This window comes from Neobacillus cucumis, from assembly GCF_002860255.1.
GTDB lineage: Bacteria > Bacillota > Bacilli > Bacillales > Cytobacillaceae > Neobacillus > Neobacillus cucumis_A.
Genome location: NZ_PGVE01000064.1, coordinates 1 through 115343 on the forward strand (window position 1 = coordinate 1; position 115343 = coordinate 115343).

Below are 115343 nucleotides of genomic sequence, written 5' to 3' on the forward strand. Positions count from 1 at the left end.
CGTCAAATGAGACTTTGTATCGCACTTAAACCGAATCAAATACTGCTTTTCCTCGATATTCTTCGTTGACATTATTTCACCGCCTTCCAGGCACGATAAATATCCTGAATCACTCGAATGGTTCCTTTTTCCGCTGTAACACCCTTGATTATTTGCTTTTGTTTTTCTCGTTTTGGTGTTCCGTCTACAGTGAAGAATTTGCTCATGGCCTTGTTCATCATTGGTACATAATCATTGAAATATTGTGGGTATTTCTCAAAAGTGTGTGCAGCATCTTTATATTTCTCTAAGTCCTTTATTATAAAGCTATCATAAAGTTTCTCTCGATAAAGATTTAATGTAGTCTCCGAGAAATCTCCCCTTGCCTTAGCTTCAATAACAGTTTCAGCTGCTAATAAACCTGAATGCATGGCCATATTAGAGCCTTCGCGATGAATGGCGTTTACCAATTGGGCTGCATCCCCAACGACTATGACCCCATTACCGGCAACCTTAGGAACGGAGCGGTAACCGCCTTCAGGAATAAGATGAGCTAAATATTCAGCAGACTCCCCTCCCGTTATCAGTGGCTTCACCATCGGATGATTTTTTAAGTAATCTAACAGCTCATACGGCTTTAATTTCGCTTTAATCATACTAGAGAGAGTTGTGCCTACCCCAATATTTAAACTGTCCTTATTAGTATAAAGAAAAGCAGTTCCCAGGTTGCCTTTGGTTGAGTCTCCAAAAATCTCAATGGTGCATCCTTGGTTATCCTCTAAATTAAAGCGGTCATTAATTTTCTCTTTCGGAAGATTAATAACTTCCATAACCGTTAAGGCTACCTCATCAGGACGAAATTCTTTATGGAAACCTAATTGTTTCGAAAGAAGCGAGTTTACCCCGTCAGCCAAGACGACTACATCCGCATAAACCTCCCCATCAGGACGGTCCGTACGGACACCAACCACCTTGCCATTTTCAACAATACACTCCGTTACAACGGTTTCGTTAATAAGGAGAGCTCCTGCTTCAACTGCTTTTCCAGCAAACCATTGATCAAATTGGGCGCGAAGGACTGTAAAATTATTATATGGTTCGACTGCCCATTCAAGACCTTTATATCCAAAGGAGACAACTGATTCTTTATCCATCATCCAAAAACGCTGCTCAATGACAGGCCTTTCAAGAGGTGCTTCTTTCCAAAACTCTGGAATTAGCTCTTCCATCTGCTTTCGATACAAGACACCGCCCATTACATTTTTTGCCCCTGGATATTCACCTCTTTCAATCAGTAAAACATTCAGCCCCTTTCTAGCACAAGTAAGAGCACATGCAGTACCTGATGGACCAGCCCCAACAACAATGACATCAAATTTCTCAGGCATAACTAATTTCACCGCCCTTTTCCGTCTTAAGCTGCTTAAATTGCTCGATTAGTTTAGGTACAATTTCTAAAGCGTCTCCTACAATTCCGTACGTTGCAACATCAAAAATAGGGGCATTGGGATCTTTGTTGATAGCGATAATAAATTCTGAATTTTTCATCCCAACAACATGCTGTATTGCACCAGAAATACCGATGGCAAAATAAATTTTCGGTGTTACCGTTTCTCCTGTTTGACCAACCTGCTGTTCATGTGGAAGCCAGCCAGCTTCCACCACATCACGCGTCCCGCCTACACTTGCACCTATGGTTTCTGCTAACTCATGAATAAGCTGGAAGTTTTGCAGGTCTCCCATTCCTTTGCCTCCGCAAACAATGACATGGGCTTCTGCTAAACTTGCTTTTTTTGTTACGTCATTCACAATTTGCAGTACTTTTGTCCGCATATCTTCTTCCTTGAGATCAATTTTCTCTTCAATAATCTTCCCAAGTCTGCTTGAATCCGGCTCTAATGCCTTCATAACCTTTGGCCGTACCGTTGCCATCTGCGGCCGATGCTTTTTACATAGAATGGTTGCCATGATATTGCCGCCAAACGCCGGTCTGCTTGCTTCCAGCAATCGGTTTGATACATCAACATCAAGCATGGTCGTATCGGCAGTTAACCCTGTTGATAAATCAGTGGCAACCGCACTTGCTAAGTCCTTTCCATTTGGTGTGGCTCCATAAAGAATAATTTCCGGCTTATATTTTCTAGCTAACAACATAACCCCCTGCATATAGGATTCGGTTCTATAGTCCTTTAAAATAGGCTGATCAATAACATAAACCTCATCAGCACCATATGAAATAACTTGGCTGGCTAGTGGTTTAATTTCATGTCCTAATAAAAATCCTGCTAATGGAACTTGTAACTTATCAGCTAGTTTTTTGCCAGCTCCCAGCAGTTCAAGTGATACTCCTTCAATTTTACGATCGTTTTGTTCGATAAATACCCAGACTCCCCGATAATCGTCAAAATTCATATTAACCCCTCCCCAAAGCAGAAAAATACTTTTATTATTTTGATGGCTGAATCGTAAATAGGTCCTTTTTCTCCATTAAGACATCCATGAGCTGTTTGACTTGCTCATCAGGAGAACCCTCTAGTCTTTTCCCGCCTTCAGGCCGTGGAGGTGTAAACATTTTACCTACGATAGTTGGTGACCCCTTTAAACCAAGCTGCGTTCGGTCTACATTTTCAAGATCGCTGACAGCCCAGATAGTCGGCTCGTATCTTGCTGCTTTAATCATGTTAAGCATTGGGGAATATTCAATTTGATTAATTTCCTTTTCAACCGTTAACAAGCATGGAAGTTCAGATTGAATTAACTCATATCCATTGGATAATTTTCGTTTAATTAGCACCGTTTTTTCTTCTTGGTTGACCTCTGCCACTTCAATTACATTTGTCACTGGGGGAATATCCATTCTTCTTGCAATCCCAGGACCTACCTGTCCGGTATCACCATCGATCGCATGTTTCCCGCAGATTACCATATCAACAGGAAGTTCCTTCCCTATTCGTTCTAATGCCTTTGATAATGCATAACTAGTGGCTAGGGTGTCTGCACCTGCAAAAGCGCGGTCTGTAATTAGATAGCCTCTATCTGCCCCGATTTCAATACTTTTCTTAATAATGGCGGTTGCTTGCGGCGGTCCCATTGACAATACCGATATAGTTCCACCCGTTTTTCCCTTAATTTTCACAGCCTCTTGAACAGCATGGGCATCATAAGGATTCAAAATTGCAGGTGCGCTTCGGCGGTCGAGTGTGTTAGTTTTTGGATTAATTTTAATGATTTTTGTATCAGGTACCTGTTTGATACAAACAACAATGTGCATGTAGGACTTTCCCTCCTCCATATGAACTGCGAGTTTTGAAAGCGTTTGCTTCCTTTGGTTATAAAAGATGCTTTTATTAACGATAATATGTATCGCAACACAAGCATAGTACCAAACATAAGAGTTTTCTTTTTTTCTGGTAAGAATAAGGTGGATTCTAGGGAGCATTTTTTGATTATTGTATGGTAGAACTGAAGTGGAAACTAAATGCAGTCTATGTCTCGATTGTTAACAATGTACTAATAATATAACTATATTAAATATTATGATATAAACAATGATAAAAATCACAGGTTTCTTCTAATATTTAGGGGTAATAGGGAATTATTTTTTAGAATGTATCAGGAGATTTAAAAGATGTAAATTAGGAAGTGTTTTTGAGGTTTGAACATGTACTAGCGAGTATCAGAAGGCCTTCTTTTTTGTTTTTATAAATGGTTAAATCTGAAGACCTTCATTACAATTCCGATAGGGCAAAAGATTTTTGGAATATTATAATCAAAGTTGTTTTATCCTTTTCTTAAACTAAAACTTTAGGCCAGATCATAATCATGTGTTTAAAAGCAAATTTTACTTCTTCATTTGATTTTGAAGATTGACTAATTACCTTTTGATATTGATTGATTAGTTCATCTAGTTCTTGGCTGTATTTAATTGTTTGTGGACTCGTATAACCAAGAGTGTTTGCACTATGAATCATTAATTCTCTTTTAGCTTTTATCTCTTCAATCATTTCAGATTGATTATTACTATACTTGTACAATTTTATCCTCCTACCTTACACGCTTACTATAAACCACTCAAAAAGTAGACTACTTGAAGAATTATGACAAGAAATTCATGAAAAGTAAATACAATCGCAAAAGTAGACAAAACAATCTATTTCTTTCGCTTTTCGACATATTTTTCTGTCACTTTCGTTCACAAACGACAAATATACCATCAAAGTAATATAGTATTTTAATAAGTAAAAAAATTAATAGTTCTCAACTTTTAAGCTTCACAGGGTTAATATGAAATTTTTGTAAAATATCAATAGTGCTATAGAACTAATTTTGTTTACTATTGGTTTTTATTAGTTAAAATATCTACGAATCTTGTTTGAATTTCTAGTGATAAATGTTATAACTTTTATAATGACTTGTAAAGAAAAAATTCAGAATATTTATGAGGTGAGGGGTTTGAAAATAAAAGTGTCATGTCTTCAAATGGATATCGCCTTCGGTGACCCTGTAAGAAATTATCAATCAGCTGAAAAGCTAATTGAAAAAGCCATGGAGAAACATCCAGATATTCTTGTTCTGCCTGAGCTTTGGACCACTGGATATGACTTAACCAGGTTAGATGAAATTGCGGATCAACATGCAATGCAAACCATTACTTTTCTCCAAGCAGCAGCAAAAAAACACAAGGTCCATTTTGTTGGGGGTTCAGTTGCAAATCGTGGGGAAAAAGGAGTAAGCAATACCCTTCTTATCATTACAAAAGAAGGAGAAGTGATCCATCAATATGATAAACTCCATCTCTTTAAATTAATGGATGAACATCTCTTTCTTGAGGCTGGGTCTAAAAAAGGTTTATTCCAGGTAGAGGATCATTTGTTTGCAGGTGTCATTTGTTATGACATCCGTTTCCCTGAATGGATTCGAGCTCACACTTCTGAGGGAGCTGTAGCCTTATTTGTAGTCGCGGAATGGCCTGCAGCTCGCTTACAGCATTGGAGGACTCTCTTGATTGCTAGAGCAATTGAAAATCAATGTTATGTGATCGCCTGTAACCGGTCTGGCAGTGACCCAAACAACCAATTCGCTGGACACTCGCTAATTATTGATCCGTGGGGGGAAATAATAGCCGAAGCAGGAGAGCAGGAAGACATCCTTTCAGCGGAGATTAATTTAGAGCTAGTAAAAGAAATCCGCAAGCAGATACCGATATTTGAAGATAGAAAACCAAATTCCTATTATTAAAATGTACTAATCAACCCAAAAAAAGCAATCTGTATTATTTACGGATTGCTTTTTAATCTCTATCTATTTTACTTTTCAAATCGAGAGGCAGCTCAATGTAAAAAGTGGTTCCTTTTCCTTCTTCGCTATCTATTCTAATTTTCCCTTGATGTTCATTGATAATTCGGTAACTAACCATTAACCCTAGACCTGTTCCCTGGTCTTTTGTCGTATAAAATGGTTCACCAAGCTTTTTTATCATCTCCTTTGGAATTCCGGAACCCTCATCTTGAATACTAATTTGAATCTGCCCATTGTCCTGCTTCTTCGTGGTAACAGTTATTTTCCCGCCAAGGGGCATCACTTCGATTGCATTTTTTATAACATTAATAAATACCTTTTTTAATTGGTTAGGCTCACAAAATACAAGAGGTATTTCACTGTCATAGTCTGTTACAAATTGGACATTATGTAGAACAGCCTGTGCTGAAAGTAAATCAACTGTTTCCCTAATAATTTGGTTAAAATCCTTCTCTTGAAATTTAGTAGCATGCGGCTTTGCAAGAATTAAAAACTCATTAATAATCGAATCCATCCGTGCCAATTCTGAAGTTATAACTTGATAATACATTGGATGTTCTTTAATGATACAGCTTTCAAGTAATTGAATGAATCCTTTTAGAGCTGTCATAGGATTACGAATTTCGTGGGCTATTCCAGCAGCAAGCTCCCCAATTACATTAAGTGTGTCAGATTTACGCAGCTGTTCCTCAATTCCCACCTTATCGGTAATATCTTTTAAGACGGTAAAATTAATTCCTCCCCAGACATCAAAGGTGGATGAACATTCAAAATATCTATTTTTCCCTTCTTCATCTTTAAAGGTCATCGTGGAGCAAAATTGTCCATATTCAAGGACTTGTTCTATATGCTGTAGAATCTTTTGCTTTCCGTCTTCTAATATTGTATGAGGTTCGTAAAGAAGATTACCTATTAACCTATCCTTCTTAATGCCTATTATTTTTTCTGCGGCAAGATTTAGGTCAATAATACGATGCTCGTAATCCCAAAGGATAAGGCCATCGACTGAATGTTCAAAGATTTGTCTATATTTGTGTTCGCTCTCATGAAAATTCATTAACTTTTTCTGGTTTTTACAACTATCAAGAGATAATGCTTCTTTTTGGCTTTGCTTTCCCACGTGCTGCACCCCGCGAACTCCCTGATTATCCATACATCAAATCTATTATTCTACATAAATCGAGAAAAAACATATTATCTCGACAATTTATTATAACATGATAAGACAATACTATTAAAAAAATAAGCAGAAAACGCAAAGTACTTTCCTACTTTGCGTTTTCTACTTTATGACATCATATTAAAGAAGCGGATTTTCGTGCTTTGCTTTTAGACGCTGCCATCTTTTTTCAACTTCAGCTTCAAACTCTTCTAAAATAGACTTATTTTCTTCTTTTAAAAGATGTTTTGCTTTTCCCATATATTTCAGCCAATCAGAAAGGGGAACGCGTTTATTCTTCTCTTCCGGATTATACGTAATAGTAGTAACGCCTTGTTCAATTTCATAAAGTGGGAAGAAGCAGGAGTTCACAGCCTCTTCGACAATTTTTGTCCCATAGCGATCATCCGATTTCCAGTTTAATGGGCAAGCAATAAGAAGTTTTCCATACACTGGTCCAACATTCTGTGCATACCATTGGGCTTTTGCACCTTTATTCACTAAATCCTGAGGGAATGCTTCAGATCCGGTAAATACGTAAGGAATGTTAGTGGCAGCCATGATTTGAGCAGTATCCTTGTGGTGGAAAGCCTTTCCGCGCTGTACTTTTCCTACACCAGATGTACTTGTCATATGTCCAATTGGCGTTGAGTATGACAATTGTGAGCCTGTATTCATATAACCTTCATTATCATATTCCAGCATGATCAATTTGTGTCCACGAAGGGCTGTTCCAATCGCTGAGCCCATCCCTATGTCCATACCACCATCGCCTGTAATCATAACAAAAGTTGCATCGTCAGACACATTTATTTCTCCACGGCGTTTTAATTCCATAAATGCCTCGACTGTCCCGGATAAGGTCGCTGCACCATTTTGGAACAGGTTATGGATCATTGTTTGTTTATGCGATGTACTTGGATAACCAGTTGTCGTTACATACGCACAGCCTGTTTGGAATAATGTAACGATATCTCCTTCAATGCCCTTAAAGAATAGCTCAAGACCAGCAAATATCCCACAACCTGGACATGCACCGTGTCCTGAAGCAATTCGTTTCGGCTTGCCTGTAAGAGCACGAAGCGGAGGAATTTTAACTTTTAATTTATTTGTTTCTTCATCCATTTTGACATCAATCAGGCCTGTTTTATACACATCACCATGTTGTGGCAATATAACTGGCTTAAGAATGTTTTCCGGATTACCTGGAATATGCCCATAGTAATCGAACGGTTTTTCAGCATATCCCTTTTCCAAGGCGTCGATTGCCATACTAAAGAATTCGTGTGCATCATCCGCATAGAAATCCTTCCCGCCTAGACCAAATACTCGGCTTAACACAATGGTTTTATTGTCCTTATCATCTTGCAGGGCAGATTTCACTTCATGGGTTAAATTAGGGCCATTAGCACCATATGAATCTGCACGCTCACCGACTAATAAGGCTTTAACATTTTTAAGGGCTTCGCGGATCTCATTAGAAGGGAATGGACGGATGATATTCGGGCTAATGACTCCCGCTTTAATTCCCTTTTCACTAAGCTGGTCAACCACATCTCTTGCAGATTCTGCGGCAGAATTTAATAGAAATAATGCAACTTCAGCATCTTCCATTTTATATAAATCCAGTACATTATATTCTCTGCCCGATAGTTTTGCATATTCAGCAGCCACTTCTTTAAATACATCTCCAGCATTGTAAATAGCTTCTGATTGCTGGTAGTGGTTATTAATGAAATCATCGCCACTCATATGTGCACCGACCGTTACTGGTTTGCTTAAATCTCTAACAAAGTTATATTCAGTCGGACACTCGCCAACAAATTGCTGTACAACATTACGATCCTTAAAGTACTCTACCCTACGCTTTTGGTGTGATGTAAAGAAACCATCATAGGCAACAATAACCGGTAAACGGACTTTAGAATGTTCGGCAATTTTTAATGCCATAATATTCATATCATAAACAGCTTGAGGAGTTTTTGCTGTTAAAATAACCCAGCCGGTATTTAAGGCATAATAAAGGTCTGAGTGGTCACCTCGAATATCAAGTGGCCCACTTACTGCCCGAGTAACTAGATTCATGACCATTGGATAACGGGTGCCTGATTGTACGGGCATTTGCTCCAGCATGTATAAGAAACCATTTGCACTCGTTGCATTGATTACCCGAGCACCAGTTGCTGCGGCGCCATAACAAATACCAGCAGACCCATGCTCACCATCAGCGGGAATCAGTTTAATATCATGCTGGCCGCGGGTTTTCATTTGATCTAAAAATTGAGCAACCTCAGTAGAAGGTGTAATCGGGAAATACCCCATAATATGGTAATTAATTTGTGCGGCTGCAGTGGCTGCCATCTCATTTCCAGACTCAAAGGTAGAAACCTGCTCAGCCACCTTATGCATTGTTAATTTTTCATCTAAAATAGCCATTATAGAACCCCTCCTGCCATGTAAGGAAAGTTTTGCTTGACACGATTTTCATCCGCATATCCGATGATTTCACGAAGATCACCTAATGCATCGGTTGGACATGCTTCTACACACTTTAAGCAGCCCTTACAATATTGATAGTCAATACCCTTTAAGAACATCTGTTTCCTGCCGCGTTTATCTTCCCCTTCTTCCCAAACAAAACAAAAATCTGGACAAACATTATCACAAGCTGCACAATGAATACATTTATCTTGTTTATATTCTGGAAGGAAACCTTGACGTGATCCACTTAAATCTTTAAAAATACTATTTGCTTGAGAAACCATCACGCCGCCTATTTCTTGTGTCATATAGCCAAGTTGTGGAAGTTTACGTGTAAAAGCTTTCCCTTCAGCTCCTTCAGGCACTTCATAGGTTTTAAATTGAACTTCATTATATCCTCGATCAAATGTTCTGATATTTGGCTCAACAAGGTGTGGATATTTCTTCGTAAAAGTTTTCCTGATCACATCTCTCATGGATTCAGGATCTAAGAAATCACAAATTCGATATAAAGCGCCTAACATAGCTGTATTTACTTTTGTTTTTTCCTCAACTGCAATGGTTAAGGCGTCGACAATGGCCAGGGTACCATATTCTAAGTGTAAATCCTTTTTTACATCATCAAAATCTCTAGCTGAATTCACTAGGACAATTCCATCCGCATTTAAACCGCTGACAACATTTACCGTCTTATATAATGCTTCATGAAAAACTCCAACAATATGCGGCTGCTCGATTGGACTATGATCGCGAATTTCTACTTCAGGATCACAAAAACGGATGAAACTCTTTACTGGTGAGCCTTTCTTTTCAGATCCATAGGATGAAAAGTTAGAACCTCTTAAACCAAGACTAAATACTCCTGCTTCTGCTAACATTTTTCCAGCTAGGTTTGCCCCTAAGCCGCCAATTGATTCTAATCGGATTTCAAAAAATCCAAGATCATTCTTTTTCGGTAAAATAGACATAATGTCCCTCCCCATTTCGTCCCAAAAATACGAAATAAACTATTAATTGATTTACCCAACGTTATTGTAGGACAATTTAGAAATTTAATCTGTGACAAAAGTCAAACATCTACCGAAAAGTTTTATAACACATTATTTTTTTAAAAAGATTCATTATTATATCAGACTTAATAACGCTTACTTAATTATATAACAGACTTTTTATTGTAATATAACAGAATGGTATTTAGGTATTGATTCGTTTAAATGAATATTGGGCATACGTGAATTGATTTGGGTTTGTGAAATACCCTTTTGGTCAAAAATAAGCTATAATTATTATTTGGTTATATTTAATAAAGGAGCAACCTTATGAATGTTATTTGTTCGACTCTAAATGCTAAGTTTATTCATACAAATCTTGCTATACGCTATTTGAAGGCCTATGCCGCCCCAGAATTTCCAATCAAACTTAAAGAATACACCATTAAAGACCCAGTGCTAAATATTGTTTCGGACCTTTATCAAGCTAAACCTGATGTTATCGGTTTTAGTTGTTATATATGGAATATTGAAGAAACATTAAAAGTGGTTAATATGTTAAAAAAGGTTGATCCTTCCATTTTAATTGTTCTAGGCGGACCAGAAGTTACTTACGATACCGTTGAATGGATGGAAAAAAATCCGGATGTTGATTTTATAGTTATTGGCGAAGGAGAACAAACCTTTAAACAGCTTTTAAATGAAATTTCCACCTCCAAAGAATATCGCAATGTTCATGGCATTGCATATCGGGAAAATGGACAAGTAAAGACGACCCTGCAAATGAATAAACTTGATCTTAAAGAATTGCCTTCCCCTTATCGTTTTCCGGAAGACATATCTGATTTAGGAAAGCGGGTCACTTATATCGAAACGAGCAGAGGCTGTCCATTTAGCTGTCAGTTCTGTCTCTCTTCAATTGAAGTGGGAGTAAGATATTTTGACAGAGAAAAAATAAAAGCAGACATTCGGTACTTAATGGAAAATGGGGCAAAAACCATTAAGTTTGTGGATCGTACTTTTAATATCAGTAGAAGTTACGCTTTGGAAATGTTCCGTTTCTTAATAGATGAACACCTCCCCGGAACGGTATTTCAGTTTGAAATCACTGCAGATATTATGCGGCCGGAAGTGATTGAATTCTTAAATCAAGAAGCACCAAATGGACTTTTCCGCTTTGAGATAGGTGTCCAATCTACAAATGATTACACGAATGAGCTCGTTAGACGCAAACAAAATTTCACGAAGCTGACAAGAACTGTCACAATGGTCAAAGAAGGAGGCAAAATCGATCAACATCTAGATTTAATTGCCGGGCTTCCTGAAGAGGACTATTCCTCCTTCCGAAAAACGTTCAATGATGTATTTGAGATGAGACCAGAAGAACTACAATTAGGCTTTTTAAAAATGCTAAGAGGCACTGGGGTTCGTCTCAGAGCGGATGAACATCAATATGTATATATGGACCATTCGCCCTATGAAATTTTAAGCAATAACGTGTTATCCTTTGATGATATTGTCAGGATTAAACAGGTAGAAGACGTATTGGAGAAATATTGGAATGATCATCGAATGGATTTTACTGTTGAATTTCTTGTGAGCCAAGTTTTCCCTTCTCCATTTGACTTTTTCCAGGAGTTTGGTTCTTACTGGGATGATAAGGGATGGTCACGAATTGGGCACCAGCTTGAAGACTTATATCGCAGGTTATACTCGTTCTTAAAAGAGCGCTCCGTGGAAAATCTGGATGTGATAGAAGGTTTAATGAAGTTTGATTATTTAAGAAATCATAAATACAAACCAAGAAAACCTTGGTGGGAGTCATCCATAGATAAAGGGGAACGGTCACAATTATATAGGCAAATACTTGATCAGGAAATTTCGATTGGAGATAGCTTTAGTCAATTGGAGCTTGACGAAAAGGAATTATTTAAGCATACCATGCTTGAAAAATTAACATTTGACTTAAACCATTATCTAATCACAGGAGACATTAGAAGTAAGCCCGGGCATTTGTTAGCCTACTTTGCCCCAAGCAATGATCAAACACTCATCTTTCCTTTCTAAGTTAGATAAATAAGCCGGGACAAAAGTCTCGGCTTATTTATTTTTTGCATTTTTCTTCAAATGCTTTTTAGTTTCATAAAGCTTTACCCCATTTACCTCACCAATTTCAATACTAAACTCTTCCGTTGGCACAGAGGCTTTTGTATTACGTGCCTTGAGCATCAACTTTTACCCTTTTTACCTTGTTTTGAATTTCGATTTTGAAAACGGATCGCATTATTGTTATCGGTAAATTCTGCAGAAAATTCACTTTCTTGTACATTTTTATGAGGAGTTTTCGAATATTTTTCAACTGCATTAAATTCCGCTTTGCGCTTTGCCATTTAAAAACCTCCCAATAATATTGGTATTACATTCTTAGTTTGAGCAAAGTAAGTGGTAACATTCCTTTCCTTATTTTTCATAAATAAAATTGTCTCTCAAACAGAAAATAAAAGAAAAAAGGAGTGAACACCGTTGAAAGAAGCCAATCATAAAAAGTCCTCCGAAAAGGTAACAATTGACGAAACAATGCCACATCAGATAAATGCACCTAGTTTTGAGGGTACGGGCATTAAAATGCAGGAACCATTTAAAAATAAATATGGGGTAACCATTGGTGACAGTTTATATGCTTCAGAAAACTCTCCTTTAGAAAACTGGTCAAAGGATACAGATCCTGCCATTATGTCCGGGGATGAGTGGGTTCATCCGACGAATGATATTGGCTGGAATACCTCCGAAAACAAAGAACTGCTCGAAAATAAAAGAAAGCCACAAGGTTTCCCGTTTATGCATCCAACAAAGGATGTTGGACATGGAGCGGATTAATGAAATTACCAAATGCGAAAAACATTACCACTTATGAAAATCTAAAGGGAAATAGATACTACTTATACAGAGGAATACACCTCCTCTGAACCCCTAAATTTGCCGAGGGCGTCCCCTTTTAAAGGGATCGAAGAGGCTAATCAAAAGTTAAAAAGGAAAGTACAACTTTCCAAGGACAAAGGAGAGTCAAAAAAATGGCTAATAGCAGCAATAAATTATTAGTACCAGGAATCGAGCAGTACTTAGACCAGGTAAAATATGAGATCGCTCAAGAATTCGGAGTTCAATTAGGTTCTGACACGGTTTCAAGAGCAAATGGGTCTGTTGGTGGAGAAATTACAAAAAGACTAGTTCAACAAGCACAAGCTCAATTATCTGGGCGGTTTAACGAATAATTGAATAAATATGGAAAAAAGTCCGGTTTCAACCGGACTTTTACTTGTTTTTTTGACTTTTATTTTGCTGATCCTTTTGGTTATTACTTTTTTGATTAGCCAAACCGCCTTTTCCGTTCGAATGATTTTGGCTGTTAACGTGTATTTCCTGATGGGTCTGATGTTGCGTGTTTGGCTGCGTTTTTGGTTTGGTATATCCCTGTTTGGGGTGAGATTGATTCTCAAATTTTTTTATTTGTCCAGGTGCCATTTCTTTTACAACAGGCGCAATCTTACTATTAACTGGTTTACCAATAACAGGTTTCGCAACATGTTTATCCTCATTCTTCTTTTGCTGCCCCGGTGGAATAACAACAGATTTTGGTGTTGTAACTATGTTCTGTTTCTGGTTGGCATTTTGTATCAAGTTAGCATTTTGTTTTAAGTTAGCGTTTGGTTTCTGGATGATGTTTGGTTTCTGGTTGACGTTTATATTTTTTGGTTCTTCTTTTTGAAGGGGTTGATGTTTATCTTCCTGGTATTTTCCAGTTGAAATACCAAGATTATGTGCTTTTTCCCGATCTGCCTGAGTTGCCTTTAAAACGGTTAACTCCATTTCTTCTTTACTAGCTAAGGCTTTAATCTCAGCTATATTTTTTTGAAGTTCCTTTTCGGAGTGTTCATCCTGCTCTTTTACTCGAACAGTAGAGAGAATAACAGGTTCGTTTTTTACACCGCTTGCATGTTGAATTTCAGCTAAAATAGACTTGGTGATTTTTGAAACGTCTTTTTTCTTCCAATTCTTTAGCTTCGCAATAACCTTTTGCCCCTCTTTATTAAATCCTGTTAATTCAACAACCTGCATTTTTTTATTTACACCGAGCTCAATACTCGAGTTGGCGTCAATGGACATATAGGCGTATGCTTTATTGTTTTGATGCATCGGGATCAAGGAGCCAAATAAGATGATTAAGGCCGCTAATACGGACCCTATGGTTTTAGGTGAAAGTATATTTTTTAATAAAAAAAATGATTTCTTGGTTTGAAAATTAGCCATCGGAAAAAAGTGTATCTCTTCTCCAAGCGAATAGATTTGATCTTGCTTTTTTGTCCGTAAGAACTCACCCTCGGGGGTTAGCAGTGTTAAGAAAACATCGTCAATTTCCATGATTATTCCTTTTTTCATATATCAAGCACCCCCTTTATATAATCCTTCATATACACATAATCACTAGATAAAATAAGAGCAACCGCAATGATATATTTCCGATTTCGTTCGATCGTTTTCCGGCTGACATTTACCATAGTTTCTAATTGCTTGATAGGAAGACGCTTTTTTTCCATTAGTATCTCTTTTAATTCAGTATTCGCAACTAACATTTTCGCTGTTAGGATAGCACTTTTCCGAGCATCCGCATGCTTTGGAGAGTTTTCAACTAAGTCACTAAAACTTAAATCAAAGGTAGATAATAGCTGTTGGAAATGTAGTATTTCTTCTTTTCTTAATTGCTCATCGTTCTTCTTTTGAAACTCATCGAGCGAAAGTTCATTTACAATAACCGTTCCCGGAGATTCATCTTCTTGCAGGGGATCGGTGATATCGATACTTATATGTTGATTTTTTGTTTGTTTTCGAATATAGTCAATTACTCTTCTTTTTATAATGACCTCGGAAAAACTTAATAAAGAGCTTCCTTTGTCTGGTGAATATTTTTCAATCGCTTCATTAAATGCGATAAGTCCAATACTAAATTCATCATCAGATTCATAAATATAACGTCTACATACGGAAGAAACGGTTTTTGCTATAAAAGGCTTATAGGAATCAATTAATTGGTTAAGTAGTTCACGCTCACCTTGTTGGATTAAAAGAACAGTCTCCTCTAAGGTTCTTTTTTTCTTCTTGGTCATAAACAATAAACCTAGCATGTGCTCACCTCTATTCGACCCATTATAACATACATATAGTACTTTGGACTTTAGAGGGAGATAAGCATTTTTAAAAAGAATACCCCAAGAATGGCTATCTTTTCCCGTTTATTATTTAATTCCTTATATTTTTTTATCATTTTCTCCTCTCATTTAAAATCTTTTTCCAATAAATTTACTTCCGTATTTTACTACATAGGTACGTTGAGTTTTGATCGGTTTATGGGGGTGGTGGTGAATTTTTTTATTCAAACAAAAAAGCTTTAAATCAAAAATTCGATTTAAAGCTTTTTATGTTTTTCGATCCTTTAATTTTAAAATTTGTTGAATAATTCCTCCTACAAACAATCCGGGGATTAAGAACATCATGGGTAAAAAGACAGGACCTGGATGAAGTTGAAAAATAGTGACCTTTGGAGAGACCATTAAACCTACTGTGATGAAATACGCTCCGAATACAAAAGGCAAATAGGAATACTTCTCCTCGGCTGGCATAGCAAACCGATAGGCATCCCACATCGAAAACATATAAAGACATGGATAAAACATGAGCCATTGATAGTCTAATACCCTCTCTGCTTGATTAATTTCACCAAGGAAGCTGTGCATAATCGCCCGATTAAAATGACTATTGGCATTCACAATAAATTCTAAAACAACAAATAAAACGCCTTTAATATATTGTCCTGTTAATAATTGGGTAAACCCGGGCAAGGCAATATTCCATAGAACTGCTTCCAATTTGCTCATTTTTTTCATTTAATCTATCCCGCTTCTTTATGGCATTTAAGAAGAAAAAACTTCTTCACTTAGCTTATCCATTCCTAGGCCAAATTAACTCCAATACGTTAAAAATTTCCCAAGTATTTTCCAATTCATTCATACATCTTTTGAATTCAACAATTTATGCGAAAATAGCCTAAATAAAAAAAGAAAACAGCAGAACTATTTTCTGCTGTTTTGACTAATGAGCAAGTTATTCATGCTGGTCCATTGGGTTATATAGCTTAATGGCAGTATTTTTTTCTTGGAACCATCTTAATGCAAAGTCATTTTCGAATAAAAAGACATAATTATCATATCGATCCTTTACCAGCAGGCTTCTTGAGCTCGATAAATTTTCATCGACTGCCTCATTTTCAACCCATCTTGCAATTTTCGAACCCATACGCTCCATTAATACCTCAGCATTGTACTCATTTCTCATCCGATGCTCGAATACTTCAAACTGAAGCTGACCTACTGCACCTAAAATATATTCTTCCATCCTAACAGACTTAAAGAGCTGAATTGCTCCTTCCTGAACAAGCTGTTGAATTCCTTTATAAAAGGACTTTTGCTTCATAACGTTCTTGGCCGAAACCTTCACATATAATTCAGGAGTAAACTGTGGCAGACGTTCATATTGGAAGTCATCTTTCCCAGTGGTTATTGTATCACCAATTTGGTAAGTACCGGTGTCATATAATCCAATAATATCACCACTTACAGCCTCTTCGACTGTATTTCGTTCTTCTGCCATAAAGGAAGTAGACTGAGACAGCTTTAATTGTTTTCCTAAGCGTGGAATATTAACTGTCATCCCACGTTCAAACTTACCAGAACAAACACGTACAAAGGCAATCCTGTCACGGTGAGCTGGATTCATATTCGCTTGTATTTTAAAAACAAATCCTGAAAATTGCTCTGATAATGGATCGATTTCACCCACAGATGAATTGCGTGCTTTTGGCGGAGGTGCAAATTCCAGGTAAGACTCTAAAAATGTCTGAACACCAAAGTTTGTTAATGCACTGCCGAAGAATACGGGAATTAACGTTCCGTTTGCAATTTTTTCTGCCGAGAACTCATTCCCAGCTTCATTTAGCAATAATATTTCTTCAAGAGTCTGGTCATAAAGTCCAGACGTTTTCAAAGGATGCTCCCCTTCTATTTCACCATCATCATTTAAAGGAATAAATCGATCCTCATCATTTACACGGAATTGTTCCACCCGTTTATGAAAACGGTCATAAATACCTAAGAATTCTTTTCCCATTCCAATCGGCCAGTTCATTGGATAAGATTCAATTCCTAATACTTCTTCTAGTTCAGCAAGAAGTTCAAGGGGTGCCTTCCCTTGACGGTCCAACTTATTCATAAATGTAAATATTGGAATACCGCGCATACGGCAAACTTTAAAAAGCTTAAGGGTTTGCTCCTCAATACCCTTTGCTGAGTCAATAATCATTACTGCACTGTCAACGGCCATTAGTGTTCGATAAGTATCTTCACTGAAATCCTGGTGACCTGGTGTATCAAGTATATTAACCCGGAATCCATCATAGTCAAATTGCATCACACTGGATGTAACAGAAATCCCACGTTGCTTTTCGATTTCCATCCAGTCACTAGTGGCAAATTTCCCTGTTTTTTTCGCTTTAACCGTTCCAGCGTCTCTTATAGCGCCGCCAAATAATAGTAATTTTTCTGTTAATGTTGTTTTACCGGCATCCGGGTGTGAAATAATCGCAAATGTCCGGCGTGACAATACATCTTCTTTAAAATTGTTACCCATCTTGTCTTCCTCTCTTTGACAAAGAAGTCAAACTTCCTCTAAATAAGGTCTTTTCCATCCACATTGGATTAAGGAACAGATAAGCAATTAGGCAAATTGCGCCTAATTAGCAAGAATTTTTTTATCCATAACTTCAATCTTATCTCGCAAACGCCAACTTTGCAATATACCAAATTGTTTACCAATGATTTTTCTTTTATCATGAAGGTGAAAGGAATATAATGAAAATAAAAAAGATCTAAATTCCTAGGGAGGAACTTTATATAATGCAGCCAGTTGATCAACAAACATTAAACTTATTACATAAAGCTTTTGAAATCGTTCTTGAACAAAATAACATTACCTATAATAAGATTGGTATTGCTGAAGAGGGCGATCAGCTGTTATTTTTGTATGAAACAAAAGATGAAAAGGTTCATGTCTTTAAATGGAGCAAGCAAGCATCTATTGGTATGAGCATAGGAACACTGGCACAAAGCGTGCTTATGCCAATTATTCCACAGCTCCGCTTATTATCATAAAAGCCTCGTACACACGATCCTATTCAGGGGAGTGTGTTTTTTTAAAAACAACTTTTTCAAAAAAAATTCTTTCTTCCACCGATTCCCACATCCATTTTTCTGGAAGTTCAATTATAATAGTTTATATAACTCTGTTAGAGGAGATGAAGAGAATTGAATGAAAGTAAAAAGATAGTTTCAAAGTTTATTCCGCTGGTTACAGCGCTTATTATAGTTATAGCAGGTATTGTTTGGTACATCCAAACTTCTCATAATGAAATTGCGATTCCATTCTCTTCCGTTGAGAAAACCATTCAGGCGCAAAACGGAAAAGTTATTACGCTGACTGAACATGCTGATGGAAGCTTATATATGAAGGCAGGCCAAACCGAATATGTATCCCATATTCCTCCAAATAGCCAAGTGATTGAAAAGCTTGTCGAAAAGTACAATATTGATTACTCCTATACTACAAGCAGCCGTTATGGCAAGTGGATAATGGGCGGCGTGCTTGTTTTACTTGCTGGAGCAGCTATTGCCCTACAAAAAACAAAGGGCGGCTTCGGCCTCCATAATTCCATGAAAAACAGTGTCGCAAAATCAAGACCCCTCCCATCTATTTCATTAGATGATGTAGGTGGACTTGGAGAAGAAATGAAAGAGGAGATCTTACAAACATTATCTACCCTAAAAGAACCGGAGCGGGCCATCAAGCTTGGTATTAAGCCTCCAAAAGGGATTCTTTTATACGGGCCGCCAGGAACCGGTAAAACATTATTAGCTCAAGCTATTGCACGAGAATTAAATGCTGCTTTTTTCTCTGCTAGCGGTTCTGCATTTAATGAACTGTTTGTCGGGGTTGGAGCAAGTCGTGTTCGTTCCTTATTTCAAGCAGCTCGTAAACAAGCACCCGCTGTTATCTTTATTGATGAAGTAGATGCACTTGCAGGTAAACGTAAAGCCCATGGTGGTGAAGAAGCAGAAAAAACTTTAACTGAACTTCTGGTTCAGCTTGACGGCGGCCATTCTAATGAAGGTATTTTGTTTATTGCCGCGACAAATAGAAAAGACATGCTTGATGATGCATTCCTTCGTCCTGGACGAATTGACTTCTCCTTCCATGTATCACTACCTGATACGAAAGGAAGAAGAGAAATCATCGAGATCCATACGAAAGGAAAAGCTCTTGCAGAAGATGTGTTTGCAACTCTTGATGACTTGGCAGAAAGTACCTCCGGATTTTCAGGAGCAGAGCTTCAGTCTCTTTTTGAAACAGCCTCTAGACGAGCCGTTAGAAATGGACAAGATATGATCACTAAGAAGGACCTTGATTATGCTCTTGACAGAACAATATTAGGAAGCACGTCCCGTTCTCTAAAGGATCTTGAAACAAAACGCAGAGTGGCTATCCATGAAGCCGGTCATGCGATCGTAGCCTCTTTAACCAAACCAGGGTCAGTTAGAAAAGCGACGATTATCCCTCGGGGTGAGGCCCTGGGTTATGTAGCACCGATTCCGAAAGAGCTGCATTTATCCACAACCAGTGACCTGCTTGATCGTGTTGCAATGGTACTAGCCGGTGGTGTGGCAGAAAGAATGTACCTTGGTGAACATAGCATCGGGGTTAGCGGCGACGTTCAGCAAGCAAAACAACTTATTGAGCAAATGGTCGACACTGGTATGCTGCAAGATGGGTTTACACTTACTTTTAACAAACAAGATAAAGAGATCAAGATGCAGGAACTGTTTGTAAATGGAATAGAAAAAGCAGAAACTTTGATTAAGAACCATCAACATCAGTATCAACAATTAGTTGATGCATTATTAAAGAAAGAAACATTAGAAGGATCTGAAGTGGAAGAAATTGTTTCAGTTGCATCAAATAGCGCGGAACAACTCGTCTTAGCCTAGAAAAACCAGGTGCACTCACTGCACCTGGTTTTTCTATTGTGATATTAGGGTAAATATCTAATGAATTCTTATTTTGGTGGTAAACTAAGCTTGAATTCCGTTAAAGGACGTGAACCCTATGTACAACAATAATAAATTACTTGAAAAAGAGCAGCATAAATATATAAATAAGGCCAAGGAATTCATCGGGAATCCTCAAAAAATAAAAGATTTACTCCAAAATGTAGTCAGCAAAGCAACAGTAAGGAAAGGCCATCTCGGGGATGCCTGGGAAAAGCTGCAGTTATTTGTTGATTTAGTTAAAGCTTACACTAAAGGCGAGTATAAGAATGTTCATCCTAGTACCATCGTTACCATTATTGGCGCCCTGCTGTATTTTGTTTCCCCGTTTGATCTAATACCTGATTTTATTATTGGGCTTGGCATTTTTGATGATGCTGCTGTGATAGGTTTTACATTAAAGAAATTATCAAAAGAACTTAATGAATTTGAGAAATGGAAAAATAATAAACAGATTACACTAGATAACCCGCTGGATTAACCAAGCGGGTTCCCTAGTTACATATCCAATTAACACTCGAAGTACCTTAGTCACTATGATACAGGCTATCCGCTGCCTAATCACCACTGTTTAAGGCACTTTAAGTCAAGACTACCATCTAAAGCAAGCAGCACCTACAATAATTAATAGGATAAATAATACGACGATTAACGCAAATCCGCCGCCAAATCCACATCCATAGCCACAGCCACCGTAGCCGTAACCACCATATCCATATCCAAACATTTTAGTTCCTCCCTTTTATATTAATACCAAGGTCGACACCAAGAAGCTCCAATAATAATTAATAAAATGAATAAAACGACTAGCAGGGCAAATCCGCCGCCATAGCCACCTACTGCACCAGACATTTACATTACCTCCTTTATCGATTTCCATATATCCTATTCACCTAGTTATCGATGTGCGATAGACAAATATCCATATTAGGCTTATTGAATAAGCCCATTATTTTTACATATCCTTGTTTCCATTCCATATATTTGTCCATAAATATAATTAAAATCTCTAGACAAATACACAGTTGACAATTAGCTTTGATTTTCTTACCATGTTCACAATAAGGCAACGGGGGTATATCGTTTTGAAATTTCCTAAAACCATTTTGAGATCGATTTATACATCGTTCATACGAAAAGAAATAGGAACAAAATGCGCTTACCAACATCATTCTCCAATAAAAATCGGCCACCGAGGAGCTGCCGGATACAGCCCTGAAAACACCTTTGCTTCCTTTCATAAAGCGCTGCTTTTGGGTGTCGATTATCTTGAATTGGATGTCCAAATGACAAAAGATAGTGAGTTGGTCGTCATTCATGATGCTACTGTCAATCGAACGACAAATGGAAAAGGAAAAGTACGGGATTTTACACTTAAAGAAATTCAAACACTGGATGCAGGAAGCTGGTTTGATCCCAAATTTTGCGGTGAAAAAGTCCCTTCATTTTGTGAGGTTTTAGACGAGTTTGCTGGTAAGGTCGGAATATTATTGGAAATTAAAAATCCTAACCTATACCCAGGGATTGAAGAAAAAATAGCAGATGAACTAATAAAAAGAGACCTTACTCATCATGAAGGTCCCCAAGTGATTGTACAATCATTTGATCAGCAATGTTTAAAACGATTTCATCAATTAATACCTTCCATCCAAATAGGAGTATTACTAAAAAAAATCACTGGAAAAGGAATTTCTACTAAAGAATTACTTTCCTTTTCAAGCTACGTCTCATTTGTGAACCCTAAAATAACGATGGTAAACCAAAGGCTTATTAGCAAAATTCATCAACATGGGTTTAAAACTTTTATATGGACGGTCCGAAGAAGGAACGAAGTAAATCTTCTGAAACATTTACGTGTAGAAGGGATCATTAGTGACTATCCGGATTTTCTTAAAGATTAGGCTGTGTTAGACTTGGATGTTGACTTCCACTCCAGGCGCTTCGCTTTCCGCTCCAATCAACAACGTTACAAAATCAACAATTACCTTTAACACAGCCAAAGATTAAAAAGGACAGCTCCCAAAAAGAGCTGCCCTTTCTATGATTATATGAATGTTCTAGTTATCAATTATTCTCATCACTCGTCCATTAAACTTTTGTAAATAGTAGCCATGTGTCAAATCCGCAATCGCAATGCCTGTTCTACTCTGGGATCCAATGAATAGACCACCACCGAGATAAATTCCCACATGCCCATCAATTTTATAAGTATCAAAGAAGACAAGATCACCAGGCCGTGCTTCACCAAACGTGACCCTTTTGCCTGTATTTTTCAATAAATCCGTATGGGCCCCCACTTTAATGCCAGCTTGTGCAAAAGCCCATGCAACAAAACCTGAACAATCAAACCTTCCATGTTCAACGTCATAGTCATTTCTCCCACCCCCAAAAACATAGACAGAATTTCCAATATACTTTTCTCCAGCTTGAATGACAGTGTTAATTGCTGCATTTGAGGTTGTTGGGATGATTACATTTAATGGAGCTGAATTTGAGGTAGTCGAAGTGGGAGTCGAAGTGTTCAGTTCTGCCTCTTTCGTTGCAAGCGTCAAATCTTTCTCCTGCAACACCGCCTTATGAGAGAGTTTTTGTTTTTCTATTTGTTTTAATTCTTCTTTTAAGGCATCGTTTTCTTCTTTTTGCTCTAAAATTTGTGCCTGCATGCCTTCAAGCTCTATTTTCATTTCTTTTAAATCTCTTAGCCTTTTTTCTACAGAAGCTTGTTTTAAAATAGCAGTATTCTGGTCCTCTTCATATTGTTTAACTAAGTCTTGGTCAGCTTGAACTATCGCAGCCACTGCATGAAGTCGCCCAACAAAGTCATCAAAGCTTGAGGAGCCCAAAATCACATCAATATATTTAACTTTTCCCCCATTTTCTTGTAAGGTTACGGCACGTTTTTTAAGTATTTTGTTTCGTTTATTAATTCTATCCTGTATGACGTTTATTTCCCGCTCTAGTCCAAATACTTCCTTTTCTGATGCCTGAACTTTTAATTCAGTTTGAGCAATCATGTTGTTATTATCAATAATGGCTTGTTCTACTCTTTCGATTTGCTCAGTTAGTTTAGTTATTTCATCTTGGACTTGTATGATTTCCTGATCTGCTTTTAATATCTCGGACTGAATTCCTGCACGCTGCTCTTGAACTCCCTTAGTATTAATTGTTTCCGCTTGAACAGCCGGAAGGGAAAAAATCATGCCAGCCACCCATATGATTGAAGTACTTATTGCAGTAAATCTCTTTTTCATTTATGTTCCCGCCTTCTTCAATTTTCAAATAGACTCAGTTTAATAAATCGACTCTTGAAGACTGTAGTGAATTTTCGAACAAATATGAAAAAATCTTATGTAGCGTGATTATGATTAAATTTTTATTATGCAAGTCTATCCACTCAATTACTCCCAATATTATCCTATTTTCTTCTAATTAGAAGTATAGCATCTCCGCGCATCTAATACGTTATAAAAATATTACATTTTTATTTCAAAACAAAATTTTAATAAATTGTTCAAATATATTTATGTAAATAAAAACCCACAATCTTCTATTTAAATAGGAAGAGATTGTGGGTTTTTATTTGATAAAGGATATTATTGTAAAACAAGGCTGTTATTTCCCCTGTTTATCTTTGAAAATCAGCGAGATTTTACGAGCTCATTAAAACTGTTTTTACTGCGCTCTACTAGATCTAATTGTGTATTACGGGCTTTTTTTACATATTCCTTACGAACTTCCAACCAAGCATTTCTACTTCCACGGCTGTATGCTATACTGGATTCCGTGTTCTTTTCAAAACTGTCTTCCAATTGGTCGATAATATGGAAAAAGGAGCGAACTGGCGTTAACGCCAATTTTTCCATCTGTCCTGTTACTTCTTTAAATTGGGTTTTAAGCTCTTCACGGTCTTCTGAAGGGATGTCTTCCTTTACTTTTTCAAAATTAAATTGATTCATCATTTCAGAAACCATATCTTGGTTTGTCTTTTTTGCTTGCTCATATAAATTGGCAAGGGACTTACGGTACTGCTTATTAAAATTAATAACTTCCCTTACTGTGTTAATATAAGCATCCTCCCGATCTTCTCTAAGATGCCTTGCACGCTCACTTGCTTGTTCATATTGATTCCAAAATGTAGTAACAAATGAACTTACTGGTATCGATTCTACTACTTCTTCAGCAGGAACCGTTTCATTTTTCTTCTGTACCATCATTTTTCCTCCTCCTAGTATTAGTAACTTTCTCTATTGGATCCTTCTTATGAAACGAAGGAATGTAGAGCTCCAGAAAACTAGAATACATCTTGAAGAATTGATCTAAGATGGACTGATACGTTTCAAGTTGGTTGGCGTATCCTTTTAAGTATGTAATCCCAGCTTTTGTAATTGAATACCTTCTCTTTGCCGGCCCGCTGCCTGTTGTATCCCATTCAGATGAAACAAGTTCATCTTTTTCTAGTTGTCTTAACATTCGGTATAAATTTCCTTGATCAAGAGTCTTAAATCCGAATGCCTCCAACTTTTGGCTAAGTTCATAGCCATGAAGTGATACTTTGCTTAGAAGCAATAAAATAAATGGAAGTACAAAATTTTTAGATGGATTAACTGATTGGTTATCTTGGTTCACCATATCTTTATCACCTCACCTATATGTATTTTACACCTATGGGTTATATTTGGCAATAATAAAAATAAATATATATTAAATTGATATTTGGCTGTTTACAACTTTCCTACGCTGGTTATACACTTATTTAAAATGGAAGAGGTGGTGTAATATGGAAAAAGCTAGAATTAGTAAATCAGGTGTGCCTTACTTGTATTTTGGAAAAGGAGATCCCCTTGTGCTCATCCATGGTCTTGGAGAAGTCAAAGAAGGTTGGAGTAACCAATATGAATTAGCTGATGAATTTGAATTAGTCATCCCTGATTTACGTGGGCATGGGGATTGTACAAAAACAGATGGGATTTCTATTCCCAACTTTGCCCAAGACATAATTGGTTTATTAAAAGAACTAGAAATCGAAAATGCCCACATACTTGGTCTGTCAATGGGTGGAGCCGTTGCGCAGGAAATCTACCACCAGGCTCCAAACCTCTGCCGTTCACTCACACTTGTTAGTACTTTCCACTATTTTCCTAAGATATTAAAACAATTATTATTTAACAATCGACGAGAAAAGTTTGAGTATGTTAGGGCAGCAGGAAAACAAACGGAATACCTTGCTCATATAGCCCTTTACTCTTGGAATAAAAACATGATAGATACGTTTAGCCATTCTTTCCGCCCAAAACATCTCATCTTCCTTAAATCCTTAAAAACTTGTCTCGAGGTTAATAACCGTTCTTTATTACCCTTAATTAAAATTCCCACTCTCATTATCGGCGGCCAATATGACTCTGTTTTACCTGTTTGGATTCAAGCCTGTATGCACCGATTAATTCCTCACTCTGAATTTGTTATTATGAGAAATACCGGTCATCTTGCCAAACTTGAGGCAAAGGACCGGTTCAACCAACAGCTGAGAAGATTCCTCAATCAACATAGAACTGCTGTTTAAGCTATATAAACGGGAAGAAACGGCCCCCCGTCTTCCCGTTATTTTTATTTAGAGACTGCAGTACTAGACTGTTACTTTCTTTATTTTATTGGAACGTGTTTTTAACCAATTATCAGCAAACACAGCAAACTTGCCGGTAAGGGCCAAAGAAACATGGCCTCCTTCAAAGACTTCATAAGTTTTATCTTCACTTGAAATCATATCCATAACTGGAAGGCTCTGCTCCTCTAATATTAGCGTGTCTCTTGAAGTCGAGAATACAAAGACAGGACATGTAATATTTTTCAAATCAACTTTCCTGCCTCCAATAATTAGCTCGCCCTTTAATAGTTTATTATCTTTATAAAGGTCATTAAACATTTGCTTAAAAGCAGCACCTGAGAAAGAGGCAGTGTCCTTTGTCCATTTATCCATTCGGCGCCACTTTTTTACGTATTCTTCATCATGAGCACGTGTAATCAAATTGACCCATGGACTTACATAAACCGGTGAAAGTCCTCTAAACATTAAATATAAATATTCGGAAGGAATGACACCATAAACATCGGAGAAGTGATCAAAGTTAATTATCCCATTTTGAAGTCCCTTTAACCATTTGTCAGGGACAATCCCAATGCTAAAGTCAATTGGTACAGTGGCAAGAACTAGATTCTTAATTGGCAGTTTTGTAATAGAAGTAAATATCGCTGATATTGTACCACCTAAACAATAACCAACCATGGAAATTTCCTTGGCACCAGAGTGACGTAATGCCCTTTTAACAGCATTTTCCAAGTAATCAAAAATATAATTATCTAAGGTAATATCACTATCCTCATAACCAGGAGATCCCCAATCGAGGAAGTAAACATCATAGCCGCGCTCAGTAAGACCGCCGACAACACTGCTTCCTTCCCCGATGTCTAAAATATATGGCTTATTCAATAATGAATAGACCAAAAACAGCGGAATCTCATATTTTTTTTCTTTAGCAGGATGATAATATAAAGTAGATTTATTCTTTTTCCATATAATCTCCCTTGGCGTTGGTACAATATCAGGCTTAGTTTCAGTTAGGACTTTGTTGATCTGATCCCATCTTACTTTTTCCTTATCTAGATGAAGCATAGGGATAAAATTTCTGAAAGATGCACTCATCTTTTTTGCTCCTTCCATTATGATTCGGGTGTGCCGGCAACCGCAAGCACTAGGTCTTCATTCGTATCTTTGACTTTCCCTTTTTGAAAAAAATTCCTCATGTTCGAAAGTTCTGCCTTAATATCAGTTAATTGGCTAAGCTCTTGCTTTAATTCCTTTAGTTCCAATTGAACAGCTGACATCTCAGCAGCTTGGTTTACTTCGATTGTGTGAAAATCATTCTTCAATTGTTTAACCACATTAGCCATCTCTTGGAACATCTCTAGCGTTTCTTTATTTGCCAATCCAATACTATCTTGTAGATTCCAAATTTGTTCTTCCAATGTATCTATTTTTCCCTCGGCTTGGATTGATAATTTTGCTACATTAGCGACATCTTTTTTCGTTGGCATGTTCATCATACCTGCCATTAGTTCCTGCTTTTTTCCAAGGAATTCCAAATAACGAGCATGACTATCTGTTCCAGCCTTTAAAAGCTTGACGAATTCATTGTTATCGCTCATTATGTATAACAAACCATTGAGCTGCCTTTCCCACATTCCGCTAATTCGTTTAATTCCTTCAAATGGTTCATATGATTTATCTTTTGTCATACTTAAATCGCCCCTCGTTTAATTTTTTGTAAGTTCTTCTGATTTTTCCAAGTACTTATTTAGCGGGAACATTATTGTTTTAATCTGCTTGGCAAATAGATTAACAAACCCTTTTTGATTTTCATAAATCAAACTACCAGCTTGTTTGATAGTTTTAATATATTGTTGTCTGCCTCTCTTCCTAAGTGTGATATACTGTTCAATCATCTCTAGAAATTTATCCGTAGAGAATGTATTGACAATCGGTTGGCATGGTGCTGAAAAAAGGGTTAAGGTTTTTTCCTGTATTTGGTCAATTTGTGTATTGATATCTTCATAGGACTTTAGCGGGAAGAAATGCTGCAGGCTTGTGGTAGACATCAAAAATTCCTCTCTAGCAGTTTTTTCCCATGTTGAAAATTCTTGATAAAATTGTGCCCCAAGTTCTATCAGATTTCCCTGATTACGCTGGATACTGTCTGCAAATTGCTTTGCCGCTTTAAAGAAAATGGCATCCCGTTGATCTGCACGCTTCTCCCATTCATCTAACTCACCGAATGCATTTCTCCAAAGCAAATCTAAGCTCGAAAGCTGATCCTCGGATTCACCTTTTTTCAAAGAGGTTTCAACTGATACATGTTCGTTCTTAACTTCAGACCCCTCGACCATGTTTTCTTCTTGCTCTGACTCAATATTAAATTCTTTTTTATCAGCCATTTTCTACTCGTCCTTTCAAATTTTTATCGAATCCATATTCTGAATGATTAGAGCATTACACTCCTATATAGGCCTGTTGATAGATTTCAGCAAGTTCACTGATAAATGGCTGCTTTGGATTTGCAATGGTATCTTGATCATCGAAAGCGGTTTCGGCAAGGTGAGCCAGCTTGGTTTCAAATTCTTCCTTTTTAACACCATTGCATTGAATGCTCATTGGTATATCCAGCTCTTGTGCTAGGGCAATCACTGCCTTAACTAAACTATTAATTCCTTCCTCTATAGTATGTGCAGGGAGGCCAAGCATTCTAGCAATCTCCGCATAGCGCTCATCCGCAATAAAGTGTTCATATTTAGGATAAGTCATGAATTTATTTGGTTTGGAGGCATTATATCGAATCACATGTGGTAACAAAATAGCATTCGCACGTCCGTGGGATATATTAAACTCAGCTCCTAACGCATGAGCAAGGCTATGGTTTATCCCTAAGAATGAGTTTGCAAAAGCCATACCAGCGATTGTTGAAGCATTATGCATTTTTTCTCGCGCCAGTTCATCACTGCCATCTCGATAGGCTCTAGGTAAATATTGAAATACCAGCTGAATAGCCTTTAGTGCAAGTCCATCTGTATAATCATTTGCTAAAACTGAAACATAGGCCTCAATAGCATGTGTCAAAACATCCATACCCGTATCAGCAGTAACATCGGTTGGAACAGTCATGACAAACTGCGAATCTACAATCGCCACATCAGGTGTTAATTGGAAATCAGCAATTGGATACTTTATATTAGCTTTTTTATCGGTGATAACAGAGAAGGCTGTAACCTCTGATCCTGTGCCGGAAGTAGTTGGAATGGCTACAAATTTTGCTTTAGTCCGCATGACCGGAAATTTAACGACACGTTTTGTCGGATCAAAGAATTTTTGTGTTAAGCCCCGAAAATCAGTTTCAGGATGTTCATAGAAGAGCCACATTGCTTTGGCCGCATCCATTACTGATCCTCCGCCAAGGGCAATAATGCAATCAGGCTGAAACTTTATCATTCTTTCTGCTCCATCCATAACCGTTTCAATACTTGGCTCGGGCTCAATATTCGAATAGATTTCAAAATGAATATTATTTTGATTCTTCCTTAAGTAATATAAGACTTTATCGACATAGCCATTCCTCAATGAACTCCCACTTGTAACAATAAATGCTTTAGTGATACCTGGAATAGCGGCTAATGTTTGAATAGAGTTTCTCTCAAAGAAAACCTGTGATGGCACTTTAAACCACTGGGTAAACGTCCTTCTTGTGGCAACTTTTTTTATATTAAGGAGGTTTTGAGCACCGACATTCTGTGACACCGAGTTTCCTCCATAGGTTCCGCATCCGATGGTTAAGGACGGTAAAGAGGTATTATAAATATCACCGATGGCACCATGTGTGGATGGCGTATTAACCATAATTCGTCCGGCCTTCAGCCGCAGCGAGAAGATATCTACTAAGTCTTGTTTTGAAGTATGAATGGCTGCAGAATGTCCTAGTCCGCCGTATTCTAATGTCTCTTCTGCAATTTGTAATCCCTCAGCAAAACTATTAACCTTGTAGCACGCTAGAATTGGGCTTAACTTTTCACAGGATAACGGCTCATTCGGTCCTACTTTCTCTAGCTCCACAATTAAAATTTTCGTATTAACAGGTACCTTGATTCCTGCAAGCTTGGCAATCATAGCAGCAGGGAGTCCCACAATTAAATTATTAATAGTACCCGTTTTTTCAAAAATGACTGCCTTTTCTAGCATTTTTCGTTCTTCTAAATTTAAAAAATAGCAATTATTAGCAATAAATTCTTGCTTTACTTCATGATAGATTTCTTGATCAATTATCAAGGCTTGTTCTGAAGCACAAATCATTCCATTATCAAAGGTTTTGGATAGAATAACATCGTTAACAGAACGTTTGATATTGGCTGTTTTTTCAATATAACAAGGGACATTCCCGGCACCTACACCAAGGGCTGGCTTTCCTGAGCTATAAGCTGCCTTTACCAAGTTGGGGCCGCCCGTTGCGAGGATAAGGGAAACCTTTGGATGCTTCATCAAAGTTTGAAAGGCTTCATGTGAAGGAGATTCAATCCACTGAATACAATTCTCCGGTGCGCCAGCTTTAATTGCTGCCTCTCTAAGTATTTTTGCGGTCTCAGTACAGCATTTTTGGCCATATTGTGGGAAGGCAAAAATAACCGGATTTCGAGTTTTGAGTGAAATTAATGATTTAAAGATTACTGTAGATGTAGGATTTGTTATTGGGATGACACCAGCGATCACTCCTACCGGCTCTGCAATCTCGACCATTCCCTCATTCTCATCCTCCCTAATAACTCCAACTGTTTTCATATTCCGAATGTTATTGTAGATAAACTCTGTTGCAAACATATTTTTAAAAACCTTATCTTCATAAACACCACGTCTAGTTTCAGTCATCGCAAGTTTTGCTAGTTGTTTATGGTTTTCAAGAGCGGCTAATGCCATGTCTTTCACAATCTTATCGACTATTTCCTGAGTATAGCAGCGAAACTCACCTAAAGCCTTTTCTGCATTATTGGCTAGCTTTTCAATTTCCTCAGCTACTGCCAGCTTTTCTTGAGCTACTTTTTCTTGTACAGCCATGATAACCACCTCAAAATTTGTCAATTACCTACAAAACTCAAAATAGATCTACTAATAACAAAGATCCTATTCCAAGTTTTTATACTTCTGGCTAAAATATATCACGTCGGAATCGTCGAACATTGTCAAAATTTGCGCAAAAATGAATGAATAACCATTCATTTTACAAAAATTCACTAAACGTTCAAAATCACCTTCAATCAATAAAAAAGGTCATAAACTCTGTTTGAAAGAGTTTATGACCTTTTTGGAATTTATATCAGCCTGTATTACGGAGTCCTGCAGAAATTCCACTAATGGTAAGGAGAACTTCGGTTAATAGTTCTTCATTAGTCTCTTCGTGCTTCCGTAATTCTTTAATTAGTTCAACTTGTAAAAAGTTTAATGGATCCACGTAAGGATTCCGTCTAAAGACAGATTCTTTAATATTTGGAGTATGGTCAAGTAATTCACTATCTCCAGTAATTTTAAGTAGAACCTCTTTTGTCTTCTCGTATTCTTCAAGGATATTCGTAAATATTCTGTCAGCAATGGTTGGATCTTCAACAAGTGATAGATACTCTTTTGCTGTTGGAATATCTGCCTTCATTAATGCCATGTTTAAATTATCAATGGTTGATTGGAAGAATGGCCATTTTGCATACATCTGCTGTAAAAGCTGCAGGTTTTCCTTGCTAGCTGAAACGAAGCTATCTAAACCTGTACCCGCGGCATACCAAGCCGGGATTAACTGACGGCTTTGTGTCCATGCAAAAACCCATGGGATTGCCCTTAAATCCTCGAAGCGGCCTCTATTTTTACGGCTCATTGGTCTTGAACCAATGTTTAAGTCTCCGATTTCTTTTAGAGGAGTAGCTTGATTAAAGTAAGTAAGGAAATCCGGGTCACCAAAGACAAGTGATTGATATTTAGATAAAGCATAACCAGAAATCTCTTCAATCGCTTCTTCCCAAGCACTTTCACGTAAAGTTCCCTGCTCTTTTTGAGAAACATGGGCCGCTGAAAGAAGAAGGGTTGATGTTGCCTGCTCCAAGCTGCGATAAGCTATATCTTCAAGCAAGTATCTTGAAGATAGGACCTCCCCTTGCTCGGTAATCTTAACACCATCACCAATGGTTTCTGCCGGTTGGGACAGGATGCTTTTATTTAAGGTACCGCCGCCGCGTCCTAATGAACCGCCTCGGCCATGGAAAAACTTAGGACCAATTTGGTACCTTTTTGCTAACTCATGAATTTCGATTTGGGCTTTGTACAATTTCCAGTTGGCTGTTAAGGTTCCTCCATCCTTACTTCCATCGGAATACCCAAGCATAATTTCCTGCTGGTCCCCTAAGATTTGAAGATGCTTACGGTAGATCGGCATTTCAAAAAGGGTTTGCATGATTTCTGGACCCGCTGTTAAGTCATCAATGGTTTCTAAAAGCGGTGCTACATTTAGATGACTTTCAAGTGTACCATCCGCATGAAGTCGATAAAGTCCTGCTTCTTTTGCTAAAACAAGCACTTCTAACAAGTCACTTGCGGATCTCGTCATACTAACAAGATAAACCGTGATCGCACGTTTTCCAAATTCCTCATGCGCTGATTTTATCATTTGGAATACTTTAATCATTTCTTGAGTTTCAGGTGAATAGTCCTCATTCAGTAATAAAAGTGGACGAGGATCCAGTAGGATATTTTGTAATAGCTGTAATTTTTCTTGTTCAGGAAGTTCTGCATAATTATCAGTCATCCTTATTTTACGCAGGATTTCTGTGATTGCCGCTTCATGTTCACCGCTATGGTTTCTAATATCAAGCGTGGCTAAATGGAAGCCAAATAATTGGACTTGTCTGATTAACTTTTGTATTGTTCTTAACTCATGATCACTAGGATGATGCTTTTTTAGACTCCTATTAATCATTTTTAAATCTGTTAATAATTCATCTGCTGTTCTGTATCCAATCTCGGATTTACCTACCTGTTTAACGCGTTCAATTATCACCGCCACGACACGTCGGTAAACTTCTGTTTTATTTGGCCACTTTTTGTCATCTGTTAGGTATAAATCTTCTTTTTCCTCAAGGAAGGTAAGAATTTCCTCATCGACGTTCACCCTTGTTGTAGAGTGGCTGTATCTTTTCATGATATCTACTAACACACTTTTATATTTCTTTAATACTACTCTTCGTTGTCTTTGCAGTGTCTCCCATGTTACATCACTTGTTACGTTGGGATTACCATCGCGGTCTCCACCAATCCATGATCCAAAACGCAGGAAGTTAGGGACATTCCAAGAAGTATCCGGGTAATATCTTTCAAGGCACTCTGCTACTTCCTGATGAATTTCCGGAAGGACATCAAATAAAGTTTGATCAAAATAATAGAGTCCATTACGTACTTCATCCAAAACGGTCGGCTTGTGATTACGTAATTCATCTGTCTGCCAAAGTATTGCTACCTCGTTAAATAGATTATCCTCTAATTTTTTCTGCTCCCTAGCTGTTAAAAGAGGATGATCGAGATTTTTCAAAATGGCCGCAATCCGTTTCTGTATCTCAAGAATAGAGCGCTTTGTAGCCTCTGTTGGATGGGCAGTTATAATAAGCTCCAGAGACAATGTTTTTAAAACTTTTTGAATGATATCTTCACTAACACCATGTTCTTTAAACGTGAGAATAGCACTCTCAATAGAAGCAGGTTGAACGATATTTCCTTCTTCCATCTGGTATTGTCTCCGTCTTCGAATACGATGATTTTGCTCCGCAGCATTTATTAGATGAAAATACATTGAAAATGCACGGATGACCTGTTTTCGTATAGGCGAATCAAGGCTTGAAATTTCTGCCTTTAATTCCTCGTAAATTCCTTCGTCAAAATGCGTACGAAGTGTTTTACACATGAGTCTTAATTTTTCTACCTTATCCAATAGCTCGGGTCCTCCATGATTGACGAGGATTTCACCAAGCATTTTACCCAGTAATTTAACATCTCGACGCAATGGAAGACTGCTGTCATTTACTTTCAATTCTGTTGTCATTCTATCACCTTCCCCTTAATTCAAAAGATTCACTAAATTTTTTATATATAAATATAACATATTTTTTTAAAACATGTTCAACTTTTTTATCTCGCAATTCTATTTTTTCTAAAAAAAATAAACCTGGATGGTTAGTTTACAGGTTTATTTTTCTTTTATTGAATAGATTTCCCATTAACTTTCTGCTCTATCAAAAACTAGGACATATGTTTTCCGATCCGCATTGTCATAGTGGACGACTACAGAAATGACGGTTTTATTATCATCATCTAATTGAATGGTTTTACTCGTTCCACCTTCTATAGTAATTTCGGAACTGCTGTAACTTGCTGTTGGATTAATAGTAACAGACTTCGTGTCACTTGAAACGGCTACATGGTAGGTGTACTCGCTTGAAGTAAATGAACTGTCCCAAGTTCCTTCGGATACCGTTAATTTGGAAAGAGTGGCTTTACTTGTTTTTTGAGCGGTTCCAAATGTTCCCTGTTGGGATGATGCACTTTGGTTTGTTGTATTAGTCTGCCCTGAAAAAGAACTGCCGGCCTGAGGTAGGAGTCTACTTCCATTGTTCCCTGCACTACTGCTTCCAATTTGTGCTGAACCACTGTTTCCTGTTTGTGCTGTACCACCGCTAGCACCTAGTCCTGAGACGGTGCCTTGTACCGGTGCGGTGCCTTTTCCTGACGATGTATCTTGGCGTTCCACATGAATAGTATACCTTAGTTTTGAACCATTTTCTGCAGTCACTGATATAAGAATATCAGATTTTCCTACTGGTATATTGACAGGGACACCTTTCTCTGCGACATCAGCACCATTCACTTCGATTACTGCCGTTTTTTCTACTGCTGTTGGAAGCACGGTGATAGTTTGTGTTGCATTAGGTAGTTGTACACTATATTCTGTCACCGATGGAGAAAAATTGGTGGAAAGTTTTCCTGTTGAGAGTTTAATATCTTTCAGCAGATTATTGCTATTTTGTTTTCTGGTTACAGTTAAGGTGTAGGTATTAACTTGATTCGTACTGCTATCCTTAACTGATATAAGGAAGATATTTTGTCCCGTTTGCAATGAGTAGGAGTCCGCGGTATCACTTGTGACTGTTTTATTATTAATGCTGATTATTGAATTGGCATTACTGCCTTCCACAAGGATTTGAATGGTATCCGTATCATTATCTACTGTTGCTGAATATTGATTGAGATCTGCTGAAAAATCCTGATCAAGCTTAACACCTTCAATTTCTAATTTTGCGAGTTGATTAGATGTTTGGCTTACTTGGCTGACAGTCTCTTCTGCATAGACCGTTGGCAGGTTATAACCAGTTCCTAAACTGAGTATCGAGATGATTAGGACAGCGTTCAAGCCTTTTTTTGGTATCTTTGTTAGCATTGTTAATCCTCCCACTTTTTAAATAAGTGATTTTGGACTAACCTTACCATTGGTTGCTTAAGATTATCTTAATTTTAAAAAGAGATTATTTACCTGCATTATGTAATTACCCATCTTATATGATAATAAAACCACAATTTTTAAAAAAATCCGCAACCCCTAATTGGAAGGGCTACGGCTCTGTTTTATTTATTGGAAAATTCTTCGAGCTTTGAAGAGATGGCAGCGGCTACCTCTTCATCTGAAAGATTTACAGCCTTATTGAAAAGAGTGTTTGCCAACGTTCCCATTGGGCCTGTTGCATTTATATCAAGAAAGCCTGTCAGCAGAGTTTTATGTCTATTTAATGCTCTTGCTTCAAAGTATCCCTCTCCTAGATACTTTTCGTTCTTTCGCCTAAGTTCAAAACTCACCTTGCTGGGTTCGTTCCACTCCTTAATATCAATTAATAAGGTGACCTTTTTTTTCATAATCCCCAGGTCGCTTTTAAACTCCCAGCTAATTTGCCGATCATTAATTTTTTGATGTTGGATATAACCGGGTACAAGCGGTGCCCAATTATTTTCATCTCGAATAAAGTCCCATATGACTTCAATCGGGATATCTAATTCTACATGTTGTAATTCACTTGGCATGGCCGTATCCCTCTTTCTCTTTCAAAGTAAAAGACCTTCAAGAGCTGAAGGCCTTTAGTAAAATATATGTTTTCTTAGTTGTTTATAGAAGATAAAAATGCACCAGTGATAAGCTTCATCACTGGTGCATTTACCTTATCTATGCTCATTTCTTTATTAGACTACCTGCTAAAAATTGTTCTATCCGTTCTGCTGCCTGGGAGAGTCTCTCCGCTGGCTGTACTAAAGCGATGCGAACATAGCCCTCCCCTAGTGCGCCAAAAGCATCACCAGGTATGACAGCCACACCTGCTTGCTCAATTAATTCAAAAGCAAATTGGCGAGACGTCCATCCTGTCGGAATTTTTGCCCACACAAACATAGTCGCTGGTGACTTTGCGACCTGCCAGCCGCTTTTTTCAAGCCCCGCAATCAAAACATCCCTGCGAAGTTCATATTCTTTTACCTGCGTACGTAGATATGAAAAATCAGAAGTTAGTGCTTTTACAGCCGCTTTCTGGATTGGATAAAATACACCATAATCAATATTTGATTTAAAAGTTGCTAATAGACTAATAGCTTGCTCATTTCCCACAACATACCCAATCCGGCAGCCAGCCATATTAAATGTCTTAGACAGCGAATTAAATTCAATTCCAACCTCTTTTGCACCAGGGACTGACATAAAAGTAATCTGTGGATGATGATCAAAAATCAATTCCGAATATGCAAAATCATGAACTACTAAAATATTATGAGTCCTTGCAAATAAGACAACCTCTTCAAAAAAATTCTTATCCGCCAGTGCGGTTACGGGATTCCCCGGATAACTAATGATCATCATTTTGGTTTTCTGTAAAACTTCTAGAGGAATCTTATTTAGGTTTGGTAAAAACCGATTCTCTGCAAGCAACGGCATTGGATAGATCATACCTCCAGCAATATTAACACTCGCCTCATAAATGGGGTATCCAGGATCAGGTACTAAAACATAATCCCCAGGGTTAATAATCGCAGTGGCTAAATGAGCTAAACCGTCTTGTGAACCCATCACCTGCAGCACTTCTTTTGCAGGATCTATATCGACTTCATAACGCTGCTTATAAAAATAGCCTACGGCATCATTAAATTCCGCTATCCCCTTCAAGGTATATCCATATTTTGTTGTATCTTTACTAGATTCAACTAATGCATCCACAACAAAGGATGGTGGAGGAAAATCCGGACTTCCTACACTAAGATCAATTACTTCTTTTCCTTTTTTGATTGCCTCCATTTTCCGATCAGCCACTTCTTGAAAAATACTAGCTGACATTTTTTGAAGTTTTTCCGAACCGATGAGATTCATATACATTCCCCTCTAATTTTTTATACTTTAACAATTTTAACATATTTCTGATTATAGTAAGCTTTTAAAATTATTCTATAAAACAAATTTACCATTGATAATATTCAACAGATACCTTAATATTTTTAGAGTGGGTTTAAATATTCAGAATTATCTTTCGTTGGAGGTATACGGGATTTTGAAGTTATTTCAATACGGTTTATTCTTTTTAGGATTAACCTTTTTTGGCTTAGGCAATGCCATTGCCGTAAAAGTAAAATATGTGGGATTACATCCATGGGAAGTATTAAATGTTGCTCTTTATCAGCATTTTGGTTTAACCATTGGATCTTGGGGAGTCATTTGTGGTTTAGTTCTAATCTTTATTTCTTTTTTTGTTGCCAGAAGCTATATTAGCATAGGAACAATCTTAAATGCCTTGTGTATTGGACCAATCATGGACTTTTTCCTTTGGCTAGATATCCTCCCAGAAGCAACAAATACTTGGGTTGATTATCTTATTCTTTTATCCGGTATTGTAGTAAGCGGGATTGGTGGTGGAATGTATGTCGCTGCTGGAATTGGTGCCGGTCCGCGTGATGGCTTTATGCTATCGATTGGGGATAAAACAGGATTATCGATCAGCAAAGCCAGGATTATTGTAGAAAGTATAGTTTTAGTCATTGGTCTTATTTTAGGCGGTCCGGTTTTTCTTGCTACTTTTATTTACACCTTTATTCAAAGTCCTATTTTCCAGCGTTCCCTTAAATTTTTTAATCGAGTAAAGAAAATAATTAGCACACAAAATATGATGTCCTTCAAAAAAAAGCAATCAAATGATGGACTTAAATTATGATAAGTTCGGTATATATACCTTGTTTAACCCTTTTACTGTGAAAAAGCTGGCCACCAAGAATAAAGCAAATAGCAGAAAAATATTATTAACACCCACTTTTGTAATAAGAAAACCTGTGGAAAGTGCTGAAGTGATTTTAACAACGGAAGCTAAAATGGTTCTTAAGCCTACTACACGGCCAAAATATTCTTGAGGTCCTTTTTCCAACCTCCCTTATTGTAAATCTTCAGGTTCATAAGGAAAATTACAGAAATTTTTATAGAACCTCTTAAGAATATCTTATTAAAAAAAGCCCACCATTTTGGCGAGCAGTAATCACGTAGTGTTCAATATAGGCTTTTTTAAAAGTTATACTATTATGTGGAATCAACCTATTTTATTGACTCCAGACTTCATCTAAAATTTCTCTAAATAATTGATTTAATAAAGGTGTGGTATCGATTGGCGATACGTTTAAATTATTGGCGTACTCTTCGAGGTATTTTATCTGATTTTCCATAAATTTATGAAGGATAGACAGATTTAATACATACCTTGGCTCATCCCGATTGATTTTTCTTTCTATCAAACTTAGCAATTCCTGCTTTAATTCTTCTTCTCTGATTAATTCCTTGATTAAAAAGGGCAGTTCATTCGGAGGAAAGCTGTTTTGTTTTTCTATCCACATACAAGCTAAAATCGGCCGAATGATGTTTAGCAGCTGCTTACTTATAATTGGAGCAGCTTGTAGACCATTTCGTAAATTTCCTTTTGCCATATTTAAATAATGAAATAGTGCGGATTTTGGGTTGAATAAATACTGTTCTAAGTCTTTCATTTTTTCAATAAGCTTAAAAGCCTGAAAGTAAACATGGTTGGAATGCACCCATTCAAGCAATGATGGATTTGACTTTCTAAATAGCTGGAGGGTCTTTCGTATATCCCAGCCATGTAGATCGAGTTGTTGATTAATCGGAAGCTCAATAACATCTCGTTTTTGATCAATGGATAAATACCAATCTTTTTTATGGACATATATGAATCGGACATCGTAATCACTATTCTTTGAAGCTGTGCCCCATGCCCGGCTTCCCGCTTCAACGGCATAGCATACTTTGACCTCAAATTGCTGCTCTATTTGTTTTAATTCATCGAGAATTTTCTCTTTCACACCAATCTACTCCATTGCCCATTTTCTTCGGACAGTTTTTGGCTTTCAGCTAATAGTTATTTTTTTAAACTTTGTAAAAAATAAATTTACTTATTGATTAAAAGAAATTACTTTATAATTGTTATTAAAATACTCTATGACAGAAACACTAGAATTTTTGATTTCCATAGTATTTTCAAATTCAGTAGAAAATTTACTTATGATGTGTCTAATGATTACGCCATGAGTCACAAGTAATATATTTTCATGGTTATGTTCATTTGAGGATACTATTTCATTCAATCCTTTATCAATTCTCTCCCATAGCTCATGATAATTCTCGGCATGACGAAATGGGTCCGATTGTTTAATAAAATTCATCACTTCTTCCAAGGTATGTTTTTGAAATAATTCACTAGAGTTCGAACAGCCATTGTCTTGAGCTACTTTTCTAAAAGTGACTTCAGAATATTCCCCTTCAAAGCTGCCAAAGAAACTTTCTCTAAAGGCTTTTCTTCTATTGATCGAAAGGTTCTTACTGTAATGATTTTGCTGAAGGATCATTTCCGCTGTTTCTACTGTTCTGCCAGAATCACTTGTATATACTCGGGCAAATGGAACATCTGCCAGTTTCATCCCAGTTTCGATTGCTATTGCTTTTCCTTCTTCAGTAAGTGGACTATCTGCCCAGCCTTGCATTTTTTTATATCGGTTTAAATATGTTTCCCCATGTCTGATTAAATACAAATTAAATTTAGTATCCATTAGGTCCCCCTGCTTATAAAATTGCCCTTAGAAAATTAACTCTTTGAAACTGATTATATCAGCAGCCACTGCCAAGATGCCACAACACATTCTCCCTGGTAGGACATGGTGGTTAAAACAGAAAGAAGCCCTTATCCGTGTCAGGATAGGGCCGTTTATTAATATTTGATTAGGATAGTAAATGTTATGAAATTTTCTTTAGCTCTTCTGTTAATTTAAGGAATAACTCCTTATCCCCATCTTGTAATGTTTGGTCGATTTCCTTTCGGATTTTCTCCCTTTTAAATTCAAGCAGGGCATTGTTTAGGAACATCTCAGCAATAACAGCATCTTGATTCTCATCCGAATGTTGTGGTGAATTTAGTAATTTCTTTTCCATGGAAATCAACTCCTTGAGCTTTTTTTTATTATACAAGGAGTTTTCAAAAAATTCAAACACTTTATTTCAATTTTTTAAAAAAATTTTATAATAAGTTTAAATACTTAGTTTATGTTGTTTTTGGTGTCAGGCACCAAAGGAAGACACCGTCCATTTCAGGAGGACAAACCACTGGAGGACACGCCATATCATACCTCCATTATATTAATGGATCTGGCTTTCAAATAGCGCATTTCTTTGATTATATTTTGTAATCATTTTTAGTATGAAGATGTTAGCAATTAGTAACCCTGCCCCGATGAGAAGGAGTACTAATGGACTTAAGAAGAATAAGCCGCTCGCTTGACTGATAATTATTCCTACAACGGGCAATACCATCATCCCACCATACTGCTGGGCTTCTTGAAATGATTTTACTCTAGCCGAGACTAACACATTCAAAACGATATTAAAAATCACTACAGCTGGAATGACCCATACCATTAATAAAAGCCATGTAGTATTTAAAAATAAAATCTCATGAAAGTATGGGTAGGTAATGATATTTATAATAATGGCATTTAATAAAAAGGCTGCAAACGTAATTAGAAGCGAGGGAATAAAGGCTGCTGCTACTTTCCCTATGAAGAGCTCCTTCACGGTTATCGGAGCAAACAATAAGGTTTCAAGTGTGTTTCGTTCTTTTTCTCCAGCAAAGCTATTGGATGCAGTTACCATTGAATTAATAATTGCGGCCATTAAGAAAAAGGGAATCATCATAAAGTTTAAAAAGAAATAAACAGATTTGTATCCCAAATTAGGCAGGGACAAAAGTGTATTCCTCATATGATCATTAGGAAAGTTATTGATAAAGGAAGTAATGGGTTTCTCTAAATCTTTGGAATTCTCTCCAACTAGACCTGTATGAAGCCCAGCATAAGCAAAAAGAGCTGGTAACAAAATACAAAGGATGACAGGTAAAATCACCATAGGTACCCATACCTTTTTAGATGAAAAGGTAATTTTAATATCCTTTTGAACAATTGCTGTTATAATTTGTTTATTCATATTCCCCACCTCTAATCTTGAAATAAAGTGTTTCAAGGCCTCTGTTTGTGATTTCACTAGAGTATATCCAAGACTCTGATAAGATTTCCTTTAATAATGGGCTTATTTGTTTCTTAGAAAGCAGGGTGAATTCTAAGTGGACAGGACTCTTTCTTTTATATGGAAAACCCTTAAAAAGCTTAGAGTCAGCTGGCTGAAGCCCAGTCTCTACTAAAAGGTTAATTTCCTTTAGATACTTATCCTCCAACTCTCTTCTTGTTCCCTGTTCAATCAATCGACCTTCCTTTAAAAAAAGGAAGGAATCACAAATCGTTTCAAGTTGATGAAGGACATGAGAGCAAATTAATATCGTCACTCCCTCCTCTGCATTCACCTTCCTTAATAAATCGATGACATCATTAATCCCTTCTGGGTCTAGTCCATTTGTTGGTTCATCAAGAAACAAGAGTCTTGGCTTATGTATCAGTGCTTTGGCTATAGATAACCGTTTTTTCATACCTGTTGAGAAAGTTCCAACTAATTGGTCTTTCTTATCATACAATTCGAATTGTTCTAATAAGAGTTTGATACGCTTCGGATCAAAGGCATTATAGATCTTCGCAAAAAAAACAAGGTTATCCCAAGCACTCATATCGTGGTAAAGTGCCGCACTCTCCGTTATGATTCCTGCTTTATTTCTAATCTCATCCCCTTGATTCTTTGGATTATAGTTCATAACGTTCATTGTGCCGCTTGTTGCATCAATTACGCCATTAAGCAATCGAATAAGCGTAGTTTTTCCGGCTCCATTTGGTCCAAGCAGGCCAATAATTGATCCCTCTACAATCGTAAACGAAACATCCTTTAAAATGGTACGTCCATTAAACTCCTTCTCCACATGAAACGCCTCAATAATATTCAACCCTATTCCCCCTTGAAAACTTGGTGTCAGGCACCAACGAAGTACATTTGTATCTATACAATGGACACAAAATTAGAGCACTTTTGATTTAATCTTATCAGATCCACCTAGTAACTTTGTACTAATTTTTAGAAAAAAGACACACAAATTCCTACATTTCCCTTTAGGTGTTAAAAGCATTTTTTGCAAAGTGAGGGGAAAATTAAGTTTAACTATTTTTTTGTGGAACAGGAGGAAAAATGTATGGAGCAGGCTGCTTTCACCGGCCATCAAACGGTAAATAATATTAATGTGTATTATGAATTTTATCCTCATCAAACAGAGAAAGAAACGTTTGTTTTATTACATGGATTTCTTTCTTCCACCTTTACATTTCGCCATTTAATTTCTTTGTTAAAAAAGGATTATCAGGTGTTATCAATCGATCTTCCCCCGTTTGGCAAAAGCGGCAAATGTAATCAGTATGTGTATTCCTATAAAAACCTTGCTCAAACAGTTATCCAATTAACTGAATCCTTAGGCCTTAAAAAGATGACCTTTATCGGTCATTCAATGGGAGGGCAAATCGTTCTAAACATACTCCATATGGTGCCAGATATTGCAGACAAAGCGATTCTCCTTTGCAGTTCTGCTTACTTAAAACGTTCCAAGTTACCTTTAATCTTAACTAGTTATTTGCCCTATTTTCACCGTTTTGTTAAATACTATTTCGCTCGTACTGGAGTACGGAAGAATCTCCAGGATGCCTTATATAATCATTCCATCATTAATGAAGATATGATCAATGGCTATCTACAACCCTTTTTACAAGATGAAATTTTTAGAGCCTTAACTAGAATGATACGTGACCGGGAGGGCGATTTACCGGGTGAAGTACTTAACCAAATAAAAACACCATGTTTATTAATTTGGGGTGATCATGATAGGTCCATGCCACTCAAAGTAGGTGAAAAGTTAAATAAGGATTTGATTAACTCTGAACTCATAGTATTAAAGGAAACAGGCCATGCTGTTCCAGAAGAACGTCCTATAGAGGTAGTCGAATATATTAAAAACTTTTTAGAAAAATACCAAACAGCCGTAGAGTAAAGCTTATTCCCCCTTGCAAAGCGAAGCACCTAGAGCGGAAAACAACATCCAAGTTTTCCACGGCCAAAAAATAAAGGTGTATTCCCCGGAATACACCTCATTTAAACCAGCCCTTTTCCTTTGATTGGGTAATGGCTTCTATTCTGTTTTTAACTTCTAGTTTATCTAAGATAATTGAAATATAATTTCGAACAGTCCCCGCTTTGATACTCAGTGTCTCAGCGATTTCCTTGGTATTTTTTCCATCTGCAACAAGCTCTAGCACTTCTTTTTCTCTGTCAGTCAATGGATTTTCTTCTCCATACACATCATCCATTAATTCAGGCGCATAAATTCGTCTGCCCGCCATCACATTTCGAATCGAACTTGCCAGCTCTTCACTTGGACTATCCTTTAATAAGTAGCCGCTGACTCCCGCTTTTAAAGCACGCTGAAAATAACCAGTCCGTGCAAACGTCGTTAAAATGATAACCTTGCATCCAAGTCCTTTTAGATCCTCCGCAGCTTCTAGGCCGCTTTTACCAGGCATTTCAATGTCCATAATGCATACATCTGGCTTGTAATTCTTTACAAGCTCTACAGCCTCTATCCCATTTGAAGCTTTACCAATCACTTCCATATCATCCTCTAAATTAAGCAGGGATCCAAATGCACCCAAGAGCATTTGTTGATCTTCAGCAATAACTATTTTAATCATTTGTGATCCTCCTTATCGATTGGCTTTACATCATTAGGCACAGTGATGATTAAAGTGGTTCCGTCCTCCGTTAAAACCTCTAAACTGCCATTAATAAATTCTAGCCGTTCCTTCATGCCAATTAAACCATGCCCCGCGCACAGCTTATCCGCATCGCCCTTAAATACACCATCATCGTGTATGGTTAAGACCGTTTCCTTCCACAATTGTGAAATACCAATAGAGCAAGTTTTTGCCTCACTATGCTTTACCACATTGTTTACGGCTTCTTTTAAACACATACTCAAGATATTTTCGGTTAACAACGAAACATTCTGCAGTGCAAACTCACCTTTAGATTCAAAATTAATTTGGGCTGCTTTAATCATTTGTTTAACTCGGAAGATCTCATCTTTTAGACGAATGCCACGCATGGAAGAAACCATTTTTCTTACTTCACTTAAGGCAGTTCGTGCAGTTTGCTGTACATCTTTTAATTCATCCCGTGCCTGTTCAGGATCCTTTAGAATTAATTTTCGGGCCAAATCAGTTTTTAATCCGATGAGTGAAAGCTTTTGTCCAAGTGTGTCATGAAGGTCACGGGCAATTCGATTTCGCTCTTCAAATTTAACAAGTTCCGAAATTCGTTTATTTGCATCCTCAAGCTTCTCTTCAAGCTGTCCGCGCTCTTTCCGATTATGAATACTGAACGGGAGAAGAATGACACTAATCCAAATAATGATAACAAAGGGCAGCTGTTGAAGAAACAACTTTTCTTGCATGACAATATTATAGTTAATTGATGCAGACGTACTAATTAAATGTATAAAATATAAAGTTAAAAAAGCAATCCGATCCTTAATATTTCCGATAAAATAAGCAAGGAAAAAGGCAAAATAAACATAGCTGTAGAGACTGGATGCTGTAATGGATATTCCAATTAAAATCAGCGTCCATAGGTAAACGGGCCAGCCCTTAGAAATAAATGCAATTCGATAGAGAATAAAGAACACCAAAGTCAGTAATATTCCTAGAACAATCCCAAGCGTAGAGGAGGACTGTAATATAAAATAAAAAGGCAGGATACAAAGAATGGTCCAAATATATGGTGCAATGCCATTATTTTTTTGAAACGTCAAATACTTTTTGATCATAAAGAGTACCTCATTAATAAAAACTTCATACCGAAAAAAATTTTTTCCTCTTAATATTTCATTGTAGCTGATATCCATCTATCTTAAAACAAAATTCTACCAGCCTTACTGAATTTCTTTTATATATGTAAATTACATATATCCGTAATAATTAAATCCCTCTCCCTATATAATTAACTAATCAGAATTTTACAAATGTTTACACCTTACAAATCTTGGCAACATATGTTTATAAAAACATTAGGAGGAATGAAATTGGGAGAATTTTTTAGTGGCAGCTCATGTATTCCTTATTTACGATTTGGTGAGGGTGAACCATTAGTTTTTATTCATGGTCTTGGAGAAGTAAAAGAAGGCTGGTCAAACCAGTTTGAATTTGCTGATCAATATGAGTTAATAATACCAGATTTACGCGGCCATGGTGAATATCAAAATCCAGGAGAAATCTCCATAAAACACTTTGCTGAGGATGTCATTCATCTGTTAAAAGGCTTAAAGATTGAAAGCGCGCACATTTGCGGTTTGTCAATGGGAGGTATGGTAGCACAAGAGATTTATCGACAAGCCCCTGAAATGTGCCGTTCATTAATGCTTGTTAGTACTTTTCATTATGCTCCGGAAACATTAGGAAAACTATTTTTAAAATATCGAAAAGCTCATTCAGAAAAAAAATCACCTGATGTACTAAGAGAAACCGCTGCAAAGATTTGCCTTTATTCATGGAACAAAGATAATCTTGAAAAATTTTATCAGTTCTACCGTCCGAACCGAGAGTACCATTTTAAGGCGATGGAAGCGTGCCTGGAAGTAAATAATTTAACCTTGCTTCCAAAGATTAAGATTCCTACTTTAATCATTGGAGGACAATATGATTCGGTGACCCCTGTCTGGGTCCAGCTGCTCATGCACAAACAAATTCCTCACTCTGAATTTGTCATTTTTAGAAATACAGGACATATTGCCAAACTCGAAGCAAAGGATAGTTTTAATAAAGTACTGCGCAGCTTTTTAATTAAGCATAAAACAGCAAGTTGAGGAAGGAGGGATGAACTTCCTCCTCCACTTGCCTATACATATTATATATTTACTTGTACTTCATATTATGACTCATTTTAGAGCGGATTGGAACGACTAGCAGCCCATTGGTCGACGATTTTTGCAAACAGCCCTGTTAAAGCCAAGCTCACATGACCGGCTTCAACCGTGATATACGTTTTATCCTTACTTGAGGCTAAATCCATGATCGGTTTACTTTGGTCTTCGAGAATTAAATTATCCCGTGAACCGGAAACAACAAACAGATTGGCCTTTATATTTTTCAGGTCAACCTTTTTATTGCCGACCATCATTTCTCCTTTTACAAGCTTGTTCTCTTTAAAGAGATCATTGGCTAATTGTCGATACGCCTCACCGGCAAACGGCACCTGATCAAGTGTCCATTTATTCATCCGGCGCCATTTATCAACATACTTAGAATCGTGTGCACGGTGTAAAAGATTAGTATAATTGGTAAAATAGATGGGTGCACCGATTGCCCGGAACATACCCTCGACTAATTTAGGTGGAATAATTCCGTACGTATCAATAAAGCGGTCGATATTAATATCTCCTTCTCTAAAACCTTCTGCCCACTTATCAGGTCCAATAAATGGCTGAAAATCGATTGGAACGGTGGCGACAATTAAATTTCTGATCGGCTCTTCCGCTATCGACGCATAGATGGAAGCAATCGTCCCTCCTAAGCAATATCCAATGACAGTGATTTCCTTGGCCCCCGAATGGCGTATCGCCCGCTTTACAGCCGTCCGTAAATATTTCTCAATATACGTGTCCATTCCAATCTTCTTATCCTCATAACCAGGTGAACCCCAATCCAACAAATATACTTCATACCCCATGTTAGTAAGTCCCTCAATGACACTGGCCTTAGGGGCAATATCTAAAATATATGGTTTATTAAATAAGGAATAGACAAAAAATAATGGGATTTCGTATTTCTTCTTTTTCGCTGGATAATGCCATAAAACGGATTTATTCTTCCTCCAAATTTCATTTCTAGGAGTATGACCAATTTCCGGTTCTGGTTCACTTAGAACCTTAAACATATTCGCCCAGCGCTTCATTTCTTTGTCATAATCCAAGGTAGGAATAAAACCTTTTAACGCTGAATCCTCTGCCAATGGGATGTTCTCCCCCTTCTATTTAATTTCCTGAAGCAGAACCAGATAACACAGGCTCTACAGCCTTTTCTTCTTTAATTAAGTCTTTAATAGTCTCAAATTCTTGTTTAAAATCATTGAGCTTTAGTAATTCAAATTTCAATTCCTGTAGTTCCGCCTGCAAACTCCTAGTTTCGGCAAGTTCCTTTTTGGTTTTCACTAACTCTGTTTTTAATTGCTTGGTTAGTTTGATAATTTCCTTGGATACTTCGACAACACTTTCTATCTCTTTATTTTGGGACTTTACAGAATCCTGCAAATCCCAAATTTGTTCCTCTAGGGCTTCCATTTTCTCTTCCGTTTGAAGGGTTAGGTTCGCCACATTTGTTATATCAGTTTTTGTTGGCAAATTAAGAACACTTGCCAATGCTTCCTGATTCTTTTTAAAAGATTCAAGGTAACGTGAATGCAGATCTGTCCCTCTATGTGACATTTTTACATAGTCTTTATTATTGGATAATAGAAAGATAAAATCATTGATTTGCTTTTCCCACAATAAACTTAATTTATGAAGGGATTCATATGGATCGTAATTTTTTTTATCAGACATCTGCCAACACCTCTTATGATTTTGTTCATCCTATTACTTTTTCAAATATTTTTGAAAAGGTAATATCGCTGATTTAACCTGTCTTGTAAAAACATCAACAAATAATTTTTGGTTTTCATAAAGAACATTCGTTGTTTTCTTTACACTCTCGAGATACTTTTCACGTCCCTTTTTCCTCATTGAAATATACTGTTCAACAGCTTCTAATAACTTATCAAGTGCCTGAAGCTGCCCAGTAGTTAATTTTTGAAAAGGTGTAATAAGTAATTGAGCGGATTTATTTTGAATATCTTCCACTACCTGATTGATTTCCTCATACGACTTTACAGGGAAAAAATACTGCAGCGATGTAGTGGACATAAGAAGTTCCTCACGCGTTGCCTGTTCCCATTCTTTTAACTCTAATCCAAATTGGGCCGCAACCGTAATCACATTTTCTTGGTTTTGCTTTGCTTTCTCGACATAATTTCTTACAGCCTCTAAGAAACGCTCATCTTGTTTGTTAAAACGCTCCGCCCATGCATCTAATTCGTCAAAACCAATCTTCCATAAAAGGTCAAGGCTTGAAAGCTCCTTTTCTAATTCCTCTACCTCTTGAATTTCTAAAACTTTTCCACTATTTTCTACCATTGTCCTCTTCCTCCTTAGTAAAATCCATTTCAAATAATTGCTTTAATTCTTGAAGATCTTTCTCTAATGTTTGAATGTTACTGCTTAGTTTAGCTTGTGTCTCGCTCTTTAAGAAGTCGGACCATTCCTCCAATAATTCCCGAACCATTCTCAGTTTTCTTTGATTGGTCTTTTGCAGGTTGATCGTCTGGTAAATAGATTCATCCAAAGAATCTATCTCTTCCTCAATCTCTACGATTCTATTGGAAAGGGCTGCAAATTCATCCTTTGTGGGAAGGTTCATACGATTTAACCATCTAGTCGTTAATCGCTTAGATATCCTTAATTCTCTAAGATGTGAATCCATAGCCTTTCCAACAGCCGCTGTAAAGGCCCGGGAATTGGTACTAGCATGAATTCTCTTATTTATTTCTGCCTCGATTTGTTTATAAAATTGAATGGTGTCTTGTTGTTTAGAATTCATGTTTAACCTCTTAAATTATTGCCTGCTAAAATTACTGGACGGTGGCTGTGGTTCCCCCATCAACAACCAAAATGTGTCCGTACACATAGTTAGAAGCATCTGATGCTAAAAACAATGCCGGCCCCTTCATATCGTCATTTGAACCAAAACGGCCTGCAGGTGTCCGCTCGAGTATTTTTTCGCCTGAATAATCAAGAATTGCCTTGGCCATCTTCGTTGGAAAGAATCCCGGAGCAATCGCATTGACATGGACATTGTACGGCGCTAACTTTACGGCTAAATCCTTAGTTAAGGTAATAACTGCTCCCTTACTTGCAGAGTAGCCAATTGCATCCATAACCAATGGATCTTGGCCGCCAAGACCTGCAATAGATGCAATATTTATAATTTTACCGGACCTTTGGTTGACCATGATTTTTCCCACAGCTTGGGAGAATAAGAAAACAGCCTTAAGGTTAATATCCATTACCTTATCCCACTTATCAGCCGGCATTTCTAATGCCGGCGCTCCCCAGCTTGTACCGCTATTGTTTACTAAAATATCAATCCTGCCAAATTCCTTTAAGGTTTCATCTACCACATGCTCGATATCCTCCGGATTAGATACGTCACATTTAAAGGCAAGTGCGCGAACCCCTTTTTCTTGAAGGGTTTCAACAATTTTCTTACAAGCATCTAAATTCCTGGAACAAATAACAATATTCGCTCCTGCTTCTGCATAAGCTGCCGCAATCTGTTGGCCAAGACCTCTGCCCCCGCCGGTTACAATTGCCGTTTTTCCTTTTAGACTAAAAAGCTCTTGAATATTCATGAAATCTCTCTCCCTAGTAAGCTTTTACTTTTAATAATTCTTGATCTCGTAAAACTCTTCTTAGTAATTTTCCAACTGAAGATTTCGGCAATTCAGAGCGGATTTCAACTTCCTTTGGTGCTTTATAGGGGGCAAGATTTTCCCTGCCAAATAGTATAATTTCCTCCTCGGTGGCAGAAAATCCTCCTTTTAGCTTTATAAATGCTTTTACTGTTTCCCCCCGGTATGAATCCGGCACTCCTATCACAAGCGCCTCTTCAACCGCTTCGTGCTGATAGAGGACGTCTTCAATCTCACTTGGATATACATTGTAACCGCTCGCAATAATCATATCCTTTTTACGGTCAACAATATAAAAATAGCCCTCCTCATCCATCTTGGCGATGTCTCCTGTAAACAACCATCCATCTTTAATTGTTTCCTTTGTATCCTCTGGACGATTCCAATAACCTTTCATCACCTGAGGTCCTTTGATGACTAATTCACCTTCAACACCTATAGGTGCATCAATATATCCCCCATCCTTTTGAAGGACTATTTTAGCAATGGTACTTTGTACAGGGATTCCAACACTGCCATATTTTCTAGGGACAAACGGCGGACTGAAAATAGCCGTTGGGGCGGATTCAGAAAGACCATATCCATCTAGCAGTTTAACCCCTGTCCTCTTCTCAAATAATTTGGCTGACTCCACTGGAAGCGGGGCCCCGCCGCAGCTAACGTAATATAATTGATCAAAACCGCAATCTTCCAATCCCGGCTGGCTGTTTAATGCAAAATACATGGTGGGAACACCAGACATTTGGAAAGGTTTTTCACGTTTAACGGTTTCCATGACTTCCTTTGGGTCAAAGCGCGGCAAAATTATCTGATTCGCGCCCTCTCGAATACCGCAAAGAGCTGTACTTGATAGTCCATAAACATGGAACATAGGCAGTACAGTAATCATTTTAAAATCCTCTGGTTTCTCACAGGTCTTATAAGCAAAATCACATACCTGATTAAAATTAGCTAGTAAATTAAGATGTGTTAGCATCACTCCCTTTGATGGGCCAGTGGTTCCGCCCGTATACTGAAGCAATGCAACATCATCTTCACGATCAATATGTACTTCAGGAATAATTATATTCTCATGGAGGAATTCGTCGAAGTATTGGTCTCCTTCTGCAAGAGCTGCTCTGTCGCCGCCTAGGCTGACCACAATGATTTTTTTCAAAGATGTTTTTGGTTGGACTTTTTTAACTTTATTGTATAGAGCATCTAGAACAACGATATATTGTGAGCCTGAATCAGTTAAAACATGTTCGATTTCTCTTTCTACGTACATAGGATTTACCTGAACAGCAATACCACCCAGGCGAAAAATCCCAAACAAGCTAAAAATATAGTGTGGGGAATTAGGAAGCATAATGGCGAAGCGGTCACCTTTTTGGAAACCGTCTTTATAAAGACCGGCGGCAAATTGGTCCGTAACTGCCAAGGTATCTTTAAAACTCCAAACCCTTCCATAAAATGTGAAAGCTGGTTTATCATTATACAGGTTAACTGCTCCTTGTAAAAAATCATAAAGGGAACGGTGTTTAATGGACACATGTTCATCAATTCTTGGATCATAAATTTTCAACCACGGCTTTTGCAGATAAACCATAAAAAAGATACCTCCTAAGAATTATCCTAACTTAGTAAATATTCCTTTTAATAACGCCGCAATTCTAAGAAGTAATTCTACTTATTAATAGAATATTGATATAATTATGATTATTGTTGGAAAATGCCGTTTTGTAAACCTTTCCTTCTCGACATTATTCAGCATTTTTTGATTCAAACATATACCTTTCCAACCACACTCCGAACAACCTTAAGTACCACAAGAATTTTGAAATCGCTATCATTTTTCAAACCTGTTGAACTTGATGAATTTTGTCGAAATGTTTTCTTGTTTATTTCGATTTTCGACAGTTGTAATAATCTAATATTCTCCATCTTTTTTGTGTCGTGTTTATTTATTTTTTAAAAAAATAATATTCTTCTATAAGATTTATTAACATAAATAGTTTCTATCAGTCTTTAAAATTTAGGTAAGCTTGTTCTTCTATGGAGTCTTTCTTCATATTATTTACTATTATTTGGAAAGGAAAGGGTGTATGGGATGCCTATAACCAATGCCAACGGGATTGACCTTTATTTTGAAATACACGGGGAAGGGGAGCCTTTGCTATTAATCATGGGGCTGGGATTGAATTCTAAATCCTGGTATAGAACTCTTCCGGTACTAAGTAAGCATTTTCAAGTAATTATTTTTGATAATCGAGGAACAGGTTCAAGCGGAAAACCCAATACTCCATACTCCATTGAACTAATGGCTGACGATAGCAAAGCTGTTCTGGATGCAGCAGGAATAGATTCCGCTCATATATATGGCATTTCCATGGGAGGCATGATTGCTCAAAGATTTGCTTTAAAATATCCAGAAAGGACTCGTTCCTTAATTCTTGGTTGTACCACATCAGGTGGAATAAATCATGTGCAACCTAGCATGGATGTGTCGATGATGTTGCTATCAAGAGGATCAACAATCGCAACACCTGAAGAAATGGCATGGGCCACAGCCCCCATTCTGTACAGCCAAGATTTTATTGAAAAGCATCGCGACATGGTGGCAGAAGATATTCAAAAAAGAATCGAAATACCTGTTAAGCCATTTGCTTACATGCTGCAGCTTCAGGCTTGCTTAGCCCATGATACCTATAGTGAAATTGACCAAATTAAAGTTCCTGTACTGGTCATTCATGGTAATGCAGATCGACTAGTGCCCTATGAAAACGGATTGACCTTAGCGGAAAAAATTCAGAACGCAGAATTATTAACGATTAATGGTGCGGGCCACATCTACGTGACAGAAGCAAATGACTTAGTAAATGAACGGATACTAGACTTTTTAAATAAACATTAATTAGAAAAAATGCCCGATTAGAGTCTAGTCGGGCATTTCTCTATACTATATTATTAGGCTTGAGCTGTAAGCGGATGTTTCACTCCACCCGTCAGTGAAATATTCCCTTGATTTTTTACAAAAAGAACCGTGCTCGAGTGGTATGGCAGTTCCGAAAACTCTAAACCGAAATAATCAGGATGATAATGAAAAATTACTCTTTTTGTCTCTGGAACAGCAATTTTACTAATAATGGTATGAATATCTATGTCCTCTTCCGAAACCACATCATAAATATGCATTTCCTTACCTTCATGTTGAAAAAGAACAAGTGCATTTTCCTCCTGAAGAAAATAGATATCCTGACTATAAACCATGATGCAATAAAACATGAAAAGCTCCTCCGTGCTTGTTGTGCCAAAAACCTGTGACACGCTCTTCCTTTTCGCCGCGATGGAATAAATAAACGATAAATCCCCTGCCTTCTTACCGTTTAATTTGATAATCCCTGAACCATTACCATTAGAAGCCTTATAGGTATAATCCATGTAATACTGCGCTTCTTCAAGCACTTGAAAACCAAACTTTGGATAGAATTCAAGTACTGTCTCGTTGGCAAATAAATAAATTAAATCAACATATTTAAAATCTTCAAGAACCATTTCCATAAGCTTTCTTGTTAAACCCTTATTTCGATAATCAGGATGGGTCATAACGGTTCCGATTTGTATAGCCGATTTTATTTCCCCATTAATAACTAAGTTTATGAGATTAGCGGACACATTTGCTACCACTTTCTGTTTATCCATATAGGAATATGGCTGGTATTTTTCTGTCCAAAAACCATGTTGATACCAGGTTTCAAATTGAATCCCAAAGGTATTTAAGGCTAGTTCATTCAAACTCCTCCGTAATAGAACATTATCTTTATAACCCTTAATAAACGTTAAAGTCATCCCAATCTCCCCCATAAACAAAAGTAATAAGGACATTTCAAGCAATATTAGTAGATTTCGCTAAATATTCCATTTCCCCTTTATTATCATCAAAAACATGAACCGAATTTCATGTTTCATTGACAAATCAGATGACATTATGTCATAATTGAACTATAGTTCAAATTTAAATGGAATATTAATAGATTTTAAGACTGGAGGTGTAGGCCTTACCTATTGTAGGGCCATACATTTGGAAATAGTAAACCTGATTATGATCGCAATTTTTATTGCCCTCACTGCTTTTTTTGTGGCTGTAGAGTTTGCGATTGTAAAAGTTAGAGGGACACGTATTGATCAATTGATAAAAGAAGGAAAAAAAGGAGCAAAGGCTGCCAAACAAGTCGTTACACATCTAGATGAATACCTGTCAGCATGTCAGCTCGGGATCACCGTTACCGCTCTTGGTCTAGGCTGGCTAGGAGAGCCGACCGTTTCAAAGCTATTACAGCCGCTCTTTACCTTTTTTCACTTGAATAGTTCGGTAACACATATATTATCTATTGTTTTAGCATTTGTTCTTGTTACCTTTATCAACGTAGTTGTGGGAGAATTAGCTCCAAAATCTTTTGCCATCCAAAAAGCTGAAACCATTACACTTCTTTTTGCTAATCCGTTGATATGGTTTTATAAAGTATTTTATCCGTTCATTTGGATTTTAAATAGTTCTTCTAGATTGTTAGTAGGCATATTTGGCCTAAAACCCGCCTCCGAAAATGAGTTAGCTCACACAGAAGAAGAATTACGAATTATCCTGTCTGAAAGCTATCAAAATGGGGAAATCAATGAATCTGAATTAACCTATGTAAATAATGTTTTTGATTTTAATAACCGTATTGCAAAAGAAATTATGGTACCCAGAACTGAAATGGTAAGTATATCAGTGGATGATACTCGAGAACAGATCCTCTCATTAATAAAGGAACAAAAATATACACGTTATCCTGTTATTAACGGGGATAAAGATAATATAGTCGGTATTATTAATATTAAGGATATCTTAACAACTAAATTGGATAAGAATTGGGTAGAGAATACATCTCTTACCCCATTCATCAAACCAGTCATTTCTGTAATTGAAACGATTCCCATTCAAAGCTTACTATTGAAATTGCAAAAGGAAAGAACCCATATGGCTATCCTGTTTGATGAGTTTGGTGGTACATCTGGTCTTGTTACCGTTGAAGATATTATTGAAGAAATTGTAGGTGATATCCGAGATGAATTTGATACAGACGAAGTTCCTGATGTACGTCAATTATCCAATGAGCATTATATTGTAAGTGGTAAAGTTCTAATTGAAACGGTCAACGATATTTTAGGTACTACCATAGCGAATAAGGATTTGGATACGATTGGCGGCTGGTTCTTGTCAGAGAAATTTGATGCCAAAATGAATGACTCTATTACATTTGAAGACTATTCCTTTAAAATTAGAGAAATGGAAGAACATCATATTTTATACATTGATATTCAGAAGTTCGCACAAACAGCATCCACACTCTCCCAAAAATCTATTTCTTAGTAAAAATATAAATTTCTTCGGAAGAAAGAAAAAGAGCATGAGTTTTCTCGAGAGAGAGTACTCATGCCCTTTTTCACTTATGGAACCATATTGCCTGCTGCTTTATAGATTTGATACCATTCTTCTCTAGTTAATCGGATATCTGAGCCTTGACAAGAATCCTTCAACCGCTCTACTTTGGTTGTTCCAACCACGACTTGGATATTTGCTGGATGTCTAGTAATCCACGCAGTAGCGATTGCAGTAGTGGTCACACCATATTTTTGGGCGATACTTTCGATCACCTCATTTAGCTTTGGATAGTGCTCTAAATCACCTAAAAAAGATCCGGCAAAAAAGCCGTGTTGATATGGGGACCAGGCTTGGATGGTGATATCATTTAAGCGGCTGTATTCCAATACACTCATATCTCGGTTAATGGCTTGGTCAACCTTCATGTTCAATGTAATTCCTGAATCGATCATCGGTGTATGTGCAATGCTAAACTGCAGCTGATTTACTATTAATTTATGCGATGTATACTTCTGTAATAGTTCAATTTGAGCAGGATTGTGGTTTGAAACACCAAAATATCTTACCTTTCCACTGTTATGCAGTTCGTCAAATGCTTCCGCTACTTCAGCAGGTTCCATTAATGGATCAGGACGGTGAAGAAGAAGAATATCAAGATATTCTGTGTTTAATCTCTTTAGAATTCCATCCACCGACTCTAGTATATGTTCTTTTGAAAAATCAAAGTAACCATTGCGAATCCCGCATTTACTCTGTAAAATCATTTTTTCGCGGATGGAAGGGCTCAATTGGATTGCTTCTGAAAAAAGTTCCTCTGATTTTCCCTTCCCGTAAATATCGGCGTGGTCAAAAAAATTAATTCCCTCTTCCATTGCCGAACGAATTAAGTTCTCTGCCTCAGCTGTTGAAAGCTGCGGCAGGCGCATATTTCCCATGATAATGTTTGATGCTTGAAGATCTGTGTTTGCAATGTTTATGTATTTCAACGAATGTTCCTCCCTTCTACTTTCCATTCCATTATACGCCACAATGAAAGCGTGTACCAATGATTCCGCTTTCTTCTATACCAACTATATTTTCTCTTTTACCGTCTGCTCTCTAAACTCTTTGGGGGTTTGGCCATATTTTCCTTTAAAAATACGATAAAAATAACTGATATTATCATAGCCAACCTCTTCTACGATAGAAGAAATGGGCATATCCGTACTCTCTAATAATTCTTTTGCCTTTAAAAGACGTCTTTCCTGCAGCAGTTCTTTGAAGGTATGTGACGTTGCCTTTTTGATTGTTTTACTTAAACCGTAGTGGGATTGCTTTAATTTCTCCGCTAATTCATATAGTGAAGCATGTTTATAATTTTCTTCAATGTATTGTAGAGATTCCACCACCAAATAGTGGTTGATCGATGCTTCCTCCTTTCGCTCTACTAAATCAGTATTTTTAATTAGTTCTATCATTAAAAGACTCATGTAAAGCTTAATGGTTGATTCCGAGAAAGTAGAAGGATGCATAATTTCATAGATAATTTTTCCAATTAAATCTTGGATTGGCTCGACTTCCGCTACTTTAAAATATAGGAATTGACCATTTTGGGTGTTGTTATAAAGGACGCTGATTAAAAAATCACTGACAATATTACCTGAATTTAAGAATGAAAAAATAAAATCAAAGAAGGCAGGCCGAATAATAAAGTTAATAACAATATCTTCCTTGGCACATGCTTTAATTTCATGTTCAATATGCTGGTTGAGTAATAACAGTTCCCCTTTTTTTAAGGTGATGGGCCGGCCGCCAGCCGTTTGCTTTAGTTCACCATTATAGACATAATTGATCTCGATATAATCATGCTTATGCAAAGGGAAATCAACAAAACGTGTATGTTTTCGAACCATAATCATTTTTTCTTTACTAAGAAATTTTTCACTTTCTATGATAAAGTTTGTCTTACTCGTGTAGAGTTCTTTACTTACATTCTTACGCTGATCCAAAATGATTTTTTCTTCATCTGTTACTTGCAGAAGTTCATTTAGAAGGTCCTGGTTCAATTTGTTCACCTTTTCCCGAATACAGTTTTTTCTTATTTTAGCCAAATCATATCATATTTCGGTGAACTACCTGAAAGTTTGTTAGAACCATAAAAATAAAAACCTGGTCCAACGTAAAGTTGAAACCAGGCTTACTTACATTTATTCACTTAAACAGCTTTGCCTTTTATTGCTTTTGATTTTCCAAACCGTTCTTCTTCAATTTGTTTTAATGTTTTTCCATTGGTATTTGGTGCAAGTAGAATACCGATTACACAATGAATGGCCAAGAATACGAGCATTACAATGCCAGCTGTTTTAAATCCTAATTTATCCATAACAGTTGGTAAAATAAATGACTAGATGGCGATGCCAAGTCTTACTAAGAAATACATAATTCCCTGAGCTCCCGCACGGTATTTGGTAGGAAAAAGTTCGCTAGCCCATAAACCATAGAACGCTTGTGCACCGAAGCCGGCAGCACTGCCCCAAAGGATAACGAAAGCAAAGAGTGAGAACCAGTTCATTCCGGTGAATGTTAGAATTAACCATGCGGCAATGCCCATAACAGCTCCTATTCCAAACAAGGAACGTCTGCTATACTTGTCACCTAATTTCATAAATACAAGATACGTAGTTGCAACGGTTAAGCTCCATAATGTTTATTCCTTTTTTAACATCTTTAGCACAATTAGAAAAAGAACTTGTATACAAATTATGTAATAATAGGATTATTGAGGTAATACATTAAAACTGAGTACACCCTTAGCAATTTACAGGGACTCTCTGCCCTCTTATAAAGTAATCTATATTAATAAAACAACCAGGAATTAATTAGAGAAATCAACTAATTTATCCAATAATACAATAATTTGTTTATGTTTTTTTAAACTACTAGAATGTAGGTGTTAATGTAATTGGATTTTATTAGAGTAATAAAAGGCAAAAATAGCTGGAAGCGGTATTTATCTTCATTTATTGTCATAATTCTATTTATGATTGTCGGGACGCTGCCTTATGTCATCATCAGTGAATGGATCGTTAATACAGATGGAAACCCCCATACCTATTTGGATTTAGATAAAGGGGATTATGTGGGAATTAATCCGTTACCTTATTTTGCCTTGATGAATTCACAATTTTTGTTTTGGCTTTTGGGCCTTTTTGTCGCAATTCGTTTCATTCACAAACGGAGATTTACATCGCTCATTACGCCCAATAGAAAAATAGATTGGCAGAGAATAGGTTTTGGATTTATTACCTACTTTGTCATCCTGGGTCTGACTTCCATCGTCGATTGCCTCTTTAACCCTGGGGATTACTCATTCAACAATGTTAGGGTTTCCGATTTTTTGATTTTATTTGTACTCGTACTGGTTTTAACTCCCATTCAAACGACCTGTGAAGAATTATTTTTCAGAGGATATCTCTTGCAGTTGTTCGGAAAATGGGTTCGTATTCCTTTACTTTTATCACTTATAGTAGGATCGATTTTTGGCGCGCTCCATTTCACCAATCCTGAAATGGGGTATTCCCCCATATTGATTGGAGCAGATTATTTGTTAACTGGATTCATTTGGTGTTTTATCACGACAAAAACGAACAGTAGCGAATTGTCGATTGGAGCTCACGCAGCAAATAATATGCTGTTGGGTTGGTTCATCACGATGAATGACTCTGCCTTAGGTAATCTTCCATCCCTATTTGTTGTCAGAAATATTGACCCGGCTATCTCACTTCTGTGGTCCATTGTTTCTCTTGGTATTTTCTTAATTATTTCTCTGAAAAAATACAAATTTACCAGACTTAAATAAAGAAGCCTAGCACCTTGTTACTTCTAAAAGGTGACAGGCTTCTTTTTCTGGAAGAAAAATATTTCTCAATATGCCTTACAGCTGTAATATAATCAAGGCTCTTGCAATTTATCTATTCAAAAATACTTTCTTCTTTTTTCTGTACGTGATAGACTTCTTTTTAAAAAAAGGATTTTTGAATAAGATGAAAAAAAATTTATCATATATTAAAGAAATAGTATCTTTGTACTTCCCAATGGAGACCTGGGAGATTGTACCCGGGCCAAGTGGAGAAAACAATACAACCCTTTTTATTATGGCAAACAATGAGAAATACGTACTCAGAATTTACGAAACCCATCAAGATGAAGACAAGGTAAACTATGAACATGCTGTACTACTAGCATTAAACGAACGGCCCCTTTCCTTTTCCATACCAGTACCAATGAAAACAAAAGATGGGCAAACCATTGTCAAAACTCAATCCGGATTTCTTGCAGGATTGTTTCAATTTATCGATGGGATGAATCCTGCCCTAGAGGACTTAGTTCAAATCTATTCATTTGGTAGTACGGCTGGCCAACTTACTGCTGAACTTGCCGAGGTCAGTGTAAATCAACTGCCGGTATATAAAGCGTATTATGATATGGATAGTACACACCCAAGTTGTTCTTTGGAGCAGATGAAAGATTTTTCCCAAACTCCCTCAGAGGAATTTGTGGAGTTAACTCAAGAATTATTCATTATCTACAAACAACTAGTTTCATTTCAAGACCGTGTCCCGTTTTTAAAAAGGCTTCCCCACCAGCTCGTCCATGGAGATTTAAATGCTTCCAACATACTTACGGGTGGGGATGGAAAGATTTCCGCCATTCTTGATTTTGAATTTGTTACACATGATTTAAGAGTGATGGAAGTTGCGGTTGCTATTTCCGATTTTATTGATAATGAAGAGGATGAGACCATTATTTTTAAAAAGATTACTGCCTTCCTAAATGGATATGGAAGTAGGATTAAGCTGACAGAAGGAGAAATTCATGCCCTTCCTCTTCTAATCCAGCTTCGAAGTTTAGATGTGTTTATCCATTTTCTCGGCCGACATTGGGACGGGGTTGACTCTATTGATACGGTCAAGAAGTATATTCGTAAGGCTGCACAAAGAGTTTCATGGATACTGATACATCAAGACAATTTCATTAAATTCTGTGGAAAATAGTTAAGATATTGCAATTTTATCGGTCCCTCCAGAAAATATGTTAACCTAATGGGTCTTCTTTTTCTAACTTGCTTAGAAGATCCTTGTTCAATCAGGTAATATCATCATTATAAGTACAGTTTCCAGCCAATGGGAGCTAAGGCTGTCGAAAAAAAAGGGCAGCTTTTACTTATAAATGGGTATTGGCTACTCTGATGATTAATTTTCTTGGATGATGGTAGCTAATACACTCTATTGACTACCTTGATGATCCATTTTCTTGGTTGATGGTCGTCAATAAGCTCTATTGGCTACCCTGATTGTCCATTTTCTTGATTGACGGTCGTCAATAAGCTCTATCGGCTACCCTGATTGTCCATTTTCTTGATTGACGGTCGTCAATAAGCTCTATTGGCTACCCTGATTGTCCATTTTCTTGGTTGATGGTCGTCATAAGCTCTATTGGCTACCCTGATTGTCCATTTTCTTGATTGACGGTCGTCAATAAGCTCTATCGGCTACCCTGATTGTCCATTTTCTTGATTAACGGTCGTCAATAAGCTCTATTGGCTACCCTGATTGTCCATTTTCTTGATTGACGGTCGTCAATAAGCTTGCTCTAACGTTACCCCCGTTACAACAATCAGGCTCCCCTCCCTTAATTGAAAATTATAGATATTCTATTTAAAATGCTTTTTCAACCAATTATCAGCTAATTCAAACCATACTTTACATTCTGGATTTAAATGACTAGGATCACCAGCAGTGGTCTCATCACAAAGAGATAACCCATGTACACCGCTTTCAAAAACATGCAATTCATACGGAACCTTATGCTTTGCCAACAAAGTTGCAAATCTTAATGAATTTTCTGCATAAACTAGGGCATCATCAGCCGTGTGCCAGATGAATGTCGGCGGTGTTTGCGTTGATACATAATTCACTGGACTAGCCTCTGAGAGTTGCTCTTCACTGGGATTTGGAGTACCAAATACGGCTTTGCCCGAAATCTCCCAGAATCCCTTATTAAACTCATTAGCCTCTGTTTCCACTTTCTCTTTCATTAACTGGTAATCTACTAAAGGATATCCAAGAATAACTGCATTAGGCTTGAACACGTCATTTTCAACTTGGAACTTCTCATTAAGTAATTTACTATTCCAATGAACACCCATACTGGCTGACAAATGCGCACCTGCTGAAAAACCACATACAGCAATTTTATCCGTATCAACTAACCATTTTGATGCATTTTCCCGGATAATTAGCATTGCCTTAGCTAGATCAAACAAGGGCTGTGGGTAAGCTGATTTTACATTAGGAGTAGGAAGATTATTAAAATCTTTAACCTTCTCCTTAAAATATGTCGTATAGCGGAGAACAAACGTATGATATCCAAGTGAAGCAAAACGCATAGCAACCGGTTCAGCTTCACGATCCGAAGTCCCTAAATATCCACCACCTGGACAAATAACCACCGCTGGGCGCAACTGATTCTTTTGAAATTCCATAGAATTATTAAGAATGTAAGTATGTAAGGTTACTGTTTCACTATCATCCCACAATTGGATTTTTTCAATTAACATGAAATCATCTCTCCTTTTAAATGAATTACCTTTATCTTCTATTATCCTATTAAACAAACATAGGGATGAATCTATACACTCGTATTATTCATCCCTATTAATTATTATTAATTAAACCGCTTCACCCATATCATTAGTGACTTCCGACTTTGACCCCATTTCCGGGATTAGAAGAACCACAACCGCCGAAAGAATTGAGAAAACAGCTAATACTAAGAAGAAAAGTGTATAGCCATCTCCGCCAAATACTTTTACTATTGTTTTAACTAGTATACCTCTATATTTGACAATGTGTAATAAAAAACAGAACAGTTTTGGCCTGTTAGTTTACGATTAATAACTTGATCTTTTTTTCTTCTAGCTCGTTTTTAGTTTCTTCTTCTATATTTGAATCAGTAATAATGTAGTCGATGTTAGAAACAGGATTTATTCTTGAAAAAGCACGTGTTCCAAATTTACTAGAATCAACCATAAGAATGGTTTCATCCGCTATTTCCATCATCTGCTTCTTTAATAATGCTTGTGATTCATTAAAATCACTAAGTCCTCTTTCCAGATGGACCCCTTTGCAGGATAGAAATGCTTTATTCACATGATACATGCTCAGGGAGCGTTCCGCGAGTGGGCCTACATATGACAACGATTGTGAAAGCAGCGTTCCACCTGTTGAAATGACTTTGATTTGTTCTTTTTTACTGAGCTCTATTGCCACTTTAATCGAATTCGTCAGAACGGTTAAAGGCATATCTGGCAGTTCCTTGGCTACATACCATGCTGTAGTACTCGCATCTAACACAATTTGATCACCTGGCTCAATCAAGCCAACAGCTGTTGCAGCGATCGCTTTCTTTTGTTCCGCGTTGGTGATTTCTCTTTCTAAATAAGAAATCTCCCCTTGGTCCTTCTCAATACTAACCGCACCCCCATGAGAGCGCATTAGTAAATTTTCTTTTTCAAGCTTCTCAAGATCCCGGCGAATTGTTTCTTCTGTCACGGAGAAAATTTTACTTAGCTCCGTTACCCGTATACTTAATCGTTCATTAACCAATTCCACAATCTTTTTTTGTCTTTCTGCTACCAGCACTTGTTCTGCCCCTTTCTAACCCAATATTTTTATTTATGTTGTTTTGTATTTGTTTTTTACTTATTCTCAATATAACTATAACATATTTTTTTGAAAAACAAACACAAATAATACGAAAAGAAAGATTCAAAAAGATATTTTTGTTTTTTAAGCAAAATAGGACTGGCGCGCCACACACGCCTATCCCCAATCAAACCGGCTCTTTAAATTTAGCTGCCTTCTCTATAGAAGACTTCACTTTAGTGCTTTAACGTTTTATTAACGGGACGATATTAACAAAACTTGGTACCATATTAACAAAATTCCAAGAGATATTAACAAATCCCCTAACAACCACTAAAAAAGCCAATCACTAATTAGTGATTGACTTTAATTGTTTTAATTTTCCAAAACGGCTTCCAACTCCAGCTTATCTAACTCCGCAATTATAGCTTTAACCTTATCCAAGGTTAGATTCACCTCCTGCAATTCTGCCAATTCTTTCAAGCTTCTAGCTTTTGTTGAAAAAACAGCAGATGGTTTTTAGCAAACCGATCGGGAACCTGGTGTGATTCCGTGTTTATAACAGGTTTCAAGAACATCCCGATAGTGTTCAATAGCCGAACGAGAATATTGCCCTGGCTCGGGTTCTATGCGTGACCATTCGATAGAGAACCGATAGGTTTTTAACCCTAATTCAGCCATAAGGGCAATGTCTTCACGATAGAGCCGATAATGATCAATGGTATCCCCTGATTTATCTTTATATGGCGAGCCTTCTGCATGTTCTTCTGCCCAGAAATCACTGTTAAAATTATTCCCTTCCACTTGATAAGCGGCTGTTGTCGATCCCCAAAGAAAATGGGATGGAAATTGCAATTCCATATTTAACACTCCTTGTATTCTTATATCCTGTTGATTACCTATATTGTAGCAAGCGTTTTCAAATGTTTTAATATTAAAAACAAAGAGGTTTATTGCTCGAATCAAAGATTTGGATCGCACCCACTTTGCGAACAAAAAATAAAACCGCTGATCAGCGGTTTCACTAAGTGATTTGACTTTGATTTTTATAACTTTGAGTCTGGTTGTCTCTATATTCTTTAGGGGTCTGGAAGTACACTTCATTAAATTTTTTATAGAAAAAGGACAAACTCGAATAGCCAACCTCTTCCGAAATATCAGGGATAGGAAGATCTGAGTTACATAGATATAAAGCAGCCTTATTTAATCTTTGAATCTGAAGAAGGTCCTTAAAGGATTTACCTGTTGCTTTTTTAAGAACAGCAGAAATATAGTTAGGGTGATATTTGTAGTGATCCGCCATTTCCGTTAAACTGCAATCCTTAAAACGGTCATCAATATACTTTAGAAATTCTAGGACGATTGCATCCTTTTGCTTCATATCGTCTCTCTCTTTAATGTTCGAACTATTACTGTGACGGATTAATTCTGTAAACAATATGAAAAGATAGGCATCAATCATTTCCGTAGTAAAAACATCTTTTTCAAAATGTTCGCACATAATTTGCTCCATGATTCCAACAACTTTTGAACGTACTTCGAAAGGAAAGTATAAATAGTTATTTGCTCTTCGGCTATCAATTACGGAGTCAATCAGAAATTGGGAGATAATACTTTTATTGGTGAATCGGCTTAGGAACCCTGTTGATAAGTAGTCATGCTTTAGCTTCATCTCAATAACGATATCAGATTTTGATATCTTCTTTATTGTATGAGGGGTGTTTTTATCAATCATGATAAATCCGCCCTCAGTCATGTTTATTTCATGATCCTCCATGATAACCGAACATTTCCCCTGATAGACGTAGATAAGTTCAATATACTGATGAATATGCATGGGGACGAACGCGGCGACTGGAGCCTGAGATATGAAAATATTATCTTCAATCGGGTTAATTGTCGGATCAAAGATCATATTAAAATTGTAAACAGGCTGTCCTTCTATCACATTTACCTGTTCTGGATGATAGGTGTTTTTTACAACATCCCAATCTGGTGCCTCTCTAGTGTTATTGGCTTGTAGGAAAGACTGTAATTCAACACGGTTCATGTGAATCCCCCTATCATAATGAATAGAAATGGAAGTATTTTTATAGATAACGTAGAATAACTTAAAACTTCGTAGAATTCTTCTATTTAGTGTAAAATCCCTTCCTTTAAAAAGATAACTCCCAAAAAAGAAGACCCAAAAAGGAGCCTATAAATCTCCTCATTGAGTCTTCCCCTAAAAAAATCCCATCTATCTTTTTAATAAAACCTCTTGCTCATACGCTTTTACTTCCTCTAACCAAGATTCTCTTACTGGTACACCCATTTTTTGGCAATAGTAATCCCAAACCGCCCCAAATGGATAAGTCTTGAATTCTTCCATTAATGCTAGTCTTTCAGTGAAGTTTCCTTCTTCTTGAAGCTGTTTTAAATACTCATTTGGTACTAACATAGCTGATAATAATGCCTTGATCATATTGCGAGTTCCAATGGTCCATGCAGCAACACGGTTGATACTCGCATCAAAGAAGTCAAGTCCAATGATAACACGATCTAACGCATCATTACGTACAATTTCTAAAGCAATTTCTTTTAATTCATCATCTAAAATAACAACATGGTCACTATCCCAGCGTACTGGTCTTGAAACGTGCAGGGCAAGCTTTTCACTGAATAAAAGCATGGATGAAATTTTATTGGATACTGTTTCTGTTGGATGATAGTGTCCTGTATCTAGTAAACATAATTTATCATTTTTCATGGCATAATTTAGATAAAATTCATGAGAACCAACCACATAAGATTCTGATCCAATACCAAATACTTTACTTTCCACTGCATCAAGATTATATTTTTCATCAACTTCCACAGCAAAAATCTTATCTAATGATTCTTTTAATCTTTTTCTTGGAGTGAGGCGGTCACTTGGAATATCCTTATAGCCATCTGGAATCCAAATGTTTGTTAAGGCTTGTGTACCTAATTCCTTTCCGAAATACTCACCAATTTTCCGGCTGCCGATACAGTGATTAATCCAGAATTCCCGGATATCTTCGTTTGGATGAGATAGTGTTAAGCCATCATTTGCTTTCGGATGGGAAAACAATGTTGGGTTGTAATCAAGCCCTAAACCATTTTCCTTTGCCCATTTCACCCAGTTTTCAAAATGCTTTGGTTCTAATTGATCTCTTTCTACTACTTCTCCATTTGTTTCCGCGTAAATGGCATGCAGGTTAACACGATGTTTCCCAGGAATTAGAGAAAGTGCTTTTTCTAAGTCTGCTCTTAATTCTTCAGGTGAGGATGCTTTACCGGGATAATTTCCAGTAACAGAAATTCCACCAGATAATTCATTCGGATTTACTTCAAATCCCCCGATATCATCGCCCTGCCAGCAATGAATCGAAATCGGAACATTTTTTAATTTTTCAATGACTTCATCAACATTAATTCCCCATTTTTCATAAGCTTTTTTAGCAAGTTCGTAGTTTTCTTGAACAGACATGTATTTCTTCCTCCTCTATGTTTAGTTAGTAATAGGTGCGGTTGGTAGATACTTCTTTACTTCAAATGATTTTTTTACAATAGTACGTGCTTCTTTAATATCATTGATTTCATCAAGCGCCATTAACTGAGCCACGATATTGCCGATGGCAGTCGCTTCAACCGGTCCTGCATATACTTCTTTCTTCGTTACATCCGCAACCAATTGGTTCAACATTTCGTTCTGACATCCGCCGCCGATGACATTGATTTTTTCAAATCTCTTTTCAAAGATTTCTTCAATTTCGTGTACGGCATCTTGATAGCTGACTGCTAAACTATCATATACGCATTTTGCGACTTCTCCAGGTGTACCTGGAATCGGCTGGCCTGTTTCCACACAGTAGTTCATGATTTCCTGGATCATGTTCTCTGGTTTTAGAAACCGGTCATCATTGACATTAACCACTGCCTTAAAGTCTCTTGCTTCTCTAGCAAAATCAACCAATTCGGCAAAAGAATATTCATTATTGTAGTTGCGTCTTACCTCTTGAATCATCCAAAGACCCATAATGTTTTTTAAGAAGCGGTATTGATAATCGATTCCGCCCTCATTCGTAAAATTATAATCAAGTGCTTTGGTAACACAGATTGGGAAGTAGTTTTCTACTCCAATCAATGACCATGTACCTGAACTGATATAAATCGTTTCATTTTCTTCAGGAACGGCAATAACGGCTGAACCAGTATCATGAGTTGCCGGTAGTATCACTTGAAGATCAAAACCTAACTCTGAAACTAATTCTTCTTTTAATGTGCCAAGAACAGTCTTTGGTGTCTTTATTTCGTGGAACATTTCTTTATTAATTCCTAACAAATCTAACAAGTCATGGTCCCATTTTTTTGTAAAAGCATTGACAAGTTGAGTAGATGTCACGTTCGTGTATTCGTTTGCTTTTTTTCCGGTAAGTAAATAATTGAAGTAATCCGGAATCATTAAGAATGATTTTGCTTGATCTAAAATTTCCGGTGTATTTTGTTTTATCGAATATAATTGATAGATAGTATTAAACTTTTGGAATTGGATCCCTGTTTCTAGATACAGACGTTCCTTGATGATTTTTTCAAAAACCTGTTCCATCATTCCGTCTGTTCTTGGATCACGATAAGAAACCGCATCCGTTAGTGGTTGGTCCTTTTCATCCAATAACACAAAATCAACGGCCCAAGTATCGATTCCGATACTGTCAGGCTTGATGCCAAGTTCCTTGCACTTCTTTAAACCGTTTTTGATTTCCTGAAAAAGTTTATCGGCCTCCCAGCAATAAGAGTCACCTTTTTGGATGATTTTGTTTTCAAAACGATGTATTTCTTCGAGTTTTAACAATCCATTTTCTAACCAGCCTAAAATGAGTCGGCCGCTTGATGCACCAATATCAACAGCAATACTGTATTTTGTCATTAACATCACCTCTCGGTTGGAAACGCTTACTGATATATTTATATAATACTAGAAAATGAGGATTTTCCTATAACTTGATTCGACTAAATTATTGTCCTTATTTGCATTTACCTCTCATTTTTTTATAAAAGGCTCTGTTATTATTCATTGTTGATTTTGGTGTAGATATGAGAATTCATAAGCGGAGAATTTCCGGCTAATTATAAAGAGGAAGCTTAAGAAGCAGAAATAAGAGGAGCTATTCCGATTAACTGCTCTAAATAAGACAAAATTCAAAGATTTGGGTAATATAAACGGAAAAACTTCCTTTACTTTTAAGGAAATTTCTATATTTCCGATTTTAAACGGAATTTTACCGTTTATTTTTTAAACACAGTGAAATCAACAATAAGTTCCAAGAGAGCAAAAAAAACATCACAGAATCAGCCTGTGATGTTAAATGATTAGCTTTTATTTTTCAGCTGATGAACTCCCCAAACAATGAACCCTAAAACAATCATTATCCCTCCGGTTAAGCAGACTCCCTGCCACTGCCATAGGTTCCAAGCAAAGCTGCCGAGTGAGGAGCCAAGTGAACCACCAAGGAAATAGGTCACCATATATACAGTATTTAACCGGCTTCTAGCCTCTGGAACTAAACTGTAGATTCTTGCTTGATTAGAGACCTGTGCACCCTGTACACCTAAATCTAAGAGAATAACTCCAAACACTATTCCCCAGACAGCAGAACCGAATAGTCCAAAGAACATAAAAGATAACAACGTAAGAATGATGAACATACCAACCATCGACTTCGGACTAAACCGATCTGCTATTCGCCCGACAAACGGAGCAGCGGCAGCCCCAACTACCCCGACTAAACCAAATAATCCAGTTACTTGACTTCCAAAATAAAACGGTGCACCCTCCAAGTAAAATGCAAGAGAGGTCCAGAATACACTAAAACTTCCAAACAGCATGGCTCCAACTAATGAAGCCTCTCGTAACGTTGGCTGCGTTAAGATTAATTCTCCTAAAGACTTTAAAACTTGACGGTACGTCAAGTTAGCTTCAGGATGACTTTTAGGCAAAAAACGATTTAAGATGATCGCTAAGGCTAGCATTAACACTGCTGCAACCCAGTACATCATCCGCCAGCCAAAGCTGCCTCCTATAACACCGGCTACGGTCCGAGCAAGAAGAATTCCAAAAAGTAATCCTCCCATCACACTACCAATCACTTTTCCTCTTTCTGCCGGCTCAGACATCTGTGCTGCTAGCGGTATAATTACCTGCGGTACAACCGTAGTGATTCCAACAGCCAGACTCGCTGCATAAATCCAAAGCAGGTTTTGTGCTGTAGCAACGCCAATCAGTGCAATTGTTACGGAAGCTAATAAAACGGTTATAAGATGACGGCGTTCTCTCATATCTCCCAACGGCACAAACAAAAACATGCCTACTGCATACCCAATTTGGGTAAACATCGAAATATTGCCCACTTGATGGGAGTTAGCATGAAATGTCCGTCCCATATCAGCTAAAAGCGGCTGATTGTAATAAAGATTGGCCACTGCCAGACCACATGTAATGGACATTAATAAAACTAAACCTTTTGTCAATGTAATCCCTTTGGATTTATTCATTTCCATTCCTGTAGAATTATTTGTCATTTTTATTTCTCCTCTATTCTCAATGCCGTTTTGTCATATGTTTATCAGGGGTTAGACTAATAAAAAAAGTCTTCCCTGAGTAGGAGACTCTTTACATTGCCGCTTTATTTGACCCTGTTGAAACGACAGTTTTAACCGATGGCATATTCGCAATAAATACGCCTAGCAATACCAAAATACCGCCAAGGATTTGATTAAGCGAAATATGATTTCCTAAAATAAAATGGGAGGCTAGGATGGCGACAAATGGCTGGATATTCATGAACATCGAGGCTGTACCTGCGCCAACTTTAGCTACCCCTTTATTCCACCAAAAACCGGCAACTCCTTGAGCGATAATCCCAGCAAAAATTAACAATATCCACATAAACAGAGAATGACTGATGACAGAGCCGCACACCAAATTTTCAACTCCCGCGGCAGGAATCATCAATACACTTCCTAGTACGGTTGAAAAAACAGTAATAATAAAGGTGTCCATTGTTTTCGCTAAACCTCGGATAAATAATATACTAATCGAGAGGCAAAGCATGGCGATTAAAATGTTAAAATCTCCCCATGAGATTCCCAAAGCGCCATTTGCAACGCCAATAATTGAAAAAACACCGATTAAACTAATAATGGCTCCTGCAGATTTTTTAATGGTAAACTTGACCTTAAAAATAATCCGTTCCAACAAAATGGTGGCTATGGGTGCCAAGGAAATAATTAATGAGGCGTTAGCTGGTGTTGTATGATGGAGACCCGTAAAGTAGAAAGTTTGATTTAACAGGGTTCCAAAGATTCCAACACCAATGAGATATTTCCACTCTGAAATGGTGGGACGCTTCATCCCCTTATGAATCAAGGCACAGATAATCAAAAAAAGTGAGGTAAAGCAAATTCGAACGGTTGATAATAAAACAGGTGAAAATCCTTGAAGTAAATAGGCACTGACTGGATAATTACACCCCCATAAAACAGAAACCAAAAAGAGACTAATAAAAGCTTTTATCATACTACTCGACATTTGCCATAGACAACCCTTCTCAAAATGTTTTGTTGGTGACTTTTAATAGTATAGCATGGTACTTCGCTTATCGAAAGAATATATTTACAGCAGACTATCCCACGTATTACCTCTTTTTGTACTATATAATAGAATAAGAAATTGATAAACTATACCTATGATAGAATTCATCTACTAAGGAGGGTGAACTTACATGGATACTACACTGATTGAAAGACAATTGAGGGAAATGAGTGACTATGAAAAAAAGTATTCAGGCACACTAGAAAATCCTAAACATTACTCCCACTTAGAAGATTTAGAACTTACTTTTTCGAAAGACATTCAAACACCCAACATTGTACTGGTAGAATATTTTTTCAAACCTGAGCAAAATGTTGTATTTTTAAAACACCGTCGTTTTATCAATTTCACCGAACATAGACATTCATTTATTGAAATGAACTATGTTTTTTCAGGTACTTGTACACAGTACATAAATGGCAAAGAGGTAATTCTCAATGAAGGAGATCTCTGCTTACTTGATACAAATGTTACACACGGAATTGAAAGCGCCTCCGAAAATGATATTATTATTAACATAATGATTCGAACTAGTTATTTTGATTCAGCCCTGCTTCAAAGATTATCAGGAAATGATTTATTAACCGATTTTTTCGTTAATGCCATTTACCAACAAAAGAAAGACAGCCGCTATATTATTTTTCCTAAAGGCCCAAACAATCGACTGAAAGAAATCATCTTCCAAGCTCTGGGAGAATACCTCCAACCACAGCTATGCTCGACTGAGGCCCTCAATTCCTATATGATTTTAATGTTCACGGAGCTTTTAAGAATTTATAATAGCTTCTCTAAAGAAAAAGAAGAACCAACCTTTAAAAAAGCTATTATCTCTGAGATTCTAAGTTTTATGGAACAAAACTTCCAAACCATGACATTAGAAAAAACAGCGGAGAAGTTTCACTTTCATCCAAACCATTTGACAAGACTGCTTAAGATCAATTTAGGCAAAACATTTATTGAATTATCACATCAATTAAAAATAAAAAATGCCTGTACACTAATTGAAAATACGGATTTAACCATTGATCAGATTGCTAATAAAGTTGGATATACCAATATTACGTTTTTCTATAAATCATTTAAAAAGATTCATGGAGTTACCCCTGCCGTATATCGCAAAAAGAACCACGAAAGCCCTACTTTGTAGACTTTCGTGGTTTTTTATTAGTTTAAGATTTAATATATGAACTTTGTGAACATTCTGTGACCAAAATCACCAAAAAGAACGATATAACCAAAACATTGTCAGACTATTCTCTAAAATCTATACTTTCAATTAGAGTTTACAACATCTTCGTGCACCTTACATTGTAAGTGTTTACAATTTTATTAGATTGGGAGGATCGGAAATGAAAATTAATTTTAAAGGTCTTACAACTCAGGTAGTAATCGCAATCGTACTTGGCATTATCTTTGGTGCTTTATTTCCTAAAACAGGAGCCGAATTAAAAGTTTTATCGGATATCTTTGTTAAAATGATTAAAATGGTTATTGCCCCAATTATTTTCTTAACCATCGTCGTTGGTATTGCTGGCATGGGTGATATGAAAAAGGTAGGCCGGATTGGTGGAAAAGCATTATTATACTTTGAAATCGTTTCCACTATTTCACTGGCAATCGGGATATTATTTGCTACTATCTTCAAACCAGGTGCGGGTGTAAATGCACACAGTGCAAAGGGTGACATTACCCAATTCACCAAACAAGCAGCCGAGGGAAGCCATAGTTTTATGGATTTTATCATGGGAATCATTCCTGATAACTTCTTGGGTGCAATGGTAAACGGTCAGCTTTTACCGATTCTTTTCTTAGCCGTTCTGTTTGGAATTGCCTTATCTGGTCTAGGTGAAAAAGGAAAATCAGTCATTGATCTTTTTGAAAAACTATCTGAAACTTTCTTTCGAATTGTAAACATTATTATGTACTATTCACCTATTGCTGCGTTTGGTGCAATCTCTTATACGATTGGTGAATTCGGTATCGGTTCCCTTGTATCTCTAGGAAAACTGTTTGGATTAACTGTCTTAGCCATGGTCGTGTTTATTGTTGTCATTCTAGGCGGCATTGCTAAATTCTATCGATTTAATATTTTTCAATTTATACGTTATATCAAAGATGAAATCTTTTTAGTACTAGGTACATCTTCTTCTGAATCAGCACTTCCTAAAATGGTTGAGAAACTTGAGAAGTACGGCTGTTCCAAGTCGGTTGTTGGTCTCGTTGTTCCTACTGGATACTCTTTTAACCTAGATGGCACATCTATTTATCTTTCAATGGCTGCCTTATTTATTGCTCAGGCCTTTGGGGTTCACCTAAGTTTTGGCCAAGAAGTAACCTTACTCGGTGTTTTAATGCTTACCTCCAAAGGGGCTGCAGGTGTAACAGGTTCAGGCTTTGTCACTTTAGCAGCGACATTGGCCGCATTCCCGAGTGTTCCTGTTGAAGGAATTGCTCTTCTTCTAGGAGTTGACCGTTTTATGTCAACGGCACGTGCCCTTACAAATCTAATTGGTAATGGTGTAGCAACTGTAGTAGTTTCAAAAATGGAAAATGAATTCGATGAGAATGTTAATGTGAAGGAATCTATTAGCAAATCGGCATAACATCCTGTGATAAGATAATAAATGAGTACAGCCACGAAAACGTGGCTGTTTCTTTGGTGATAGAAAAAAATATAAGCTATAATGACAGAAAAGAGATCAAAGGAGCGAACTTATGGATCCTATCAGAGTCTTAATTGTCGAAGATGATCCAATGGTCATGGAAATTAATGCTCAATTCGTTTCAAGGTTTTCTGGCTTTGTCTTAGCTGGAAAAGCATTTTCTGGTAAAGAAGCTATAACATTAATTAATCAAGTAAATCCAAATCTAGTTCTGCTAGATTACTTCTTACCAGACACAAACGGACTTTCCTTGTTACAGACCATTAGAAATAAACATTACCCTTTAGATGTTATTCTGTTAACTGCTAATCGAGACCCAAATCATATCCAGGAAATTTTCCGATCCGGTGTTGTAGATTATATTGTCAAGCCATTCCGATTTGATCGATTTCAATCTGCACTAGAACAGTATCGTTCTACATTAAAGAGATTCAAGGAAAATAGACCTTTTGAGCAGGCGGACTTAGATGGATTAAAAGGAGCAAAACACAAGTCATCCGTGTTGGAAGAACACTTGCCAAAAGGGTTGAATGACAGAACATTACAGCAAATACTTCAATTTTTAAAAGGACAAGCAGAACCACTTTCCTCTGAAGATGTTGCCATTGGAACAGGCTTAGCACGCGTTACTGTTCGCCGTTATTTAGATTATCTAGAGAAAAAAGGCGAAATTGTGATGGAAATTCAATATGGTTCCGTAGGCCGTCCAATGAATAAGTACAGGTTATAGCCTTGAAGAAAAAATGAAAAGAGGTGTTCCTGTGCGAAATAAAAGACCAAGGTTTCGTCTTCAAACGACTATAACCATTCTAGTCTGCGGAGTGGTGGCACTAGCTTTATTTGTCACCGATTTACTTATAAGTAACGAAATTGGACAAACGACTGAAAAAAATCAGTCAGAGAAAGCAATGAATATTGCTAGGATGATTGCTCATTCCCCCATAGCTTTGAAAGCGCTGCAACAAAAAAAGGATGAGCCTGAAATCCAAAAATATACGAATGAAATGACTAAAATAACGAACGTCGAATTTATTGTTGTCATGGATATGAATGGAATCCGAAAATCACATCCTAGTCCAGATAAAATTGGACAGCGGTTTGTTGGTGGCGATGAAGGCCCCGTTCTCCATGGCCGAGAAAAGACCTCTATCGCAAAAGGGACATTAGGTTACTCTTTAAGAGCGTTTACTCCAGTATTTTCAGAGTCTGGAAAACAGATTGGCGCCGTTGCCGTAGGAATTTCTCTTAATAAGGTCAAACAGGATGTTAAAAACAGTAAAAAGGTCATTTATTTAGCGGTGATTTTCGGGGTACTAATTGGAGTTATTGGAGCTATTATTTTAGCAAAAAAAATAAAGAAAAGTATGTTTGGACTGGAGCCATTTGAAATTGGTAAATTACTTGAAGAAAGAAGTGCCATGCTTCAATCAACTAAGGAAGGGATTCTAGCAGTTGATCAAGATGCCCGCATCACACTCATTAATAATGAAGCACTCCGCTTATTTGAAGAAGCGGGAATTAAAGAGAACCCTGTTGGCCACTTAGTTGATCAATACCTCCCTCAACTTCCATTGAAAAATGTCTTGGAAACAGGGAAACCCAGCCTGAATGTCGAAATTGATTTATCAGGTATTACCCTATTTGCAAACCAACTTCCGATTATTGTTGGTCATCAAATGGTTGGTGCCATTACAACTTTTCGAAACAAAACAGAAATTAATAAGTTAGCTGAAGAGCTTACAGGGGTCACGCTCTATGCAGAAGCCTTGAGGGCCCAGTCACATGAATTCATGAACAAGCTTCACGTTGTTTTGGGATTAGTTCACCTGCAGCAGTATGAAAAACTGGCCGATTATATTGACCAAATTTCCGACCATCTTCAAAATGAAGTCGGCTATATTGTCAGTAAAATAAAGGACCCCGCTCTAGCAGGGTTCATACTTGGAAAAATGAGCTATGCCAGAGAAATGGGTGCAGATTTGTCTTTTTCAGGAGAAGGGATTTTACCTGAACCTGCCCTACCTGAAACGACTCATGAATTAATCACCATTATCGGCAATTTAACTGATAATGCTTTAGAAGCTCTTTCAGGCCAAGACAATAAAAAGGTATTCATCCATTTTGATTACTATGATCATGAGCTTTTAATTGAAGTAGCGGACAATGGTCCAGGAGTAGTGGAAGATATGGTCGATAAGGTATTTTTGAAAGGGGTTTCTACAAAAGGAAATGACCGGGGAATAGGTTTATTTCTCGTTAAACGCAGCCTTGAAAAGCTTCACGGCAATATCGAACTTTCAACCGAGGCTGGAAAAGGAACAAGATTTACTGTTACGATCCCCTACTTAATTAAAGGGGATCGCTAACAATAATATATAAAAAATATATGCATCAAGGGAGTGGGTCTTTATGTCAATAGGTACAGGTACAAGTACACATATCATCATGCGTTTACAACTGGATGTAGAAGTTTTTTCATTTGGTGAAATTGCCAGCTGTATTAGTAATGCAGGCGGTGATATTATCGGGGTCGATGTCATTTCATCAAACAAAACACATACGGTCCGCGATATCACGGTCAATGTTCATGGTTTAAAACATAGTAAGCTTCTTGGTGATCTGATTTCCAAACTTAAGGGAGTCAAGGTTCTACAAATCTCTGACCGTACCTTCTTGATGCACCTTGGCGGAAAAATAGAGACCGCACTTAAAACAAGAATTAAAAACCGTGAAGATTTGGCAAGGGTTTATACACCAGGAGTTGCCAATGTTTGTACAGCGATTGCAGAGGAACCAGAAAAAGCCTATTCACTAACCATCAAAAGGAACACAATTGCGGTCATCTCTGATGGAACAGCCGTCCTTGGTTTGGGCAATATCGGTCCGGCAGCAGCCATGCCTGTTATGGAAGGAAAATCTATGCTATTTAAACAACTTGCAAATGTGGACTCCTTCCCTATCTGCCTTGATACAGAAGATACCGAAGAAATTATTCGTACGATTAAAACCATTGCACCCGCTTTTGGCGGTATCAATTTAGAGGATATTTCCGCACCTAGGTGTTTTGAAATAGAAGAAAGATTAAAGAAAGAGCTTGATATCCCTGTTTTTCATGATGATCAGCATGGAACCGCCGTTGTCCTTCTTGCAGGGCTCTTAAACGCGCTAAGAATCACGAAGAAAAATATTGAAGATATCAAAGTTGTATTTACCGGAATTGGGGCAGCTGGAATTGCCTGCACAAAAATTCTCCTGTCAGCAGGGGTTCGCAATATCATTGGCGTTGACAGAAACGGCGCAATCCACCGAGATGTTCAGTATGAAAATAAGTATTGGAATCAGTATGCTGAGATCACCAATCCGGATAATCTGAAAGGATCCTTATCTGAAGTGATCGCCGGGGCTGACGTATTTATCGGTGTCTCTGCCCCTGGAATCTTAACCGTTGCAGATATTAAAAGCATGGCAAAAGATCCAATTGTGTTTGCCATGGCCAATCCAGAGCCTGAAATCGATCCTGAATTAGCGGAGCCATATGTAAGAGTTTTAGCTACAGGCCGTTCTGATTATCCAAATCAAATCAATAATGTTCTTTGTTTTCCTGGAATCTTCCGAGGTGCTTTAGATTGTCGTGCTAGTGAGATTAATGAAGAGATGAAGGTTGCTGCCGCTAAAGCTATAGCTTCCGTGGTTTCAGATGAGGAACTTAGTGAATCCTATGTTATTCCAAGTGTGTTTAATGATAGAGTAGTAGAAAAAGTCCGGTCAGCAGTTGTCAAAGCAGCTCATGAAACAGGTGTTGCACGCAAAGAACTTCGGGCTGCAAATTTAGTCAACCTATAAGCTATAATAACCTATTATAATAGAGTTAAGGGACCGTCTATGATAAAAAGCGGTCCCTTTTGCATAAGCTGGTATGAATTTTCTCCTTTTAGCTCATTTGCTCATTTAATCTACATATCTCTATTATTTTGAATTCTATATTCATTTTTCCAGAAGATGCAGTGAATTCAACTTTACCTTCCTTTTCGAAATATTGGCAATTTGTGTATCCCATTTCGGTCAGATAATCATTCAAATCTTGAATGCAGTCTGGATCGACATTTGTTAGTGAAATAACAGCAATGGTATTAGCTGGTACCATGACTTGTAGAAACATTTTCTTTTCTTCATTTATCTCCCATTTCACCTTCATCTCTCCATACACCGACTCATATTGGGTTTCGGCATATGTTAATCGGTCACAGTAATGCGGTTCAACCTTAAACTTACTGTATCCCGGTCCAATGGGAGTTAAACCGCCAATATGGCGGACAAGCCAATCCCCAATACAACCGAATGCATAGTGATTAAAAGAGAAAGCCCCCACAGTACCGTCTGGTTTAATTGCTTCCCATGATTCCCAAATAGTCGTTGCACCTTTTTTAACTTCATAAAGCCATGAAGGGCAGGCTGTTTGGAAGAGCAGCTTATAAGCAATATCCTCATAGCCATTTTCACATAAGACATCCATAATAAACGGAACAGATAAAAATCCCGTATCAATTTTATAATCATTTTTCTTGATTAACTCTACTAATCTTTCGATCGCTTTTTTCTTTTGCTCTCCAGAGAGTAGGTTAAATGCAAGAGCAATTGTGTACACGCCCTGGTAATCAGCTGTCATTAACCCTGAATCATTCACATATGCCATTCCAAAGGCTTCTTTCACCTTACCATAAAGATTATGAAAATAATCAGCCTTGTCTTGTTTTCTGAGAACCTTAGCAATTTCAGCTAATAAGCCAGCAGAATATGCATAGTACGCAGTGGCAATTGGATCCTTCGTGGCAACCGCAGATGCGATTGGCCCTCGCGGTTTTTCACCAAGCATAAAACTTGGAATCATCCAGTCGCCAAAATGGAACTTTGTATCCCATAAGTATCGAGTATAATCATCTTCAGCATTTTCTTTGTTCTGCGCTGCACTTTTTTGAACATAATCAAGCCATTTTTCCATTTCCGGGAAGCATTGTTCTAGGATTCTCTTATCTTCATACCTCTGATATAGAACCCACGGAACAATAAGGATAGCATCCCCCCAGCCCGCTGATGAAATGGTACCAGTAAATTTCTTATCATTCCAGATATCCTTAGGTGCAGGGCAGTAATTAAGAATTTCGCCTTCTTCTGTTTGCTCCTGCTGGTGCTGTATTTTTAAAAGAAGCGATGAGATTGTTGAAAAAACTTCAGGAGCGATTGAAAAAGCCCAACAAACGGATGCGGGGGTCATTGGCAGTCTTTCAATCGGTTTCTTGAGTGTTCATGTGCGCAGTTTTTTACCAGAGGTTATTAAACAGTTTCGTGCACTCTATCCAAAGGTTGAACTACATTTAAACCACTTCCCAAGCAAAATGCTAAAGGAGGCATTGGAAGAAGGCGAAATAGATATTGCTCTAACGCTGCCATCCGGATGACATAGGATAGAAGAAATCGAAATTCAAACGGTCACAAAAGAGAAATATTGTATTGTTATGCATGAGAATCATCCCCTCGCTAATAACCAAAAGATTAAGCTTGCCGATCTAGCAAATGAGCCGTTTATTATCCATAACCGTCATGATTCTCCTGTAGGCTCCTATGACTTTATTGTCCATTTATGTGAACAAAGCGGACTTACTCCAAAAATCGTGAGTCAGCCGCGATTTGTTGATACCGTACCAATACTGGTTGAATCAGAAATTGGTATCTCGGTTTTGCCAAAAAGTTTTGAAGCTGTATCAAGCCCATCGCTCCGTTTTATCGAAATTGACGGACTGGAGGGGCATGATTTTGAACTCGTTATGGCATGGAAGAAAAACAATTTGAATCCATCTATTTCTATGTTTTTAAATGTCTTGTCCGAAAAAAACCCTATAAATAAAAAGAAAACCTGTCAACTTTGACAGGCTTTCTTAACTAACTAATTATCTTGTAAACGCAGCAGGTACTCCGCCGTCTACAGTTAACATACAACCAGTTGTTCTATCAGATTTTGAAGAAGCAAAGAATGCAATCGATTCAGCAATATCACTTGGGTAAATGTTTACAAGTAATGTAGTACGTTTACGATAGTGCTCTTCTAATTGATCAGGGTGAATGCCGTAGGCTGCGGCACGCTCTTCACGCCAGCTTGATCCCCAAATCGCGGAACCTTGAAGAACAGCATCTGGAAGAACAGAGTTGACGCGGATTCCAAACTCGCCGCCTTCTGCTGCGATACATCTTGCTAAGTGAGTTTCTAGCGCTTTTACAGAGCTATATGCAGCTGCATTTTTACCAGCATACACAGAGTTTTTAGAACCGATAAATACCATGTTCCCGCCAATGCCTTGTTCTTTCATTTGCTTAAATGCTTCGCGGGCAACTAGGAAATAGCCTGTTCCTAAAACATTCATGTTTAAATTCCACTCTTTAAGTGTTGTTTCATCGAATGGGCTAGATGTAGCAAGACCTGCATTGTTAACAATAATATCTACACCGCCATATGTTAATGCTGTTTGATCAAAGGCAGCTTGAACCATTTCCTCACTTGTTACATCCATCTTTACAGCAAGAGCGCGGTCAGCACCATATTGTTCGTTAATTTCGGCAGCTACCCTTTCCGCACCTTCAAGGTTTAAGTCAGCTAGAACAACGGCAGCTCCTTCTGATACAAGACGTCGTGCTGTTGCACTTCCAATTCCGCCTGCTCCACCAGTAATAAATGCTACTTTTCTAGAGAATTCTGCTTCAGCTGGTGCAAGAGATAATTTATATAATTCTAATGGCCAGTATTCTACATTGTAGGATTCGTTTGCACTAAGAGAAACAAAGTTTCCTAATGTTGTAGCGCCCTTCATGACAGCAATGGCACGGTGGTATAATGCACCGCTGATTCTTGAATTTTTAACGTCCTTACCAGTGTTCACCATACCAAGACCAGGGATTAAGATAACACGTGGTGCTGGCTCAAACATTTTGTCGCCTTCATTTTTATTTTGCTGGAAATATTCTTGGTAAGATTGCTTAAAGCTAGCAACTCCTTCTTTCACACTGGCAATCAAAGCTTCCACATCTTGTGTTTGTGGATCCCAATTTACATAAAGTGGAATCATTTTTGTATGAACAAGGTGGTCTGGGCATGCTGCCCCGATTTGTGAAAGTTCTGGTGCATTGTAGCTGTTAACAAATTGCAGTACGTCTTCACCACGGTCGTATGTTAAAAGCATTTTCTTCTTATCACTTACTGCACCGCGGATCACTGGCATTACTTTTGCCAGAATGCTAGTTGCTTCTTCTTCAGAAAGAGATTGATATTTTTGTCCGCCAAATACAGCAGCCTCATCCATTCTTTCATTAATATATTTTTCTGCTTCATTAATAATTTGAATCGTTTTTGCGTATGCTTCTTCAGAAGTTTCTCCCCATGTTACAAGACCGTGTTTTTCCATTAATACTAGTTCTGCATTTGGGTTATTTAAAACTCCCTGTGCGATCATTTTTGAAAGAGTAAATCCTGGGCGAATATAGGGTACCCAAACAAAACGATTTCCAAAAATTTCTTCGGCTAATTGCTTCCCATTGTCTACACAGCAAAGGCTAATGATAGCGTCAGGATGTGTGTGGTCTACATGTTTGAAAGGTAAGAAGGCATGCAATAATGTTTCAATTGATGCTCTTGGGTGTTTGCTGTCGATCATACAATGCGATAGATAGGCTACCATTTCTTCGTCTGTCATTTCGTCCCGTTCGAATAATGGACGAATGTCTTCTAAATTAAGTCCAGTAAAATTGCTTGCTTTCATTGTTGCTAAATCCGAACCGCTTCCTTTTACCCACATCACTTCAACTTCACGGCCGCGGAAATCCTTTTCAATTGTCTTCATGGAAGTGTTACCGCCGCCATAGTTACATACCGCACGATCAGATCCAATTAAATTTGAACGATATACTAATTCTTCTACCCCTTTTGTTACACGTGAAGCTGTTTCTTGATTGAAAAGATTCTGTACCATCCGAAATCCTCCGTTTGTTTTGTTTTTATGTTTGTTATCTTCTGTTTTTATTATAATATATGTTTGTTTATTTTTGAATAAAAAGTTCAAAAATCTTTCATTTTTTTTGTTTTGTTGTATCATCCCAAATATATGGGCTGCCCGCTGATGGCAGATTGATTGGCTGCAACAGTTATACGATGCGTTTTTAAAGCATCTTGATAATTTGATAATATTTTTGATGGGTCTCCGGATTGGACAGCATCAAGAAAAATCTTATTCTCTGCTAGGTAGGGATTTGTTTCTTCTTTGTATTCTTCTACTCTACTACCTTTCATCACTCGCAATAGATCATTTCTGAGTTCAATAACCCCTTCATCTGAATAGATATCAAGTCCAACCTTACTCGAGTTTTGAAGGATACAGGTATTAGATATGGTTGCTATGATTCCATTGGCTAATTTCATCGTGACACTTCCTACATCTGACACCGTTGTTCCCTCTACCTTCCCCTCCATGATTTGATTATTATAGACTGCGTACACCTCTTTCACTTCACCACAAAAGAAGCGTAATAAGTCGACGATATGGGTGGTCTGTTCTATAAATTGTCCTCCTGATTTATTTACGTCTCTCCACCAAGGAACCATCGGCATGTCTCCCATCCAATAGCCAAGTGCCATCCCAACTTGACGGTCTGAAAGCAGAGATAATGCTCTTTTTGTTATATCTTTGTAACGCCAGTGGTATCCAACAGATGTAATAAGACCCTTTTCCTCTATTTTTCTAACAATTTCATTAGGCTCATCTTTCAACCCGATTGGCTTCTCTACAAAAAATGGTATATTTCTTTCAATTAGTGCATATTCAATGGGTCCATGTGCATGTGGAGGCACACAAATGTAAACCGCTTCAAGTTTCTGTTTGTCCAACATTTCTTCTATTTTGGTATATCCAGTTGCATTAGAAAAATTTCTGGCTTCTTTTTCTGCCTTATCTAAACTAGTTCCACAAAATGCTGTGACTTCTACCCCATTTATTTTTCCTAAAAGACTGGCATGTGTTTTGGTAAACCATCCGGTACCTACAAAACCTACCTTCACTAAAATCTCTCCTTTTATAAAACTATCATTAAATTCAAACGCTTACATTCAATCTAATAAAAAGCAGCTAAATTCCTATAAAATAGAGCTGTTCCTTTACAAACCTTTTACAAGATCTTAGAACAGCTCACATTGTTTTATAAATCGTTAATTACGATATAAGTCGCCTTTACTGGCCCATGTACACCTACAACGAGATTTAACTCAATGTCGGCAGAATTACTAGGTCCAGTAATAAAATTAATACAGGATGCCACATGACCTGTATTTTGATGGATTTCTCTCATTTTTTGAGCGGCTTGAGTCATTCTTGGGACAATGGAGCTCTTTGGAATTAAAGCAATATAGGTAGCTGGTAAAAAGCTTACTGTCCTTCCTTTATTCTCATCACTAAATAAAACAACTGTTCCCGATTCCGCCAGTGTAATTTCACTGATAGTTATACCCACATTAGCCTGCTCTGCTTTAGCGATGTTTTCTTCGCCCTTCGTATGATCCCATTCATACACATGGATATCTTGGTTTGGCCATTCTTGCTTCATTAGTGAATCAAGTCCCCAATGGGAAAAACGCTCATCCTTCCAAGTTACAATAGGGCCACCGCCGTAATTTGTGACGACTTCATTAAGTACAGATGATAACTCGCTGTTATCTGTCGTATAAATAGTCGTATGGATTCTCTTACATTGTTCTTTTAGTACTTCTAACAATTCATCTTGTGTAGCACTTTTTAAAACCTCATCCTGGGGGCGGAAATTCCAGTTTGGTCTCTCAACAGGTTTAGTGATTCGCGGCCGCCCAAGTCTTTCGGCGATTTGATTTAGAAAAGCTTCACGATTTTGTACAGTTCCTGCCATCCTCATTTGCCCCCTTTTTCACGATTTTTAAACCAATCTCTGAATCTTTCTTTATTTGGCGCCGGGAACTCACGAATATCTGTCCAGGCTTTTAAAGGTCCTGGTCCTTTGGAAATTTTATCTCCCACAGTAAAAGGATTCATTGCGGTTGGAGCAATTTTAGAACCAATTTTATAGAGTGTTGGTGAGGCTGCACCTAGTCCAAATGCCTTCATGGCTAATTTTTCTGAAATCGGTGCCTTTCCTTCTTTTTCTACTATTACTTCTCGGTGTTTATGAAGAAGATTGTGCAACGGAATTTTCACCGGGCAAACTTCGGTACAGGCACCGCAAAGAGTCGATGCATAAGGGAGTTCCTTGTAATCATCATAGCCGCCTAGTAATGGTGACAAGACTGCGCCAATTGGTCCTGCATAAATTGAGCCATAGGAATGTCCTCCAACATGACGATAAACTGGGCATACATTGACACATGCTGCACAGCGGATACATTGCAAAACGGATTGAAACTCTCCGCCCAGAATGTTGGACCTGCCGTTATCAACAATGACAAGGTGGAATTCTTCGGGACCGTCCACATCCAATTCCTCTCTAGGACCCGTTAGGACGGTGATATAACTGGTTAACTTCTGTCCAACCGCACTTCTAGTTAATAGCGAGACGAGAACTTCCATCTCTTCAAAAGTTGGAACAATACGTTCCATTCCCATTACCGTAATCTGTGTCTTCGGTAAGGCGGTAACTAAATCCGCGTTTCCTTCATTTGTCACAAGACTGAATGACCCTGTTTCAGCTACAGCAAAGTTACAGCCGGTAATTCCAATGTCTGCTGTCAAGTATTCTTGACGCAGCATTTCCCTGGCATGCCAAGCCAGTTCTTCTGGTTTAGAGGTTTTGGTATAGCCTAGCTTTTTGGTAAACACATCCCGAATTTGCTCCTTATTTTTATGTAGAGCGGGGACGACAATATGAGACGGAGGATCGTGATCATCCACTTGAAGGATGTATTCTCCAAGATCGGTTTCAATTACGTCGCAGCCTTCTTGTTCCAACATGGCATTTAAGCTAATTTCCTCGGTAACCATTGACTTTGATTTAACAATTTTTTTTGCATTTTTCTGCTGAACGATGCCTCGAATATAATCATTGGCTTCTTCTTTTGTTTGAGCAAAAAAGACATGTCCGCCCCGTTTTGCCACATTTTCACTTAATTGTTCTAAATAATAATCTAAGTGTTCTAAGACGTGCTGGCGGATTTCTTCCCCATGTGAACGCCAGTCTTCCCAATTGCCAAGCTCTTCAGCGGCAACAAGTCTTTTTATCCCCATTCCGTCTTGTGCTCTAGCTACCGCCCCACGCATAAAGGAATCGTGAATCCCCTTATCCACACGGTCCTTGAATTGCTGGTCGCTGATTTTCATTGCCATTTAAATTTCCCCCATTCTAAGCAATCTCGTATTTAGACACCATCAATCTATTAGCGGCTATTCAATACTTCAGCAATATGAAGAACCTTAATCGGCTTTCCTTTGCGATCAATCCGTCCACCGATATTCATCAGACAGCCTGCATCTGCCCCGATTAAATAATCGGCCTCAGTTTCTTCTACATGGCAAACCTTTTCATCGACCATTTGTTCAGAAATTTGAGTCATTTTAACAGAGAAAGTTCCTCCGAATCCACAGCATTGTTCTTTTCCTGGTAATTCAGTAAACTCTAATCCTTTAACATTATTTAATAGAATCATTGGTGCCCTTTTAACACTTAGTAATCTCGTCATATGGCAGGAGGTATGATAGGTAGCTTTCCCCTCAAATTTTGCTCCCACATCTTCTACTTTTAATACATCCACAATGAATTGAGTGAGTTCATACGTTTTCTCTGCCAGTTTTTTGGCCTTCGGTTCCCAAACAGGATCTCCTTTAAAAATATGAGGATATTCGTGGAACATAAAAGTACATGAGCCTGATGGCGATACCACATATTCAGCATCTTGAAATGTATCAATCATCCGCTTTATAGCCTCTTTAGATTCCTTTGTATAACCACTGTTATAAGCTGGCTGGCCGCAGCATACTTGTGACTCTGGGAACTCAATCTCACAGCCTAATCTTTCAAGCAATTCAACTGTGGCCTTTCCTACATTACTCTGGAACATATCTACAAGGCATGTTGCAAATAAGCTAACCTTCATAAATTCTCCATCCCCTTTAAATAAAGCTAAAAATTCTAAATAAACTCGGTTATAGATTTTTATTTATTTTTGTTTTAATTATATTACATGTTTGTTTACTTTTGAATAGTTATCTTCTAATAAAAAAATAAATCGACAGATGCAAACAGCAACTATCGATTATTTCATCATACTTAATTTTGAATACCAGGATTTTATGAGAATTTACTTTATCGGCAGTTTTTTTGGGGTTATCGGCACCTTTTGGGAACTTATCGGCACTTTTTCAAACCTTACCGACACTTTTTGAGAATTTATCAGCACTTTTCATAACTACGACTAAACTTTTCAAAAAAGCAACCCTTCAAACAGAAAGCTAAAAATTTTGTTTCCTTAACCATTTTTCACATAGTCTCGTCCACTCTCTAGCCTCTGGATGTTCCTCAGCCAAACCTAATCCGTGCCTGCCGCTTTCAAAGATATGTAAATCAAATGGAACCTTATGACGGCCTAAGCCCGCTGCAAACATCAAACTATTTTCTACAGGTACGGAGGCATCGTCGGCTGTATGCCATATAAAGGCCGGAGGTGTAAGCTCTGTAATTTGATTATCATTGGATAATTCATTCAATAACTCTTGAGTTGGATTTTCACCAAGTAAGTTCAATCTACTTCCTTCATGCGTATATTTTCCCATTGAGATAACTGGATAACAAAGAACGATCACATCAGGGCGGCTGCTATACCGCTCAATCGGTTCTGCTGTTTCTGGGCTTCCGAAATCATAATGAGTCCCAGCACTGGACGCTAGATGCCCTCCGGCCGAAAAACCAAGGATTCCAACACGATTCGGATCAATATTCCAATCTGCCGCTCGATGTCGAACCAATCGAATCGCCCGTTTTGCATCATTCAATGGGACAGGATGTTTGTAAGGGGCAACCCGGTAGTTAAGGACCACTGCTGAGACTCCAATTGAATTTAACCATTCTGCCACCGGGTAAGCTTCATGTTCTGCTCGTCTGGCATATGCTCCGCCTGCAGCAACGATCATAACAGGAAAGGGGCCAGGCCCTTCTAGTAAAAATGGCTGAATGCTTGGAGCATTTTGATTTGGTCCATTTTCTTCAAGCTTTATATCTTCCCAAAGTGGTAATATTTCTGTCATTCTTTCACCCTCCGACTTATAAATCTAATTGTGAACATGAAAGGGAGAGAACGCCTATTAAACCGCTGTCTCTCCCTTTCCCCATCTTATTTTAAAGTTAATTCTGCCTTCTCAGTAAAGCTTTCCCCATCGAGTAAGAACTCGCTACTATTGATTTGAATAGTTCCATTATATCCTTTTAAGGCTTCTGAAACTTGCTGCCTATCAAATTTAACCATTAATTGATTCGTTTTCTCCCCATTTACCCACGAGTGAGATTCTGCAAAGATTATTTTTCCATTGACAAGCATTTTTATAGTAGCAGAATTGATATCCGCAGCCTTATATTCCTTGTCTAATTCAATATTCACAGTTAAAGGAATATTTCCGTTTGTCTGCTTCATCCTTGTCGTTCTAATTCCAAAAGGCGGGTTTTCATTTCTAAACCGCCACGATAACCAGTTAAGGACCCGTTCTTTCCTACCACACGATGACAAGGGACGGTTATTAAAACAGGGTTCTTACCAATTGCCGTACCTACAGCCCGGACTGCAGCGGGCTTATTTATAGCATTCGCTATTTCTGAATAAGATCTAGTTTCTCCGAACGGTATTTCACACAATGCCTTCCATACAGCCAGTTGAAAGTCCGTTCCATTGTAATCAAAAGGTAGGGTAAAAGACTTTCTTTTACCCTCAAGGTAGTCAGCCAATTCCCTCTCATACGCCATGAGCTTTTCCTTACTTTCAACAAGAGGGCTTCCGGGAAAGCCCTTTTTTGCCCATGCTTCTAATTCTTCAAAAGGCCTATTTTGAGATCCTACAAAACAAAGTCCCTTTGATGTTGCCGCAATGTACATCTTCCAATCCTTATAATCTAACAATGACCAATAAATAGCTGGCTTAGTCTGTGTTTTCACGTTTCTCGTCCTCCGAGTTCCTATTTAACATACGGTATTGTGCAGGTGTTTCTCCCGTCATCTTTTTAAAGAGTGTAGTAAAATAAGGCTTATTAGGTATACCTGTCTTCCTTGCTATTTCGCTAACGGTGAAGTTAGAATCTATTAAAAGTTTTTTAGCCTTGTTTATTCTAACTTCCTGTATATATTCTGCGGGTGTCAGCCCGATCATCTTTTTAAAGGTCCTCTGCAAATGATAAGGACTTCCATGACTGATTTCAGCAAGAGTTTCAAGCGTAAGTTTATCATCATAATTTTCATCGATAAAGTTTGTGATTTTGTTTATCCATACTTGCTCCGGTAAGTTCTGCTCAGTGGGCTTGCACCGTTTACAAGGGCGGAAATTTGCAGCTATTGCTTCTTGAGCACTTTGAAAAATTCTTACATTCTCTTTTTTAGGGACCCGTGATTTGCATGATGGTTTACAAAAGATCCCCGTGGTCTTAACTGCATAAAAAAATAAACCATTATAAGATGCATCGTTCTCGATTAGTGCCTGCCAGTGTTCATCTGATATAATTTCCTTACTCATTTTCCCACCTCTAACGTATTATAACGCACCATCAAACAAAATAGCTGTTACTAAAATAGAATAGCAAGATTACAAAACCAATTTTTGTGATAATTAGAGAAAATGAAGGCAGGTGCTTAACTTGACAAACACCAGTGAAATATATTGGCAACATGGTAATGATGATTCAATGCTTATTAATCTTCCAATCGACTTTAATATGAATGCAAATCTTGGTTATTTAGGACGAAACAAGAATGAGTGCATGTTTGAAATGGATAATGGATTTATTACAAGAGTAATCGATACTGGAAAAACATATAGGCTTGTCCAATTACATGCAAATAAACATAACCAGATGATTGTTCAATTCATCGATTCTAAACCTACAAAAGAAACAGAGCAGGCAGCAGTTGTTCGTTTTGTAAGGGAATGGTTTGATTTAGATCGAGATTTATTCCCCTTCTATGAAATGGCAAATGTAGACCCACTCTTAAAGAAGCCAGTTCAAGATTTTTATGGATTACGAGTTGTTGGAGTGCCTGACTTATTTGAAGCACTTTGTTGGGGTGTCTTGGGGCAGCAAATTAATTTAGCCTTTGCTTATACTTTAAAAAGAAGGTTTGTTGAAAAATTTGGCACCTCCATCGAACACAATAGTAAGAAGTATTGGATTTTCCCCACCTTTAAGCAAATAGCTAAATTATCGCCTGAAGACTTAACTGACATAAAAATGACATTAAAGAAAAGTGAATATATTATTGGTATTGCCAAGCTCATGGACAATGGCGAACTTTCTAAAGAAAAACTTCTAGCAATGGATAACTTAAAAGACGCTGAAAAAAGTTTAATAAAAATTCGCGGGATTGGTCCATGGACGGCAAATTACGTCTTAATGCGCTGCCTGCGTCACACCTCAGCCTTCCCCATTGATGATGTCGGCTTGCATAACTCCATTAAGTTTTTGATGGGGTTAGATAGAAAACCTTCAAAAGAAGAACTTCTAGAGCTTTCATCCAAATGGTCCGGCTGGCAAGCTTACGCAACATTTTACTTATGGCGGGTTCTCTATTAGTTATAGATAACGGGTTCCGTTTCCTATCGCAAAACGTCAATTTGCACAGGAAAATGCAGGACAATTAAAATAGCAAGGTTTTATACCCTTGCTATTTTTGCTTTTCATTACTAATTGCGAAGTATGAAGTTTGCAAACCATTTCCTCCTTCTCCATATCGATTTCGTGTAGGAATGAGAATTCATAGGCGGAGAATTTCCTGCTAATGTAAATTGGGGAGGCTTAAGAAGCGGATATTAGCGGAGATATTCCGATTAACTGCTCTAAATAAGACAAAATCCAAAGATTTGGATCATATAAACGGAAAAACTCCCCTAAGTTTTAGGGAAATATGGGGATTTCCCAATTTAGCCGGAATTTTACCGTTTATTTTTTATACACAGTGAACTCAACATTCAGTTATAACAGTGCCTAACCTTAAATTTTTTTAAAAAAATTTTTCTGTTTATCAATTTGTAAGTAAAAATGTTGTGTATTTTGCTGCGGTACACTAGCTATTGTATCCTCACATTTTTAATATACAAGTTCCCCTACAAATTCTCCCAAAATAATTATCGAAATCCCTTTATATCAGAGGCGTTTTTTTGATCTATAAAACAGATCAAGGAACTCTCTATTAATAATTCACAAATTTTGTTAAATATTTTTTAAAAAAACTAGTTGATTTAAGAAAATTTTTTTCGTATAATTCGATATATGAAATCGCTTTCATGTCAAAATTATTTCATTTATTAACAGGAGGATTTATATGTTATTACTTATTATTTTTGCTGCTGTGGTTGCTTTATTGCTGCTGATTACTTGGGCAAAACTAAACCCGTTTGTAGCTCTAATCATTACGGCAATTGGTGTTGGACTGGCAACAGGAATGCCGCTCGTTGCTCCAGATCCAGAACATCCAGGCATTATTGATTCAATTAAAACAGGTATGGGAAATACATTAGGGTTCCTTGCAATTGTTCTTGGATTAGGTACTATGCTTGGTAAGATGATGGCAGAATCAGGCGGGGCAGAACGTATTGCCCAAACACTTATTAGCCGCTTCGGTGAAAAGAGAGTCCATTGGGCAATGATGTTCGTTGGATTTATCGTAGGGATCTCGGTTTTCTTCCAAGTAGGGTTCGTTCTATTATTACCGCTAGCATTCACAATTGCTCGTCAAACAGGTGTTTCACTTGTTAAAATCGGTGTTCCACTTGTAGCAGGACTATCTGTTGTTCATGGCTTAGTTCCTCCCCACCCTGCAGCAATGGCAGCGGTAGGAATCTTCAAAGCAGATGTAGGTAAAACCATTTTTTACTCAATCATTGTAGGTCTACCAACTGCAATCTTAGCGGGTCCAGTTTTTAGTAGTTTCATAGGAAAACGTATTAACAAAGGTGTTCCGAAAGAATTAGCTGCGCAAATGGCTGCTCCCAAAAATTTAGATGAATTACCAGGGTTCGCTAATACAGTGTTTACCATCTTAGTTCCCGTAATCCTTATGCTTGCTTCTTCTATATCAGAATTAGTTTTAGAAAAAGGAAGCTTCGGATATAATTTCTTTCACTTCATTGGGGATGCTGTTACTGCATTATTAATTGCAACCGTTTACTCATTCTTTAGCCTTGGATTCTTCCGTGGTATGAATCGTGAAAAAATCTTGAAATTCACTAATGAGTGTTTAGCTCCAACTGCTTCAATTATTTTAGTAATCGGCGGCGGCGGTGCATTCAATAAAGTGTTACTAGATTCAGGTATTGGTACTTACATTGCCGAATTAGCTAAAGCTTCTCATGTATCGCCTATTCTTCTTGGCTGGGGAATTGCTGCAATGATTCGTATTTGTACTGGTTCCGCAACTGTTTCTATGATGACAGCAGCAGGTATTGTTGCGCCAATTGCCGCTTTGGTTCCTGGGACAAATCTTGAACTTCTTGTACTTGCAACTGGTGCTGGTTCATTAATTGCTTCACACGTAAATGATGCAGGTTTCTGGATGTTCAAAGAATACTTCGGACTTTCTGTAAAAGAAACATTAATGACATGGACTGCTTTAGAAACCATTATTGCAGTCGCAGCTCTAGGATTTATTGAGATATTAAATATCTTTGTATAAAGTAAAAAATAGAGCCTCTACACGGAGGTTCTATTTTTAATTAGATACCTTTTAGCTAACATTTTTACTATTATTACTAGTAATGAACACATAATAAATCCCAGTCAGTGTTTGAATAAGTAGAAATATCGGATATGAATACGATAATTGATAATTATTTTGATAAGTAAGGATATGAAGAAGTGTAGAAATCCATTGAAATGTAATACCAATAATAGACCATGCCGTAATATAAAATATAAACGTTATTTTATTAATACGTAACACGTTGTAAAAATACATAAAAAAATATCCAAACGGTGCAAATAATGAATAATAGACCAGATCAAATAGTTCATAGTGATTAGTATCATTCTCCCTGTAAAAATCCAGGAAACCACCACCAAGTGTAAAATCAAACATCATACCAGTTGTTAAACCTAAAAGTACACTTATACAAGTTACTTCCCTACTAAGTTTTTTAGGTAAGAAAAACATTATTGAGTAGGCGATAACATTAAAAATAATTAATGATATTTCGTTTAAGCTAAAATTTCCGATCCAAATCATTTATTGTCTCTCCTTTTAAAACAAATGACTTATAACAATATAGAATAAAATATCCTAATAAGTGTAAGAAAACGTAGTATAGATAGTCATAAATCAAATTCCATTGATGGAAATTGACAACATTAAATTTTAGCATAACAATTTTTATTAGAACTAAAACAAAGGAAGAAATAAGGATAGCTATAACTTTCTTTAACAATGTCGAGTTTCTAGGTATACTATTAATGCCAATTAATATAAGAAATGGATTAATAAAAGTGCGATGAATAATATATGCTGTATAATTTAGTGGAACTGTAGAATATGTAATAAATTTCAATTCATCATTTGTGATCCAACTCCGGTTAATATCAAATATAAAAATGCAAAAGATCAGAGCGGAATTTTCAAATTTTGAAAATGGTTTCTTCATAGCATAAAAAATTGAAATACATAACCACGCAATATAAACCATAATTGAGAATGCCATCGTGAGTTCACCTCTATTTTAATCAGCCTATATTTAGGCTTTGAATAAATAAAAGGATCTATGCATTATAAATGTTAAGCTTTAACACTAAATGATTATGTTTGGTAGGTTGCCTTTTTAATAAATTATGCTACAAAAAAGTCCTAACACCATTTTGATGATGTTAGGACTCTTTTTAGATCCGTGATGGAGTCGAACCTCTTACTCCCCCCCCTGTAAATGATTGATATAGTTAAATTGAAAAATGACTTTGACCAAGGGGAAGTTGGGTTCTAACATAGAAAGTCACCCCAATTTATAAGCTGTTCATCATATTTTTACTATTCATTTCCTTTCCATCTGTTCCATCCATCATCCCATTTTCTTCATGACAAGCTTTATACATGTCTTTTAGTTCAGTCTTTGTTGAATCTGGATGCATCTTTTGCATAAACGGCAACATTTTTTCAAAACTAGCATCAGCATTAGAACTCCCATTCGCGGCTGCAAAAACCGCAGTTCCAGCTCCCAGAACAAATGCAGCACTTAAAATTCCAACAACAAACTTTTTCATAAATCTCCACTCCTTTCTTTTCTTATCTATAGAATAAATAAAAAGTTTGCAGAAACTAGGGAGATTTAGTGGTAATGTTATGAAGATTTCCGTTCTAATTTATTTTTCGAATAAAGTTATTTACACGAATTAAACATTTAACCTCATACTGAATAAAAAAGCCGTAATCCCTAGGGAAACGACTTTTCAGATTACTTAAATTTTATCAATTCGAAAATTTTCTTATCATACTCACCTCTACAATTTTACTTTTTGTAAACGTAATGCATTGAGAACAACAGATACCGAGCTGAATGCCATTGCGGCACCTGCTAACCAAGGTGCCAGGAATCCAAGAGCAGCGACAGGAATACCAAGAGTATTATAGGCAAGGGCCCAGAACAAATTCTGCTTAATATTACGAATCGTCTTCTTACTCATGAAAATGGCATCTGCAATACTATTTAAATCCCCGCGAATAAGTGTGATATCTGCTGCCTCCATTGCAACATCGGTACCTGTTCCAATAGCCATTCCGATATCTGCAATAGCAAGAGCTGGAGCATCGTTGATTCCATCACCGACCATTGCAACCGTCTTCCCTGCTGCCTGCAATTTCTTTATTTCATCGGCCTTTCCTTCAGGAAGTACTTCAGCAATAACCTTTTCAATACCAACCTGTGCGGCTATAGCTCGTGCTGTCTGCTTATTATCCCCTGTAATCATGATGACTTCGATTCCCATATCTTTGAGGCGACTTATCGCTGATTTGGACGTTTCTTTAATCGTATCTGCTACAGCTACCATCCCGGCGTATCGGGAGTCGATAGCGACGAGCATAGCTGTTTTACCAACCTTTTCCAACCCATCCATTTGACCATAAGCCGCTTCTGCAGCTACATTGTATTTACTCATTAATTTCCTAGTACCCACTAATAGCTCTTTGCCATCGACTATTGCTCTAATACCGAATCCAGGGATTGCTTCGAACTCCGTTACAACCTTTAAAGGAATCTCTTTATCCCTAATCCCTTGAACAATGGCTTGTGCTAATGGATGTTCTGATTGTTTTTCAGCAGATCCAACCAATGATAGAAATTCATCTTCTACTTGTGATTGGGCTGTGACCACATCTGTTAAAACTGGTGTCCCGTTTGTAACGGTGCCTGTTTTATCTAAAACAACTGTAGAAATTTTGTGGGTCATTTCCAAATGCTCTCCACCCTTAAACAGGATGCCATATTCGGCCGCACGGCCAGAACCGGCCATAATGGATGTTGGTGTGGCTAACCCTAATGCACAAGGACAAGCGATAACTAAAACGGCAATCAATTTTTCTAGTGCTTCTGCAAAATCGCCAGGATCCACCCAAACATACCAAACGATAAAGGCTAATATCGCTAGAGCAACCACAATAGGAACAAACACACCGGAAATTTTATCAGCAAGACGTTGGATTGGTGCCTTTGAACCCTGCGCTTCTTCTACTACTTTAATAATCTGTGCTAAAGCCGTATCGCGGCCAACTTTTGTTGCCTCAATTAATAAAAATCCATTTTTATTGATTGTAGCTCCTATTACCTCATCACCAACGGTTTTATCAACCGGAACACTTTCACCCGTCAGCATTGATTCATCAATGGCCGAACGTCCTTCCAAAACTTTGCCGTCTACCGGGATCTTGTCACCGGGTTTAATATGAACCATGTCGCCAACGATTACGTCTTCAATGGGGATTTCTTGCTCTACTCCATCTCTTTCAACAATCGCAGTCTTTGCTTGAAGACCCATCAGTTTTTTTATCGCTTCTGAAGATCTTCCCTTAGCCTTTGCTTCAAAAAGCTTTCCCAGAATAATTAGCGTAATAAGAATCGAACTAGTCTCATAGTAAAGTTCTACGGAATGGTTCATACCTCCGATAGACATCAATGATAAATATAAACTGTAAAAATAAGCTGCCGATGTTCCCAAAGCCACTAGAACATCCATATTGGCACCTTTATTTTTTAATGCTTTATAGGCCCCAACATAAAATTGTTTGCCTATAAAAAATTGTATCGGGGTAGCTAGCGCTAATTGCACCCATGGATTCATAAACATTTTGGGGACCCAAATAAATGAGGTGAATGAGAAGTGCCCTACCATTGCCCATAAAAGCGGGAAGGACAGGATGGCCGAAAAGATAAACTTCCCTTTTTGCTTTTCAATCTCCTTTTGACGATGGTCACTTGTTTCTTTTGCATCTTCCTTTATTTGAGCACCATACCCAAGGTTTTCTACCTTCTTAATGATTTCCCCAGAATTCAGGACCACACTGTTATACTCCACAGTCGCTCTTTCAAGTGCCAAATTCACATTTGCTTTTACGACCCCATCTAACTTATTTAAACCTTTTTCGATTCTGGTCGCACAAGCGGCACAGGTCATACCGGTTATGTCAAACTCCGTTTTTTCATTAACCACATCGTAACCTAGATCTTTAATCTTTTTTTCAATGTCTTCAATCTTTATTTTTTCTGGGTCATATTTAACATTTGATCGCTCTAAAGCGAGATTAACATTTGCTGTTTCCACGCCTTCTAATCTTTTAAGACCCTTTTCAATTCTTACCGCACATGCGGCACAGGTCATTCCTGAGATTTGTAAATTTGTTTCTTTTACATTTTGACTCATATAAAGCCAACTCCTTATACCCCATATAGGTATATTTTTCTTTTAAAAGAACGTGCTATCAACTAGCACGCCTTTTCAATCTATTTATTTCACATCATAGCCTTGATCTTCAATCGTTTCTTTAATTTGATTTAATGAAACTTCTTTGTCATTAAACTCAACTTCCACTTTAGCGCCCTTTAAATCAACCTTAACGGAGCTAATACCCTTAAGAGCACCAACACTTCCTTCGACAGCCTTTACACAATGACCACATGACATTCCTTGAACATTTAATGTTACCTTTTCCATATTAAACGCCTCTCTTTTTAATATTTATTTTATCAGTCTTTGAATGGTAGTTAGCAGTTCATCCACTACTTCATGGTCGCCTTCTTGAATTCTCTCGACCACACAACTTTTCATATGGCCCTCCAAAAGAACTTTCGCAACACTATTTAAAGCTGCTTGGGTTGCTGCAATTTGCGTAATCACATCATCACAATAGGTATCTTTTTCGATTAGACCTTTGATACCCCGAATCTGTCCCTCGATGCGATTTAATCTTGAAACAAGATTTTGTTTCGTTTTATCTGAATGATGACTTTTTCGCTCTGATGTTAAGGAATCACTGGAAACACAGTGCTCATTAGAATGATTCAGGTCAACAGGATCGTGATTATTCATTCCCATCCCTCCTCGCTTTAAATTTACCATACCCCCCTATCCTATGTAAATAGGCATTCTTGAAAATTTTTTGTTTTTCTATTCGACATTCACAATTTGTCCATAATTCCTTTTGATTGGTCAAAGTAGTAATTTGGATTTCACAAAAAGAGGACGAAACATTTGTCCTCTTCTCTGTTTTCTTAATTTGTGGCTCGATTACTTCCTCTTAGTTTGTTCCAAGAGATTACTAATTAGAATAATCGTAAAAGCCATAATTTATCAATTAAGGATAACTTTAGTTATTTCTTTTAAACCCTATGCATCATTGGAAGTGAGAACAAATAAATGTTTGCTACTGCAAGCAATACCATTAATACATAGTATGGAGCTAATGCTTTAAATGACCCCTTATTACCGATACGGTAAGCTGTATAAATGGATCCAATCATTCCTATTACAATAATAATATACTGCAACAATTGAACAGATGAAGCTGGCGCAAATGCAAGGTCACCCCTTTTTACATTCATACCAAATAATACAGCGGAGTTGTACCAGATTGCTTTTCCTTCAGTAATGATATGGAATAAGTTGTGAGCAAGGTGGCCAGCTAAATCCAATGGAATAATGGCATAACCGAATCTAACAAAGTTTTTCTTTACTTTCTCTACAGAACCACCTGTTAAGGTAGCAAGTTTAGCTGTTCCATATAAGAGTCCAACTGGGATTGCCATTGCAATAATGAAAGCTACGGTAAAGTTTACATTATAATTGTCCGTTCCTGTTACAGTCCCAATTGCGTTTAAAATATCCTGCCATATTGTTACCATTGTGATGTTTTGAACAAATACAATACCCATAATGACCGCTGCTAAGAAGGTATGCTCCAACATTGGTTTTTTAATTCCCCATAATTCAGATGTAGGTACACGTGGGGAAATACGAATAGAGTTATTTGGGCAATTCTTCACACAGTTTCCACATAAGTTACAATCAGCTGCTGTCTCCATTGTTCGAACAAATTGAAACATTGGGCAACCTTCCGCTTTTTCACTACCCTTAAAGCAAGATTGTGTTTTACAAGTCTTACAAATGTCAGGTGTCCCTCGAAGTTCTAATGATCCAGAACGAGAATAGTTACCTGAAAGTCCCCCTAGAAAACATAGGGTTTTACAAAATGTTCTTCTTTCGTAAAAAATTGATGTTCCAACTACCATTGTTACAAGTAAAAGAAGTAAATAACCCGATCCTCTCGGTGATTCAACAATACCCCAAATATGATCGCTATAGGTAATAGCAATAAAGAAAAAGTCAATCATCCAGAGTCCGTATTTTCTTAAGAACTTTGGCATTGGACGATTACTGCCTATCGTTTTTCGAATAATATCACTTACTTTACCAAATGGACAGATCGTACACCAAAATCTACCGATGACTAAGAAAAAGATTGGTATTAATGGCCACCATAACACCCATGTCAGTGAGGTTCCAACATTTCGAGTTGGATCAACTGTTCCTGCCACCAATTCATAGACAATTACTGAAAAAACAGCAAGGACGATCCATTGAAAAATTCCAGGATACCATTTACTTTGAATGAATTTCTTAACAACTGGTATGGATAATAGATTATAAGGCTTCTTTTCTTCCATTTGTTTTTTCTCTTTAGATAACTTGTCTTTTGGAATTGCCACTGGAACCATCCTTTCTTCTGAACCATTTATTCCAAACGCCAATTACTATAAAGGAAAGATTAACCGCACCAAAGGTTCCTAAAACCTTAAGGTTTGCTGGTTCTTCTTTGACAGGTTCATGACTATGACCACCACTGCCCTCCATATCCATACCTTCCATGTCATGGCCATCACTGGCGTTATGATTACTACTTGTGCTTTGCGTATCATGATTTTTTCCCCCACTCATGTCCATGCCTTCCATATTATGTTCCGATTGGCCATTTAGATTAGAAGTGGATGGAACCTTACTATGATCACCATCTGCTAAAGCTATTCTTCCACCTGAAAATACAACCACGAGGATAATGATTAACACCCATTTTCCCTTCAAAGCCTTCACCTCATTCCAAAGTATGTGTAAGTCCGATAATTGATTAACAACTTAAACTTTAATGGAAAAGTTTGCAGAAACTTTGGGTTTTTCTTGTATAAATTATGTCATCTCTAAAAATATCTATATATGACACAAAATTGCAATAAAGTTTCCTTATTCAAAATTTTATAAGTGAAATTTTTTTAGAAATATAGAAAAACTATTCAATCTGCAAAGTTTCTTCATATTTTCCTTCTTACACCGAAAGAATTTTCTTTAATTGGTTTGTTTCTAAAAAATCCTCAAAAAGTTTATTCGCGTGATCACTTATTGTCATCAATATGGGGACTTCAATCAAATTAAATATGAGATGAACTTTTAGCCCGAGACATAAATAAAAGCAGTGATATCAAAATGATAATCACTGCCTTTTATCGTTATTTTAGCTTTCCAGTTATGATAACTTGATCCCAAACTTCGCCACCATCTTTTGTTTCATACAAAGATGTTGAAAATGTTGAAACCGCAATTTGTTTTTCGTCCTTTTGGTTTACTGAGATTGAAGTAGCTGCATCCTTACTACCAAGATCTAAACCTAAACTTGTCCAAGATTGTCCGCTATTTTTAGAAATCATTACTCCTGAGGCAACATTGTCCATTGAGTAAGCAATAATGTCTTTTCCATTAGGCATAAGTGTCATAGCCGTGATAAGACGAGTGTTGTCAAACATTTCCCAGTTTGCTCCACCATCTTTTGATATCATAACTCCATTTTCTGTACCAGCTAGCAAGTTATTTTGATCTTCCGGGAGAACAAGTAAGGAGTGCACCTTCATAAGGTCACTTGGTAGTCCTTTCGGTTCTACCTTCGTCCATTTCTTACCGCCATCTGTACTTTTATAAATCCCAGCACCGTATTGTCCAGTACCCATATCATTTAGTCCATAAATGACGTTTGGATCGTGACGAAAAGTTGTTAAAGTATGGAAATCGATTTTACCTACATACTCTACCTCTTTCCAATGCAACCCTTTGTCTTTACTGATTAATATTCCCATTGGATTCGGGTATTCAGAGTTTGAACCAGGGTGTCCACTTGATAACATGGTACCGTCAGAACGTAAATGGAATCCCATAAAATCATCTCTTGCGGAACCTACTCTATTCCAACTATCACCTTCATTCTTGGTCGAGAAGAGACCTTCATGAGTTGCTATATAGGTTGTCCCATCGTTAGAAATACCTACTCCATGTATATCTTCAATCTTTTTCCCGCTTTTTACTGCGGTTATCTTTGAATCCTCATTTGAACTACAAGCTGAAAGAATTAAACTCAAAGACAATACTGATAATACCAATACCTTTTTCATGACCCACCTCAAACATTCTTTTTTCAAACATATTTATATTGCTTATGTGAATAATCTATCAAATAAATATCCAGAAACTGTGCATTTTTTGCTATTATCATCATTTGGTCTAATGGCATTCATCATTTTTCGCTCCGCCTTTCACCAAAACTTTAGATTTATTGCTAATACTTAGTGTTTTAAATAACTTACTTAAAAAGCTTTGTGACTGATTTTCTCTTTTTAATGCTGCCTTTCTTTCCATCTCCATTTGGTGGAGAGTAAACTTCATAGGTTTCTGACACATAAGGCTCCTCCTCAGTATTCCTTAATAATCATACAGCATCTTTGTCTGCTTTGAGTTTAGTAAATAAGTTTGCAGAAAGTGACAAGTTTTTATTACAATTTACAGAACTGTAGATTAGTGGTTTGGAATTCTAGCTGGAAAGTGGACATCATTCCGTTTTAAAATCATTAAAAAAATACTAAGTACTTTTATAGCTTTTACAAAAGGAAAAACAAGGATTGAATCCTTGTTTTCCTTTTGTATCTTATTATAAAGACCAATATGTAATTGTATCAAAAATACCTAAAATTAACATTAAAACACCGGCAATCCTTTGAATAATCATACCAAACTTTCTTCCTTTTTTCATTACAACACCACTTCCACCAAGATACCAAATTAAAAATATAACGATCAATAATGGAATGGCTGTTCCAACTGCAAATATTGGGGGGAGAATAAACCCATAGGAACTAGATAACACAACTGGCATTAATGTTACAAAAAATAGGATAAACATAGTAGGACAGAATGCGAGAGAGAAGCTAAGTCCTAAGATTAAAGAAGCAAATGGCTTTTCATGCTTATAATCTTTTGATAGTTTTAATAAATTTAAATTTCCCTTTAATCTAATGAATCCCAACATAAATAAGCCTACGAAGATTAATAATGGTCCCATCATCTTCCTAAGCCAAGGAAAAAATAAAGGCAGATTTTGTTCAAATCCTTTGCCTAGCAGCCAAACTAAAATACCTAATAAAGAAAAGGCAGCTATTTTCCCCAGTGTGAAATACGTAACATCCTTCCAAGCTATTTTCTTTTGAATGGAACGATTCCCATAAAGTGTTACTGCACTAATATTCCCAGTGAGCTGACACGGTGCAAGTGCTCCTACTAGTCCCAGAATTAAGGCAAAGACAATTGGCCAGGATTCCAAACTATTTGCCATACTAAAAAATGGTTTACTTAATACGGAACTAATTTGATTTAATAAATTGTACATAGAATCACCTTAAAAACAAATTTATTAGCATAAGGTTAACATAAAAATTTGCAAAAATTGTGGAGGTTTCATGACAGCTTATTATAAAACCCTACGATGTATACCTAATTTTGACACACCATCTTCTTTGCTCTTTTTTGGAACAAAAAAAGGGTGCAATGCATCCCTTTTCCTGAACAACTAGGTGTTTTATTTAGCAGAAAGCTCACTTTCTGTAACCCATTTATGATTTGTCACTTTTTCTCCACCAGTGGTTGGTGTGTAATCAACCATATATACGGTTGTTTTTTCTGCTGAATCAATGGTTCCCGTTGCACCATTCATACCTTCCATGTGGTCTGCCTGTAAGGTAACTTTTGTTCCAGGTTCTAAGACTTTATCGCCAGCAGCTTTGATTTCTTGCTGAATTACCCATTTATGATTTTTTACCGGCTCTCCTCCGGTAGTAGGTGTATAGGTTACAGCATAAGCTGTTGTATCATACGCACCAACAATTGTTGCTTCGGCTCCGTTCATACCTTCCATATGGTCAGCTTTCATAATGGCTTGACTTCCTACCTTATATTTTGGATTCTCTGCTACTTTTAATCCTTCAGGAACCTCACCTGATCCAGAATGATTCATTTCACCCATGTCCATACTTTTATCATCCGAACTCGAGCTTTTTTCATCCATCTTCATGTTTTCATGATCCATATTTGAATTCTTCTCAGAACTCTTATCCGTACTATTACTTGAACAAGCAGCTAACATGAACATTAATACCAAGGTGAAAATCCCTACCAACAGTCTTTTTGTTTTCATATTAATCCTCCTTACTTTTGTTACAAAACCAATCCTACTATAAAAGTTTGCAGAAAGTATGCATTTTTAGAAAAAGTGATTGATTTATTAAAATTAACGGAAAGAAACTAATAGTACAAAAAGTCCTAACAAAATAACTACTATAGTTAAATAATTTCGATACCTAATTCCATATACTTGTTTAAATTATGACTTAGAGGACCGTCCTCCGTAATTAAGTAATCAAGTTCTGAAACAGGACCAACCAAGTAATTGGAAATTGTATTAAGTTTACTTCTTGTTACCAGGGCTGCGATTTTATTTGAACTTTTAATCATCTGACGTTTAACATGAGACTCTTCTATATGAGGGATGCTAATACCAAAGTCAGGGTGCAAGGAATACACTCCTAGAAAACAGAGGTCGGCTCTAATATTTTTAAGCACTTCAATTACATCTAATCCTACAGTCACAAAAGATTCTTTAAAAAAGGTTCCACCCAAAAGAATGATATCTGTATTTGGATGTTTTGATAATGCCAAACTAATAGAGGGACTATTCGTAATAATGGTCCCTTTAAACTCCAATGGAATTTCTTGAGCCAGAAAAAGATTAGTTGTACTTCCATCTATTAAAAGAACTTGTCCATCTTTAATAATTTTCACTGCTTTTAAGGCTAGTTCTTTTTTTGCATCTATATTTTCTTCCGTTCTTTCGGAGAAGGTTAAAGCGCTCGCAGAGGCAGGAAATGCCCCGCCGTGTACTCTTTTGAGAAGACCAAATGAATCCATTTCCCTTAAATCTCGTCTAATTGTGTCCTCGGAAACATCCCATTTTATGCTTAATTCTTTAGCAACAACTTTCCCTTCTTTTTCAAGTATTTGTAAAATTTTGCTTTGCCGTTCTGTTTTAAGCATAACATTGATCAGCCTCCGTGTGTTTTTGCATGGTTTTTCTTATATTATATAATTTTTTCTTGAATTTCTCCAATTTTTACAAATTTCCGGCAAATTTTTTCTTGTTTTTTCTCGTTTACAAAGATAAAATATAATTAAATACGTAAAAACTGGCTTTAAAGTGCAAAAACAAGAAATTATTTAAAGCGAGAAACTTTACACTTACATTGTGTACCAATTTAGAAATTACACGAAATAAAAGGAGGAAAAAAAGATGAGTAATAGTATTGAAACACTTGCTGTAAATACGATCCGCACCTTATCAATTGACGCGATCAATAGTGCTAATTCCGGCCATCCAGGCTTACCAATGGGGGCTGCTCCAATGGCATACGCACTCTGGGCGAATCATCTAAATCATAATTCTGCAAATGCAAAATGGTTTAACAGAGATCGGTTTATTCTTTCTGCCGGACACGGATCTAGCTTGTTGTATAGCTTGCTTCATTTAGCTGGGTACAATGTATCTTTAGAAGATTTAAAAAGTTTTAGAAAGCTTAATAGTAAAACACCTGGTCATCCCGAATTTGGTCACACAGATGGTGTTGAAGCGACAACTGGGCCTTTAGGGCAAGGAATTGCAAATGCAGTTGGAATGGCGATGGCTGAAGCGCATTTAGCTGCAAAGTTCAATCAAGATGGATACCCTGTAATTGACCATTATACATATGCTTTAGTTGGCGATGGAGACTTAATGGAAGGCGTCTCTTATGAGGCCATGTCTATGGCCGGTCATATGAAACTAGGAAAATTAATTGCATTATATGACTCCAATGATATTTCTTTGGACGGTGAATTAAACCTTTCATTTTCAGAGGACATTCAAAAACGAACAGAATCTGCTCATTGGCAATATTTACGAGTAGAAGATGGCAATGATGTAGCAGAAATCTCAAAAGCTATTACATTAGCGAAACAAAATACAAACCAACCAACCTTAATTGAAATTAGAACCACTATCGGTTATGGAAGTCCCAAAGTTGCAGGAACAAACAAAGCACATGGAAATCCACTTGGAGCAGAAGAAGCTCGTGCAACAAAAGAGGTATATGGCTGGCAATATGAAGAGGATTTCTTTGTACCGGAAGAAGTTAAAGCCCATTTTGAAGAGCAAAACCAAAGAGGAATTAATCAAGAACAACAATGGAATACATTATTCCAGTCTTATCAAGAGACATATCCTGAATTAGCGAAGGAACTACAAAATGCCATCACGGGGGAAGTTTTAATCAATACGGAAGACATCCTGACATTTGATACAGGAAAAACCATTTCAACTCGTGTAGCCAGCGGAGAAGCCATTAACCATTTTGTAAAATCAGTTCCTTCTATTTTTGGAGGAAGTGCGGATCTTTCTCATTCCACAATGACAGATATAAAGGAAGACGCAGCATTCGCGGTAGAATCATTTAGAGGACGGAATATCTATTTTGGTGTCCGGGAACACGCAATGGGCGCGGCTGGAAATGGTTTGGCTCTTCATGGCGGGGTAAAGCCATTTGTAAGCACATTCTTTGTTTTCAATGATTATCTCAGACCATCCATACGTCTGGCAGCCTTGCAAAAGCTTCCAGTCACTTATGTATTTACTCATGATTCGATTGCGGTTGGTGAAGATGGTCCAACTCATGAACCAATTGAGCAGCTAGCTTCTCTTCGTGCGATCCCAGGGCTAACCGTCATTCGCCCATCAGATGCAAACGAAACGGCAAGTGCTTGGGCTTATGCACTAAAACAAACAGACGGTCCTGTTGCCATGGTGCTGAGCCGTCAAAACCTGCCTGTGTTCGATGAAACACAAGCCAATTTAGACAACCTTTCAAAAGGAGCTTACGTATTAACGCAAACAAATGACCAACCAGAGGTTATCTTGATCGCAACCGGTTCGGAAGTGTCATTAGCCATTAACGCGAAAGCTGAACTTGAAAAAGAAAATGTATCGGTTCGCGTTGTCGCTATGCCAAGCTGGGAACTATTCGATCGTCAACCGAAAGCGTATAAAGAGCTTGTTCTACCTGCTTCTGTTACAAAGCGTGTGGCACTCGAAATGGGTATCTCTCTTGGATGGGAGCGCTATGTAGGCTTAGAAGGAAAAGTATTATCGATTGAAACATTCGGTGCTTCTGGAACGGGCGCTGCAGTTATGGAGCTATTTGGATTTACTACGGAAAATGTGGTTCGGACGGTTAAAAGTCTACTATAATTTTAAAATGGAGGAAATATACGATGAAATTATTTATTGATACTGCAAATCTTGTTGATATTAAAAAGGCATATAAAATTGGCGTTTTATCTGGTGTTACAACCAATCCTTCCCTAGTTGCGAAAGAAGGAGTAAAATTCGAAGATCGCATTACAGAAATTTGCCAAGCAGTTCCACGAGTAGAATCTGTTTCCGCTGAAGTAACCCCAGATGCCGTTACAGCTGAAGAAATGATTGCTCAAGCTGAAGAGCTGATTAAAATTAACGGCGGAGATGAGAAAATTACAATCAAGCTTCCGATGACTTTAGCTGGCTTGGAGGCTTGCCGTTATCTTGCTGATAAAGGTGTGAAAACAAATGTCACCCTTATCTTTACAGTAAACCAGGCACTATTAGCAGCTCGTGCCGGTGCAACGTATGTATCTCCATTTTTAGGCCGCTTAGACGATATTTCCGAAGACGGTGTCCAATTAGTATCAAAAATAGCTGAATTGTTCCGCATTCATCATTTCGACTCACAAATTATTGCAGCTTCTGTTCGTCATCCGGATCATGTAACTCGTGTAGCAATGGCAGGTGCACATATTGCAACCATTCCTTTTTCAGTCATTGAGCAAATTTCTAAACATCCACTTACTAATCAAGGAATTGAAAAATTTGCTGCTGATTGGGAAAATTCTCTTAAAAACTAAGTTAAAAAAATAAATAAATAAAAAACACGACAGGAGAAATTCATCCCTGTCGTGTTTTTTACATGCTTCCACTTTCTTCTGCCCTTTCCATAAAGGAATTTAAAAAGCAAAAAGTCCTAACATCAATTAGATGTTAGGACTAGTTATGACCTGTGAGGGGTTCGAACCCCCGACCTCAACCCTGTCAATGATGGATATATTTTTTGATTATAACAGTTAAATTAAGAAAGTATTGTTGTATCGAGGATTTTAATAAGTCTTATTATGATTGACTTGTTGTTATTGGAAACAGTTAGCCCAAATTTGTCCCCAAAGTGTCCCCCATTGTCCCCTGTAAAACAGTAAGAAAATTGCGGGTGGAACAGCGTCCTTATTAAACTCTAGCACCCGTTTATTTAAGTGTAGTTCTTCACTATCTTACCTTTTAAACTTAAAAAACCGACATAGACAGTACAGAAATCTCAATGGGAAGGATCAAGTGATCCTTCTCGATTGATTTTGTTATTCCTGATTTTCGGTACACCCCAATTAGTTTTCTTTTGATATTACCTTCTACTTGAATAAACCACCGGGCTCATTATACAACCAGGTGGTAACTAAAAATTCTATCTTTGAGTTTTTTGATACTTTTTTCTATAGATGCTTTTTTGCATTTATTTTTCAAATAATCATGGGATCAAACTTTGGTTTCCGATCATAGGTGTAAAGTCCGTTTGTTTCTTGTTCGACATCATAAAGTTGCGTATAGCAGAAGCCAAACATTTGCGAATTGTTAAGCAGAACAGAAACCAAACCTTCATATCGAGTTAAAAACTCTTCCTCCGATTTAGGTCGATCCCCATTCCCATCAGCCTGGTCAGGTATCCACCAGATACCGCCGAATTCACTAACGAAATATGGCTGACCTTCATACTTTTGACTATGAGGAGATGTTGTAAATACTTCCCCACCTGTATTCATTGGCTCATATCTTGCTGCAAATGTTTCAGGGTTTTAAACATAATCATGCACATCAAAAATATCAGTCACGACATGAAAATTGCCGCTTGTATCAATAACAGGCCGGATAGGATCAACCGTTTTGGTTACCGAATAAACGATCCTAAGTACCTGATTATTTTGTTTTCTTCCATCTATATCCCATGTCTCATTAAATGGGCACCAGCCGATGATGGCAGGATGATTAAAGTCTCGTTCCACCACTTCCAGCCATTCCGGCAAGAATCGCTCTAATCCCGTCGCGGTAGTAATATCGAGTCCCCAGTTGGCGTGTTCACCCCAAACTAAATACCCGAGCTTATCTGCCCAATAAAGAAAACGAGGTTCAAAAACTTTTTCATGTAACCTAGCCCCATTGAAACCCAACCCCATTGAATTTTCAATATCATTGCGAAGTTCTTCATCAGTCGGGGCTGTAAAGACTCCCTCCGGATAAAACCCTTGGTCGAGAACCAGCCGCTGGAAAATTGATTTATAATTAATTTTAAAGGACATTCCATCCAACTTAATGCTGCGTATACCAAAATAGCTATCAATAGAATCGAGTTTTCTGTTTCCGTGAATTAAAGATAAGGTAATATCATACAGTTCTGGATTCCCGGGTTCCCAGAGGTGAAGCTCAGAAAGTTCAACTGTACATTTTACAAGTCCCCCAAAAACAGAAACTTGTTTGAAACCGAAATTTTTCCCTTTATACCCTACATTCACTTCTAAAAGTAATTCCTCAGGAATGTTGCCGTCTATTTTTGTTTCAATATACACACCATCTCTTTGCTTCCTGTTGTTTTATGCCATTTGAAGTCAAAGCCCACCAAGACCTTTCGAGCATAATAATCAATAGTATTGACACCAGAACTCCCAGGATCTTGTTCCATAAAGATTGGAATCCCTCTACCTTGAAATTATCTTTAGTTTGGATTTTCCCGCGGGTTTTCAATAAAATAATCGTCCACATTAATAAACTCAGGTGATGTATGGATAGCCATGATGCCGTGATAGCTAACATCCAGGCCAACTTCCTCTTCTTCATCTGTTGATCGGATTGGCACCCATTTATTGATAAGTTTCAGAGCAAACCAGGTCAACACGAATCCCCAAATACATAAAACGGTTAAGCCAAGGAGCTGTATCCCCAATAGGTGCCATCCGCCACCAGTGAGAAGACCTCCATCACTGGCAAATAAACCGACGGCAATTGTTCCCCAAATTCCGGAAACAGCATGAACAGGAAAGGCTCCAACCGGATCATCAATGCGCTTTGCTTCCAGCCAATTCGTAGCTGCCATCATGAACAGTCCGGAAACAATTCCGATTAAGATTGCTGCACGATCACTAACAAATGCACATCCGGCCGTAATGCCCACCAGCCCGGCTAGAGAACCATTAATGACAGAAGGCGCATCTGATCTTCCATAACGGAATAAGGTATAAATCAAGGTTGCAGCTCCACCGGCTGCAGCCGAAAGCATCGTGACAATCGCAATATGGCCAATACGTACATCCGTAGCTGTCAAGGTGCTCCCAGCGTTAAAGCCAAACCAGCCAAACCATAATAAAAAGGCACCAACTGAAGCCAAGGGAAGATTGCTTGGCAATGCAATTGATGAGGTATTATTCGGCATAAATTTTCCTTTTCTCGGGCCAATTAAAATGGCTGCAGCCAATGCGGAGAAACCACCCAATGCGTGAATAACAGCTGAACCGGCAAAATCCTGGAATCCCAGTTTCCCCAGCCAGCCTCCTCCCCATACCCAATGCCCGGCAATAGGATAAATTAGTGCCGTCATTAATACGACATAAAGGAGATAAGCCCTGAAATTAACTCTCTCCGCCACAGCCCCGGAAACAATCGAAATAACCGCGATAACGAACGCCCCTTGGAACAGCCAAAACGTATCTGTAGAGATCGATAGTTTCAAATGTGATAAATCGCCATTTAGCATGAAACCATTGGAACCGGCTATTCCAAATAGGTCAGATCCAAACATGAGACCAAACCCAAGTAAAAAATAACATAGTGTACCGATGGTAATATCAGCAAAAACCTTCATGATAATATTGACACTGTTTTTGGACCTGACAAAGCCTGCCTCCAATAAAGCAAATCCGCCTTCCATCAATAAGATCATCGCAGCAGTCAGAACGACCCAAATTGTATCTAATCCCGAATGTAAAGCATGAATGGTCATTGCCTAATCCCCTCCACTTCAATTAATCGTTTTATTTCATCCATTAAAGTCTGAGATAAAACAAACTGGTCAATATTCGGTTCTTTCCGCACTAAATCAATTATTTTGTTCAATTCGGCAATCCTCTTTTTCATTTCTTCAATATTGTGGAACCGTTGTTTAACATTCACGAGATATTCGACGGCTTGGTGATGAATGGGAGGACGCCCGGCAAAAAGTTTTTTAAATGTCGATAAGGATTGGTACCATGCTTCATGTGTTCTTCTCTTCTCTTCATATTTGATGATCTTATCCTTTAAAAGGAGAATTTCTTCTTCTTTTTTTATGATTAACCTTTGCAAGAGATTTACAAATTCTTCTGAAGAAAAACGAAATACAGTAGTTTGATAGTATTCATCCAAAATATCCATGTCATATCTCCTCGCATTATACACGTCACGTTAGCTTACATAGTATATGTTACATCTCCTAACATGAATGATTATTTCCTGATTATAGGGAGAATTTCTTATATAGTCAATCTAATTTTTTGAATATCCAGTTATTTCTTTATGTAAACCAATAATAAAAAGCCGCAGTTTTCAGGCGGCTTTCATTTTAGTGTTTATTATTTTCTTTACTTTCATACAATCTATCTTTATAGATAAAATCATTTTATTCCTGTATAGATGCGAATGGCGTCTTTAAATAATTTTGCCGTAACGGGTTGCCTTTTTCTCCGGATGTTTAATGGATACAATGTTTATGAAAACCAATGACTCTACCATGAAACTACTACAATTAGCTGGCTGTGAAATTGTCATTCCGACTGAGCAGGCTTGCTGTGGTGCCCTTCATGGTCATAGCGGTGAAAAAAATGGAGCAAAGGAATTGGCTAAACGGAACATTTTAGCGTTTGAAGAACTTGGCGTTGATTATATCATTACAAATGCAGGAGGATGCGGAGCTTTTTTAATTGAATAGGATCATCTTCTAAAAGATGATCCTAAATGGGCTGAGAGAGCTAAGCACGTTTCTTCTAAATTAAAAGATATTTCAAGTATTCTTGTAGAAATGGAGTTTCACAAGCAGGATTTATCATTACCGGTACAGATTATTACCTACCAGGACTCCTGTCATTTACGTAATGTAATGAAAACATCTTCTGAACCTCGAATTCTGTTAAAGGCAATTAAAAATACAGAGTATCGGGAAATGAAAAACGCGGACAGCTGCTGTGGTTCAGCGGGAATTTATAATATTGTGAGTCAGAGATGTCGATGCAAATACTTGACTCTAAAATGAAAACAGCAAAAGCAACAGAAGCGACAACGATTGTTACTGTCAACCAAGGTTGCCTTTTGCAAATGAAATTGGGTATTGAGCGTGAAGGCTTATCGGATCGAATACGGGCAGTCCATATTGTCGATTTACTGCTTGAGGCAGCACAGAATAGTAAGGTCAATGGTATATAGGTTTACCATTATAAAATCGAATTTCAAGGAAATATGCTTTGGTTATTTCTCCGTCGGCATGGAATTTCTTAATTTATTTATGACAAAATGTGAAATAGAAGGAAAGATAACTCTTCCTTCTATTTCACTTTGTATATTTCACAAATCCCAATAATTAAAATTGGTCCTCATTTGGATAAAACTTCTTTATCGTAAGCCATCCTTTGATATAACCGATGGCTTGACTTCAGAAACAGTGGTTTCCAACCTCACGACCGCCAGCCCGGATAAAACCAAGGTTGTGCTAAAGATCGAATGACTACTGATTAATTGACTTTTTGAGATATTACATCTGGCTGTAAAACATAATCTTTTGTTACTACTTCAAAATTTCCTTTTTTTAAAATTACTTTTTCTACAAGCCTGGCTAACATCTGACTTTTCTCAGTTAAACTAGACTCGTTATATCTTCTTTCCCATTCAGGTAGCTCTTTAATTAATAACTCAATTGATTTTTCTTTACTCATTAATTCAACTGGTCTATTCTTATTATTCTCAGCCTTCAGTTTTTTTCCGCAGTAGCCACAATAAATTAAATCACTTAACAAAAATGAATCTTTTACTTTTACGCCTGAATAAGAATCATGTGGTATTCTTTTATTCACATAGCCTTGCGTTTTATCAAAAACTTCCTCATTTAATATAACCAATGATTCCTTTTTAGGTTAGAGTTTCCATTCTGAGTATTTAAGTTTACCTAGTAACCTACTGCTTTTGTTATAGGCTGGATAACCAATATATATTGGATTTCGGAGTATCCGAGTAATTGTACTAGATATCCACTGTTTTCCGTTTCTTGTGGGTATACCTCTATGATTAAGTTCCTGTGAAATCCTACTGCATCCAAAACCATGATTTCCAGCAAGATCAAAGATTAATCTAACAACTTCTGCTTCTTCGTCAGATATAGCCAATTCTGATTTCCCAGCATTTTTTACAATTTGGTACCCTAAAGGAGGAGACCCCCCCAGTAAAAATTCCTTCTTCATTCAGCTGTTCAAAACGTTTCTTAACTCTTTGTGATGTTTTTTCCACTTCTTTCGAGCACTGACGATAATAGTCGGCCTCTTGTTCTGTATAATCATAAATCTGACCTTCAGAAATTGACCAAATTTCAATATTCTCTTTCTTCAAAACTTCAAAAATATATTTCATTTCTTCAGGTTTCCGACCTATCCTATCTCACATAAACACAAGTAAAACATCAAATTCTCCTAGCTTTGCTCCAGTTAATATTCTCTTGAAGCCATTCCGTTCTTCCAATTTTACACTACATCCAGAAACTGCCAGTTCCTCAATTTCTCTTTCAATTTTCCAATTATTAAAAATTAGATATGTAATTTATACATGCTTTTTTGTTGTAGAGTAGTATCATGGTGAAGGACCTGATTCCTAGTAGAGACGCGGTAATAAGCCCACACTTTTTTCACCTGAATATTCCTCCTTTATTGTTACTTATCCCTATTATAAAACGCATGTTCGTATTTAGCGAATATAACTGTTAAGTTCGAGTAAATATTTTTCGCAAAAAAATATAAAAGCCCTAACACCATTTAGATGCTAGGACTAGTTATGATCCGAGAGGGATTCGAACCCCCGACCCCATCCCTGTCAAGGATGTATTCTCCCACTGAACTATCGGATCGCTATGTAAGTTACAAATTTAATTATAGTTAAATTTCTAGTATTGTCAATATATTTTTCATCTCAAATCAAAATAACCTTAATAACAACTCCCCCTTCCGCAAAAAAAGAAACATATGTTCCTATTTTACTTGAATAAAGAACGAACGTTCGGTTATAATGTAACTATAAACCCAAAGGAGTGATTAGCATGGATGGACTTTTAATTCGTTCGATCGAGGAACATATACCTATTGAAATGATTTATCTTGCTGAAAACCAGGAACTCTCCCAAAGAAAACTAATTGTCAAAGAAATAAATGACGATTATATCCGCGCCTATTGCTTGCTTCGCAAACAAATGCGCACATTTAAACGTGAAAATATATTATCAATCATGCCGGATTCTCGTTCCAAAAAAACAAACCTCCATTAATCCTATTCCTCCTCCCACTAACAACTTCCTCAAAAGAAATTCCTCCATAGTTGTGATAAAATTCAGTTGTATGAAACGAAGCACGGGAGGCTGTCGCATGAAATATCCAAAAGGCACAATCAAAGAATACACCTTTCAAAGCGAAGAACTACAAGAGACCATGCAGCTGCTCATTTATCTGCCTGCAAATTACTCACCCTTATATAAATACTCGCTGCTGATCGCCCAGGACGGGAAGGATTATTTTCAGCTTGGCCGAATCGGACGATTAGCAGATGAGCTACTTTTTCAACATGAAATTGAAAATTTAATAATTGTTGGGGTACCCTATAAGAATGTGGAGGATAGACGGCGAAAATATCATCCTGAGGGTGACCAAAATCAGCCATATATTCGATTTCTTGCACATGAATTAGTTCCTTTTCTAGAAAAGGAGTTTCCCACCTATCAAATGGGTTCCACCAGGGCGTTAATTGGTGACTCTCTCGGGGCAACTGTGTCTTTAATGACCGCGGTTCAATATCCGCATACCTTCGGAAAGGTATTGCTTCAATCGCCGTATGTTGATCAGCATATACTTAATTTAGTTAAAAATTTTAAAGAAGGGCAACTGATCGAAATTTACCATGTGATTGGCACACAGGAAACGGCCGTTTCCACAACGGACGGAAAAATAAAAGACTTTTTAAGTCCAAACAGACTGCTATCAGAAGAAATAAAAGCCAAACCCATTACATATTTTTATCAAGAGTTTGATGGCATTCATACATGGACCTACTGGCAGCCAGATCTAAAACGGGCGCTTAAAATGTTTTTTTAGAATTTTTATAGGAATTTTAATTTATTTAATATATTTAGAAAATTTGCTATAATAACAAGAAAGCGTTTTACGGATATTTTCGTGAAATAATTTTAATAATGGAGGTAACCGCATGAAATTTGGTGTTGTCATTTTCCCGTCCAAACAGCTTCAAGATATAGTAAATTCTTATCGAAAGCGCTACGATCCGCATTATGCTCTTATCCCTCCACATTTGACATTAAAACATGCTTTTGAAGCAACAGAAGAGGATGCAAAGAATTTTGCTGATAAATTAAGGAATATAGCTAGTAACACAAGCCCATTTTCTTTAAAGACAACCAAAATCAGTTCTTTTAAACCGGTCAATAATGTGATCTATTTTAAAGTAGATCCTACCAACGAACTTAATAACCTGCATGCGGAAATTAATCGAGAATTAAATGATCAAAAGACGGAGTATGCTTTTGTCCCACACATTACCATCGGCCAAAAGCTGTCTAATGATGAACACTCTGATATTTTTGGTTCACTCCGGATGACAAAAATCGATCATGAAGAAACCATTGAACGCTTCCATCTGCTTTATCAATTAGAAAATGAATCGTGGACCGTATATGAAACATTTCGTCTTGGAAAGGAATAATGAAACGTGAAAGTGAAAGTTGTTGAAAATCAAAAAGAGCTAGAAGATGCTTTTTCCATAAGAAAAATTGTATTTGTAAAGGAGCAAAATGTTCCGATTGAAGAGGAAATAGACCAATACGAGGATGAAGCCGTCCATTTTGTGATGTACGGTGAGACACACAATCCAATCGCTGCCGGAAGATTCCGCGAAGTGGATGGTTATGGAAAAGTCGAACGGATATGTGTGGCAGCAGAAGCCCGCAAAACCGGAGCAGGAAAAAAGATGATGAACGCAATCGAAAACTATGCTCGTGAAAAAGGGCTGCACAAATTAAAATTAAATGCCCAAACCCATGCCATTCCCTTCTATGCAAGACTTGGCTATGAAGTCGTTTCCGAAGAGTTTTTGGATGCAGGAATCCCTCATAAAACCATGGTAAAACAAATTCCTAAAGAAGCACTTGCCGAATAACGGCAAGTGCTTCTTTTTTTGGATAATTAATCAAACACTTTCCGTAGCTTGCTGGTTTTGTTAAGATAGAAGATGTGTTATTTTCGCGAAGTAGAGGTTTTAAATATATGAAAACAGCTATCTATCAACAACAACTTATTTCACTCTCACATATACCTCGAGATCAATATCAAAATATTTTTCTAGCTGGGAAAAATGGACAACTTGAATGTCCCACCTGCCAGGAAAAGGTAAAAATGTTTCTCGGGATTGAGATGGAACCGCATTTTTTTCATGTCTCATCACCTGAAAAACTATGCCCTGATCAGGTCGTCATTGAAAATTCGGATGATACTCCAAGCTATATCGAGCGAAATGGTTTCAAAATACCTCAGGGACGTACCATCACCGTTACGAATACAAATCTAGAACTCTTTCAACCTGCAAAACCAATTGCATACTCTGTTCCTTATACACCAACTAAGAAAAGTATGGGACAGGAACTGCCGCCTTACCTACAATTGCTTGCTGAAAAGGGAGTAGTTCTCGATGAAAGCCAGGTAAGTGCTGTCATGGAAACGGAAGGATCGTTATTAGTCCTAGCAGGCGCAGGGAGCGGTAAAACACGTGTATTAACAGCAAGAACTGCCTATATGCTTGATGAGAAACAGGCTGAACCAAGTTCCATCATGCTTGTTACCTTCACCTCGAAAGCTGCTGCAGAGATGAAAAACCGCTTATCATCCTATCCAAATATGCAGCGCGGAAAAATAAATCAGCTTGTTACCGGTACCTTTCACAGTATTTTCTATCGGATTTTAATGTTCCATGATGCCTCTAATTGGTCATCTAATAATCTGCTGAAGAAAGATTGGCAGCGCGATAAAATCCTCAAAGAAGCGGGAAAAGAACTCCAACTTTCTGAAAAGGAATTTGCGTATGATTTAGCCCTCCAACAAATTGGGCTTTGGAAAAACTCACTCCTTATGCCAAACGATATAAAGCCTGCATCAGATTTTGAAGAAAGTGCCGTCTTTTTATATAAAAAATATGAAGAACATAAACAAAAACAAAGATTATTTGATTTTGACGATATGTTAATTGGCTGTTATCAGCTTTTCATTTCGTCTCCTTCCCTTCTAGAGCATTACCAAGACAGATTCCAATATTTTTTAATCGATGAATTTCAAGATATCAACAAGGTTCAGTATGAGTTAATTAAACTCCTATCTGGCAAAAATAAAAATGTATGTGCTGTCGGTGATGATGATCAGGCAATTTATTCATTCAGAGGCAGTGATCCAAGCTATCTTTTGGATTTTGAAAAAGATTTTCCAGACACCAAATTAGTGATACTTGGGCAGAATTA

110 protein-coding genes, 1 tRNA gene and 3 pseudogenes (1 of these 114 running past the window's edge) are annotated in these 115343 nt (G+C 37.4%); 33 read left to right on the forward strand and 81 right to left on the reverse strand.

Annotated features, from left to right (window positions below):
* Nucleotides 1-71: 71 nt before the first annotated feature.
* The 4 genes from CVD27_RS16520 to CVD27_RS16535 form a co-directional block, all read right to left on the reverse strand.
* A complete protein-coding gene (locus CVD27_RS16520) occupies nucleotides 72-1367 on the reverse strand; it encodes an FAD-dependent oxidoreductase (protein ID WP_101649001.1) in 1296 nt (431 codons plus the stop codon).
* Nucleotides 1360-2391: an electron transfer flavoprotein subunit alpha/FixB family protein gene (locus CVD27_RS16525; RefSeq protein ID WP_101649002.1), complete on the reverse strand. Its 1032-nt coding sequence runs from the start codon at nucleotides 2389-2391 to the stop codon at nucleotides 1360-1362. Before CVD27_RS16525 ends, CVD27_RS16520 begins: the two co-directional genes overlap by 8 nt.
* 34 nt (nucleotides 2392-2425) lie before the next feature.
* The gene (locus tag CVD27_RS16530) at nucleotides 2426-3250 is read right to left on the reverse strand and encodes an electron transfer flavoprotein subunit beta/FixA family protein (RefSeq protein WP_101649003.1); all 825 of its coding nucleotides are present in this window, start codon (nucleotides 3248-3250) and stop codon (nucleotides 2426-2428) included.
* A gap of 520 nt (nucleotides 3251-3770) precedes the next feature.
* Nucleotides 3771-4013: an aspartyl-phosphate phosphatase Spo0E family protein gene (locus CVD27_RS16535; RefSeq protein WP_101649004.1), complete on the reverse strand. Its 243-nt coding sequence runs from the start codon at nucleotides 4011-4013 to the stop codon at nucleotides 3771-3773.
* Between the two features lie 373 nt (nucleotides 4014-4386).
* Between CVD27_RS16535 and CVD27_RS16540 the strand changes: the two genes are divergently transcribed.
* Entirely contained in the window at nucleotides 4387-5217 is an 831-nt protein-coding gene (locus CVD27_RS16540) for a carbon-nitrogen family hydrolase (RefSeq protein ID WP_180960323.1), read from the forward strand.
* Nucleotides 5218-5269: 52 nt separating this feature from the next.
* Here the strand turns inward: CVD27_RS16540 and CVD27_RS16545 are convergent, their stop codons facing one another.
* The 3 genes from CVD27_RS16545 to CVD27_RS16555 form a co-directional block, all read right to left on the reverse strand.
* Nucleotides 5270-6406, reverse strand: a complete 1137-nt coding sequence (locus tag CVD27_RS16545) for a PAS domain-containing sensor histidine kinase (RefSeq protein WP_257984398.1) — start codon at nucleotides 6404-6406, stop codon at nucleotides 5270-5272.
* Between the two features lie 171 nt (nucleotides 6407-6577).
* Nucleotides 6578-8872: a thiamine pyrophosphate-dependent enzyme gene (locus CVD27_RS16550; RefSeq protein WP_101649006.1), complete on the reverse strand. Its 2295-nt coding sequence runs from the start codon at nucleotides 8870-8872 to the stop codon at nucleotides 6578-6580.
* On the reverse strand, nucleotides 8872-9885 hold the full coding sequence (locus tag CVD27_RS16555; RefSeq protein WP_101649007.1) for a 2-oxoacid:acceptor oxidoreductase family protein: 1014 nt from the start codon (nucleotides 9883-9885) through the stop codon (nucleotides 8872-8874). Before CVD27_RS16555 ends, CVD27_RS16550 begins: the two co-directional genes overlap by 1 nt.
* Before the next feature lie 351 nt (nucleotides 9886-10236).
* On the opposite strand from CVD27_RS16555, the gene CVD27_RS16560 reads away from it, so the two are divergent.
* Nucleotides 10237-11973, forward strand: coding sequence for a B12-binding domain-containing radical SAM protein (locus tag CVD27_RS16560; RefSeq protein WP_101649008.1), 1737 nt, complete (start codon nucleotides 10237-10239; stop codon nucleotides 11971-11973).
* Between the two features lie 33 nt (nucleotides 11974-12006).
* Here the strand turns inward: CVD27_RS16560 and CVD27_RS28805 are convergent, their stop codons facing one another.
* Together CVD27_RS28805 and CVD27_RS28220 are read right to left on the reverse strand one after the other, a co-directional pair.
* Nucleotides 12007-12135 (reverse strand): hypothetical protein, encoded by a 129-nt coding sequence (locus tag CVD27_RS28805; protein WP_257984399.1) that lies wholly within the window; start codon nucleotides 12133-12135, stop codon nucleotides 12007-12009.
* Nucleotides 12135-12296, reverse strand: a complete 162-nt coding sequence (locus tag CVD27_RS28220; RefSeq protein WP_180960324.1) for a hypothetical protein — start codon at nucleotides 12294-12296, stop codon at nucleotides 12135-12137. Before CVD27_RS28220 ends, CVD27_RS28805 begins: the two co-directional genes overlap by 1 nt.
* A gap of 133 nt (nucleotides 12297-12429) precedes the next feature.
* On the opposite strand from CVD27_RS28220, the gene CVD27_RS16565 reads away from it, so the two are divergent.
* Nucleotides 12430-12783: a DUF3905 domain-containing protein gene (locus CVD27_RS16565; RefSeq protein ID WP_101649009.1), complete on the forward strand. Its 354-nt coding sequence runs from the start codon at nucleotides 12430-12432 to the stop codon at nucleotides 12781-12783.
* A gap of 194 nt (nucleotides 12784-12977) precedes the next feature.
* Nucleotides 12978-13178, forward strand: coding sequence for an alpha/beta-type small acid-soluble spore protein (locus CVD27_RS16570; RefSeq protein WP_101649010.1), 201 nt, complete (start codon nucleotides 12978-12980; stop codon nucleotides 13176-13178).
* Between the two features lie 40 nt (nucleotides 13179-13218).
* Here CVD27_RS16570 and CVD27_RS16575 read toward each other — a convergent pair whose 3' ends face one another.
* The 4 genes from CVD27_RS16575 to CVD27_RS16590 form a co-directional block, all read right to left on the reverse strand.
* A complete protein-coding gene (locus CVD27_RS16575; RefSeq protein ID WP_101649011.1) occupies nucleotides 13219-14343 on the reverse strand; it encodes an anti-sigma factor domain-containing protein in 1125 nt (374 codons plus the stop codon).
* Complete coding sequence (gene sigI, locus CVD27_RS16580; RefSeq protein WP_101649012.1) at nucleotides 14340-15086, reverse strand: RNA polymerase sigma factor SigI; 747 nt, start codon at nucleotides 15084-15086, stop codon at nucleotides 14340-14342. The genes CVD27_RS16575 and sigI overlap by 4 nt, the downstream gene beginning before the upstream one ends.
* Before the next feature lie 291 nt (nucleotides 15087-15377).
* Nucleotides 15378-15845: a hypothetical protein gene (locus CVD27_RS16585; protein WP_101649013.1), complete on the reverse strand. Its 468-nt coding sequence runs from the start codon at nucleotides 15843-15845 to the stop codon at nucleotides 15378-15380.
* Between the two features lie 217 nt (nucleotides 15846-16062).
* Nucleotides 16063-17643, reverse strand: coding sequence for a peptide chain release factor 3 (locus CVD27_RS16590; protein WP_101649014.1), 1581 nt, complete (start codon nucleotides 17641-17643; stop codon nucleotides 16063-16065).
* Nucleotides 17644-17909: 266 nt separating this feature from the next.
* Between CVD27_RS16590 and CVD27_RS16595 the strand changes: the two genes are divergently transcribed.
* The 3 genes from CVD27_RS16595 to CVD27_RS16605 all read left to right on the forward strand — a co-directional run bounded on the left by CVD27_RS16595 (nucleotide 17910) and on the right by CVD27_RS16605 (nucleotide 20595).
* Nucleotides 17910-18164, forward strand: a complete 255-nt coding sequence (locus CVD27_RS16595) for a hypothetical protein (RefSeq protein ID WP_101649015.1) — start codon at nucleotides 17910-17912, stop codon at nucleotides 18162-18164.
* 153 nt (nucleotides 18165-18317) lie between these two features.
* Nucleotides 18318-20054 (forward strand): AAA family ATPase, encoded by a 1737-nt coding sequence (locus CVD27_RS16600; protein WP_101649016.1) that lies wholly within the window; start codon nucleotides 18318-18320, stop codon nucleotides 20052-20054.
* A gap of 118 nt (nucleotides 20055-20172) precedes the next feature.
* Entirely contained in the window at nucleotides 20173-20595 is a 423-nt protein-coding gene (locus tag CVD27_RS16605; protein WP_101649017.1) for a YkvA family protein, read from the forward strand.
* Nucleotides 20596-20706: 111 nt separating this feature from the next.
* Here CVD27_RS16605 and CVD27_RS16610 read toward each other — a convergent pair whose 3' ends face one another.
* Nucleotides 20707-20841 carry a YjcZ family sporulation protein gene (locus CVD27_RS16610; protein ID WP_101649018.1) on the reverse strand — a complete coding sequence of 45 codons (135 nt, stop codon included), beginning with the start codon at nucleotides 20839-20841 and terminating at the stop codon, nucleotides 20707-20709.
* A 20-nt stretch (nucleotides 20842-20861) separates the two neighbouring features.
* Nucleotides 20862-20966 (reverse strand): YjcZ family sporulation protein, encoded by a 105-nt coding sequence (locus CVD27_RS16615; RefSeq protein WP_101649019.1) that lies wholly within the window; start codon nucleotides 20964-20966, stop codon nucleotides 20862-20864.
* A 233-nt stretch (nucleotides 20967-21199) separates the two neighbouring features.
* On the opposite strand from CVD27_RS16615, the gene CVD27_RS16620 reads away from it, so the two are divergent.
* Nucleotides 21200-22015 carry a glycerophosphodiester phosphodiesterase gene (locus CVD27_RS16620; protein ID WP_180960325.1) on the forward strand — a complete coding sequence of 272 codons (816 nt, stop codon included), beginning with the start codon at nucleotides 21200-21202 and terminating at the stop codon, nucleotides 22013-22015.
* A gap of 156 nt (nucleotides 22016-22171) precedes the next feature.
* Here the strand turns inward: CVD27_RS16620 and CVD27_RS16625 are convergent, their stop codons facing one another.
* The 3 genes from CVD27_RS16625 to phaQ all read right to left on the reverse strand — a co-directional run bounded on the left by CVD27_RS16625 (nucleotide 22172) and on the right by phaQ (nucleotide 24743).
* Complete coding sequence (locus CVD27_RS16625) at nucleotides 22172-23365, reverse strand: C40 family peptidase (RefSeq protein ID WP_101649021.1); 1194 nt, start codon at nucleotides 23363-23365, stop codon at nucleotides 22172-22174.
* A gap of 387 nt (nucleotides 23366-23752) precedes the next feature.
* Entirely contained in the window at nucleotides 23753-24328 is a 576-nt protein-coding gene (locus CVD27_RS16630) for a hypothetical protein (protein WP_101649022.1), read from the reverse strand.
* Nucleotides 24306-24743 (reverse strand): poly-beta-hydroxybutyrate-responsive repressor, encoded by a 438-nt coding sequence (gene phaQ, locus CVD27_RS16635; protein WP_101649023.1) that lies wholly within the window; start codon nucleotides 24741-24743, stop codon nucleotides 24306-24308. Before phaQ ends, CVD27_RS16630 begins: the two co-directional genes overlap by 23 nt.
* A gap of 148 nt (nucleotides 24744-24891) precedes the next feature.
* On the opposite strand from phaQ, the gene CVD27_RS16640 reads away from it, so the two are divergent.
* Nucleotides 24892-25674, forward strand: a complete 783-nt coding sequence (locus CVD27_RS16640; protein ID WP_101649024.1) for an alpha/beta fold hydrolase — start codon at nucleotides 24892-24894, stop codon at nucleotides 25672-25674.
* 63 nt (nucleotides 25675-25737) lie between these two features.
* On the opposite strand, the gene CVD27_RS16645 is transcribed toward CVD27_RS16640, so the two are convergent.
* The 8 genes from CVD27_RS16645 to CVD27_RS16680 all read right to left on the reverse strand — a co-directional run bounded on the left by CVD27_RS16645 (nucleotide 25738) and on the right by CVD27_RS16680 (nucleotide 37132).
* Nucleotides 25738-26811: an alpha/beta fold hydrolase gene (locus CVD27_RS16645; RefSeq protein WP_101649025.1), complete on the reverse strand. Its 1074-nt coding sequence runs from the start codon at nucleotides 26809-26811 to the stop codon at nucleotides 25738-25740.
* A gap of 17 nt (nucleotides 26812-26828) precedes the next feature.
* Nucleotides 26829-27404 (reverse strand): hypothetical protein, encoded by a 576-nt coding sequence (locus CVD27_RS16650; RefSeq protein ID WP_101649026.1) that lies wholly within the window; start codon nucleotides 27402-27404, stop codon nucleotides 26829-26831.
* Between the two features lie 18 nt (nucleotides 27405-27422).
* Nucleotides 27423-28100 carry a hypothetical protein gene (locus CVD27_RS16655; RefSeq protein ID WP_180960326.1) on the reverse strand — a complete coding sequence of 226 codons (678 nt, stop codon included), beginning with the start codon at nucleotides 28098-28100 and terminating at the stop codon, nucleotides 27423-27425.
* A 55-nt stretch (nucleotides 28101-28155) separates the two neighbouring features.
* Nucleotides 28156-30768, reverse strand: a complete 2613-nt coding sequence (gene adhE / locus CVD27_RS16660) for a bifunctional acetaldehyde-CoA/alcohol dehydrogenase (protein WP_308301804.1) — start codon at nucleotides 30766-30768, stop codon at nucleotides 28156-28158.
* A 250-nt stretch (nucleotides 30769-31018) separates the two neighbouring features.
* On the reverse strand, nucleotides 31019-33778 hold the full coding sequence (gene ppc / locus CVD27_RS16665) for a phosphoenolpyruvate carboxylase (RefSeq protein WP_101649028.1): 2760 nt from the start codon (nucleotides 33776-33778) through the stop codon (nucleotides 31019-31021).
* 174 nt (nucleotides 33779-33952) lie between these two features.
* Nucleotides 33953-35170, reverse strand: coding sequence for a cadherin-like beta sandwich domain-containing protein (locus tag CVD27_RS16670; RefSeq protein ID WP_101649029.1), 1218 nt, complete (start codon nucleotides 35168-35170; stop codon nucleotides 33953-33955).
* 185 nt (nucleotides 35171-35355) lie between these two features.
* The gene (locus CVD27_RS16675) at nucleotides 35356-35805 is read right to left on the reverse strand and encodes a CoxG family protein (protein ID WP_101649030.1); all 450 of its coding nucleotides are present in this window, start codon (nucleotides 35803-35805) and stop codon (nucleotides 35356-35358) included.
* A 145-nt stretch (nucleotides 35806-35950) separates the two neighbouring features.
* On the reverse strand, nucleotides 35951-37132 hold the full coding sequence (locus CVD27_RS16680) for an LL-diaminopimelate aminotransferase (protein ID WP_101649031.1): 1182 nt from the start codon (nucleotides 37130-37132) through the stop codon (nucleotides 35951-35953).
* Between the two features lie 178 nt (nucleotides 37133-37310).
* Between CVD27_RS16680 and CVD27_RS16685 the strand changes: the two genes are divergently transcribed.
* Nucleotides 37311-37967 carry a YczE/YyaS/YitT family protein gene (locus CVD27_RS16685; RefSeq protein ID WP_374703080.1) on the forward strand — a complete coding sequence of 219 codons (657 nt, stop codon included), beginning with the start codon at nucleotides 37311-37313 and terminating at the stop codon, nucleotides 37965-37967.
* On the opposite strand, the gene CVD27_RS16690 is transcribed toward CVD27_RS16685, so the two are convergent.
* The 6 genes from CVD27_RS16690 to CVD27_RS16715 form a co-directional block, all read right to left on the reverse strand.
* A complete protein-coding gene (locus CVD27_RS16690) occupies nucleotides 37962-38174 on the reverse strand; it encodes a hypothetical protein (RefSeq protein WP_101649032.1) in 213 nt (70 codons plus the stop codon). The two genes, CVD27_RS16685 and CVD27_RS16690, sit on opposite strands and share 6 nt — an antisense overlap.
* 169 nt (nucleotides 38175-38343) lie before the next feature.
* A complete protein-coding gene (locus tag CVD27_RS16695) occupies nucleotides 38344-39117 on the reverse strand; it encodes a nucleotidyltransferase domain-containing protein (protein WP_101649033.1) in 774 nt (257 codons plus the stop codon).
* A 90-nt stretch (nucleotides 39118-39207) separates the two neighbouring features.
* Nucleotides 39208-39861, reverse strand: a complete 654-nt coding sequence (locus tag CVD27_RS16700) for a histidine phosphatase family protein (protein ID WP_101649034.1) — start codon at nucleotides 39859-39861, stop codon at nucleotides 39208-39210.
* Between the two features lie 184 nt (nucleotides 39862-40045).
* On the reverse strand, nucleotides 40046-40240 hold the full coding sequence (locus CVD27_RS16705) for an IDEAL domain-containing protein (RefSeq protein ID WP_101649035.1): 195 nt from the start codon (nucleotides 40238-40240) through the stop codon (nucleotides 40046-40048).
* A gap of 204 nt (nucleotides 40241-40444) precedes the next feature.
* Nucleotides 40445-41287: an ABC transporter permease subunit gene (locus tag CVD27_RS16710; RefSeq protein WP_101649036.1), complete on the reverse strand. Its 843-nt coding sequence runs from the start codon at nucleotides 41285-41287 to the stop codon at nucleotides 40445-40447.
* Entirely contained in the window at nucleotides 41280-42188 is a 909-nt protein-coding gene (locus tag CVD27_RS16715) for an ABC transporter ATP-binding protein (protein ID WP_101649037.1), read from the reverse strand. Before CVD27_RS16715 ends, CVD27_RS16710 begins: the two co-directional genes overlap by 8 nt.
* A 243-nt stretch (nucleotides 42189-42431) precedes the next feature.
* Here CVD27_RS16715 and CVD27_RS16720 point away from each other — a divergent pair, with 243 nt between their 5' ends.
* Nucleotides 42432-43277, forward strand: a complete 846-nt coding sequence (locus CVD27_RS16720; RefSeq protein ID WP_101649038.1) for an alpha/beta fold hydrolase — start codon at nucleotides 42432-42434, stop codon at nucleotides 43275-43277.
* 97 nt (nucleotides 43278-43374) lie between these two features.
* Here CVD27_RS16720 and CVD27_RS16725 read toward each other — a convergent pair whose 3' ends face one another.
* Both CVD27_RS16725 and CVD27_RS16730 read right to left on the reverse strand, forming a co-directional pair.
* Complete coding sequence (locus tag CVD27_RS16725; RefSeq protein WP_101649039.1) at nucleotides 43375-43974, reverse strand: response regulator transcription factor; 600 nt, start codon at nucleotides 43972-43974, stop codon at nucleotides 43375-43377.
* Nucleotides 43971-45107 carry a sensor histidine kinase gene (locus CVD27_RS16730; RefSeq protein WP_101649040.1) on the reverse strand — a complete coding sequence of 379 codons (1137 nt, stop codon included), beginning with the start codon at nucleotides 45105-45107 and terminating at the stop codon, nucleotides 43971-43973. The genes CVD27_RS16725 and CVD27_RS16730 overlap by 4 nt, the downstream gene beginning before the upstream one ends.
* 255 nt (nucleotides 45108-45362) lie before the next feature.
* On the opposite strand from CVD27_RS16730, the gene CVD27_RS16735 reads away from it, so the two are divergent.
* On the forward strand, nucleotides 45363-46142 hold the full coding sequence (locus tag CVD27_RS16735) for an alpha/beta fold hydrolase (RefSeq protein WP_101649041.1): 780 nt from the start codon (nucleotides 45363-45365) through the stop codon (nucleotides 46140-46142).
* A 77-nt stretch (nucleotides 46143-46219) separates the two neighbouring features.
* On the opposite strand, the gene CVD27_RS16740 is transcribed toward CVD27_RS16735, so the two are convergent.
* From CVD27_RS16740 to CVD27_RS16765, 6 genes are read right to left on the reverse strand one after another with little or no spacing between them, the layout of a single operon-like run.
* Entirely contained in the window at nucleotides 46220-47287 is a 1068-nt protein-coding gene (locus CVD27_RS16740) for an alpha/beta fold hydrolase (protein ID WP_101649042.1), read from the reverse strand.
* Nucleotides 47288-47309: 22 nt separating this feature from the next.
* Complete coding sequence (locus tag CVD27_RS16745; protein ID WP_101649043.1) at nucleotides 47310-47876, reverse strand: polyhydroxyalkanoate biosynthesis repressor PhaR; 567 nt, start codon at nucleotides 47874-47876, stop codon at nucleotides 47310-47312.
* A 33-nt stretch (nucleotides 47877-47909) separates the two neighbouring features.
* Entirely contained in the window at nucleotides 47910-48506 is a 597-nt protein-coding gene (locus tag CVD27_RS16750) for a hypothetical protein (RefSeq protein ID WP_101649044.1), read from the reverse strand.
* On the reverse strand, nucleotides 48493-48969 hold the full coding sequence (locus CVD27_RS16755) for a hypothetical protein (protein WP_101649045.1): 477 nt from the start codon (nucleotides 48967-48969) through the stop codon (nucleotides 48493-48495). The genes CVD27_RS16750 and CVD27_RS16755 overlap by 14 nt, the downstream gene beginning before the upstream one ends.
* A gap of 31 nt (nucleotides 48970-49000) precedes the next feature.
* Nucleotides 49001-49780, reverse strand: a complete 780-nt coding sequence (locus CVD27_RS16760; RefSeq protein WP_101649046.1) for an SDR family oxidoreductase — start codon at nucleotides 49778-49780, stop codon at nucleotides 49001-49003.
* Nucleotides 49781-49793: 13 nt separating this feature from the next.
* Nucleotides 49794-51428: a long-chain-fatty-acid--CoA ligase gene (locus CVD27_RS16765; RefSeq protein WP_101649047.1), complete on the reverse strand. Its 1635-nt coding sequence runs from the start codon at nucleotides 51426-51428 to the stop codon at nucleotides 49794-49796.
* Nucleotides 51429-51929: 501 nt separating this feature from the next.
* Here CVD27_RS16765 and CVD27_RS16770 point away from each other — a divergent pair.
* Nucleotides 51930-52733: an alpha/beta fold hydrolase gene (locus CVD27_RS16770; RefSeq protein WP_101649048.1), complete on the forward strand. Its 804-nt coding sequence runs from the start codon at nucleotides 51930-51932 to the stop codon at nucleotides 52731-52733.
* A 53-nt stretch (nucleotides 52734-52786) separates the two neighbouring features.
* Here CVD27_RS16770 and CVD27_RS16775 read toward each other — a convergent pair whose 3' ends face one another.
* A complete protein-coding gene (locus tag CVD27_RS16775; RefSeq protein ID WP_101649049.1) occupies nucleotides 52787-53668 on the reverse strand; it encodes a GNAT family N-acetyltransferase in 882 nt (293 codons plus the stop codon).
* A 253-nt stretch (nucleotides 53669-53921) separates the two neighbouring features.
* On the opposite strand from CVD27_RS16775, the gene CVD27_RS16780 reads away from it, so the two are divergent.
* Nucleotides 53922-55232, forward strand: a complete 1311-nt coding sequence (locus tag CVD27_RS16780; protein ID WP_101649262.1) for a hemolysin family protein — start codon at nucleotides 53922-53924, stop codon at nucleotides 55230-55232.
* A 77-nt stretch (nucleotides 55233-55309) separates the two neighbouring features.
* Here the strand turns inward: CVD27_RS16780 and CVD27_RS16785 are convergent, their stop codons facing one another.
* The 3 genes and pseudogenes from CVD27_RS16785 to CVD27_RS16795 form a co-directional block, all read right to left on the reverse strand.
* Nucleotides 55310-56230 carry an aldo/keto reductase gene (locus CVD27_RS16785; protein ID WP_101649050.1) on the reverse strand — a complete coding sequence of 307 codons (921 nt, stop codon included), beginning with the start codon at nucleotides 56228-56230 and terminating at the stop codon, nucleotides 55310-55312.
* Between the two features lie 84 nt (nucleotides 56231-56314).
* Nucleotides 56315-57289, reverse strand: coding sequence for an AraC family transcriptional regulator (locus CVD27_RS16790; protein WP_101649051.1), 975 nt, complete (start codon nucleotides 57287-57289; stop codon nucleotides 56315-56317).
* A 149-nt stretch (nucleotides 57290-57438) separates the two neighbouring features.
* Nucleotides 57439-57927, reverse strand: a pseudogene (locus CVD27_RS16795) (MFS transporter); the annotation flags it as partial.
* A gap of 258 nt (nucleotides 57928-58185) precedes the next feature.
* On the opposite strand from CVD27_RS16795, the gene CVD27_RS16800 reads away from it, so the two are divergent.
* On the forward strand, nucleotides 58186-59082 hold the full coding sequence (locus tag CVD27_RS16800; protein WP_101649052.1) for a CPBP family intramembrane glutamic endopeptidase: 897 nt from the start codon (nucleotides 58186-58188) through the stop codon (nucleotides 59080-59082).
* Nucleotides 59083-59266: 184 nt separating this feature from the next.
* Entirely contained in the window at nucleotides 59267-60277 is a 1011-nt protein-coding gene (locus tag CVD27_RS16805) for a phosphotransferase (RefSeq protein WP_180960327.1), read from the forward strand.
* A 659-nt stretch (nucleotides 60278-60936) separates the two neighbouring features.
* Here CVD27_RS16805 and CVD27_RS16810 read toward each other — a convergent pair.
* The 8 genes from CVD27_RS16810 to CVD27_RS16845 all read right to left on the reverse strand — a co-directional run bounded on the left by CVD27_RS16810 (nucleotide 60937) and on the right by CVD27_RS16845 (nucleotide 70511).
* The gene (locus tag CVD27_RS16810; protein ID WP_101649054.1) at nucleotides 60937-61842 is read right to left on the reverse strand and encodes an alpha/beta hydrolase; all 906 of its coding nucleotides are present in this window, start codon (nucleotides 61840-61842) and stop codon (nucleotides 60937-60939) included.
* Between the two features lie 322 nt (nucleotides 61843-62164).
* The gene (locus CVD27_RS16815; RefSeq protein WP_101649055.1) at nucleotides 62165-62926 is read right to left on the reverse strand and encodes a DeoR/GlpR family DNA-binding transcription regulator; all 762 of its coding nucleotides are present in this window, start codon (nucleotides 62924-62926) and stop codon (nucleotides 62165-62167) included.
* 522 nt (nucleotides 62927-63448) lie between these two features.
* A complete protein-coding gene (locus tag CVD27_RS16820) occupies nucleotides 63449-63790 on the reverse strand; it encodes a family 1 glycosylhydrolase (RefSeq protein ID WP_101649056.1) in 342 nt (113 codons plus the stop codon).
* 163 nt (nucleotides 63791-63953) lie between these two features.
* The gene (locus CVD27_RS16825) at nucleotides 63954-64979 is read right to left on the reverse strand and encodes an AraC family transcriptional regulator (protein ID WP_101649057.1); all 1026 of its coding nucleotides are present in this window, start codon (nucleotides 64977-64979) and stop codon (nucleotides 63954-63956) included.
* 189 nt (nucleotides 64980-65168) lie between these two features.
* Complete coding sequence (gene rhaA, locus CVD27_RS16830; RefSeq protein WP_101649058.1) at nucleotides 65169-66422, reverse strand: L-rhamnose isomerase; 1254 nt, start codon at nucleotides 66420-66422, stop codon at nucleotides 65169-65171.
* 21 nt (nucleotides 66423-66443) lie between these two features.
* Nucleotides 66444-67862, reverse strand: a complete 1419-nt coding sequence (rhaB, locus tag CVD27_RS16835) for a rhamnulokinase (protein ID WP_101649059.1) — start codon at nucleotides 67860-67862, stop codon at nucleotides 66444-66446.
* Between the two features lie 443 nt (nucleotides 67863-68305).
* On the reverse strand, nucleotides 68306-69514 hold the full coding sequence (locus CVD27_RS16840; RefSeq protein ID WP_219621319.1) for an MFS transporter: 1209 nt from the start codon (nucleotides 69512-69514) through the stop codon (nucleotides 68306-68308).
* Nucleotides 69515-69605: 91 nt separating this feature from the next.
* Nucleotides 69606-70511: a DMT family transporter gene (locus tag CVD27_RS16845; protein WP_180960328.1), complete on the reverse strand. Its 906-nt coding sequence runs from the start codon at nucleotides 70509-70511 to the stop codon at nucleotides 69606-69608.
* A 205-nt stretch (nucleotides 70512-70716) separates the two neighbouring features.
* Here CVD27_RS16845 and CVD27_RS16850 point away from each other — a divergent pair, with 205 nt between their 5' ends.
* The 5 genes from CVD27_RS16850 (at nucleotide 70717) to CVD27_RS16870 (ending at nucleotide 77092) form a co-directional block, all read left to right on the forward strand.
* Entirely contained in the window at nucleotides 70717-71733 is a 1017-nt protein-coding gene (locus CVD27_RS16850) for an AraC family transcriptional regulator (protein WP_101649061.1), read from the forward strand.
* Nucleotides 71734-71935: 202 nt separating this feature from the next.
* On the forward strand, nucleotides 71936-73189 hold the full coding sequence (locus CVD27_RS16855; protein ID WP_101649062.1) for a dicarboxylate/amino acid:cation symporter: 1254 nt from the start codon (nucleotides 71936-71938) through the stop codon (nucleotides 73187-73189).
* A 112-nt stretch (nucleotides 73190-73301) separates the two neighbouring features.
* Nucleotides 73302-73979: a response regulator gene (locus CVD27_RS16860; protein ID WP_101649063.1), complete on the forward strand. Its 678-nt coding sequence runs from the start codon at nucleotides 73302-73304 to the stop codon at nucleotides 73977-73979.
* A gap of 31 nt (nucleotides 73980-74010) precedes the next feature.
* A complete protein-coding gene (gene dcuS, locus CVD27_RS16865; RefSeq protein WP_101649064.1) occupies nucleotides 74011-75615 on the forward strand; it encodes a DcuS/MalK family sensor histidine kinase in 1605 nt (534 codons plus the stop codon).
* A gap of 79 nt (nucleotides 75616-75694) precedes the next feature.
* Complete coding sequence (locus tag CVD27_RS16870) at nucleotides 75695-77092, forward strand: NAD-dependent malic enzyme (protein WP_374703082.1); 1398 nt, start codon at nucleotides 75695-75697, stop codon at nucleotides 77090-77092.
* Between the two features lie 88 nt (nucleotides 77093-77180).
* Here the strand turns inward: CVD27_RS16870 and CVD27_RS16875 are convergent, their stop codons facing one another.
* A complete protein-coding gene (locus tag CVD27_RS16875; RefSeq protein WP_101649066.1) occupies nucleotides 77181-78521 on the reverse strand; it encodes an alpha-L-rhamnosidase-related protein in 1341 nt (446 codons plus the stop codon).
* Nucleotides 78522-78555: 34 nt separating this feature from the next.
* On the opposite strand from CVD27_RS16875, the pseudogene CVD27_RS16885 reads away from it, so the two are divergent.
* Nucleotides 78556-79173, forward strand: a pseudogene (locus CVD27_RS16885) (LysR family substrate-binding domain-containing protein).
* 21 nt (nucleotides 79174-79194) lie between these two features.
* Here the strand turns inward: CVD27_RS16885 and CVD27_RS16890 are convergent.
* The 9 genes from CVD27_RS16890 to CVD27_RS16930 form a co-directional block, all read right to left on the reverse strand.
* Nucleotides 79195-81264 (reverse strand): bifunctional aldolase/short-chain dehydrogenase, encoded by a 2070-nt coding sequence (locus CVD27_RS16890; RefSeq protein WP_101649264.1) that lies wholly within the window; start codon nucleotides 81262-81264, stop codon nucleotides 79195-79197.
* Between the two features lie 119 nt (nucleotides 81265-81383).
* Nucleotides 81384-82346: a Gfo/Idh/MocA family protein gene (locus tag CVD27_RS16895; RefSeq protein ID WP_257984401.1), complete on the reverse strand. Its 963-nt coding sequence runs from the start codon at nucleotides 82344-82346 to the stop codon at nucleotides 81384-81386.
* Between the two features lie 137 nt (nucleotides 82347-82483).
* On the reverse strand, nucleotides 82484-83203 hold the full coding sequence (locus CVD27_RS16900; protein ID WP_101649070.1) for a LutC/YkgG family protein: 720 nt from the start codon (nucleotides 83201-83203) through the stop codon (nucleotides 82484-82486).
* Nucleotides 83204-83205: 2 nt separating this feature from the next.
* On the reverse strand, nucleotides 83206-84630 hold the full coding sequence (locus CVD27_RS16905; RefSeq protein ID WP_101649071.1) for a LutB/LldF family L-lactate oxidation iron-sulfur protein: 1425 nt from the start codon (nucleotides 84628-84630) through the stop codon (nucleotides 83206-83208).
* A 50-nt stretch (nucleotides 84631-84680) separates the two neighbouring features.
* On the reverse strand, nucleotides 84681-85397 hold the full coding sequence (locus CVD27_RS16910) for a (Fe-S)-binding protein (RefSeq protein ID WP_101649072.1): 717 nt from the start codon (nucleotides 85395-85397) through the stop codon (nucleotides 84681-84683).
* 355 nt (nucleotides 85398-85752) lie between these two features.
* Nucleotides 85753-86544: an alpha/beta hydrolase gene (locus CVD27_RS16915; protein WP_101649073.1), complete on the reverse strand. Its 792-nt coding sequence runs from the start codon at nucleotides 86542-86544 to the stop codon at nucleotides 85753-85755.
* A gap of 86 nt (nucleotides 86545-86630) precedes the next feature.
* A complete protein-coding gene (locus CVD27_RS16920) occupies nucleotides 86631-86927 on the reverse strand; it encodes a hypothetical protein (protein ID WP_101649074.1) in 297 nt (98 codons plus the stop codon).
* Nucleotides 86924-87442: a methylated-DNA--[protein]-cysteine S-methyltransferase gene (locus CVD27_RS16925; RefSeq protein ID WP_101649075.1), complete on the reverse strand. Its 519-nt coding sequence runs from the start codon at nucleotides 87440-87442 to the stop codon at nucleotides 86924-86926. Before CVD27_RS16925 ends, CVD27_RS16920 begins: the two co-directional genes overlap by 4 nt.
* Nucleotides 87426-88013, reverse strand: a complete 588-nt coding sequence (locus tag CVD27_RS16930; protein ID WP_101649076.1) for a bifunctional transcriptional activator/DNA repair enzyme AdaA — start codon at nucleotides 88011-88013, stop codon at nucleotides 87426-87428. Before CVD27_RS16930 ends, CVD27_RS16925 begins: the two co-directional genes overlap by 17 nt.
* Nucleotides 88014-88152: 139 nt before the next feature.
* Here CVD27_RS16930 and CVD27_RS16935 point away from each other — a divergent pair, with 139 nt between their 5' ends.
* Complete coding sequence (locus CVD27_RS16935) at nucleotides 88153-89067, forward strand: DNA-3-methyladenine glycosylase family protein (protein ID WP_142384112.1); 915 nt, start codon at nucleotides 88153-88155, stop codon at nucleotides 89065-89067.
* Between the two features lie 748 nt (nucleotides 89068-89815).
* Nucleotides 89816-91165: a GntP family permease gene (locus tag CVD27_RS16940; protein WP_101649077.1), complete on the forward strand. Its 1350-nt coding sequence runs from the start codon at nucleotides 89816-89818 to the stop codon at nucleotides 91163-91165.
* A gap of 51 nt (nucleotides 91166-91216) precedes the next feature.
* On the opposite strand, the gene CVD27_RS16945 is transcribed toward CVD27_RS16940, so the two are convergent.
* The 7 genes from CVD27_RS16945 to CVD27_RS16980 all read right to left on the reverse strand — a co-directional run bounded on the left by CVD27_RS16945 (nucleotide 91217) and on the right by CVD27_RS16980 (nucleotide 98103).
* Entirely contained in the window at nucleotides 91217-91714 is a 498-nt protein-coding gene (locus tag CVD27_RS16945; protein ID WP_257984402.1) for a hypothetical protein, read from the reverse strand.
* Nucleotides 91715-92478: 764 nt separating this feature from the next.
* Nucleotides 92479-92736, reverse strand: coding sequence for a hypothetical protein (locus tag CVD27_RS16955; protein WP_101649079.1), 258 nt, complete (start codon nucleotides 92734-92736; stop codon nucleotides 92479-92481).
* Between the two features lie 237 nt (nucleotides 92737-92973).
* On the reverse strand, nucleotides 92974-95388 hold the full coding sequence (locus CVD27_RS16960; protein ID WP_101649080.1) for a heavy metal translocating P-type ATPase: 2415 nt from the start codon (nucleotides 95386-95388) through the stop codon (nucleotides 92974-92976).
* Between the two features lie 84 nt (nucleotides 95389-95472).
* Nucleotides 95473-95679 (reverse strand): copper chaperone CopZ, encoded by a 207-nt coding sequence (gene copZ, locus CVD27_RS16965; RefSeq protein WP_101649081.1) that lies wholly within the window; start codon nucleotides 95677-95679, stop codon nucleotides 95473-95475.
* A 24-nt stretch (nucleotides 95680-95703) separates the two neighbouring features.
* The gene (locus CVD27_RS16970; protein WP_101649082.1) at nucleotides 95704-96054 is read right to left on the reverse strand and encodes a metal-sensitive transcriptional regulator; all 351 of its coding nucleotides are present in this window, start codon (nucleotides 96052-96054) and stop codon (nucleotides 95704-95706) included.
* Nucleotides 96055-96344: 290 nt separating this feature from the next.
* Nucleotides 96345-97772 carry a 4Fe-4S binding protein gene (locus CVD27_RS16975; RefSeq protein WP_257984403.1) on the reverse strand — a complete coding sequence of 476 codons (1428 nt, stop codon included), beginning with the start codon at nucleotides 97770-97772 and terminating at the stop codon, nucleotides 96345-96347.
* Entirely contained in the window at nucleotides 97702-98103 is a 402-nt protein-coding gene (locus CVD27_RS16980; protein WP_101649084.1) for a hypothetical protein, read from the reverse strand. Before CVD27_RS16980 ends, CVD27_RS16975 begins: the two co-directional genes overlap by 71 nt.
* Before the next feature lie 228 nt (nucleotides 98104-98331).
* On the opposite strand from CVD27_RS16980, the gene CVD27_RS16985 reads away from it, so the two are divergent.
* Nucleotides 98332-98448, forward strand: coding sequence for a helix-turn-helix domain-containing protein (locus tag CVD27_RS16985; RefSeq protein WP_257984412.1), 117 nt, complete (start codon nucleotides 98332-98334; stop codon nucleotides 98446-98448).
* 74 nt (nucleotides 98449-98522) lie between these two features.
* Here the strand turns inward: CVD27_RS16985 and CVD27_RS16990 are convergent, their stop codons facing one another.
* From CVD27_RS16990 to CVD27_RS17005, 5 genes are all read right to left on the reverse strand, one after another.
* Nucleotides 98523-99455, reverse strand: coding sequence for a F510_1955 family glycosylhydrolase (locus CVD27_RS16990; protein WP_101649085.1), 933 nt, complete (start codon nucleotides 99453-99455; stop codon nucleotides 98523-98525).
* 109 nt (nucleotides 99456-99564) lie between these two features.
* Nucleotides 99565-99741, reverse strand: coding sequence for a hypothetical protein (locus CVD27_RS28230; protein ID WP_180960330.1), 177 nt, complete (start codon nucleotides 99739-99741; stop codon nucleotides 99565-99567).
* A 247-nt stretch (nucleotides 99742-99988) separates the two neighbouring features.
* The gene (locus tag CVD27_RS16995; RefSeq protein ID WP_101649086.1) at nucleotides 99989-100723 is read right to left on the reverse strand and encodes an urease accessory protein UreH domain-containing protein; all 735 of its coding nucleotides are present in this window, start codon (nucleotides 100721-100723) and stop codon (nucleotides 99989-99991) included.
* A 189-nt stretch (nucleotides 100724-100912) separates the two neighbouring features.
* Nucleotides 100913-101527 carry a YdhK family protein gene (locus CVD27_RS17000; protein WP_101649087.1) on the reverse strand — a complete coding sequence of 205 codons (615 nt, stop codon included), beginning with the start codon at nucleotides 101525-101527 and terminating at the stop codon, nucleotides 100913-100915.
* Nucleotides 101528-101673: 146 nt separating this feature from the next.
* Nucleotides 101674-102423 carry a DeoR/GlpR family DNA-binding transcription regulator gene (locus tag CVD27_RS17005; protein WP_101649088.1) on the reverse strand — a complete coding sequence of 250 codons (750 nt, stop codon included), beginning with the start codon at nucleotides 102421-102423 and terminating at the stop codon, nucleotides 101674-101676.
* Between the two features lie 253 nt (nucleotides 102424-102676).
* On the opposite strand from CVD27_RS17005, the gene tkt reads away from it, so the two are divergent.
* Nucleotides 102677-104665: a transketolase gene (tkt, locus tag CVD27_RS17010; RefSeq protein WP_101649089.1), complete on the forward strand. Its 1989-nt coding sequence runs from the start codon at nucleotides 102677-102679 to the stop codon at nucleotides 104663-104665.
* 23 nt (nucleotides 104666-104688) lie between these two features.
* Nucleotides 104689-105357, forward strand: coding sequence for a fructose-6-phosphate aldolase (gene fsa, locus CVD27_RS17015; RefSeq protein WP_101649090.1), 669 nt, complete (start codon nucleotides 104689-104691; stop codon nucleotides 105355-105357).
* Nucleotides 105358-106017: 660 nt separating this feature from the next.
* Here the strand turns inward: fsa and CVD27_RS28810 are convergent.
* From CVD27_RS28810 to CVD27_RS17030, 4 genes are all read right to left on the reverse strand, one after another.
* Entirely contained in the window at nucleotides 106018-106317 is a 300-nt protein-coding gene (locus CVD27_RS28810; protein WP_257984404.1) for a hypothetical protein, read from the reverse strand.
* 33 nt (nucleotides 106318-106350) lie between these two features.
* Nucleotides 106351-107118 (reverse strand): glycoside hydrolase family 2 TIM barrel-domain containing protein, encoded by a 768-nt coding sequence (locus tag CVD27_RS17020; protein ID WP_257984405.1) that lies wholly within the window; start codon nucleotides 107116-107118, stop codon nucleotides 106351-106353.
* 146 nt (nucleotides 107119-107264) lie between these two features.
* Entirely contained in the window at nucleotides 107265-108545 is a 1281-nt protein-coding gene (locus CVD27_RS17025; RefSeq protein WP_101649091.1) for an ammonium transporter, read from the reverse strand.
* The gene (locus CVD27_RS17030; RefSeq protein WP_101649092.1) at nucleotides 108542-108955 is read right to left on the reverse strand and encodes a hypothetical protein; all 414 of its coding nucleotides are present in this window, start codon (nucleotides 108953-108955) and stop codon (nucleotides 108542-108544) included. Before CVD27_RS17030 ends, CVD27_RS17025 begins: the two co-directional genes overlap by 4 nt.
* A gap of 292 nt (nucleotides 108956-109247) precedes the next feature.
* On the opposite strand from CVD27_RS17030, the pseudogene CVD27_RS17035 reads away from it, so the two are divergent.
* Nucleotides 109248-109999, forward strand: a pseudogene (locus CVD27_RS17035) ((Fe-S)-binding protein); the annotation flags it as partial.
* 305 nt (nucleotides 110000-110304) lie between these two features.
* Here CVD27_RS17035 and CVD27_RS17040 read toward each other — a convergent pair.
* The 3 genes from CVD27_RS17040 to CVD27_RS17050 all read right to left on the reverse strand — a co-directional run bounded on the left by CVD27_RS17040 (nucleotide 110305) and on the right by CVD27_RS17050 (nucleotide 111683).
* Nucleotides 110305-110688 (reverse strand): zinc ribbon domain-containing protein, encoded by a 384-nt coding sequence (locus CVD27_RS17040; RefSeq protein WP_101649093.1) that lies wholly within the window; start codon nucleotides 110686-110688, stop codon nucleotides 110305-110307.
* Nucleotides 110689-110703: 15 nt separating this feature from the next.
* On the reverse strand, nucleotides 110704-111027 hold the full coding sequence (locus CVD27_RS17045; RefSeq protein ID WP_101649094.1) for a recombinase family protein: 324 nt from the start codon (nucleotides 111025-111027) through the stop codon (nucleotides 110704-110706).
* A 584-nt stretch (nucleotides 111028-111611) separates the two neighbouring features.
* Nucleotides 111612-111683, reverse strand: a tRNA-Val gene (locus CVD27_RS17050).
* Nucleotides 111684-111872: 189 nt separating this feature from the next.
* On the opposite strand from CVD27_RS17050, the gene CVD27_RS17055 reads away from it, so the two are divergent.
* From CVD27_RS17055 to CVD27_RS17075, 5 genes are all read left to right on the forward strand, one after another.
* Nucleotides 111873-112097 (forward strand): hypothetical protein, encoded by a 225-nt coding sequence (locus CVD27_RS17055; RefSeq protein ID WP_101649095.1) that lies wholly within the window; start codon nucleotides 111873-111875, stop codon nucleotides 112095-112097.
* A 97-nt stretch (nucleotides 112098-112194) separates the two neighbouring features.
* Entirely contained in the window at nucleotides 112195-112917 is a 723-nt protein-coding gene (locus CVD27_RS17060; protein ID WP_101649096.1) for an alpha/beta hydrolase, read from the forward strand.
* A 112-nt stretch (nucleotides 112918-113029) separates the two neighbouring features.
* The gene (locus tag CVD27_RS17065; protein ID WP_101649097.1) at nucleotides 113030-113542 is read left to right on the forward strand and encodes a YjcG family protein; all 513 of its coding nucleotides are present in this window, start codon (nucleotides 113030-113032) and stop codon (nucleotides 113540-113542) included.
* Nucleotides 113543-113548: 6 nt separating this feature from the next.
* On the forward strand, nucleotides 113549-113995 hold the full coding sequence (locus CVD27_RS17070; protein ID WP_101649098.1) for a GNAT family N-acetyltransferase: 447 nt from the start codon (nucleotides 113549-113551) through the stop codon (nucleotides 113993-113995).
* Between the two features lie 107 nt (nucleotides 113996-114102).
* Nucleotides 114103-115343: the 5' portion of a UvrD-helicase domain-containing protein gene (locus tag CVD27_RS17075; RefSeq protein WP_101649099.1), read on the forward strand. The gene runs 1060 nt beyond the window's last position; 1241 of the gene's 2301 nt are visible here — the first part of the coding sequence; its start codon is at nucleotides 114103-114105; its stop codon lies off the right edge, out of view.

Bases quoted from the DNA above. Each gene is read 5' to 3' on its own strand.
- CVD27_RS16760 (WP_101649046.1), bottom strand. From the start codon at position 49,780: ATGAATATTCAAGAGCTTTTTAGTCTAAAAGGAAAAACGGCAATTGTA.
- rhaB (WP_101649059.1), bottom strand. From the start codon at position 67,862: ATGACAAAATACAGTATTGCTGTTGATATTGGTGCATCAAGCGGCCGA.
- CVD27_RS16775 (WP_101649049.1), bottom strand. From the start codon at position 53,668: ATGACTTTAACGTTTATTAAGGGTTATAAAGATAATGTTCTATTACGG.
- CVD27_RS16860 (WP_101649063.1), top strand. From the start codon at position 73,302: ATGGATCCTATCAGAGTCTTAATTGTCGAAGATGATCCAATGGTCATG.
- CVD27_RS16520 (WP_101649001.1), bottom strand. From the start codon at position 1,367: ATGCCTGAGAAATTTGATGTCATTGTTGTTGGGGCTGGTCCATCAGGT.
- CVD27_RS16750 (WP_101649044.1), bottom strand. From the start codon at position 48,506: ATGGTAGAAAATAGTGGAAAAGTTTTAGAAATTCAAGAGGTAGAGGAA.
- CVD27_RS28805 (WP_257984399.1), bottom strand. From the start codon at position 12,135: ATGCTCAAGGCACGTAATACAAAAGCCTCTGTGCCAACGGAAGAGTTT.
- CVD27_RS16755 (WP_101649045.1), bottom strand. From the start codon at position 48,969: ATGAATTCTAAACAACAAGACACCATTCAATTTTATAAACAAATCGAG.
- CVD27_RS16655 (WP_180960326.1), bottom strand. From the start codon at position 28,100: ATGGCTGATAAAAAAGAATTTAATATTGAGTCAGAGCAAGAAGAAAAC.
- phaQ (WP_101649023.1), bottom strand. From the start codon at position 24,743: ATGGTGAACCAAGATAACCAATCAGTTAATCCATCTAAAAATTTTGTA.
- CVD27_RS16585 (WP_101649013.1), bottom strand. From the start codon at position 15,845: ATGAAAAAAATGAGCAAATTGGAAGCAGTTCTATGGAATATTGCCTTG.
- CVD27_RS16920 (WP_101649074.1), bottom strand. From the start codon at position 86,927: ATGAAGCAGACAAACGGAAATATTCCTTTAACTGTGAATATTGAATTA.
- CVD27_RS17065 (WP_101649097.1), top strand. From the start codon at position 113,030: ATGAAATTTGGTGTTGTCATTTTCCCGTCCAAACAGCTTCAAGATATA.
- CVD27_RS16590 (WP_101649014.1), bottom strand. From the start codon at position 17,643: ATGGGTAACAATTTTAAAGAAGATGTATTGTCACGCCGGACATTTGCG.
- CVD27_RS16955 (WP_101649079.1), bottom strand. From the start codon at position 92,736: ATGAAAAAGTTTGTTGTTGGAATTTTAAGTGCTGCATTTGTTCTGGGA.
- CVD27_RS16875 (WP_101649066.1), bottom strand. From the start codon at position 78,521: ATGACCCCCGCATCCGTTTGTTGGGCTTTTTCAATCGCTCCTGAAGTT.
- CVD27_RS17005 (WP_101649088.1), bottom strand. From the start codon at position 102,423: ATGCTTAAAACAGAACGGCAAAGCAAAATTTTACAAATACTTGAAAAA.
- CVD27_RS16960 (WP_101649080.1), bottom strand. From the start codon at position 95,388: ATGAGTCAAAATGTAAAAGAAACAAATTTACAAATCTCAGGAATGACC.
- CVD27_RS16930 (WP_101649076.1), bottom strand. From the start codon at position 88,013: ATGAGTAAGGAAATTATATCAGATGAACACTGGCAGGCACTAATCGAG.
- CVD27_RS16825 (WP_101649057.1), bottom strand. From the start codon at position 64,979: ATGAACCGTGTTGAATTACAGTCTTTCCTACAAGCCAATAACACTAGA.
- CVD27_RS16940 (WP_101649077.1), top strand. From the start codon at position 89,816: ATGTTATTACTTATTATTTTTGCTGCTGTGGTTGCTTTATTGCTGCTG.
- fsa (WP_101649090.1), top strand. From the start codon at position 104,689: ATGAAATTATTTATTGATACTGCAAATCTTGTTGATATTAAAAAGGCA.
- CVD27_RS16945 (WP_257984402.1), bottom strand. From the start codon at position 91,714: ATGATTTGGATCGGAAATTTTAGCTTAAACGAAATATCATTAATTATT.
- CVD27_RS16720 (WP_101649038.1), top strand. From the start codon at position 42,432: ATGGAGCAGGCTGCTTTCACCGGCCATCAAACGGTAAATAATATTAAT.
- CVD27_RS16560 (WP_101649008.1), top strand. From the start codon at position 10,237: ATGAATGTTATTTGTTCGACTCTAAATGCTAAGTTTATTCATACAAAT.
- CVD27_RS16995 (WP_101649086.1), bottom strand. From the start codon at position 100,723: ATGTACAATTTATTAAATCAAATTAGTTCCGTATTAAGTAAACCATTT.
- CVD27_RS16810 (WP_101649054.1), bottom strand. From the start codon at position 61,842: ATGTTAATTGAAAAAATCCAATTGTGGGATGATAGTGAAACAGTAACC.
- CVD27_RS16990 (WP_101649085.1), bottom strand. From the start codon at position 99,455: ATGAAAAAGGTATTGGTATTATCAGTATTGTCTTTGAGTTTAATTCTT.
- CVD27_RS16730 (WP_101649040.1), bottom strand. From the start codon at position 45,107: ATGATCAAAAAGTATTTGACGTTTCAAAAAAATAATGGCATTGCACCA.
- CVD27_RS28810 (WP_257984404.1), bottom strand. From the start codon at position 106,317: ATGAATACAGGTGGGGAAGTATTTACAACATCTCCTCATAGTCAAAAG.
- CVD27_RS28230 (WP_180960330.1), bottom strand. From the start codon at position 99,741: ATGTGTCAGAAACCTATGAAGTTTACTCTCCACCAAATGGAGATGGAA.
- copZ (WP_101649081.1), bottom strand. From the start codon at position 95,679: ATGGAAAAGGTAACATTAAATGTTCAAGGAATGTCATGTGGTCATTGT.
- CVD27_RS16615 (WP_101649019.1), bottom strand. From the start codon at position 20,966: ATGTCTGGTGCAGTAGGTGGCTATGGCGGCGGATTTGCCCTGCTAGTC.
- CVD27_RS16650 (WP_101649026.1), bottom strand. From the start codon at position 27,404: ATGACAAAAGATAAATCATATGAACCATTTGAAGGAATTAAACGAATT.
- CVD27_RS17030 (WP_101649092.1), bottom strand. From the start codon at position 108,955: ATGGATATTTTGGATGAATACTATCAAACTACTGTATTTCGTTTTTCT.
- CVD27_RS17060 (WP_101649096.1), top strand. From the start codon at position 112,195: ATGAAATATCCAAAAGGCACAATCAAAGAATACACCTTTCAAAGCGAA.
- CVD27_RS16850 (WP_101649061.1), top strand. From the start codon at position 70,717: ATGGATACTACACTGATTGAAAGACAATTGAGGGAAATGAGTGACTAT.
- CVD27_RS16840 (WP_219621319.1), bottom strand. From the start codon at position 69,514: ATGACAAATAATTCTACAGGAATGGAAATGAATAAATCCAAAGGGATT.
- CVD27_RS16910 (WP_101649072.1), bottom strand. From the start codon at position 85,397: ATGAAGGTTAGCTTATTTGCAACATGCCTTGTAGATATGTTCCAGAGT.
- sigI (WP_101649012.1), bottom strand. From the start codon at position 15,086: ATGCTAGGTTTATTGTTTATGACCAAGAAGAAAAAAAGAACCTTAGAG.
- rhaA (WP_101649058.1), bottom strand. From the start codon at position 66,422: ATGTCTGTTCAAGAAAACTACGAACTTGCTAAAAAAGCTTATGAAAAA.
- CVD27_RS16710 (WP_101649036.1), bottom strand. From the start codon at position 41,287: ATGAATAAACAAATTATAACAGCAATTGTTCAAAAGGATATTAAAATT.
- CVD27_RS16900 (WP_101649070.1), bottom strand. From the start codon at position 83,203: ATGGCAGGAACTGTACAAAATCGTGAAGCTTTTCTAAATCAAATCGCC.
- CVD27_RS16765 (WP_101649047.1), bottom strand. From the start codon at position 51,428: ATGGTTTATCTGCAAAAGCCGTGGTTGAAAATTTATGATCCAAGAATT.
- CVD27_RS16595 (WP_101649015.1), top strand. From the start codon at position 17,910: ATGCAGCCAGTTGATCAACAAACATTAAACTTATTACATAAAGCTTTT.
- CVD27_RS17055 (WP_101649095.1), top strand. From the start codon at position 111,873: ATGGATGGACTTTTAATTCGTTCGATCGAGGAACATATACCTATTGAA.
- CVD27_RS17025 (WP_101649091.1), bottom strand. From the start codon at position 108,545: ATGACCATTCATGCTTTACATTCGGGATTAGATACAATTTGGGTCGTT.
- CVD27_RS16550 (WP_101649006.1), bottom strand. From the start codon at position 8,872: ATGGCTATTTTAGATGAAAAATTAACAATGCATAAGGTGGCTGAGCAG.
- CVD27_RS16700 (WP_101649034.1), bottom strand. From the start codon at position 39,861: ATGGATACTAAATTTAATTTGTATTTAATCAGACATGGGGAAACATAT.
- CVD27_RS16745 (WP_101649043.1), bottom strand. From the start codon at position 47,876: ATGTCTGATAAAAAAAATTACGATCCATATGAATCCCTTCATAAATTA.
- CVD27_RS16820 (WP_101649056.1), bottom strand. From the start codon at position 63,790: ATGGAATTGCAATTTCCATCCCATTTTCTTTGGGGATCGACAACAGCC.
- tkt (WP_101649089.1), top strand. From the start codon at position 102,677: ATGAGTAATAGTATTGAAACACTTGCTGTAAATACGATCCGCACCTTA.
- CVD27_RS28220 (WP_180960324.1), bottom strand. From the start codon at position 12,296: ATGGCAAAGCGCAAAGCGGAATTTAATGCAGTTGAAAAATATTCGAAA.
- CVD27_RS16675 (WP_101649030.1), bottom strand. From the start codon at position 35,805: ATGCCAAGTGAATTACAACATGTAGAATTAGATATCCCGATTGAAGTC.
- CVD27_RS16640 (WP_101649024.1), top strand. From the start codon at position 24,892: ATGGAAAAAGCTAGAATTAGTAAATCAGGTGTGCCTTACTTGTATTTT.
- CVD27_RS16970 (WP_101649082.1), bottom strand. From the start codon at position 96,054: ATGAATAATCACGATCCTGTTGACCTGAATCATTCTAATGAGCACTGT.
- CVD27_RS16610 (WP_101649018.1), bottom strand. From the start codon at position 20,841: ATGTTTGGATATGGATATGGTGGTTACGGCTACGGTGGCTGTGGCTAT.
- ppc (WP_101649028.1), bottom strand. From the start codon at position 33,778: ATGACAACAGAATTGAAAGTAAATGACAGCAGTCTTCCATTGCGTCGA.
- CVD27_RS16905 (WP_101649071.1), bottom strand. From the start codon at position 84,630: ATGGCAATGAAAATCAGCGACCAGCAATTCAAGGACCGTGTGGATAAG.
- CVD27_RS16555 (WP_101649007.1), bottom strand. From the start codon at position 9,885: ATGTCTATTTTACCGAAAAAGAATGATCTTGGATTTTTTGAAATCCGA.
- CVD27_RS16770 (WP_101649048.1), top strand. From the start codon at position 51,930: ATGCCTATAACCAATGCCAACGGGATTGACCTTTATTTTGAAATACAC.
- CVD27_RS16725 (WP_101649039.1), bottom strand. From the start codon at position 43,974: ATGATTAAAATAGTTATTGCTGAAGATCAACAAATGCTCTTGGGTGCA.
- CVD27_RS16870 (WP_374703082.1), top strand. From the start codon at position 75,695: ATGCGTTTACAACTGGATGTAGAAGTTTTTTCATTTGGTGAAATTGCC.
- CVD27_RS16525 (WP_101649002.1), bottom strand. From the start codon at position 2,391: ATGAATTTTGACGATTATCGGGGAGTCTGGGTATTTATCGAACAAAAC.
- CVD27_RS16805 (WP_180960327.1), top strand. From the start codon at position 59,267: ATGAAAAAAAATTTATCATATATTAAAGAAATAGTATCTTTGTACTTC.
- CVD27_RS16915 (WP_101649073.1), bottom strand. From the start codon at position 86,544: ATGACAGAAATATTACCACTTTGGGAAGATATAAAGCTTGAAGAAAAT.
- CVD27_RS17045 (WP_101649094.1), bottom strand. From the start codon at position 111,027: ATGAAGAAGGAATTTTTACTGGGGGGGTCTCCTCCTTTAGGGTACCAA.
- CVD27_RS16670 (WP_101649029.1), bottom strand. From the start codon at position 35,170: ATGCTAACAAAGATACCAAAAAAAGGCTTGAACGCTGTCCTAATCATC.
- CVD27_RS17000 (WP_101649087.1), bottom strand. From the start codon at position 101,527: ATGAAAACAAAAAGACTGTTGGTAGGGATTTTCACCTTGGTATTAATG.
- CVD27_RS16605 (WP_101649017.1), top strand. From the start codon at position 20,173: ATGTACAACAATAATAAATTACTTGAAAAAGAGCAGCATAAATATATA.
- CVD27_RS16540 (WP_180960323.1), top strand. From the start codon at position 4,387: ATGACTTGTAAAGAAAAAATTCAGAATATTTATGAGGTGAGGGGTTTG.
- CVD27_RS16645 (WP_101649025.1), bottom strand. From the start codon at position 26,811: ATGAGTGCATCTTTCAGAAATTTTATCCCTATGCTTCATCTAGATAAG.
- CVD27_RS16780 (WP_101649262.1), top strand. From the start codon at position 53,922: ATGATCGCAATTTTTATTGCCCTCACTGCTTTTTTTGTGGCTGTAGAG.
- CVD27_RS16855 (WP_101649062.1), top strand. From the start codon at position 71,936: ATGAAAATTAATTTTAAAGGTCTTACAACTCAGGTAGTAATCGCAATC.
- CVD27_RS16570 (WP_101649010.1), top strand. From the start codon at position 12,978: ATGGCTAATAGCAGCAATAAATTATTAGTACCAGGAATCGAGCAGTAC.
- CVD27_RS16625 (WP_101649021.1), bottom strand. From the start codon at position 23,365: ATGAAAAAGAGATTTACTGCAATAAGTACTTCAATCATATGGGTGGCT.
- CVD27_RS16890 (WP_101649264.1), bottom strand. From the start codon at position 81,264: ATGGTACAGAATCTTTTCAATCAAGAAACAGCTTCACGTGTAACAAAA.
- CVD27_RS16575 (WP_101649011.1), bottom strand. From the start codon at position 14,343: ATGAAAAAAGGAATAATCATGGAAATTGACGATGTTTTCTTAACACTG.
- CVD27_RS16530 (WP_101649003.1), bottom strand. From the start codon at position 3,250: ATGCACATTGTTGTTTGTATCAAACAGGTACCTGATACAAAAATCATT.
- CVD27_RS16680 (WP_101649031.1), bottom strand. From the start codon at position 37,132: ATGAATCTCATCGGTTCGGAAAAACTTCAAAAAATGTCAGCTAGTATT.
- CVD27_RS16845 (WP_180960328.1), bottom strand. From the start codon at position 70,511: ATGATAAAAGCTTTTATTAGTCTCTTTTTGGTTTCTGTTTTATGGGGG.
- CVD27_RS16705 (WP_101649035.1), bottom strand. From the start codon at position 40,240: ATGGAAAAGAAATTACTAAATTCACCACAACATTCGGATGAGAATCAA.
- CVD27_RS16630 (WP_101649022.1), bottom strand. From the start codon at position 24,328: ATGATGGTACAGAAGAAAAATGAAACGGTTCCTGCTGAAGAAGTAGTA.